Below are 115343 nucleotides of genomic sequence, written 5' to 3' on the forward strand. Positions count from 1 at the left end.
AGTTAAAAATTAGTTATGGAGATATCTATAAGAAAATATAAGAGAAATGAATATATTATACATGTATAATATATTCATTTCTCCTTAATTACCTATTTTTAAAAATTAGGTCTTGATAAATTAATGATTTCGTTTGGTATGCTTATTATATCACTAATCTCCTTAGTAGTTATTCTAATAAAGGATAATGTTAAAGGAAAAAAATAATCACCCTGCACCGCCATACAGAGTGATTAAGCTTTAAAATCACTATGAGTGGCAATCACATCTTGTGATGTCGATTGCCTTATTTTATTTATATTATACCAAAACATAGATTAAAATAAACAGTGAAAGATTATATATTATGGCAATTTTTAAATTAGGCAGGTGATAGTATTGAAAAGCATTTTAATAATAGAAGATGACATAGCTTTAAATAAGGGGATTGCTCTATCATTAAAACATGAAGATTATAATTTTTATCAAGGATATAATTTAAGTGAGGGCAGAAAGATATTTTTGGAAAATGACATAGATTTAATTATTCTAGATCTAAATTTACCTGATGGAGATGGAATGGAATTTTGCAAAGAGATTCGCAGAATAAGTGAAGTCCCTATAGTAATGCTAACTGCTAAAGATATGGAGGTCGATATAGTTACAGGATTTGAACTTGGAGCTGATGACTATATTACTAAACCTTTTAGTCTTATGGTTTTAAGAGCTAGAGTTTTAGCGCTTTTAAGGCGCTCATCGCAAAAAGTTGTAAATAAATTTGAAATAGATGACTATTCTTTTAATTTTGACGATATGGTTTTTCTGAAGGGTAATAGGGAAATTATTTTGAGTAAAACAGAATATAAGTTGCTAAATATACTAATACAGAATATTGGAAAGGTAGTGTCTAGAGATATATTGATTGATAAAATCTGGTCTGACGGTGCTGAATATGTAGATGAAAATGCTCTTTCTGTTAGTATAAATAGGCTGAGAAATAAATTAGATGCTCATGAATATATTAAAACCATATATGGAGTAGGTTATACTTGGGGGATTAATTCATGAAGATTTTTTTAACTGTGATCATTGTAGTTTTAATAATATATATTCTATATATAAGAAAAAATATAGAACTTATAACTATTAGAATTAATGAAATGTTAGACTTGGCTATAAAGGGGAATTTTACTGAAAAAAGCTTTGACGAATCAGAGTTATCCAAAATAGAATCAAAATTTTATAGATACCTATTGGATTCTCAAGCAACGGAAAAAAACTTATTTAACCAAAAGAAAAATATAGAAGTTTTGATTTCTGACATTTCACATCAATCTAAAACACCAATATCAAATATCATGCTTTATTCACAACTTTTAAGGGAAAATCAATCTATAGAATATGTTGATGAAATCGTCTTTCAAGCAAATAAATTAAGTTTTCTAATTCAAAATTTAATAAAGTCATCTAGATTAGAAACGGGAATAATAAAATTAAATTCTAGTTTAAATAGTGTTAATGATTTAATTAAAAATATCATTAATTCTAGTTTGAAAAATGCGGAGAAAAAGAATATTTATATAGATTTTATAGAAGAAGATGAGCACTTTGCCTTCTTTGACTTTAAGTGGACGGAGGAAGCTATATATAATATTGTGGATAATGGGATTAAATATGGATTAGAGGACAGAAATATCCATATAAGAATTATAGAATATACTATTTTTCTTAGAGTTGATATTTTAAATGAGGGAATAGAAATTAAGGAAGAAGAAATCAACAAGATATTCCAAAGATTTTATAGAGGTGAAAACGTAAGGGATAAAGAAGGGTTAGGTATAGGGTTATACTTATCGAGAGAAATAATAGAAGGACAAGGTGGATATATTCAAGTGGAATCTTCCTCTAAACAAACTAGATTTTCTATATTTTTACCAAAGGATAAAAAATAAATATAATTCTTTCATAACTGTTAGAATCTAGAAAGGATTTTGAAAGAGTAGTTTGCTATAGTCTATATTATAAGTTATAGACTATTTTTTATGACCTAACTTAGCGAACGATAGTGAGCTTTAGTAGGTCAAACGCAACGAACGCCAAATTCATGCGAATGACAATGATCAAATGAATTTGTGCGGTGAGACTGCGGAAAATGACCTAACTTAGCGAACGATAGGTCCTAACGGACACCACTGAATGATACCCTATGGGGTAAATAGAGGTTGTGAGCTTTAGTAGGTCAAACGCACCTACACTGTCCGTTTTGTCTGCAACTCCCGAGTACTCATTGGACAAAAAGGCAATGAGAACTAAATTTGTACGACCAACGGGGGGGGGAATAGATTTGGGCTTTGAAATTGAGGAAGATGAGGTGATTTGTATGGAAATTTTGAAGGCTCTGGATTTAAAAAAATACTATGGTGATGATAAGAATTTGGTGAAGGCATTAGATGGAGCTAGTATAGAAGTAAAACGAGGAGAGTTTGTAGCTATTGTGGGAACTTCTGGATCAGGAAAATCTACCTTATTGCATATGTTAGGTGGATTAGACAGACCTACATCTGGAGAGGTTATAATTGATGACAAGAATATATTTAAACTCAAGGATGATGAACTCACTATATTCCGTAGAAGAAAGATTGGATTTATTTTTCAAAGTTATAATTTAATCCCAGTTTTGAATGTGTATGAAAACATTACACTTCCTATTTCTTTAGATGGAAATGAAATTGACAGGGAATATATTGAAGAGATATTTAAGACTTTGGGAATTGAAGATAAAAGATATAATATGCCAAATCAACTTTCTGGTGGGCAGCAGCAAAGAGTTGCTATTGGTCGTGCATTGGCTACTAAGCCGTCTATTATATTAGCTGATGAGCCAACGGGTAATTTAGATAGTAAGACTAGTTTAGATGTTATGGGATTAATAAAGGTATCTAGTAAAAGATTTAATCAGACTCTTATTATGATTACTCACAATGAAGAAATTGCTCAAATGGCAGACCGTATTATTAGAATTGAAGACGGTAAAATTCATGGTGGTGAGATAAATGAATAAGGTAAACAATAGAAAGATTATCAATAAAATCGCTATTGCTAGTTTAAAGAACAATCGTAGAAGAAATATTATTGCCTTTATTGCTATTGCATTGACTACCTTATTATTTACAAGCCTTTTTACTATTGGATTTGGTATGAAAAACTCTATGGAGCTTGAGACAATGAGAATGGTTGGGACTACATTTCATGGGGCGTTTAAGAGGATAAATAAAGAAGATATAAATAAATTGAAGACTCATCCATTAATTAAAGAAATAGGAATAAGACAAATCATTGGCCCTGTAATAAATGATGAATTTATTAAAGAGCAAGTAGAGATTTCCTATGGAGATGAAAATTATATTAAAAGAGGTTTTAATTATCCTACTACCGGGAGGTTACCCATAGAAAAAAATGAGATAATTACTGATACTTTAGTGCTAGATTTACTTAAAATTCCTCATAGAGTAGGAGAAAAGATTAGATTAAGATATACCATTGAAGAAAATGGAATAGTACTAGAAACTATAGAAGATGAGTTTATACTATCGGGATTCTACGATGCAGATGAGGCTATGATGGCAAGGATGGTGTTTACATCAAAAGAATATGCAGATTCCCTTAATTTGCCAGAAAATATATATTACTTAGATGTAATGTTTTCTAATTCAAAGAATATTGAAGAAAAATTAATTCAGGTTCAATCAGAAAGTGGATACGTTCCTGATGAAGAAGGTCCAGCTATTGATATTGGAGTTAATTGGGGATATATGTCAGGAAAACTGGAAGATGCTGACCCCATTACTATAGGTGGCATGGTATTGATTCTATTGATTATCATCTTTACAGGATATTTGATTATATATAATATATTTCAGATTTCTGTAGTTTCAGATATTAAATTCTATGGACTGTTAAAAACAGTAGGTACAACTAAAAAGCAGATTATGAGGATTATAAGAAGACAGGCCTTTTTTATATCTTTAATAGGAATCCCAATAGGATTAATATTAGGATATTTTGCAGGGAATTTGATTCTTCCTAGAATTGCCTCTACTACATCAATTGGAGGTCGAGTGGTGAAGAGTCCAACACCTTGGATTTTCTTGTTTTCCATATTATTCTCCTTAATTACAGTTTTTATATCCTGTAGGAAACCAGGAAAGATTGCAGGAAAAGTCTCACCTGTGGAAGCTGTAAAAATTACAGATATTGATAAGGTGAATTATGATCATATAAGAAAATCAGAAGCAAGGGTTAATATTAGTAAAATGGCAATGTCCAATTTATTTAGAAACAAAATTAGAACTGTTATTGTTCTTCTATCTATGTCTTTAAGTTTAATTCTCCTTAATTCTGTATATACAATGACAAATAGTTTTGATATGAATAAATATCTAAGTGAATTTATTAATTCTGATTTTGTATTAGGGTCAGCAAAATATTTTAAATCTGATTTTAGATTCAAAGAAGATAGTTTAACTGAGGATGTAATAGGGTTGATAAACAGTAAAAAGGGATTTGAAAATGGAGGTAGAATTTATTATACTCCAGCTGATTCTGTGGAATTTTTAGATGAAAAAGATTTAGAACCTCAAAATCAAACTCCTATTCAACTTTATGGATTAGATGATTATTTAATAGATAGACAAAAAATAATAAAAGGTCAAATCGACGTGGAAAAATTAAAGAGCGGAGATTATATTATCTATGGTGGGTATACCAATAATAATGGGACTCCAGTATGGGATAGGATTAAGTATGATGTGGGAGATAGCGTTAAATTAAATACAGAGAATGGAGTCAAAGAATTTGAAGTAATGGCTATTATATCCTATGACTATACAAACCATGCTAGATATGTAAACTTTATAAGTGATAAGAATGGAAAGGCGATCCATAGCCAATTATTATATTTACCTTCAAATGTTTATAAGGAAATAATAAAAGACCCATTTACTATGGTCTATCAATTTGATGTGGAGGGTGAAAATATAACTGATTATGAAAGTTTCCTAGAGGATTATACGAATAGCATTGACTATACCTTAGACTATGATTCTAGAGACAAACAAAAATCTGATTTTGATAATTATAAGAATATGTTTTTATTAGTTGGAGGTTCTTTAAGTTTTATTGTAGCCTTGGTGGGAATTGTTAATTTTATTAACTCAATAACAACAAGTATCATCACAAGAAAAAGAGAATTTGCATTACTTCAAAGTATAGGAATGACAAGAAAACAGTTAAATTCTATGCTTATAAGAGAAGGGATATTTTATTCTTTGGGAACTATGATTATATCTGCAATATTCTCCATAGTCATATCTATTACTATAATAAAGAAACTAACTAGGGAATCTTTTTTTGCTACTTATAATTTTACCTTAAAGCCACTTGCAATAGCTCTACCTATTATAATTATTCTAGGGATTATTTTACCATATATTATAAATAAATCTATGGTAAGGGAAAGTATAGTGGAAAGAATTAAAAGAGACGATTAAAGAGTTTATAAAACAAATAGGATGTATTATATATTCAATAAGTATCTTTTTTGGTGCTAGTCATCAAAAAAGATACTTATTGTTATGTTTTTATCCAAATTTCTTACTCTAATAGTTTTGAAATCTGATATAATAGTATATAATAAGAAAAATGGAGGGAATTAAATGTTAGTTACCGGAAGAGAATTGTTAGTGGATGCTCAAAAAAATGGATATGCTGTTGGTGCTTTTAATGTAAACAATATGGAGATTGTGCAAGCTATTATTGAAGCTGCTGAAGAAACTAATTCACCAGTGATTCTTCAAGCTAGTCAAGGTGGAATTAAATATGCTGGTATAGAATATATTGCTGGTCTAGGAAAGATAGCTGCTAGAAATGCTAAGGTGCCAGTAGCTTTACACTTAGATCATGGTACTGATTTTGACCAAGTAATGTTATGTATTAGACATGGTTTTACTTCTGTAATGATTGACGGATCTAGATTTGCCCTAGATGAAAATATTGCATATACTAATAAGGTAATAGAGGTAGCTCATGCTGTAGGTGTTTCTGTTGAGGCAGAGTTAGGAAAGATTGGAGGTACTGAGGATCATATTACCGTAGATGAGAGAGATGCTACTTTTACAGATCCAGAGGAAGCATTAAGATTTGTAAAGGAGACTAATATAGACTTTTTAGCAATAGCAGTAGGTACTGCCCATGGTGTGTATAAGGGAGAACCAAAACTTGACTTCGATAGAATAAAGACTATAAGAGATAAGGTAGGAGTTCCCCTAGTGCTACATGGTTCTTCTGGAGTTCCTGAAGAGGCTCTGAGAAAAGCTATATCTTTAGGAATTTGTAAGATAAACATAGATACAGATCTTAGAATAGCATTTGCTGAAGGAGTAAAAGACTTCATTAAAGCTAATCCAGATAATATTGATCCAAGAAAGATATTAACTCCTGCAAAAACTCGAATGAAAGAAAAAATTAAAGAAAAAATGCATATATTCGGCTCAGTAGGTAGAGCGTAAAGCCAATTCACAATTCACGATGCACGATGCACAATTAAAGAAAGTGACCGAAGGTCGCTAAAAAGACCTTATAACTAGACTCCAATAACTGTGAGCTGTGAACTGTGCATTGTGCATTGGAAAAAAAGGGGGGTATAGTATGAAGCTTTTTATTGATACTGCAAATATAGAAGAAATAAAAGAAATTAATGAATGGGGAGTTATCTGTGGAGTCACCACCAATCCTAGCTTAATCGCTAAGGAGGGTAGAGATTTCAAGGAAGTTGTTAAAGAAATTGCTGACATAGTAGATGGACCTATTAGTGCCGAGGTTATTTCTTTAGATAAGGAAGGAATGCTGAGGGAAGCTAGGGAGTTAGTTAAAATTCATCCAAATATTGTTATCAAGATTCCTATGACTAAAGAAGGACTAAAAGCTGTAAAGGTTTTAGCTGAAGAAGGAATCAAGACTAATGTGACTTTGATTTTTTCGGCTAACCAAGCTTTACTTGCAGCTCGTGCTGGGGCTACTTATGTAAGTCCTTTTGTAGGAAGACTAGATGATATTAGTAATGAAGGAATTTACATTATTGAAGATATAGTTCAAGTATTTAATATTCACAATATAAATACTGAAATAATTGCAGCAAGTATTAGACATCCTATTCATGTATTAGATGCTGCAAAAGCTGGAGCCCATATTTCAACTATACCATATAAAGTATTTGGACAAATGCTTGATCATCCATTGACTGATATAGGTATAGATAAATTTTTAAAGGATTGGGAAGGCTTACAAATTAAATAGGGAGTGTTAAGATGGATAGAAATTTGGCATTAAATTTAGCAAGAGTAACGGAAGCAGCTGCGTTAGCTAGTGCAAAATTTTTAGGTAGAGGAGACAAGAATGCTGCAGACCAGGCTGCCGTTGATGCTATGAGGCGTATGTTTGATACTGTAAATATAGACGGAGTCGTAGTTATTGGTGAAGGTGAGATTGACGAGGCACCTATGCTATATATTGGAGAACAAATAGGCATAGCAGGTCCAGATAGTTTAAAAATAGATATAGCAGTAGACCCTCTAGACGGAACAAGCTCCATTGCATATGGCCGTCCTGATGCTGTTTCTGTAGTAGCTATAGCTCCGAGGGGTTGCATGCTTCATGCTCCAGATACTTACATGAAAAAAATAGCTGTAGGACCAAAAGCAGCTGGAGTTATAGATATCAATGCTCCTATAGAGGACAATATAGCTCAAGTTGCTAAGGCTTTAGATAAAGATGTATCAGAAGTTACTATAACCATGCTTGATAGGCCAAGGCACAATGACTTGGTAGCAAGTATAAGAAAAGCTGGAGCAAGGATTAGAATGATTACTGATGGAGATGTGATTGCTGCCATAAATACATGTTTTGAAAATACAGGTGTGGATATGATGGTAGGTATAGGAGGAGCTCCTGAGGGAGTTATAACTGCGGCAGCCCTAAAATGTATGGGTGGTGAATTCCAAGGCATTTTACATCCTGTGACAGAAGAACAAAAAAGAAGATGTATAGAGATGGGCGTTGACTTAAATAAAGTATATAAGACAGATGACCTTGTAAAGGGAGATGAAATAGTTTTTGCAGCAACAGGTGTATCACATGGAGAACTACTTCAAGGAGTGAAGTATCTAGAAAATAATGTTGCTTCAACTCATACTCTAGTTTTGAGAGCGGAGACAGGCACTATAAGATTTATTGAGGCTACTCATAAATTAGATAAAAAACCAGAATACGCAAAATAGAAACAATGCACAATGCACAATTCACGATGCACAATGCACAATTGAAAACATAAATAAAGAGATTGCTATTCTGGGCAAAGCGAGGAATCTAGTCTTTAAATCTTTTAATTGTGAACTTAAGTAGGGAACCAAAATCATGGTTTTTGATTTTGTGTTCATCACTTAGCTACTGATATTTGCCCCGCAGGGTATAATTCAGTAGTCCTTTAGGGTTTGTTTATCTAGTGAATTGTGAATTGTGAATTGTCAATTGATGAAAGGGGTGTTTATGTTTGACGGAACATGATCTGTCGGATAAAAAAATAGGCGAACTAAGAGAGATTGCAAAATCTCAAGGAATAGCCAGTCCTTATAAATATAAGAAGGACGAGTTAAAGGATATAATACTTCAAAACTTTGCTTCGGAAGAAAAAGAGAAATTGGAAGAAAAAGAGTTATCTGATGAAAATGAAGTAAAAATAAATATTAAAGATATTGAAACTGAGGATTTACCCGAAAAAGTCACGGAAGAATTGGAGAATATGGATAAGATAAACGGGGCTGAAGGAATCCTCGAGTTACATGCAGATGGTTATGGTTTTTTAAGATCTGATAATTATTTATCTGGTGATGAGGATATATACATTTCCCCGTCTCAAATCAGACGATTTAGATTAAGAACAGGAGATAAAATCTTTGGCGTTACTAGAGATCCAAATCCTGGAGAAAGATATAAAGCTCTTCTCTATATAAAATCTGTTAATGGAATGCATCCAGAAACCTGTACAAAAAGACCTAATTTCGATAGTTTGACTCCCATATACCCAACTAAAAGATTAAAACTTGAAACTAATTCCTCTGAGCTTGCTACTAGGATGATTGATTTAATCGCACCTATTGGCAAGGGACAAAGAGGTATGATTGTGTCTCCGCCAAAGGCTGGAAAAACATCTTTACTTAAAATGGTTGCGAATTCTATAGAAAAAAATCATCCTGAAGTAGAAGTGATTGTGCTTCTAATAGATGAAAGACCTGAAGAGGTAACTGATATGAAAAGATCAGTAAAGGGTGATGTAGTTTACTCAACATTTGATGAACTACCACAACATCATACAAAGGTTGCTGAAATTGTATTGGAAAGAGCAAAAAGGTTGGTAGAACATGGTAAAGATGTAGTGGTTTTACTAGATAGTATTACAAGGCTTGCTAGAGCATATAACTTAACGATACCAGCTACAGGCAGAACTCTTTCAGGAGGATTAGATCCAGGTGCATTACATAAACCTAAGAGATTTTTTGGTGCTGCAAGAAATTTAGAAGAAGGTGGCTCTTTAACTATTCTTGCTACGGCTTTAGTTGAGACTGGCAGCCGTATGGATGATGTTATATTTGAAGAATTTAAAGGAACGGGTAATATGGAAATTCATTTGGATAGAAAGTTATCTGAGAAGAGAATATTCCCAGCTGTTGATATTAATAAATCAGGAACTAGGAGAGAAGAATTACTTCTATCTCAAAAAGAACTTGAAACAATATGGGCTATAAGAAAAGCTATGGGAAATGCACCTACACAAGATGTGACTGAGAATTTAATAGAAAACTTAGTAAAAACTAGAAATAACGACCAATTCATAGATGAGATGAGAAATAAAATTTGGTTTTAGTTGAAAAGAAAAAAATTATATGCTATAATTTAATGGTTGAATTATGAAAGAATGTTTTTTTGCTATATATTAGCAGTTGAAGAGAGGTGAAAGGAATGAAGGCGGATATTCATCCAAATTATAAAGAAGCTACTGTAACTTGTGCCTGTGGAAATACATTTACAACAGGTTCTGTTAAAGATGAATTAAGAGTTGAAATCTGTTCAGAATGTCATCCATTCTTTACAGGTCGTCAAAAATTCGTTGAACGTGGTGGACGTGTTGAAAAATTCAAGAAGAAATATAATATGGATTAATTTCTTCAGAAAACTAGGTTAGATGCTTGAGCAACTAACCTTTATTTTTTATGACCTAACCCAGTGAACGAACGAAGTGAGTGAACTGTAGGTAGGTCAAACGCAACGAACGCCAAATTCATGCGAATGACAATGAGCAAGTGAATTTGTGCAGTGAGACTGCGTGGATGTCCTACTATCAAAAGTATAGTAAGGAAGGATGTAGGTCAAACGTAACATTCGCTACGCTCATTTCTACGCTCACTTCTACGCTCACTAACGTTCGCTTCGCTGTCCGTTTTGTCTGCAATTCGCGAGTGCTCATTGGACAAAAACGCAATGAGCACCAAATTTATGCGACGGATAGGGAGCAAATAAATTTGAGTTGCGAGACTACGGGAAATGACCTAACACAGCGAATAAAATTGGGGGTGAATATATGAAAATAAAGAATTTAGATAGAGTACCCAAACATATTACAAGCATTGGAGGACAGGCACTAATAGAAGGGGTTATGATGCGTGGACCAAAGGATATAGCTATTGCTGTTAGAAAACCTGATGGAGAAATTGAAATAAAAATGGAAAAGTTAAACACTTTGGGTATGAGGTATAAAATATTCAAACTTCCATTTATCAGGGGAATAGTAGGACTTGTAGAGGCTTTAATGTTTGGTACTAGAGCATTGATGTATTCAGCGGAATTCTATGAAGAAGAAGAAACCTCATCTAAAGAAAGTTTTACTCAAAAGATATTTAAAGATAAAGCAGGAGATATTGAGATGGTCTTTGCTGTAATCAGCTCTATTATACTTGCTGTAGGAATATTTATGATATTACCTACTCTTTTAACCAATTTCTTTAAGGGTAGAATTAATAGCTCAATAGGTTTAAATCTTATAGAAGGATTAGTTAGAATAATAATATTCTTAATATATATAATAGGAGTGTCTAAACTAGATGATATTAGAAGAGTATTTGAATATCATGGGGCTGAACATAAGACTATACATTGCTATGAAAATGAAGAAGAGCTTACAGTTGAAAATGTAAAGAAACATCCAATTCTTCATCCAAGATGTGGAACTAGCTTTTTATTTATGGTAATGATAATTAGTATATTGGTCTTATCATTCTTTGGCTGGCCGAATCCATTACAAAGATTTGTTGTGAGGATTTTGATGTTTCCTGTAATTGCAGGTATATCTTATGAAATAAATAGGCTTATTGGGAAAAGCAGTTCAAAATTAGCTTATCTTCTTTCTTATCCTGGCCTAATGATTCAAAAACTAGCTACAGTAAAAGAGCCTGATGGTGAGCAAATTCAAGTGGCCATAGAATCATTAAAAGCAGTTTTAACAGATAATAAGGATGAGGATAAATGGTAACAATAAATAATCTACTAAGGAAGTCGGAAAATTCCATCTTAGATTCAATTCTAATATTATGCAAATTATTAGATGTAGATAAATCCTATATATATACCTATGGAGATAGGGAAGTCTCAAAAGAAGTCGAGGAAAAGTTTTTGTATCTCATGGAAGAAAGAGCTAGGGGATATCCTATACAGTATATATTAGGAGAAAGAGAGTTTATGGGGCTAGATTTTTATTTAGAGGAAGGAGTTCTAGTCCCTAGACCAGATACTGAAATTTTAGTAGAGTATACTATAGACTATATAAATAAAAATTATGGGGATAGAAATATTAAAGTGTTAGATTTGGGCATTGGTAGTGGTGCTATTTCATTGAGTATAGCTCACTATTGTAAAAATGCCTTTGTCTACGGAGTCGATATTTCAGATACTGCCATTAAGGTAGCAAATATTAATAAAGAGAAATTAAATTTGTTCAATGTTAATTTTTATAAAGGTGATTTATTTAAAGCACTAGAAGGGCTTGATTTAGATGGTGGATTCCAAATAATAGCATCTAATCCACCATATATTGCTTCTAAAGAAATTGAAAATTTAGATACGACAGTAAAGGATTTTGAACCAAGGCTTGCTTTAGATGGTGGATTAGATGGTTTAGACTTTTACAGGAAGATTACACCTGAAAGTAAACAATTTTTAGACGATAATGGACTTTTGATATATGAAATTGGTTACGATCAGGGAGAGGCTGTTGTAGAGATTTTACATTCGGAAGGATTTAATAAAGTATCAGTTTTAAAAGATCTACAAGGACTTGATAGAGTAGTTTTAGGTATTAAATAGTAAAGGAGTTGTGCTTTCAATGAAGTTGCTATTTAAATTATTTTCAACGTTTTTTAAAATAGGTGCATTTACTATTGGTGGGGGATATGCTATGCTTCCTTTAATTCAAAGGGAAGTTGTTGATGAAAACCAATGGCTTACCACAGAAGAATTTATGGATATATTGGCTATAGCTGAGGTAACTCCAGGACCTGTAGCTGTGAATACAAGTACTTATGTGGGATATAAAAAGGCAGGTTTAAAAGGAGCTCTATTTTGTACATTAGGGACTGTTCTTCCTTCTTTTGTGATTATACTCCTTATTGTTAAGTTTTTTTGGGGGTATAGAGGAAATCCTATTGTGGAGAAAATATTTCTAGGAATAAGACCTGCAGTAGCGGCATTAATATTTTCAGCAGTATATAAACTGGGATCAAAAATGAAACTTAGTGTTTCTATGATAGCAGGAGCTTTACTTACAGTTTTGGCTATAATAATATTGGATATTAGTCCTATAATAATAATTCTTATAGCTGCTTTTGGCTCAATTATCTATTTTAAAAATAAGGAGAAGAAAATATGAATGTATTGAAGCTTTTTATATCATTTTTAAAAATAGGGGCCTTTAGTTTTGGTGGCGGATATGCTATGCTACCATTGATAAGAAAAGAGATAATAGATGTCCATGGTTGGTTGACGACTAAGGAATTTATAGATATATTGGCTGTAGTAGAAATGACACCAGGGCCAGTTGCAATAAATTCTGCTACTTTCTTGGGATATAAGGTAGCGGGAATATTAGGATCTGTAGCGGCTACGATTGCTGTAGTTCTGCCATCTATAGTTATAATACTTATTATAGCTCATTTTCTGTCAAAGGTTAAGGATTCTCCTTATATTACTTGGGCATTTACAGGAATAAGACCAGTTGTATTAGGCCTTATTGCTTCTGCTAGTATAACTGTGGCCAAGGATGCTGTTATAGATATAAAGAGTTTGGTATTGATGGTTATCCTATTTTACTTAACCTCATTTAAAAAATTGCATCCTATACTTACAATTGTAATTGCTGGTACAGTGGGAGCGTTTATTTTTTAATTGGAAATTAATAAAAAATAATTGACAATTGATAAAATAAAATTCATACTTAATAAGGTATGATTAAAGTTAAAAAATAAAATTAAATAGGAATTTTTCAATTAATAATTAAAAGATAAGAGAATAATATTTTTAACAAATTGATTTATTTCAATGTTTTTAATTGTTAACTGAATATTGTTAATCGTTAATTGAATATAGGGGAGTGAGAATATGCTAGATAAATTAGCTGCAATTGAAGAGAAATACATTGAATTAGGCGAAAAAGTAATGGATATGGAAGTAATAAATGACAGAGTATTGTTTCAAAAATTGATGAAGGAACATTCTGATATAGAGCCTATCGTATTTAAATATAGAGAATTTGTAGAAACTAGAGACAATCTTGAAGAAGCAAAAGAAATGCTTAGAGATAAATTAGATGATGAAATGAAAGAATTAGTTAAAGAGGAGATAAAAGACCTTGAAGCTTCTTTAGAAGCTATTGAGGAAGAATTGAGAGTATTATTAGTACCAAAGGATCCAAATGATCATAAGAATGTTATTGTAGAAATAAGAGGTGGAGCCGGAGGAGATGAAGCTGCTTTATTCTCAGGGGTTTTATTTAGAATGTACTCAAGATATGCAGAGAGAAATAGATGGAAAGTAGAAATAATGAGTACGAATGAAATAGGTATTGGTGGATTTAAAGAAGTAATATTTATGATAAAAGGTAAGGGTGCTTATAGTAGACTAAAATACGAATCTGGTGTACACAGAGTTCAAAGAGTACCTGAAACTGAAGCAAGTGGTAGAATACACACATCAACATCTACAGTTGCAGTGTTGCCTGAAGCGGAAGATGTTGATATAGATATACAAGAGAAGGATTTAAAAATAGATATTTATAGATCATCTGGGGCAGGTGGACAGCACGTAAATACTACTGATTCTGCTGTTAGAATCACTCATTTACCTACAGGAGTGGTAGTTGCCTGCCAAGACGAAAGAAGCCAAATCAAAAATAGAGAAAAGGCAATGAAAATATTAAAAACTAAATTATACGATAAGTTATTAACAGATCAAGCAGCAGAAATAGCTGAAGAGAGAAAGGGTCAAGTAGGTACAGGCGATAGATCAGAAAGAATTAGAACATATAATTTCCCGCAAGGTAGAGTTACAGACCATAGAATCAATCTAACGCTATATAAGTTAGATGCCTTTGTAGATGGTGATTTAGATGAGATGATAGATGCTTTAATTACCTCAGACCAAGCAGAAAAATTAAGTTCAGAAGAATAGATAACAAAAACGGTGACCTTTTACGGTTACCGTTTTTTTATTTATTTAAAATATAATACAATACCTAATATAAATCCAACAACAGTACCAATACTAGAAAACCTTCCTCTGTGGAGGGTTTTTCCCGTTGGGATTAATTCATCACAGACTATATATAACATGATACCTCCTGCACTAGCTAAGCAGAGGGAAATAACAGTATTAGAAATATTACCTAAATAAGCACCGATATATGCTCCTATTCCAGTAGTCATTCCCACTAGAACGCTAAATAGCATTATTTTCCAAGTCTTAATCTTATTCATACTTAGAGGTAGTGAGATAGACATCCCTTCAGGAATATTGTGTAAGAGCATTGCCATAGTAAGAACTAATCCAAAATCAGAGATGCCAACTAAGGTAGAGCCTAGAGCCATACCTTCTGGGATACTATGTATAGCCACACTTAATCCCAAAATTGCACCTGTCTTTATATTCACAAAGCAAGATAACTTATCTAATAAAGTTTCCAATATAATAATAACCAATATACCTATTGTAACACCTAATATCACATTAAGTACCCCACCTATGTAAAATGCTTCAGGAAATAAGTGAAAGCTTACTATAAACATCATAAATCCACCAGTCAATCCTAATAAAAAACTTAACACTTTATCTGTTTTCTTTATATATATTCCAATTATACTTCCTAAACTAATGCCTATGACACCTACTAAAAGTCCAATAATACCTATAATCCATTCACTCATTTTAACCCCTCCCATTAATAAATATGAAAGGTTTCTAATAATTATTATTCTAATTGATGAATGAGTATCAGATAAATACACAATAAAGAATTATTGAATTATACTTTGGATAGTAGGTATAAGTAGCTAAGCCAAATTGCTGTAATTATCAAAGTTTTTTGTATAATTACAGTACCTAAAAGTTATGTTTTTGGGATTTCTATAGTTTGCAATTTTGGATTCTTACTTATGTGAATTGTGAATTGTTAATTTGTAGGTAATAATATATAATAATATAAAGCAAAAAAGTCAGTGAATAGTTAAAAGTTATAAAATTAGTGAATAGTGAAAAGTTAAAAGTTATAAAATTAGTGAATAGTGAAAAGTTAAAAGTGAATAGTTTTAAGAAGAAGTCCGTGTATTTTGATTTTCAGCTATTAATCATTGACTGTTAATTATTCACTGTTTCCCCATTATTTACAAGTAAGGTGAGAGGTAAGTATGAAGACAAAAATAATAAAAATTGATAAAGACAATATAAACAGTGATTTAATAATTGATGCGGTAAATATAATTAAAAATAGTGGATTAGTTGCATTTCCAACTGAAACCGTATATGGACTTGGTGCAAATGGATTTGATGAAAATGCGGCAAAAAAAATATTTGCTGCAAAGGGAAGACCCGAAGATAATCCATTGATTCTTCACGTCTATTCAGTAGAGCAAGTTGAGGAGCTAGTGGAGGAAATTCCAGATATAGCTAAAAAATGCATGGAGGAATTTTGGCCTGGACCGTTAACAATCCTTCTGCCAAAATCCGATAAAGTACCAAATATAATTACTGCAGGATTAGATACTGTAGCAATTAGGATGCCGGAGAATAAAATAGCATTGGAGCTAATAAAAATGTCAAATGTTCCCATAGCTGCACCTTCTGCTAATATATCAGGAAGACCTAGTCCTACATCAGTTAAGCATGTAATAGATGACTTAATGGATAAAGTAGATATGATAGTAGATGGCGGAGAGACAGGAGTAGGATTAGAGTCAACGGTACTAGATTTATCAGGAGATTTACCTATGATTCTTCGTCCAGGAGGAGTAACTAAGGAAGATTTACAGAAAATAATCCCCAATGTAACTATAGACTTTGCTATAATAAAAGAGGATGCAAATATAATTCCTAAATCCCCTGGACAAAAATATAGACATTATGCTCCAAAATCAGAGATGCTTGTTTTTAGCGGTGATATTGATAAGATAACAGATGCTATTATGGCAAAGACTAAAGAATATATGGCTATTGGTAAAAGGGTAGGGGTTATTTGTACTGATGAAACAAAGGAAATTTATAAGGATGGGCTGATAATATCTATGGGCAGCAGGCGAAATAACGAAACCATTGCTCGTAATTTATTTAATACCCTTAGACTGTTTGATGAGGAGAATGTAGATATCATCTTAGCAGAGGGGGTTGAACCATCACATTTAGGAATAGCAATAATGAATAGAATGATGAAGGCTGCTGGCGGTAGAATTATTAAGGTTTAGAAGGAGAGAACTAAATGATAGTTTTGTTTGTATGTACTGGTAATACTTGTAGAAGTCCTATGGCAGAGGGGATTTTGAAATCTATAGCCAAAGAAAAAAAATTAAGCCTAGAAGTCAAATCTGCAGGAATCTCTGTATTCGATGGAGATAATGCATCTAGGAATTCTATAGAAGCTATGAAGAAAATCGGAATCGATATATCGAAGCATAAAGCAAGACAGCTTCATAGAGATTTAGTCGACGAGGCTGATTTGATTTTAACTATGTCTAAACCTCATAAGGAAATTATAATATCAAATTTTCCGTCGGCTAAGGATAAGATTTTTGCTTTATTAGAATATGTTTATAAAATAGATAAAGATATAGCAGATCCCTATGGTGGAAATCTTCTCTTATATGAACATATAAGAGAAGAAATTTATAAAGCAATAAAAAAGATAATTGACAATGGCCAATTGACAATTAATTAAAGAGAGGATGAATATAAATGAAAATAGGCATAGGCAGTGATCATGGTGGTTTTGAATTAAAGGAATATATTAAGGAGTATTTAGATAGAGAGGGAATTTCTTATATTGATTATGGCACAAATTCCATCGAATCAGTGGATTATCCAGATTATGGAAAAAAGGTATCTGAAGCTGTTGTATCCAAAGAAGTGGATAAGGCTATTGTCATCTGCGGCACAGGTATTGGTATTTCTATAGCTTGCAATAAGGTAAAGGGAATTAGATGTGCATTATGTGGAGATACCTACTCAGCCAGAATGAGCAGAGAACATAATGATGCTAATGTTTTAGCTCTTGGAGGCAGGGTAATTGGAAGAGATTTGGCTTTAGAAATAGTTTCTATATGGTTAAAAACACAATTTGAAGGCGGAAGGCATGAAAAAAGAGTAGAAAAAATAAGTGAAATTGAAGGCTAGTTTATGATATAATTTTCAAGGAAAATAATTAATGTTGAGAAAGGAGTTTTTCATATGGGAAACGTAGTAGTATTTGACCATCCTCTTATTAAACATAAACTTACATTTATAAGAGATAAAAATACAGGATCTAAGGAGTTTAGAGAATTAGTTACAGAGGTTTCAATGCTTATGGGTTATGAGGTAACTAGAGATTTACCTTTAGAGGAGATTGAAATAGAAACCCCTCTTATGAAAATGAAATCACAAGTTATATCAGGTAAGAAGGTGGGACTTATACCAATACTTAGAGCAGGACTTGGTATGGTTGATGGTATGTTAAATCTTTTGCCAGCGGCTCGTGTAGGACATATTGGGCTTTATAGAGATCCAGAGACGTTAAAACCTGTAGAGTATTATTGTAAATTACCTCAAGATATTGAAGAAAGAGAATTGATAGTCTTAGACCCTATGCTTGCAACAGGAGGTTCGGCTGTAGCTGCAATAGACTTTTTAAAAAAGAGAGGTGCCACAAGCATAAAATTAGTTTGCTTGATAGCTGCTCCTGAGGGAGTGAAGGCTGTAACAGATTCTCATCCAGATGTAGATATTTATGTAGCTGCTTTAGATGAAAAACTAAATGATCACGCCTATATAGTCCCAGGTCTTGGAGATGCTGGTGACAGATTGTTCGGAACTAAATAAAAGGAGAGGGATTTGCTATGAAAAGCTTTATTGCACCATTTTTGCTAGCAACGGTTATTTCATATTTGTCTACTCCTTTGGTAAGGAAACTAGCATTTAAGGTAGGGGCCGTTGATATTCCAAAAGATGATAGAAGAGTGCACAAAGAGGCTATGCCACTTATTGGTGGTTTGGCTATATTTGTAGCAGTAATTGTGGTTACTTTAATATTTTTACCTTTAGAAAAAGAAATTATTTCAATAATAATAGGTGGAACTGTTATTGTAATAGGGGGCATAATAGACGATCTTAAGGAGCTAAAACCTAAAACTAAATTTATGTTTCAAATCATAGCAGGCTTGATACTTATATTTGGTGATGTGAAAGTTGATTTCATTACAAATCCCTTTACAAAAAACAGCTCACTGCTGTACTTAAATTGGTTATCTATACCTATTACTTTGTTTTGGGTAGTTGGTATTACTAATACATTAAACTTCATAGATGGATTAGATGGATTATCTGCGGGAGTTGCTATGATATCAAGTATAACCCTTATGATTGTAGCTAGTAAAGGGTATACTAGCAATTATATCAGTGTGATCATAATGTCAGCTGCTATAGCTGGTGCATGTTTAGGCTTTTTACCATTTAATTTTAACCCAGCGAAGATTTTCATGGGTGATACTGGTGCATTATTCTTAGGATTTATGTTAGCCGCCATAACAATAGAAGGTGTTATGAAGAGCGTAGCAACCATTGCTATTGTTGCACCTATACTTATATTATCTGTACCCATTTTTGATACTACTTTTGCAATATTTAGGAGATTATTAAATGGGCAATCTATATCAGCGGCAGATAAAGGACATTTACACCATAGGCTTTTAAGTAGAGGGTATTCTCAGAGAAAATCCGTGCTAATACTTTATGGCATATCTGCGATTTTTGGCTTATTTGCAATATTAGTATCTCAAGCCAATAGTAGACAGGCTGTATATTTATCTTTAGTGTTACTTATCGTATCAGTGCTAGTAGCCATAAAGCTGGGGATATTTGAGAAGAGATAGCGAATAGTTAAGAGTATTAAAAGCAGTGAATAGTGAAGAGTGAAAAGTGAATAGTTCAGGATAAGGATTTTTGGGGTCTTTTAGTCTTTTCAACTATTCACTATTAGTTATTCACTAAAGAGATGAAAGGATGATTTATCTTATGAAAATAATGACTGTCTTTGGTACAAGACCAGAGGGAATCAAGATGGCTCCAATAATTAAGGAGTTGGAGAAGAGAGAAGGTATTGAATCTGTTATATGCATTACTGCTCAACATAGACAGATGTTAGATCCGGTACTAAATATATTTAATATAAAACCGGATTATGATTTGAATATATTTAAACCTGGACAAACTCTAACAGAAATCACAACAAGGGCCTTAGAAGGTCTAGAGGAAGTAATTATAAAGGAGAAGCCTGACGTACTACTGGTTCAAGGTGATACTACTACAGTATTTGCAGGAGCTTTAGCTGCATTTTATCAAAAGGTAAAGGTTGGGCATGTAGAAGCAGGACTTCGTAGTGGAAATCTATATTCACCATATCCTGAGGAAGCTAATAGGAGATTAGCTGGTTTACTTGCAAATTTTCATTTTGCTCCAACAGAAAGGAATAGGCAAAACTTATTAAAAGAAGATTATCCAGATGAAAAAATATTTATTACAGGCAATACTGTAATAGATGCTTTAAAGTATGTTATCAAAGAAGATTACATATTTGATATTGATTTATTAAACAATCTAGATTATGAGAATAAAAGAGTAATTTTAATTACAGCCCATAGGAGTGAAAATATTGGTAAGCCTATGGAAAATATATTTACTGCAATTAAAGATATTATGGAAAAATATGAAGATGTAGAATTAGTTTTTCCTATGCATCTAAATCCTAAGGTACGAGAAATTGCTAATAAAGTTTTAACAAACAATGATAGGATACATTTGATAGAGCCTTTAGATTATGCACCTATGGCAAATCTTATGGCAAAAGCACATCTAATCGTTACAGATTCAGGTGGACTTCAAGAAGAAGGACCTACCTTTGGCAAGCCTGTACTTGTAGTTCGTGAAGAAACAGAAAGACCAGAAGGAATAGAGGCTGGAACAGCTAAACTAGTAGGTACTAAATATGAGAGTGTATTTAATGAGCTTAATCTTCTGTTATCAAATAAGGATGAATATAATAAGATGGCTAATGCTGTAAATCCATATGGAGATGGAAAGGCAAGTGAGAGGATAGTAGATATATTAGTGAATAGCGGAAAGTAAAAAATAGTGAAAAGTGAATAGTGAAAAGTGAATAGTTTTAGGTAAGGGTTTAGGGTCTTTTTAACTATTAGTTATTCGCTATTATCTATTCACTATCTTTCAAGGGGTTGAGATTTTGGTAGATAAATTAACCGAACTTAGGGATAGTTTTGAAATGTTAGAGGATATTTTAAATTATGCATATGAAGGCTATGTATTAGTTGATCCTGAAGGCAAAATAGTTAAGATGAATTATGAAAAGCTTTTAGGAATAAAAGAAGAAGACGCAATCGGAAAACCAGTAGAAGAAATTATCGAAAATACTCGTATGCATATTGTAGTAAAGACAGGGGCTAAGGAGTTAAGAGATGTACAGAGAATACAAGGTCATGATATGATTACAAACCGTATTCCCATAATAAAGCAGAACAAAGTAATTGGAGCCGTAGGCACAGTGCTTTTTAAAGATATCAGCGAAGTAAAGGAGTTGGCTCACCAGCTCCTTGATTTGCAATCAAAGATAAATAAATATAGAGGTGAAATTGAAAGAATAGAAGGGAGTAAGTACTCCTTTGATAGTATTATCACTAGAAATCCAAAGATGGAATATTTAAAAAAGGTTGGTAGGATGGCAGCAGAAACAAATTCAACTGTGCTTATTACAGGAGAATCTGGTACTGGTAAGGAGTTATTTGCACATGCAATTCATAGAGCAAGCTATAGAAAGGGAGAGGCCTTTATAGCTATTAATTGTGCTGCAATCCCCAAAGACTTATTAGAATCCGAGTTATTTGGATATGATAGTGGCGCATTTACTGGAGCTAGAAAAGAAGGTAAGGTTGGAAAATTTGAACTTGCTTCGGGAGGAACCATTTTTTTAGATGAAATAGGAGATATGCCTTTAGAAATGCAGGCAAAAATTCTTAGGGTATTAGAATCTAAAGAATTTGAAAGAATTGGCAGTAACAAAAAAGTTTCATTCGATGCTAGAGTTATAGCAGCTACAAATGAAAATATAGAAGAAGCAATAAAAAAGGGTAAATTTAGAGAGGATTTATACTACAGATTAAATGTAATAACTATAGAAATTCCACCACTTCATGAAAGAATTGAGGATATAGAGCCTTTGAGTCAGGATATTCTTGCTTTTTTACTTAGGGAAATGAACCTAGGAGAAAAAGAGCTGGCTAGAGAAACTATAAAAATCCTTAAATCATATAGTTGGCCAGGAAATGTAAGAGAACTAAGAAATGTATTGGAAAGAGCAATTAATCTTTCTACAGGTAGGATTATTTTGCCAGAACATCTACCAGAAAGACTTATGAATAGGGCAAGCTATATAGTGGGAGACCCAGATGATATACCTTTATTAAAGGATGTTGTTTTAGTAGCTGAAAAAGAAGCCATAGAGAAAGCTCTTGTTTTGACCAAGGGAAATAAATCTCTAGCTGCCGAGAAATTGGGAATACACAGGACAGCTCTATATAAAAAGATTGATAAGTATAAAATAGAAAGTTGAAATGTAGCTAGAAATATACAAAATTATTGATGATGTATACTTTTTGCTACATGATTTTTATATAAATATAAGCAAACTGTATAATAAAACGTACACTCTATAAATATTACATCATATCAAAAAAATCATAATTTAATTTATATATCATATACATTAGTGAACTCAACAGTTTTAGTCAATAAAATACTTTTTATATAACTTGGCACAATAATTGCTATTATATTTATTATATGGATTTAATAAAAAATTACAAATAGATTGATTTAAAAAACAAATAAATTATAGGAGGTATAAAAATGAGAGAAGTTGTTATTGCTTCAGCAGTTAGAACACCTATTGGTGCATTTGGAGGTAAGTTTAAAGATGTTTCTGCAGTGCAACTTGGTACTATAGTAGCTAAGGAAGCCCTAAAAAGAGCAAAAGTAGATCCAAGTATGGTAGATGAAGTTATTTTTGGTAATGTATTACAAGCTGGATTAGGCCAAAACGTTGCTAGACAGGTATCAGTACATGCAGGTATTCCTGTAGAAGTACCTTCTTTTACAGTTAATAAAGTTTGTGGTTCTGGACTAAAGACAGTTGCGTTGGCAGCTCAGGCTATTTTAGCAGGAGAAGCAGATATAGTATTAGCAGGTGGTACAGAGAATATGAGTCAGGCTCCATATCTATTAAAATCTGCTAGATGGGGTCAAAGAATGGGTAATGGTCAAATAGAAGATTACATGGTACAAGATGGTCTAACTGATATTTTCAATAATTACCATATGGGAATTACAGCAGAAAATATTGTAGAAAAATATGGCCTTACTCGTGAGGAACAAGATCAATTATCATTAGGAAGCCAAAACAAAGCAGAAGAAGCTGTAAAGAGTGGAAGATTTAAAGAAGAAATTATTGCTGTTGAGATTCCTCAAAGAAAGGGAGATCCAATAGTTGTTGATACTGATGAATATCCAAAATTTGGTACTACCATAGAGACGTTAGGAAAACTTAGACCAGCATTTAAGAAAGATGGTAGTGTAACTGCAGGAAATGCTTCTGGTATCAATGATGGAGCAGCTGCTTTAGTTGTAATGAGTAAAGAAAAGGCTGACGAGCTAGGAATTACTCCATTAGCTACTATTGCATCCTATGCTTCAGCAGGGGTGGAGCCATCCTTAATGGGAACTGGACCTATTCCGGCTACAAGAAAAGCTTTAACTAAAGCTAATATGACAGTAGAAGATTTAGATTTAATAGAAGCAAACGAAGCTTTTGCAGCTCAAGCATTATCAGTTATAAAGGATCTTAACCTTGACACTGATAAAGTTAACGTAAATGGTGGAGCTATAGCTTTAGGTCATCCAATAGGCGCTTCAGGAGCTAGAATATTAGTTTCATTATTACATGAAATGGCAAAGAGAGATGCTAAAAATGGTTTAGCTACCCTATGTATAGGTGGAGGACAAGGAATAGCTATGATAGTTAAAAGATAGTGAATAATTAAAAGTGAATAGTGAATAACAGAAAGTAGTTATATATAATAGTGAATAAATAATAGTTTGAAAGGCTAAAAGAGATGGCTATCCTTATCTTTTAAACTATTGGATTTTCACTAATTCTAAAACTATTCACTATTCTCTCTTCACTATTGACTAAATAAAGGAGGTTATATTTATGAATAAAGTTATATCTATTGATGCAGCTATAGATCATATTAAAGATGGTATGACTATTATGATCGGTGGATTCTTAGGATGTGGATCACCACACAGATTAATCGACGCTCTTGTGAAAAAGGGTGTTAAAGATTTAACATTAATTTGCAATGATTCTGGTTTTCCAGAAATAGGTGCGGGTAAATTGGTAGTAAATAAACAAATTAAAAAACTTATAGCTTCTCATGTTGGGACAAACCGTGAAACTGGAAATCAAATGAATTCTGGCGAAATGGAGGTAGTATTAGTACCACAAGGAACTCTTGCAGAGCAAGTAAGGGCAGGAGGAGCTGGACTTGGTGGATTTTTAACACCAACAGGAGTAGGTACAATAGTTGAAGAAGGTAAAGAAAAAATGATAATTGATGGAAAGACATATCTTCTTGAGAAACCACTTAGAGCAGACGTTGCTTTAATTGCTGGAGCAACTGTAGATAAATTTGGTAATATCGTATATCATGGTGCTACAAGAAATTTCAACACACTTATGGCTACTGCTGCAGATACAGTAATCGTTGAAGCTGAAAAGGTTTTAGAAATAGGAGAACTTGATCCTAATGATGTTGTTACTTCAGGAATATTTGTAGATTATATTGTTAATGGAGGTGACAAATAATGGATAAGAAAGAATTCATTGCTAGACGTGTAGCTAAAGAACTAAAAGACGGAGACGTAGTTAACCTTGGCATCGGATTGCCAACTATGGTAGCTAACCATGTACCTGAAAATATGACAGTGTTTTTCCAATCAGAAAATGGATTTATAGGCCTTGGACCTGCTCCAGAAGAAGGCAAAGAGGACCCTTATATAGTAAATGCAGGAGCTCAATGTGTAACTATTCTGCCTGGTGGAATATTCTTTGACTCCGCTACATCCTTTGGTATTATTCGTGGAGGTCATGTTGATATGACAGTACTTGGAGCACTTCAGGTAGATGAAAAAGGTAATCTTGCTAACTGGATGATACCAGGAAAAATGGTTCCAGGTATGGGAGGAGCTATGGATTTAGTAACAGGAGCTAAAAAGGTAATAGTAGCTATGGAACATACCGTAAAAGGAAGTCATAAGATATTAAAGGAATGCAACCTTCCATTGACAGCTGCGGGAGAAGTAAATCTTATTATTACTGAAATGGGAGTTATAGAAGTAACTAAAGAAGGTTTAGTATTGAAGGAAATTAATCCAGAATTTACTGTAGAAGAAGTGCAAGCAGCTACAGAAGCTAAGTTAATAATTTCTGAAAACTTAATAAAGATGGAAATCTAAATTTTTCTGAAATAGCCCTTAGTACCTAAGGGCTATTTTTTATAACGAATAGGAAAGTTCTATTTTTTCTCTTTTCCATTTTAGAACTTGCTATGATCTAAATATGTTTTAAGCAGATTGCCGAAATCTTTGATTTTGTGTAAGTTGCTTATGTATTGTCCAAAAAAGACTTTCTTTTTCTTTAATATAAGCTTGAATTTAAATAGGTGTAGGAAATAGATTTCTTAATATATTAACGTCTCAATAGAAGTTTTTGTTATATTGTGATAGTCAAATTTTGCAATATTGCATTAAATTACTTGCATAATATTGTAAAATTTTATATAATTGCAATAGTATTTTAAAAATATTCTTTGCGTAATGTGACACGTTAATGTTATAATTATAACATACTAATGAAAAATGTTTACCATGGAGTGAGGAAATGAAGAATAAAAACTATAAGGATATCTTTCAAAACCTAACTTTGATTACTCAAGTTGGCCTCTCTGTTATTACACCTATTTTGCTCGGTGTTTTCTTGGGGCAATTTATAGATAATAAAGTTGGTACGAATGGTATCTTTTCTATTATCTTCATTATTTTTGGTGTTGGTGCAGGTTTTTTGAATATATTTAAATTAGCTGGCAATAAAGGAAACAAAAGGAAGTGAATATATGAATAATGACTTAGTGTTTAAAGTAACAAAACGAGTAAGTATAATTTCACTATTAATTATTGGAAGTGCTGCTTTTATATTTAAAAATTCTAAGCCAATTATACTTGGGTATATATTTGGAGCAATAATTAGTATATTAGGGTTTAAATTGCTTCATAATACTATAAATAAGGCTGTGGAAATGTCACCAGGTAAAGCTGCTGCTTATTCTACTGTACACTATATTTTAAGATATTTGATATATTTTATTGTACTTTCAGTAGCTGCCATAGCAGATTATCTTAATTTTCCTGCAGCTATTTTGGGGCTTTTAATGGTCAAAATTGTCATATTAGGTTCAGGGATATTTGACAAAGATTTTCAGAAATATCAGAAATAAATAATTAATAATTTATTAATTATTTATATATTACATTTAGGAAATAAGAATAAGTAATATATAGCAAAGTATGAAAGGAGGGATATATTTGGAATTATTATTAAAAATATTTGGGATGGAAATAATTGTACCTGACACTATTGTTAATATGTGGATAGTTACAATATTATTAATTATTTTTGCCTTTATAGTTAATAGTAAAATTAAAAAGGCTAATGTAGATGAAGTACCATCAAATTTCCTAAATGTTGTAGAACTAATAGTGGAATCTATAGAGAATCTAGTTAACACAACTATGGGCCCACAAAATATCAAATTTGCACCTTATATTTTAACTCTAGCATTATTTTTGGCAGTAGCTAATTTATTTGGGTTACTAGGATTTTCACCACCCACATCAGATTATTCTGTTACATTTTCTCTAGCTTTAATTACTTTTGCGTTAACGCAGTTTTGGAAATTTAGAAATTCTAGAGGCTTAGGTGGTTATTTAAAGAGTTTTACAGAACCTATGATTTTTTTAACTCCGCTAAATGTAATTGGTGAGTTAGCCAACCCAATTTCATTATCTTTCCGTCTTTTCGGAAATATTATGAGTGGTGGAATTATTATGGGCTTGCTATATCAGGCACTAGGATTAATTGCACCAGTTATTGCGGCACCATTGCATGCTTATTTTGATGTATTCTCTGGATTGTTGCAAACATTTATATTTATAATGCTATCTATGATATTCATAGGTGGGGCAGAAGAGTAAATTATTTTTCTAAAATTTGAGAGGAGGAAACAAAATGTTACAAGGAATTACAAGTGAGGCTTTTATATTAGGATGTTCAGCAATAGGTGCTGGTCTTGCAATGATCGCAGGTATAGGACCTGGAGTTGGTCAGGGTCATGCAGCGGGTCAAGCAGCAGCGGCAGTAGGTAGACAGCCAGAAGCTAAAGGTGATATTACTTCAACTATGCTTTTAGGTCAAGCGGTAGCAGAGACAACAGGTATTTACGGATTAGTTATAGCTATAATTTTACTATTCGTTAGACCACTATTAACAGCTTATATCAATCTAGGATTATAATATCTGATGTTTAATCCCTGGATGTGTTCTAATGGGACACTGGGGGTATCTCAGGCTAAGGAGGTTAGTTTATGTTTGTAGTTAGAGCCTTGCCAGAACTTTCATCTATGATTTTAGCTTGGGTGGCTTTGTTGTTACTCTATCTAATGCTTAGGCATTTCTTATATAAACCAGTTTCACAATATCTAAATGCTAGAAAAGAAAAAATTAAATCAGATATTGATGGAGCAAAGGTATTAAAGGAAGAGGCTATAGCCTTAAGAGATGATTATGAGTCAAGAATTAGCCTTGCCAAGAAGGAAAGTCAAGAAATTATTGAATCTGCTAGAAAGCGTGGAGAAGAATTGAAAGAAGGCATATTAGCAGAAGCTAAAAAAGAAGCTGAAGGCATAGTATCAAGAGCTAGAAAAGAAATAGCTCGTGAAAGAGAAGTAGCTTTTCAAGACATTAAATCCCAAGCTGGCGAAATTGCAATCTTAATTGCTTCTAGGATTATGGAAGAAGAAATTAAAATTGATAAACAAAAAAATTTAATCGATAAATTTATTGATGAGGTAGGTAGTTCAAAATGGCAGAGTTAATTAGTAATAGATATGCTTTAGCCCTTTTTGAAGCCGGATTGGATTTAGAAAAGACAGATGAATTTAATAAGGAATTAGATTTTTTAAAGGTAATATTTGAGGAAGAAAAGAAATTGCTTCAAATATTACATCACCCTAAAATTAGTAGGGTAGAAAAAAGAGATTTAATAGATAAACTTTTTAAAGATAGAATATCACAAGAGATGGTCAACTTTCTATATATTCTCATCGATAAAAGACGTGAAGGATATATTTTAGAGATAATAGACCAATATAAGGAATTATTCAATGAACATGAAAACATAGTTAAAGTTGTAGCTATAACAGCAGTACCTATGGAAGAAAAATCTAAAAATAAGCTTCAGACAGTTTTATCTAATAAGCTAGAGAAGAAAATTGAACTTACGAATGAAGTTGATGGTACAATTCTTGGTGGCGTATTGCTTAAGCTTCAAAACAAGCTTATAGATGGTACAGTAAAAGGTCAGCTAGAATCCATAGGAAAAGCTATTAGTGGTGCAACTAACTAGGGAAGAGTGAGGTGAGAAAATGGAGTTAAGACCAGAAGAAATAGGTTCCATTATTAAGGAACAAATTAAAAGATACGAAAAAACTTTAGATATGGTAGACGTAGGTACTGTTATTCAAGTAGGGGATGGTATTGCTAGAATCCATGGTCTAGAAGGATGTATGGCAGGAGAACTTATAGAGTTCCCAGGAGAAGTATTTGGTATGGCTATGAACTTGGAGGAAGATAATGTTGGATGTGTTCTTTTAGGTTCAGATGATAAGATAAAAGAGGGAGATACTGTAAAGAGAACTGGTAGAATCATAGAAGTTCCAGTAGGAGATGCTATGATAGGTAGAGTTGTTAATGCCCTTGGTCAACCAATTGATGGTAAGGGAGCTATAAACACTACTAAATTTAGTCCTATTGAGAAAATCGCTCCAGGAGTTATCACAAGAAAGAGTGTTAACCAACCTTTACAAACAGGTATCAAAGCAATAGACTCCATGATCCCAATTGGTAGAGGCCAAAGGGAGCTTATAATTGGAGATAGACAAACTGGAAAAACTGCTCTTGCTATCGATACTATTATTAACCAAAAGGATCAAAATATAATTTGTATCTATGTAGCCATAGGACAAAAAAGATCTACAGTAGCTCAAATAGTTGATACATTAGAGAAACGTGGTGCAATGGATTACACAATAATTGTCTCTTCTACGGCTAGTGAATTAGCACCGTTACAATATATTGCTCCTTATGCTGGTGTAACAATAGGTGAGGAGTTCATGGATAATGGCAAAGATGTTTTAATTGTATATGACGATTTATCAAAACATGCTATTGCCTATAGAGCTATGTCACTATTATTGAGACGTCCACCTGGAAGAGAAGCTTTCCCAGGAGACGTATTCTATCTTCACTCAAGACTTCTTGAGAGAGCTGCAAAATTAGATGAGAAATATGGTGGAGGTTCTATTACTGCATTACCTATTATAGAAACCTTAGCTGGAGATATATCAGCATATATTCCAACAAATGTTATTTCTATTACAGATGGACAGATTTTCTTAGAGACAGATTTATTCTTTGCAGGACAAAGACCAGCTATAAACTCAGGACTTTCTGTTTCAAGAGTTGGAGGTTCTGCACAAATTAAGGCTATGAAAAAAGTTGCAGGTAGGATTAAATTGGAACTAGCTCAATATAGGGAGTTAGCTGCTTTTGCTCAATTTGGTTCCGAGTTAGATAAGGAAACGAAATCAATACTTGATCAAGGTGCTAGAATGCTTGAAATATTAAAGCAGCCTCAATACAGCCCAGTATCGGTTGAGCATCAAGTAATTATACTTTATGCTGCACTTAATAAACATCTTTCAGATATACCTGTAGATAAGGTATCTACTTTTGAAAAAGAATTTTTACAATTTGTGGATAATAATTATCCTGATATTATAGAAAGCATAAGAACAACAAAAGACTTAACTGATGAAAACACTGAAAGAATCGTAACAGCTATAAATGAATTTAAGAAAAGTTTTCAATAATTGTCAATTATCAATTACAATTGTGAATTGTAAATTGTGAATTGATTCAAGGTGGTGTAAATTTTGGCTGAAACAACAAGAGATATTAAAAGGCGAATAAGAGGAATTAGTAATACAAGACAAATTACCAAGGCCATGGAATTAGTTTCATCAGCAAAGTTAAAACGGGCTAGAGAAAGATTAGAAAAATCTAGACCATACTATAATACTGTTCTTAGTAATATTCAAGATATCCTAGCTACTACAGGAAATATGAAACATCCTTTATTAGATAATAGAGAAGTTAAGTCTTCTTTATATATTGTAGTATCTGCTGATAGAGGACTTGCAGGAGGATATAATGCAGGTGTAATCAGGTTAGCAGAGAACAAAATAAGAGAAGATAACATAGATGCTAAAATAATTGCTGTAGGAAGCAAGGCGAGAGATTACTTTAAGAAAAGAGGTTATGACCTAGTTGGTGATTTTGTGGGAATTAGTGAAGAACCAGAATTTGCTGATGCTAGGAAAATTGGTAATATAGCACTTGAACTATATAAAAACAAGGATATAGATGAGATAAACATAGTCTACACTAAGTTTTTAGGTACTATTTCTCAGGAACCTACGATTTTAAAATTACTTCCATCTACGGAAGTTCACGAGGGATCGAGTGAAAGAAGAACAGTTACAGAGTTCGAGCCTTCTACTGAAGAGGTGCTTAGTTACTTGATTCCCAAATATATACAAAGTACTATCTATGGTGCTCTTATTGAAGCTTCTTCTAGCGAGCAGGCGGCTAGAAGGGTAGCCATGGAGGCTGCTACAGATAATGCTGATGAAATGATTGATGAGCTTAACATCAGCTATAACAGAGCAAGACAAGCGGCAATTACTATGGAAATAACTGAAATTGTCTCAGGTGCTGACGCTCTAAAGTAAGGATGAAAGGAGAGGGCAAATGGAAAAGAACATTGGTAAAATTGTTCAAGTTATAGGCCCCGTAGTTGATATTCGATTTAGTGAAGATAGTCTACCAGAGCTATTGAATGCTATTGAGATAGAGAGAGAAGGAAAAAAATTAGTTGTAGAGGTAGCTCAACATGTTGGCGATGACACTGTTAGGTGTGTTGCCATGGATTCAACTGATGGACTTGTAAGAGGAATGGAAGCTGTTAATACTGGAAAGTCTATAGCAGTTCCTGTAGGTAAGGAAACATTGGGAAGACTTTTCAACGTATTAGGTGAAGCTATTGATGGTAAAGGAGATGTTAATGCAGCACAAACTGCTCCTATTCATAGACCAGCTCCATCCTTTGAAGAACAAGAGACTTCTAAGGAAATATTTGAAACGGGGATTAAAGTAGTAGACCTTATAGCACCTTATTCAAAAGGTGGTAAGGTAGGCTTGTTTGGTGGTGCTGGAGTAGGTAAAACAGTACTTATACAAGAGTTAATAAATAATATTGCGACACAACATGGCGGTTTATCTGTTTTTACTGGTGTCGGAGAGAGAACTAGAGAAGGTAACGACTTATACTATGAAATGATTGAATCTGGAGTAATCGATAAGACTGCCTTAGTATTTGGACAGATGAATGAGCCACCTGGAGCCAGAATGAGGGTAGCTTTAACTGGTCTTACTATGGCGGAATATTTTAGAGATCAAGAAGGGCAAGATGTTTTACTATTCATAGATAATATATTTAGATTTACGCAAGCCGGATCAGAGGTATCTGCTCTATTAGGTAGAATGCCATCAGCAGTAGGTTATCAGCCGACTTTAGCTACTGAAATGGGTGCATTACAGGAAAGGATTACTTCAACTAAGAAGGGTTCCATTACATCAGTTCAAGCTGTATATGTGCCTGCAGATGACTTGACTGACCCAGCCCCTGCGACTACATTTGCTCACTTGGATGCTACTACAGTATTATCACGTCAAATTTCAGAGTTAGGAATTTATCCAGCAGTTGATCCATTAGATTCAACTTCTAGAATTTTGGACCCTGAAATCGTAGGTAAGGAACATTATGAAGTAGCAAGACAAGTACAAGAGATTCTTCAAAGATACAAGGATCTTCAAGATATTATAGCTATTCTAGGTATAGATGAGCTTTCAGATGAAGATAGATTAATAGTTGCACGAGCTAGAAAGATTCAAAGATTTTTATCTCAACCATTTACTGTAGCAGAACAATTTACAGGAATGAAAGGTAAGTATGTGCCAATTAAAGAAACCGTTAGAGGATTTAAGGAAATCCTTGAAGGAAAACATGATAGTTTACCAGAGTCAGCCTTCCTATTTGTAGGTACTATTGATGAAGCAGTAGAAAAAGCTAAGGAGATGGAGGGTTAATTATGTCTAACTTTCATTTGGATATTGTAACCCCCGATAAACCATTCTTCTCAGATGAAGTAGAAATGGTTATAGTTAGAGGTATAGAAGGTGATATGGCCATCCTAAAGGGAAGAGCACCAGTTACAACACCTCTTAAGATTGGAAAGGTAAGGATATTCCAAAATGGGGAAGAAAAGGTAGCTGCTGTAGTGGATGGATATATTTCTGTAGTAGATGATAAGACAACTATAGTGACTGAGGCTGCTGAGTGGCCTCAAGAAATAGATGTAAAGAGAGCTGAGGAAGCTAAGGAGAGAGCTGAAGAGCTTTTAAAAAATAGAAGAGATAGCATTGATGTGAAAAGAGCTGAATTAGCCCTTCAACGTGCGATAAATAGATTGGAAGTTTCCAAATTAAAAAAATTTGATGAAAAATTTGATGAATAAATAGGTATAAAAAGTACCCACCCTTGGTAATACTTTTATCATAGGGAAAGGGTACTTTCTTTATGAAAATGTTTTGTCCCCCTTTACATTTTTTTAGAAAGTACCTACCCTTAAATTTTAAGGAGGGGTATAAGTGAAAAAGTTTATTCTATTTGCAATTATATTATCTTTACTAATTCCAACAATTACAATGGCAGGTAAGAAACATAGCGAGAAAGATGTTCTAGAAGGTATATTAAAAGACCTCAATGGTGAATTCTTTGAAGGTGACCTTAACATGGGAGGAGTACTCATAGATGAATTCATATCTCGTGAAACTATGGAGGAATTGGGAGAACTGGTAAAAGAATCACTAGGTATTGTTGGAGAGGAAATAGACATTAATAGAGATATCACAGATGTGGAAGGACAATTTTATTGTAAGGAAATCATCTATGAAAAAGGGTTTAACCAAATGTCAATTTATGGATATGATGCAAATATAAATCCAATAACTATAGTTTTAGCATCCTATCTGAACCCTGAGCTAAATAATGGAGAAACTACTCTATTTATTAACTTAATAAAAAGAGAGCAAAATTTTAGTATTAATGGTATAATAGAGAAAATAGAAAGTATCTTTAAAGATTATGGTAAACCTTTAGAAATTACTACTTGCATTATTGGAACAATTGAGGGAAAATCTAGAGAAGAGGATTTAACTAAAAATGCAGTTAAGGCTATGAGAAGGTTCAAGGCAAAAGTTGTGGAGGAGTATACAGACATATCTTTAGTAAGCTATACTGCCTATACACCTCTTATAGAAAGTTCTATATTCTCTGGTGAAAAAAAGGTTAACTTAAATCTAGCAATAAGGTATAATGAAAATGAAGATAAGACTTATATTTGGATAGGAACACCTATTATTACCACTGGATACTAAAATTAGGAGGAGATTTGCTTGGAAAAAATAATGGTGGAAAAAAGCCCCCCACTGAGAGGAAGAGTAAGGATATCTGGTGCTAAGAATTCAGCCCTTCCTATATTGGCAGCATCATTACTTGGAACAGAAGATATAATATTAGAAGATGTGCCGAGGCTTAAAGACGTGGAGGTAATGTGTGAGGTACTTACATCTCTTGGGGCTAAAGTAGAACAGCTAGATATAGGCAAAATAAAAATTAATTCTGCCAATATTAACAATTATGAAACTAAATATGAATTAATGAGTAAAATGAGAGCATCATTTTTAGTCATGGGACCATTACTTACAAGACTAGGTAAGACTAAGAATTCTTTACCTGGTGGTTGTGCTATAGGCACTAGACCTATAGATTTGCACTTAAAAGGTTTTAAAGCTTTGGGAGCTACTATAGATGTGGATCATGGGAATATAAGCGCTTATGCTGATAAATTAATAGGAGATAAAATTTACCTAGACTTTCCTTCTGTTGGTGCAACAGAGAATATAATGATGGCAGCAGTAATGGCTAAAGGTGAAACTATAATAGATAATGCTGCTATGGAACCAGAAATAGTAGACTTAGCTAGCTTTTTAAATAAGTTAGGAGCAGATATTAAGGGTGCTGGAACTTCAACTATTAGAATTAGAGGAGTAGAAAAATTAGGTGGAGGAATTCACTCAATTATCCCTGATAGAATAGAAGCAGGTACTTTTATGGTAGCAGCTGCTATAACTAAAGGAGATATAACTGTAGAAAATGTTATAACATCTCATATAAAGCCAGTGATAGCAAAACTTAAAGAGGTAGGCTGTGAGGTAATCGAAAATGGTGACTCTGTTAGAGTTATTGGTACTGAGAATTTAAAGGCAATAGATGTAAAGACTATGCCTTATCCAGGATTCCCTACAGATATGCAAGCACAGTTTATGGCACTTATGAGCCTTTGTAAAGGAACTTCTGTATGTATAGAAACAGTATTTGAAAACAGATTTATGCATGTTGATGAGCTAAAGAGAATGGGTGCAGATATAAAGATAGATGGTAGATCAGCAATTATACAAGGTGTAAGTAATTTAACCTCAGCCCCAGTAAAAGCATCTGATTTAAGAGCAGGAGCAGCTTTAGTATTAGCAGGATTAGTATCTGAAGGAATTACCGAGATAGAAAATATCTATCATATAGATAGAGGTTACGACAATATAGAAGAGAAGTTTACAAACTTAGGAGCAATTATATATAGGAAGACAGTGAATAAGTAATAGTTAATAGTGAATAACTAAAAGTGAATAGTATAGGCAAGCTTTGCTTGCTTGATAATGAATAACTAATAGTAGGAAAAGGATTTTTTCTTTTCGGCTATTAGTTATTTTTTTGTTTTAACTATTAGTTATTTACTATTCACTGTTTTTAAAGCTATTCACTCTTCACTATTAACTATTCATTATATAATATACGAATAGTTGAAGCATAATGCTTTAACTATTCGCATATTATATTACATACTAAAGGTAAAGAGGGGGAGAAGATGAAAAAACTAGGGATTTACATTTCCATGGTCTTGATAATAACTATATTGATACCTACAGTTATTGTTAAGACTTTTAATTTTGTACCTAAAGGTAATACCGCACAAGGGAAGTCTTTAGAACAAGAAGAACAAATAATTGAAAAAGTGGAAACACCAGTAACTACTGATTATACAGATAGTACTGTAAAAGTTTATAATACAAAGACTGGAATTGTAGATGAGATTAATATAGAAGATTATGTGAAGGGTGTAGTTTCAGCAGAAATGCCTGCTGAATTTCACATAGAAGCTTTAAAGGCTCAAGCAGTAGCTGCCAGAACCTATGCAATAAGTAGAGCAATAAAATATAAAGATGGACATCCAGATCATCCATCAGCTCCTCTTTGTAGTGGAGACCATTGTCAAGTATATCTATCTTTTTCTCAATTAGGAGAAATCCGCGGAGATACTTGGATAGAAAAGTATTGGGCTAAGATTGAAGAAGCTGTAGATTCTACTCAGAACTTGGGAATTTTCTATAATGGAGAAATTATAGAACCTCTATACCATTCAACATCTGGAGGTAGGACTGAGGATGTAAAAGATGTATTTGCTGGAGAGATGCCTTATCTAAAATCCGTCTCAAGTCCCTATGAAGAAGAAGCACCAAAGTATAGAAATACTATTACTTTAACTACAGATGAATTTATAGAAAAGATTAAATCAAAATATCCAGATGTCAATTTAACTAAAGATAATCTTCATGAAAAGATTAAGTTAATAGAGAGGACATTAACGGGTAGGGTAAAAAAGATTGCCATAGATAAAGTCATAATAGAAGGGAGAGATTTAAGAAATCTATTTTCCTTAAATTCAACTAACTTTACTATTTCTTTAGATAAAAAATTAAATATTATAGAGATTGAGACCTATGGATATGGACACGGTGTAGGTATGAGTCAATGGGGAGCCAATGGTATGGGTAAGCATGGAAACACCTTTGAAGAAATACTTAAGCATTATTATACTGGAGTGGAGATTAGATTGATTGATAATTAAAAATAATAGTAATATACGCTTACGGCTATGAATAATTCTAAAGTCCATTTTGGTGAAAAATCCTAAAGTGTGCAAGCTCGTTACGTTCCAATAGTGCAGGCTACTTAACGGATTTTTCACTTTCATTCACTAAGAATTATTATCATCATATCTTGCAAAAATTAGCTTAATATTTCTATTATTTTTTCTATTATTTTTTTATTTTTTGTATCTTTAATTGTATGTATTTCTTTAATCTGGAAATACTAGGTAATGGAGGTGGAGATATGAAAAATAAATTAATCAAGTTAATAGAAAAGGAAGGATTTATTCTATTTTTATTTGTATGTGTATGCGTGGTGGCTGGTGGGACTTTGTTTATATCCATGAGAAATATGAATATAAGCAAAAATGCAAGCCATAAGATAGGTAATGATGATCTTATAATCTTAGATGAGGAGTTAACTAAAGAACCCAACATTTATGATGAAAATCTTCATATGACCAATGTAACTGATGCAGATGCAATTGATGCAGAAATAATTGCTGCAAGTGCAGCGGATAATGAAGAAGATACTGTAGAAGCAAATTCAGATGAAGAAGGCATTGCAGAAATAAATTTAGATGAAGAGGATATTGCAGAAACGAATACGGAAAACTTAGAATTTGAAGAAGAGGATGAGCAGGAAGAATATAAAGAGGATTCTGATTTAGTACAAGAAGTTAAAACCATTGTCCTTCCAATAGATGGATCAATAATTACAGAATATACTTCCAATTCATTAATTTATTCAGAGACTCTAGATTCATGGGTAGGTCATGGCGCTGTAGATATTGAAGCTTCTGAAAATACTATAGTTAAAGCAGCTGCAGATGGAGTTGTTAAGGAAGTATATGAAGATGAGCTATGGGGAATAGTAATAGTAATAGACCATGGAAATGATTTGCAAACTAAGTACTCAGGTCTTGGTACTAAAGAGATGGTAAAGGTGGGGCTCAATGTAAAAAAAGGAGACCATATATCTAAAGTTGGTAATACGGCAAAAATTGAAATGCTAATGAAGCCACATCTTCATTTTGAAGTCATAAAAAATGGAAAATTAGTAGATCCACGTTCTATTAACAATTAGAAGAGCATAAGTATTTATTGAATACCCAAAATGTCAGGGGGGTTGATTAAGTGAAAGATTATATAGAAGAACGAACATTAGAAGTTGCAAAATACATAATTTCTAATAAAAGTACTGTTCGAGATACAGCTAAAGTTTTTGGGTGTAGCAAATCAACAATTCATAAAGATTTGACAGAAAGATTACCAAAGATAAATCCAAATTTGGCTCATATGGTAAAAGAGCTTTTAGACTTCAATAAAGCAGAAAGGCATATAAGAGGTGGAAGAGCAACTAAACTAAAGTATAGTGCGTCTAATGAGTAAAAAGGTCCCGTAACAGGGACTTTTTAGTTTTTTGTAAAAAATTATAGCAGGATTATTAATAAGTAATTCTAGACACGAATAATTAGTAAAAAAGTCCCATAGTTGGGGCTTTTAGTTTTTGTAAAATTTTGAAGAAATTGCCAAAAAAAGAAGGAGTTTTGGAATTTATGTAGAATATAATATGGGATAAGGATAATTAAGGAGGAATTTTCTATGTGTGGTTTGAGAGCGGATATAGGGATAGATTTAGGAACAGCCAGCGTATTAGTATACGTGAAAGGAAAAGGAATAGTTTTAAAGGAACCCTCTGTTGTTGCTATAGATCAAAATACAAATAAGTTTTTAGCTGTTGGTGAAGAAGCAAGAAAAATGCTAGGCAGAACTCCCGGAAATATTATAGCTATTAGACCTATGAGAGATGGAGTTATATCTGATTATGATATAACTGAAAGAATGTTGAAGTACTTTATACAGAAGGCTGTAGGTAGGTATTTACTTAAACCTAGAGTTATAGTATGTGTACCTAGCGGAATAACCGAAGTAGAAAAAAGAGCAGTTATGGAAGCTAGCAATCAAGCAGGGGCTATAAAGACATATTTGATTGAGGAACCTATAGCTGCAGCAATTGGAGCAGGGATAGATATCACTGAACCAAGCGGTAATATGATAGTTGATATCGGCGGGGGAACTACAGATGTAGCTATCATTTCTTTAGGAGGCATAGTAGTCAGCCGATCTATAAAGATAGCAGGAGATGAATGTGACGAAGCCATATCTAAGTATATTAGAAAAAAATATAATATGATGATCGGAGAGAGATCTGCTGAAGAATTGAAGCTTAGTATTGGATCTGCATATAGAAGAGAAGAAGAGGAATTTAAGGAAGTAAGAGGAAGAAATTTGCTCACAGGACTGCCTATAACTGTAAATGTATCTTCTACTGATATGCTTGAAGCTCTCAAGGACCCTATACAAGAGATTGTAGATACAGTTCATATAGTTTTAGAAAGAACTCCGCCAGAGTTAGCTGCTGATATTAGTAATAAGGGAATATTAATGACTGGAGGAGGAGCTTTACTTTATGGAATGGATAAGCTAATCACGGAAAAAACAGGTATTTCAGTACATGTAGCAAATGAACCAATATCTTGTGTTGCTAGAGGAACTGGAAAGGCTTTAGAGTGGGTACAGTATTTAGATAGTAATATAGTAGAAGATAATACAACAAAAAAATATAGAGGCTAAAGTTTTGATTAGAGTAGCCGATAATATATTAGATATCGATTATTAGGATGTGATAAAAGATGAACAGAAGTCTATATATTGGAGCTACTTCTTTAGTAGCTAATCAAAAGAAGTTAGATGTTCTCTCAAATAATTTAGCCAATATAAATACTGCAGGATTTAAAAGGGATATTTCTCTAACAGAATCCTTTCCAGAGAAATTACTGGCAAAAATGAGTAGAACTCCAGAGTTAAGAAATATAGCAGGAGAGAATAATATTACCTATGAAACTAATGGACAAGTACACACTGCACGAACTCAAGAAGGATATTTTGTGGTAAACACTTCTAGGGGAAAATCTTATGTTAAGGAAATAGAATTTGTAGTAGATGAAGAAGGTTACTTAAAAACTTCTTACAAGAATCTAGAGGATGAGCATAAAACTGATTATGAAAACTATATAATTAATAACAATGGGAACAGGGTACAACAAGCTGGAGATATGGAAAATCTTCTACAGGGTTTAGTTTATAATCCGCCATCATATATTATAGGAACTATGAGTGGAGGAGTTAGATTTCAAAAGCTGTTTACAGATTTTACTAATGGTGGACTTATTGATACTGGTGGGACATTAGATGTTGCCATAAAGGGCAATGGATTCTTTAAAATTCAAGGGGAAAATGGAGAGACTCTCTATACCAGAAATGGATCCTTTGCAATAACAGAAGGATATCTAACAGACCTAGACGGAAGAAGAGTATTAGGAAGAAATGGAACAATCTTTTTAGGAAATGGTACTATAGATATTTTATCTGATGGAGAGATTCAGATTGATGGCAATCCAGTTGATACTTTAGATATAGTGGATATTAATAATAAGGAATTCCTGAGAAAACGTGGAGATAATATTTTCTATATGGCAGATAATACCGTAGCAGAAGAGAATATATTTGACGGTGAAATATTACAAGGTTATCTTGAGGGTTCTAATATGAATCCTATATCTGGTATGGTTGAAATGATAAATTTGTTAAGAGAGTTTGAAGCAAATCAAAAAGTAATTAAGATGCAAGATGAAATGTTAGAAAAAGCAGCTAATGAAATAGGAAGAGTGTAGGAGGTATAATATGAGATCATTATGGACTGCAGCTACAGGAATGAAGGCACAGCAATTTAATATAGATACTATATCTAATAACTTAGCAAATGTAAATACGACTAGTTATAAAGTGCAAAGAGCTGAATTTAAAGACTTATTTTATGCAAATATAAAAAGAGCTAATATAAATGATGATCAAGGAAGGCCGGTAAATCTTGAAGTAGGCCATGGTGTTATGCCAGTAGCTACTAAGAGAGATTTTAGGACAAGTAGTTTTATGGAGACTCAAGGAACTTATGATTTTGCTATAAATGGAGAAGGGTTCTTTGCAGTGGAATTGCCAAATGGAGATATAAGATATACTAGAGATGGAAGCTTCAAGTTAAGTATCGACGGAGATGAGGCCACTTTAGTTACTTCGGAAGGATATTTTGTACTTAGTGAAGACGACGATTTAATTACTATAGAGACAGGAATTAAAGATATTACAGTTGATGAACTGGGATATATTTATGGTAAAGATGAAGATGATGAAACAGTTGAGATTGGAAGACTTATGTTGGTTAACTTTATGAATCCAGAAGGTCTTCAATCTGAGGGTCAAAATCTATATAGGGCAACTGCAGCTTCTGGCGAAGAAATACTTTTAGAGGCTGAAGAAATGAGTACTAGGGTAATACAAGGATATTTAGAAGCATCAAATGTTCAAGTAGTAGATGAAATGGTAAAGATGATTACTGCACAAAGAGCGTATGAAATCAATTCAAAGACAATTACTACCTCTGATGAAATGTTGCAATTAGCCAATAATTTAAAAAGATAATTAATAATTATAGTATAATAATTTAAAAGAATAATGAGGTGAACTAATGGAAATATCACCAACTAATAATATTATAAATACGGATAGAGATCCTTCTTTAGTTCAGAAAAAAATTGAGAATTTGAAACATACTGAAGATGATAAAAAATTGATGGATGTATGTCGTGAATTCGAAAGCATATTTATTTATATGATGCTAAAGGAAATGAAAAAAACCGTTCCTGATGATAATGGTTTAATAGAGAAATCTCAGGGGACACGTATATTTGAAGAAATGCATCTAGAAGAATTATCTAAGGAAATGACTAAAGGAGATAATAGCGTAGGTATAGCTAAGATGCTGTATAATCAATTTAAAAATGGTTATGTAAGATTATAAAATGACTTAGGAATGCATTCCTAAGTCATTTTCATTTACTTACCTACTTTAACTCCTGGCTTCTCAAATAATGGAGAAACGGTGTAAGTTACATCAGAGCCATTTACTGTAAACTCTATAATAGATAAATCATAAATATCTTCTGGTTTTCCTAAAGTTTTAGTATTTAATCCAATATATCTTATGCCATCTTTTAAATCTGAAGTATTGGAATTACCTCCGTGGACAACGAATATATTCTTACCTTTTTCTCTAGTTTCAACTAAATGCTTATGAAGAAGGTCTGCTTCTAAAGTATCTGTAAATCCATTGGAACCGAATATCGGTGTAGGGAATAAAAGAACGATATTGTTTTCAGTTGTTCCATTTAAATCAGCCTTTAATTTATTCCATTGTTCAGCATTAGTTTCCCTAATACCATTCTTCCCAGTATTTACATTTATGAAAGCGACATCTTGATGTTTGTTTCTTTTATAAGCTCCAGATGCATCAATCCTTGCATAATTAGTTAAGCCCTTTACAAACTCATTTGACATACCGTTTAAAGAAATAGCTATTTTGTGAGTATTAATCTTAGATTTAATTTTAGAGCTAGCATCATATTTTACTAATTGATTTAATCCCTTTGGCTCCATGAATACAGCAAAGGAAAAGCCATCTTTATTAACATTAGTTTTAATATTTTTACTATCCTTTAATGTACTTGGAGTAGGCAATACTATATTACCTAGTGTAGGAGGATAGAATGCTGTAAGACCATCAAATAATAGTTCTCCTGATTGTTTCTTTAGATTATCAGTTTCAACAGGATAAATTTTTTCTAAAACTATAGGGTATGAAACATTTGATGGAATATTAGTTGTTACAAACTGCCATCCAGTCCAATCAATAGTTTTTACAAAGTCAATTGTATGTGAATTACCTTTATTGTCTTTTATAGTTCCTCTTAACCAGCTACCACTATTATCTCCATTGACCCATAGGCCCAATTTTCTTGGTACACCTTGTATAGGTAGCCCAATATTTTCACCATTCATTAGAGTTAGATATGCTGCTCTAGTGTTTTCTCCTTGAGAGAAATCGTATTTTAATGATATGGATGAATTCCCTTCCTTTGCATCACTACTAAGACCTATTCCACCTATTACTGTTTCTGGATATGCAGAAAATCTTAAATTATCAAGGGACTCAAATCTCTCTACTAATTTACCTTCACTACCAATAGATACTAAGATATTTTCAATTCCTTCGCCTAGTTTAGCAGTAAGAACACCTGCTACAGATGTATCAGCGCTATAAAATATTCCGTTAGCTACGCTTCCAATATTATTTATAGTTGTAAATGTAATGTCTTCAGGATATATCTTAGCTTGATATCCATTTTCATCTTTACCATAGAATATAGGTAAAGTTTTTTCACTATTTATATCTATATTGAAGTTAGACATATCAGTAGTTAAATCTTTTACATTACCTAATACATTGATGTCTATTGAACTAGTTATATTATCATAATTGGCAGTGATTTTTGCTTTTCCCTGGGAAAGAGCTTTGAAACTATTGCCAGCTATATTACCGTTTACTCCTTCTTGAGTAAATACAAGTTTAGATTCATCAATTGTTACAGGATTATGATACTGGTCATATCCCTTCACTGTAAATTTTCTTGTAGTGTTTATAAACATATTGCTATCATCAGTAGACACCTTAATATATGATAATTCACCTACAGGAGCATTAGAGAATACTCCCACACCATTTACAACAGGTCTTTCAGCACCTTCAGATGGTTTATTTACTATTACGGCTTTTTGAGAGTCAACAGGTTTTATAGCCATGGCAGTAGAACCACCACCATCTAAATTTAAGGCATTGTATGCTCCAAGCTCTTTAAAGATTGCTCCAAACATTTCTTGAGTAACCCCCTTAAAGGAAGTATCTCTACCATCTATAGTCACTAAAATTACCTCTGTCCCGTCTTTGTTAATTCCGATTCCAGTTCTAGGAGCATTTCCAGGAGAATCAAGATCGGGACGGTTTAATTCGCCATTTTTAAGTATATAACTTCCCCCACCTATGGAAAACTTGATATTGTTAATATCCGGAGTACTGGATATATTAAGCTCTATAGAATCACCTACAGAAAAGGTTTGAAGTTCCTGTGATTTTTGATAACCCCTTACTATTAATACATAACCATCTTCAGGAATATCTATAGCCTCTTGACCGACCCTTACATCTGTTACTATATCATTTTTTACAACTACCTCTACTAAATCATTATGGAATTTAGTTCCTATGGATTTAGGACCCCAGTGTTTATTTAGAAGAGTTACAGCATCGAAATATGTTGATACATTATTTACGGCATTTATGTTGATTTTATTTCCTTTTGTAAGATTAACGGCTTCCATTGTTCTTTGGAAATAGTCAATATTAGCAGTATTTAAAAAATCTACAAAGAATCCGGGAAGCAAAGGTTTAGCATCATCTCGACGGGCAGTTAAAAGCTCACCATTTTCTATTAATGCACCTAAAGTTGATGGCATGGGGCTGTAATTGAAAAAGTCTCCATTTATTCCAGCTACAGCATTATGTTTTTCTACCATGGAACTAACCTTGTCCCTACTTGGCATACCATTAGGATTTATTAGACTTTTTATCTCAGTATGTGGATCTAGTAGATTGATTCTAAGAACATTTATATTCCACCATCCAGCAGTAGTGAAACGCATTATTTTCTCATGGACTACTCCAGAGGAAATATTATTCTTTTCAATATTTTGATATATGGAATATGGCATGTTTACAGTAATTTTATTTGCTAAGACTGGTCCAGTAGATGTAAAAATCGTAGTAGCAGTTAGCAAAGATACAAAAACTTTCTTTAAATTTTTTTTCATAATCTCACCTCGTAATATTTTATGTAATTTTTTGGTAGAAACTTTTAATTCTCCCTTTTTTCCCTGTGATTACTTGTCCATTCTATTATATAATTTAAATATATCAATTAGGTTACAAACATATTACAAGTTGAGGACAATAACAATTGAAAGCTGATAAAGAATGAAATAACAAAGTGTAGGAAACTAATAGAAAAGTTATAGATATTAAAACAAAAAAATAAAAAAATGACTAAAGATTTCTTTAGTCATTTTGTCGATGGTCGGGGTGAGAGGATTTGAACCCCCGGCCCCATGGTCCCAAACCACGTGCGCTACCAAACTGCGCTACACCCCGTCGCTCACTCAACTATTATAGTATACGACGGATTTGGAGAAAATGCAATAGTATAAAATTGGTAGTATTCGACTAAAATAAGATGAATATAAGATATAATGTAAAAAAACGCACTATATTAAAAATAATCTATAAATATCTCTATATATCTCTGTTTTTCATATGAATCAAAAATAAATAATTTGAATAATACTATTTTAATATTTAAGTTTTGAAATGCTATCATACATTTCTTCTGCTAATTCTAATAAAATTCTAGATGCATTTTCTATTTCTAGCATAGATGCCATTTGTTCTTCTATAGATGCTGAGGTTTCTTCTGTTCCAGCAGCATTTTCTTCTGAGATCGCAGATAGATTTTCAATGATTACTATTATTTCTTCTTTTTTATTTCTCATTTCTTCACCAGAATGATTGACATCTATTATTGCATTTTTCATTTTTTCTATGGCTAAAGCAATACCATCAAATTTTTCGTGAGTTGTTTCTACGCTTTTTACCTGAATTTCTGTGGATTCTTCAACCTTTTTAATATTATCTACTGCATACTCTGTTTTAGTAGTTAATTCCTTTATTATTGTAACTATTTCTTCTGTAAATTCATTAGATCTTTCAGCCAGCTTTCTAACTTCATCAGCTACAACAGCAAACCCCTTTCCAGCGTCTCCAGCTCTTGCTGCTTCTATAGCAGCATTTAATGCCAATAGATTAGTTTGTTCTGCAATACTTTGAATCATATGACTGGCAAGTTCAATTTTTTCTGCACTTTCATTTGTATTTGTAATTATTTCATTTATTTCCTTTACAGAGGACTGATTCATTTTTGTCTTTAATACCAATTCTCTTATAGTATTAATACCTTCATCTTTTAAAATATTCACTTCTTGTGTAGACATATTTAATTCTTCAATGAAATTCTGATTTCTTTCTACTAAATCACCGAGGATATTAACATTTATTGCACCTTGCTCCGTATCATGAGCTTGATCATTGGCTCCTTTTGCTATTTCTTGAACTGTATTTGCTATTTCTTCTGATACTATAGCTGACTGTTGACTAGCATATGTTAGCTTTTGTGACGCTAATTTTAATCTCTCTGAAGAGTCCGCTATATTTTTTGTTGTATCCCTGATAAAATTTTGAACATTTTCCATAGCATTTGCAATTTCACCAAATTCATCATTTTGGGCAATAAATTTATCGGGAATCTTTGCAGTAAAATCTCCTGATGTCATAATGTTTAAATGCTCTTTTGTAATATTAAGATTCTTTGCTATACCTCTAGATATAGAATACAGTATGATTCCTAGTATAGTAAATACTAAAACCCCTATAGTTATAATAATAAAAACATTTCTATTAATTGCTTTATAAGTCTCTTCCATAGAGAAGGCAATTTCTAATGTTCCTAAATATTTATTATTCATATTAATAGGCATGAGAACCTCATATACCTCAGTGCCTTCATTATCATATACATAAGAATGAGGCTCTTGGCTGGTAATGGCATTGATAATGTATTCCTTGCTTTCTTCCGATCCTACCTTACTTATATCACTGTTGGCTAAAATTGTAGCATTAGGGTCAATAAATCCTGCATAGACTATATTATCTGCTTCGGATAAATCTTCAACAAGATTTTGGTATCCATATTGTTCTGTTAATTGCTGAACCTTATTAGCAAGAATAGCAATTTGCACAAATTCACCATCTTTAGCCTTTATTGCCCCAAATTTAAAATAATTCCCATTTTCTGATGCACCATCTTGTCTAATATCTTCCATTATCTCATTATCATTACTTTCCATAAACCTAGTCAGCGGATGATCTGCAGGTACTTTCCATCCGATATCTCCTCGCACTGTAGAGTAGATGATTTCCATATCTTTATTGTACCAATAGATGGCGTCTACAGTGGAGTTTTCTACAATACTATCGAGTAGCTCGTTACTTAAATTTCCTTGGTTATTAATAGTAGTTTTTGCTGCGGCTCTCATATTTTCTTCTAGGATTTCATTGATATTTTTAATTGCATTTGAATTATCTTCTATTCTGTCAACTACTTGACTTGCCAGCTCAAAACCACTCACTTTTTTTGCATCTAATAAATTTTTCTCAAATAAACCTGAAGTAATTATAGCTATACTTAGAATTCCAATAAGTACTAATATTAAGGGAATTACAATCAGTTTAAATTTAATTGTTTTTTTCTTGTTTAATTTTATCATTTTTTCATCTCCTAAGTTATTGATTTAAAAATTAATTGTATAGTTACCTTTATAGGCTTGCAAATAATATGCCATATGGGTTTTATTTCCTTATAAGGCTTTATCATCCATCCTGTATTATCCGGTTTGTATTACTTATAAATATTTATAATACAAAAGACCTATGAAATAAATTCATACTATGAATTTATTTCATAGGTCATATTGTATGTAGTTTAAATATGTGGGGAATAGTTTTAAATTAAACATAAGTTAATTGAATAAGGATAAAAAATACCTTATAATTATAGTAAGACTGGAGGAATCTTTATGCTGGAATTATTAGAAGAGTTACAAACAGAGTTAATAGTAATATTTTTTGCAATGCTACCTATAATAGAACTTAGAGGGGCAGTGCCTTTGGGTATATCTTTAGGACTTAGTCCAATACATAGTACAATCCTTAGTATAATAGGCAATATGATAATAGTACCTTTTTTATTAAAATTACTTCATCCAATCATGGCATACTTTGAAAAGACTGTAATATTTTCAAAAACTGTAGGATGGGTAAAAAGGAGGTCTATGAGTAAAGCAGCTATTATAAAGAAATATAGTTTACTAGGACTTTTTATATTTGTAGCCATACCAATGCCAGGTACTGGTGCATGGACAGGGTCAGTTATAGCATCCTTGTTAAAAATGAATTTTAGAAAAGCACTGCTATCTATATCCTTGGGTATAATAACATCGGGAATTATCGTGGCTACTATATCCTATAAGGTATTTTCAATATTTTGATTATTTTTATCATTATTGACTAGAAATTTTCATTGTGATAAAATCTTTGTTAGATAAAAAATCAATATAGTTCCTTATCAAGAGCGATGGAGGGTATGGGCCCGATGAAATCCGGCAACCAGTATTTATACAAGGTGCTAAATCCCACAGAACTATGTTCTGAGAGATGAGGTAAAGCGAATGCTAAAACCTTTTCTCGAGAAGGTTTTTTTTATGACCTAACTTAGCGAACGATAGTGAGCTTTAGTAGGTCAAACGCAACGAGAACCAAATCTATGCGAGCGTAGCGAGCAAATAGATTTGTGTTTCGAGACTGTGGAAAATGACCTAACTTAGCGAACGATAGTGAGCTTTAGTAGGTCAAACGCAACGAGAACCAAATCTATGCGAGCGCAGCGAGCAAATAGATTTGTGTTTCGAGACTGTGGAAAATGACCTAACTTAGCGAACGATAGTGAGCTTTAGTAGGTCAAACGCACCTACGCTGTCCGTTTTGTCTACAACTCGCGAATGCTCGTTGGACAAAAAGGCAACGAACGCAAAATTCATGCGAATGATAATGAGCAAATGAATTTGTGCAGTGAGACTGCGTAATATGACTTAACACAGAGAAGAATATTTTCTCTTTTACATTAAAATTGGAAAATATAAAAGTGCACCTAATAGAAAAATTTAAGGAGGAAGGAAAGCGAATGAAAAAATGGTTATTTACTTCTGAATCAGTAACAGAAGGGCATCCAGATAAAGTATGCGACCAAATATCAGATTCAATACTGGATGCAATACTTGAAAAAGACCCCAATGCGAGGGTGGCATGTGAGACAACTGTAACTACTGGAATGGTACTAGTAGTAGGGGAAATCACTACTAATTGTTATGTTGACATACCAAAGATTGCGAGACAAACGATAGAAGAAATAGGGTATACAAGGGCAAAATATGGATTTGACTCAGATACATGTGCTGTGCTTACTTCTATAAACGAACAATCAGGGGATATAGCTATGGGAGTAGACAAAGCACTAGAGCAAAAAACCAACTCTAATGATGAACTAGATTTAATTGGTGCAGGAGATCAAGGGATGATGTTTGGTTATGCATGTAATGAAACACCAGAACTAATGCCATTGCCTATATCATTAGCTCATAAATTAGCTAAGAGATTATCAGATGTAAGGAAAGATGGTACATTAGAATATTTAAGACCAGACGGAAAGACTCAAGTAACTGTAGAGTATCTTGACGATAAACCTGTAAGAATAGAAAATGTTGTAGTATCTACCCAACATAGTCCGGATGTGACCTTAGAGACTATTAAAGAAGATATAATAAAACATGTAGTAATGCCAATAATACCTAAAGAGTTATTAGATGAAAATACAAAATACTACGTAAATCCTACAGGAAGATTTGTTGTGGGTGGTCCTATGGGAGATGCTGGATTAACTGGAAGAAAGATAATAGTAGATACTTACGGTGGATATGGAAGACATGGTGGAGGAGCATTCTCAGGAAAAGATCCAACAAAGGTAGATAGATCAGCTGCATACGCTGCAAGATATGTAGCAAAAAACATAGTAGCTGCAGGATTAGCAGACAAGTGTGAAGTAGGGCTGGCATATGCTATAGGTGTAGCAAGACCTTTATCAATATATGTAGATACTTTTGGAACTGGAAAGATATCCAATACGGAAATTCAAGAACTAGTTAATAAACATTTTGATCTTAGACCAGCAGCTATTATTAGAGGTTTAGACTTAAGAAGACCGATTTATAGACAATTAGCTGCATATGGACATTTTGGCAGACCAGATTTAGATTTGCCATGGGAAAAGATAGATAAGGTTGAATTATTAAGGAGTTAGCAAATTCACAATTCACAATGCACTAGATGAACAAACCCTAAAGGACTACCGAATTATACCCTGCGGGCAAATATCAGTAGCTAAGCGATGAACACAAAATCAAAAACCATGATTTTGGTTCTCTACTTAAGTTCACAATTAAGGAAGCGACCGCTGGTCGCAAAAAATACTGCAAAGCTAGACCTTAACAATTGTGCATTGTGAACTGTAAATTGCGTAAGTGGCCTATGGCTATGAATTGAATAAACAGGAGTGAAATGAATGTTGATTCTAGAGGGTGTAATAGAAGAAATAAGATTTAGAAATGAAGCCAATGGTTATACAGTTGCAAAACTTAATACATCCGATGGACCAGTTACTATAGTAGGTAATACCCCTTTTATAAATCTAGAAGAGACTGTAAAGGTAGAGGGAGAATGGATATATCATCCTACCTATGGTGAACAATTATCATTTACAAGTATATCAACAGTAGTGCCATCTACATTAAAAGGAATAGAAAACTACCTTTCATCGGGTCTAATTCCCCATATTGGTCCTAAGACCGCTAAGAGAATAGTGGAGAAATTTGGTCTGGATTCATTGGAAATCATACAATATAATCCAGAAAGATTAAAGGAAATAAGTGGCATAGGTGAGAAAAAACTTGAAATAATAGTAGAGGCTTATGCTGAGCAAAGAGAACTTAGAGATATAATGGTATTTTTGCAGCAGTACGGTATCACAGTTAACTACGGTATAAAAATATATAAAAATTATGGCAAAGATACAATAAATATAATTAGTGAAAATCCTTATAGACTATCAGAGGATATTTACGGTATAGGATTTAAAACTGCTGATAAGATAGCAGCAAAAATGGGTATAAATAAAGAGTCACCATATAGAATAGAAGCTGGAATTAAATATATAATAATGGAATTCGCAGGAAATGGCCATTGCTATGTGCCTAAGAACGAGCTAATATCTAATGTTTCTAGGCTATTAGATGCAGAAAACAGTTTAATAGAAGAAGGTATAAGGAATCTGGGACTTAGGGGAAATATTCATTTAATTGCAGATAATGAAGATACTCTTGTATACTATACTCCATTTCATATGGCAGAAAATAATGTAAGCAGAAAACTCGTAGAATTATCTCAGGTCAAATTGGAAGAATTAGAGATAGATGTGGAAAAGGAAATTAAAAGAATAGAAGAACAAGAAAACATTCTATTCGCTAAAAAACAAATTGTGGCAATAAGAGAAGCTTTAGAAAATGGATTAGTAGTTATTACAGGAGGGCCAGGTACAGGTAAAACTACTACAATTAATGCTATAATAAAGATTTGTGAAGATATGGATCTATCAGTGATTCTTGCAGCGCCAACAGGAAGAGCAGCTAAAAGGATGACGGAAACTACAGGAATAGAGGCAAAGACAATACATCGACTATTGGAATACTCCTTTATGGAAGAGGAATCTATGGCATTTGGAAAAGATGAGGACAGTCCTATAGATGTAGATTTAATTATTATAGATGAATCTTCTATGATAGATATACTTCTCATGAACTCACTTTTAAAGGCTTTGAAACCGGGAACCCGTGTGGTTCTAGTAGGAGATACAGATCAGCTGCCATCAGTGGGGGCTGGAAACGTGCTCGGAGATATTATTGAGTCGGGAGTAATTAAGGTTGTAAGGTTAGATGAAATATTTAGACAATCAGAAGAGAGTATGATAATAGTTAATGCCCATAAGATAAATAAAGGAGAAGAACCTATTCTAAATGAAAAGGATAAAGACTTCTTTTTTTTAACTAGAAACAGTACTGATGGAATATTAGAGACTATATTAGAACTTTGTCATGAAAGACTTCCTAATTTTTATGGAGTAGATAAAGTAAGAGATATTCAAGTTCTAACTCCGATGAAAAAAGGGGATGTAGGCATCAATTCACTAAATAAACATTTACAGTCCGTCCTAAATCCTAAAGATAAGTCCAAAGCAGAAAAACAAATTGGAGATGAACTGTTTCGAGTTGGTGATAAGGTGATGCAAATAAAAAACAACTATACAACTGAATGGAAAACAGTAAGAGATGGATTAGAAGTAGATACTGGTGAAGGCGTATTCAATGGAGATTTTGGCTTTATAATTGATATAGATGAAGAAGATAGGACAATGAAAGTTTTATTCGACGATGAAAAGGAAGTAGAATATGAATTTAATCAATTAGATGAGTTAAGATTAGCCTATGCAACAACAGTACATAAATCTCAGGGCTCAGAGTTTCCAGTGGTGGTAATGCCAATTAGTTGGGGACCACCGATGCTTTTAACTCGTAACTTATTATATACAGCCATTACTAGGGCTAAAAATTTAGTAGTATTAGTAGGAGAAGAAAAATATTTATCTATGATGATAAAAAATAATAGAATAACAAAGAGATACTCAGCATTAGATAAAAAGATTAGAAATTATGTATCTATTTTCATGGAGGGATAAACTTGCTTCAAACCTTAAATAGTTTACTTTTTCCAACAAAACATATTTGTCTTTTTTGCAAAGAGAAAAATGGAAGCATTAAAGGATATATCTGTAAAGAGTGTTATGAGAACTTGGAAGTATTAAATAGAGAAGTGCAAATAGATTCCATATATATCAATAAGGTGTATTACTCGCTTTCATATAATAGATTTATTAGAGAGATGATGAAGAACTATAAGTATAATGGAAAGAACTATTTATATAAACCATTTGGAGAAATTATGATTAGGACTATTGAAAATAAAAAAATAGCCGAAGATATAGATATAATTATTTATGTCCCCACCCATAAAAGAAAAGAAGCATTAAGAGGTTATAATCAAGCAGAGTTATTGGCAGTTTACATATCAAAAAATCTTGAAAAACCTTTATTAAGGGAGAATCTAATAAAGACTAAATGGACAAAAGAGCAAAGTCATTCAAATAAAATTGATAGAATCATAAATCTAAAGGGCTCATTTCAAATAAAAGATTCTAGTGAAATAGAAAGAAAAAAGATACTTTTAGTAGATGATATTATAACAACTGGAGTAACTATGGATGAGTGCAGTAGAGTGCTTATAAATAATGGTGCTAAGGAAGTAATAGGTATAGCCTTGACATCAAGCAAAAATAACTAAAGGATGTGAAAGTATGGATATAAGAAATTGTGCTAAGTGTGGAAAAATTTATCAATATGATGGATTTAGAATCTGCCATAGTTGCAGAAAGACTGGTGAGGATGAATTTCAAAAGGTAAAGGAGTATCTATATGATAATCCAGGAGCAACTATTTCGGAGGTTGAAGAAGCTACGGGAGTGGATTCAAGGAAGATAATAGTATTTTTAAGGGAAGGAAGACTAGAAATAGGAGAAGGCAGTAATTTAATATTAGAATGTGAAAAATGTGGTGTAAGTATTAGAACAGGAAGGTTTTGTGATAAATGCAAGAATAACCTTCAAAGAGAGTTGGGACAAGTAGTAGATTCTGCAAGATCAACTAAAAGAACAATAGATAAAAAAGTAGAAGAAAAATTTAGAGTAATAGATAGATATGAAAAAAGAAAATAATATGCTAAAGAAACACCCCATCTTACCGATAATAATAATAGAAAGTTAAGTGGGGTGTTTTTTATGAGAATAAATAAAATAGATAATATTTTTCAAGTGTATAACAAAAATTTGGGGGTCAAGAAAGTTAATTCGGATAAAGGATCAAAGGATATTGATCAAATTAAAATATCTGAAAAAGCTATAGAATTTCAATATGCATTGCAAAAAATTAAAGACGTAGAAGAAATACGTATGGATAAGGTTGAAGATATAAAAAATCAAATTCAATCAGGAACATATCATATAGAAGGGAAAAAGATAGCTGAAAAAATGCTTGAAAGTATTAATTTTGACAAAAAAATTTAATGGCCGGTGATGAAAATGACTTTTAGGGAAGAGCTAGAAGCGGTGATGGAAAAGGAATTGACTGTTTTAACAGAATTAAAAGAACTTTCATTTAAAAAGGCAGATATGATTATAAACAATCATATGCGAGAATTAGAAGAAACTACAAAAAAAGAAGAAACTCTAATAAATGAAATGGCTCTTTTAGAGGAAGAAAGAGAAAAATTATTAGATACTTGGGGGCTAGCTGTAAACACTCCTATTTCTAATGTAATAGAAAGAATACCAGAAGACAACAGTAGATTAATATATATTAGAGATAAGATGAAGGAAGTCATGGCAGAACTTTCATTGAGAAATAAATTAAACAATGATCTTATACAAGATAATCTAGATTGGATTGATTTTAATATGAACTTAATTACAAATACTCATATAGATCCAGGATATGGAAAAGAAAACAAGAAATCCAGTGGAAATAGTATTTTTGATAGGAAGGTGTAGGAATGGGATTCGGAGGATTATATATATCAATATCAGGATTGCAAGCTTCAAGAAAATCTTTAGACACAGTATCACATAATATATCAAATGCAAATAATCCAAATTATGTAAGACAATCTGCAATACATGCAAGTAATTCATATACGAAATCTGCTGATGGTAGATTTCAAACAGGTACAGGTGTTAATGTTATTCAAATAAGGCAGATAAGAGATGAGTTCTTAGATTTGAAACTTCGACGTGAAAATGCCAGTTTTGGATACCACTATGCAAAAGCACAAATACTTGAAGATATAGAGGGAGTATTTAATGAAATAACAGATAGTGGATTACAAAAAGTAATGGATGGTTTATGGAAAAATTGGGATGAGCTTTCTAAAGAAGCAGATAGCTTAACTATTAGGGGATTAGTACATGAATCTTCCGTTGCATTTGCAGAAACCGTTAATCATATATCAAGGCAACTTAATGATATAAGATATAACTTAAACAAACAAATGCTTACTAAAGTTGATGAAGTCAATAATATATTGGATAAAATAGGAGAATTAAATAAAAGTGTTAAGCTAGTCGAAGGTGAGAACAGTAGAATGAAGGCCAATGACTTTAGAGATGAAAGAAATGCACTTATAGACAGATTATCAGAATTGCTGCCTATTACATCCTATGAAAATACCTTTGGAGAAACAATAATATCTTTACAAGGAAGAGATATAGTTAATGGAAGTTTTATCAGCAGAATAGATGTAAAAAATGATAATAATGGGTTAGGACATATATACTGGGAAAAGTCCAATGAAAAAATAGATTTAAATGGATTAGGGGAATTGGCAGGATTCATAGATGTAAGGGATAAATCTATGGTTGAATATATGGATAGATTAGATACATTTGTAGGCACCCTAGCTAATAAGATAAATGCTTTACATTCTACTGGAATAGATTTAGAAGGCAATCAGGGAGGAGATTTCTTCGTAGGTTCAGGTGGAGTAATTAATGCTTCCAATATTAAGGTTAATTCTGAACTTTCGAATTACAATAAAATAGCAATATCTAAAACTGGTGGAATTAGTGATGGGGATATAGCTAAGGAGATATACGAAGTTAGAAATGAGACTCTTTTTGGAGAGATGAGTACAGATGATTATTATAGAGACATCATCTTTTCCTTGGGAGAAGAGAGAAAGTCTTCACGACTTATAGCAGAAAATCAGGGTTTTCTGATAAATACTATAGATGAAAGAAGACAAAGCATATCAGCTGTGTCTTTAGATGAAGAGATGGCGGATATGATAAAATTCCAGCATTCATATACGGCAAACTCTAGAGTAATAAACGCTATTGATGAGATGATAGAGACAGTTGTGAATAGAGTTGGATTAGTTGGAAGATAGACTTGCTAATCAAAATTTTCATGAAGGGACTGAGTAAATGTTTTTTGGATTTAATTCAGCAGTAAGGGGACTTCTTGCGTCACAAAGAGCTTTATACACCACAAATCATAATATAGATAATGCAAATACGAAGGGATATTCAAGACAGCAAGTAGAACAACGAGCTACCAACCCATTTAAAATGCCAGGTATAGGATTTTTAGGTACCGGTACAGAGATCTACAATGTTAAGAGAATAAGGGATTCCTTTGTAGATTTTAAATATTGGAGTGAAATGGCTCCATTGGGTGAATGGGAAATAAAGAAGAATTCTTTGACAGAGATAGAAAAGCTAATGGGTGAACCTTCTAAGAGTAGCTTTACACAATATATGAATGACTTTTACAAAAGTTTAGATGAAATGAGTAAAAACTCATCGGATATATCCTTTAGAGAACCAGTAAGAGAAAATGCCTTAGCATTTACGAGACATATCAATGAAACAACACAAAGATTAATGAATATGAAAACAGAAACAGAACATGAAATAGATGCAAAAATAAAGACTGTAAATAGCTTAAGTGAACGAATAGCAGGATTAAATAGACAAATTTATTCCTTAGAAATAGATGGGAAACAAGTTAATGATTTAAGAGATAGAAGAGAATTGTTAGTAGATGAACTATCTAAAATTGTAAATATAAAAGTAAATGAATCACCAGATGGGAAATATAATATTTCTCTTAGTGGAATATCCATAGTAGACCATTTATCTACAAATAAACTTTCCCTCAAAACCACGGATACTGGAACTGAAAAAGAATATAAATTAACCTGGGAAAATGGCGGAGAAGTAAATCTAAAGTCAGGTGAATTAAAAGGCCTATTAGATATGCTTACAGGAAATGGAGAAGGCAATACCTATAGAGGTATACCATATTTTCAAAAACAGTTGGATGAGTTTGCCAAGGGATTTGCAGATAAGTTTAATGAGCTGCATAGTAAGGGATATTCACTAAAGGATGAAAATGGTAATAGTATAAATGGAATTGATTTCTTTAAATACGATTCAAGTAGTCCAGCATCAACTATAACCTTAGATAAGAAGATATTGGAAGATATAAAAAACATAGCAGCAGCAGGAAATCCTGGTGGTTCAACAGAGGATAATATAAATCTTTTAGCCCTTATAAAACAAAGAGAGGACAAAGAGTTCTTCTCAGGAGGAATATCACAAGGAACTCCAGATGATTTCATTAAAGCCATGATTTCTTCCATGGCAGTAGATAGCCTACAGGCCGAAAGATTTTATAAAACCCAAGAATTAATGCAAAAGAACATAAATACAAAACGTCAATCTATATCCGGAGTAGATTTAGATGAAGAAATGGCAGACATGATAAGATTCCAACATGTATATGTAGCTTCATCAAAGATGATATCAACCATGGATATGATAATAGACATTACTGTAAATAGATTGGGAATGGTTGGGAGGTAGTGTAATTGAGAATAACAAATAATATGCTTGTAAGCAATATGACATATAATCTAAATAGTACATTGCAGAGGCTAGAAAGATTGCAATATGAAATGACTGAAGGGAAGAAATTTAGAGTACCATCAGATGACCCAATAGGTGCAAGTAAATCTTTGAAATTTAATACAGATATATCAAAGGTGGAACAGTACCTTAGAAACACAAAAGATGCAGCCTCTTGGATGAAAGAAACTGAATCAGCACTAAAGGAAATAAATTCTGTACTTCATAGAGTGAACGAATTAACGGTACAAGCTGCCAATGGAACTAATTCTGAAGACTTAGATAAGATAAAAGAAGAGATAAAAGAATTAAAGGGACATTTAATTCAAATAGGTAATACTACCTATGCAGGAAGATCTATATTTACAGGATTTAAAACCGATAAACCTCTATTGGATGAGAATGGAAATTACTTAGTAGATTTAAAGAAATATGATGTTTTAGATGAAAATGGAAACCCTACAGGAGAAAAAAAGGACGAGATATTTGTATATAATGTAGGAGTTGCAGAAAGGGTATCCGTAAATACTTTAGGAAATAAGATATTTGGTAGTGGAAATAAGGATTATACATCAGATGTTAGTGTTGGTGACAAAGCATATTTATTCGATATGTTTGAGAAATTAGAAGCAGCACTAAATACAAATAACAACGATGACCTTCAATCGGCATTAACAGACATAAAAGATGCCATGAGCAATGTCTTATCTGTTACAGCGGAGATAGGAGCAAAATCCAATAGATTAGACTTAACAAAGAATAAAATAGAAAATCAAATAGTGAATCTAAAAGAGTTATTATCTTTCAATGAAGATGTTAGTTTGCCAGAAGCCTATATGAATCTAGCTATAGCAGAAAATGCATATAGAGCAAGTCTAGCAGTAGGATCTAGAATAATACAGCCGAGTTTAATGGATTTTCTAAGATAAAAAGTAAGGGCGCACATTTAGGCGCCCATTTTCTAATTTTTGGGTACAAATGCTCATATAAGAAGATTCAAAAATAATGTATAATAATTTCACAATTTGTATTATAATGGAATTAGTGTCGAAAGTTTTTTCAATTGTGCATTGCGTAAGTGCCCTTTGGGTATAAATTGTGCATTGAATTAAAGGAGGTAATACAAATGAAAATAAAAACTAGAAATTTTGGAGAAATAGAGATCGAAAAAGAAAAAATAATTAATTTTGAAGAAGGAATTCCCGCATTTGAAGAAGAAAAGGAATTTATAATTATATTAAATGAAGATAAGGAAAATCCTTTTCACTGGCTACAATCAATTAATAACCAAGACTTGTCATTTATTGTCATAAATCCCTTTGAAATATTTAGTGACTATGATATATTACTTCCGCAGACAGCAATTAATAAATTAAAGATAGAAAGAGAAGAAGATATAAGCATATATACAATAGTAGTGATACCAACAGATATGAATAAAATGACAACTAATCTTTTAGGCCCAATAGTAATTAATACAAAGGAAAGGTTAGGTAAACAAGTAATTCTAGATGATGAAAGATACACTACAAAACATTTTATCTTCAATCAAGACTCCAAAGTAGGAGGCGAATAATATGCTGATACTTACTAGAAAAAAGGATGAATCCATAATTATAGATGGAAAAATTGAAATAAAAATAATAGAAATAGAAGAAGGTAAGGTCAAGATTGGTATCGAAGCACCAAAAGACATTGATATAATACGTAATGAATTATATAAAAAAATGGAAGAAGAAAATTTGGCTGCCCTTAATAATATTTCTAAACTAGAAGATGTAAAAAAACTTTTCAATAAATAAGGCAATTAAATTTGCGACTACTCAAGGAGGAGTAATAGCTACCATGGAAGGTACAGAAAGATTTTGTATTAATAAAAGTGGATTCTGGAAAGTATTGATAGTAGATGATGATAATTTTATACATAGGATGCTGAAAGAAATCAATAAAGATCTTACCTTCGAGGATAAAGGTATAGAGTTTTATAGTGCTTATACATCTCAAAAAGCTGTCAATATATTAAAAGCGAATAAAGATATAGCCTTAGTATTATTAGATGTATTTCTAGAAGAAAAAGACTCAGGTCTAGGCTTAGCAAAATATATTAGAGAAGATCTGAAAAATACGGATATTAGAATTGTTTTAATGACAGGGAAAGGTTCTAGTAGTTTACAAGATGAAATCATATTGAACTATGATATAAATGGCTATGAAAACAAAACAGATTTATTTTCTAAAAAAATGAATACAGTTATTCTATCATCCCTAAGATCCTTTAGGGATATTAATCGCATAAAAAACAATAGAGAGTCAATGGAAAAAGTAGTATCATCCATATCTAAACTATATGAAAAGGATGCGTTAAATGATTTTTTAATATCTAGTCTATGTCATCTTAGTTCATTAATCAATCAATGTAAAGGTAGAGATGAATGCAATATTAACTCTTTTGCAGCAGTTAGACAAGGTGAAACCCACATATTTAATATAGTTGGCGGAACTGGTAAGTATAAGGATTCTATCAATAAAAAAATAAGAGAAACTGTCTCAGAAACTGATTTAATAAAAGCAAATAAAATATATAATGGTGGAGACCATGAACTCTTTGATAATTGTTACATAGCTAGATATAAAAGTACAGCAGGAAATGAAGCTATTATATTTATAGAGAATGATGACAATGTTGACTATGTGGATATGGAATTATTAGATGTATTTCACAAAAGTATATCTGCAACTTTTGATAACCTATGTCTAAATTTAGAAATAGAAGCAACCCAAAAAGAAATATTATACACATTAGGAGAAGTTACAGAAGCAAGATCAGAAGAAACAGGCTCACATGTAAAGAGAGTCTCTAAATATTGTAAGCTACTAGCAGAAGAATATGGATTATCACAGAGAGATACTATGCTCCTTACCCATGCTTCACCAATACATGACATAGGTAAGGTTGCAGTTCCAGATAATATACTGCTTAAACCTGGTAAACTAACGTCAGAGGAATTTAATGTAGTAAAAACACACACAACAATAGGATATAATCTACTAAAGAATTCAAAAAGAGAAATCCTAAAGGCAGCATCCATAGTGGCTCATGAACATCACGAAAGATACGATGGGAAAGGTTATCCAAGAGGATTAAAAGGAGAAGAAATACATATCTATGGAAGGATAGCAGCAATAGCCGATGTATTTGATGCATTAGGATCTCCTAGAGTATATAAAAAAGCTTGGGTGATAAATGATATACTAAAATATTTTAAAGAAGAAAGTGGAAAACACTTTGATCCAAAGCTAGTGGATATACTATTTGACAATTTAGATAAATTTTTGGAGATAAAAGAAAAATATTCTGATGAAAATGCTAAAGTTATTGGACAAGCATCCGATAATAATAATGAAAGTTAAAAAACCTTTTGGCCAAAGGTACTAAATATTTTGGCAAGGATGCCAACAAACAAAAATCAAGGAGGAATAAAAATGAGAATTAATAACAACATGTTAGCAATGAATACTCATAGACAATTAGGTTTAGCTAATACAGCTGGCGCAAAATCAATGGAGAAACTATCTTCAGGCTTTAGAATCAATAGAGCAGGAGATGACGCAGCAGGATTAGCAATCTCTGAAAAAATGAGAGGTCAAATCAGAGGACTTAATCAAGCATCAAGAAATGCTCAAGATGGTATTTCTTTAATTCAAACTACTGAAGGTGCATTAAATGAAACTCATGCAATCCTTCAAAGAATGAGAGAGTTAGCAGTTCAATCATCAACTGATACAAATACAGGTGTTGATAGAGGAAATCTTCAAGATGAGATTGATCAATTATCAGAAGAAATTACAAGAATAGCTACAACAACTCAATTCAATACAATGAACTTATTAGATGGAACATTTGAAGGTAAAAAATTCCACATTGGTGCAAATGAAGGACAAGATGTAACAATAAAAGTTAATGATATGGCTGCAAAGGCTTTATCAGTAGATGGTAATGAATATAAGACATCGGGTGCTGGAGCTATTACTGTTCATTCTAGAAATAAGGATATAACAGTTAAAATTGAAGCAGCTGCTGTTTCTGGAGGAGGAGAAGGTGCCACAGCTAAGATGTCAGGAAATGTTGCAGTTGTTACTGTAAATATTTTATCAGGTACTGGTATAACTTCAACAAATGCAAATGTTAAAGCAGCATTAGAAAAATTAGGATTAAATGCTACTGTTTCAGGAACTCTTGCTTCAGGAACTACAGCAGCTGGTGTTATAACACAAAGCGGTCTTGGAATTGATATATCCACTCAAGCATCAGCATCTAAATCTATTACTACAATTAACAATGCATTAGAAACAGTTTCCAAAGAAAGATCAAAACTTGGTGCTATTCAAAACAGATTAGAGCATACTATTAAGAACTTAGATACTTCAGCTGAAAACCTACAAGCATCTGAGTCAAGAATTAGAGACGTAGACATGGCAAAAGAAATGATGGAGCAAACTAAACAAAATATACTACAACAAGCTTCAACTGCTATGTTGGCTCAAGCAAATCAAGCGCCTCAAACTGTATTACAATTATTAAGATAATTAACAATATAATAAGAAAGATAGTCAGAAAAATTTCTGACTATCTTTCTTTATGTAAATATCTATTAAAATATTGTATCATGTAAATATATATCAAATTTTGCCGATAATATATACATAGTGAAGAATGGGGGTTTTATGTTGAAAATTTATATAGAAAATCAAGTATTAGAGTTGGAAAATAATACAAAAGAAATAGATAATATCTTTAATGAAATAGATAATATAGTTAATAAATCATCTAAAATTTTAAGTCATATGGTGATAGATGATTTTGAAATATATCAAGATTTTTATGATTACTTCTTAGATAATATTAGAGTAATAGAAGAAGTAGAAGTAATTACATTAACACATAAAGAATTGATTCATGATATATTAATATCTACCATTGAATATATTAGAAGAATTCCAGAAAAAACAGAAGAACTTGCAAATAAATTCTATAAGAATCCGGATAAAGAATCTTGGCATGGATTAAATGATTTATTAGGTGGAATTACTTGGATAATTAATACATTTTCCTCAATAGATCAAGATAAAAGACTTAATGATGTAGTATCTTCCTATGAGTTTTGGAATTTATACGCAAAGGAAATATTCTCATTACAGGATATTTTACCAAATTTTGAAGAAGCATTAGAAAATAGTGATAACGTCACAATAGCAGATATGCTATTATACGAGATATTACCAATTTTCAAAGAAATGGAAGAAAAGCTATTAGAATTAGTCAAGATGGAGGGAAAACTTGATGATCTTAATTGATAATATTAATTATTTAAGAGAAAAATTCCCATTAGTAAGAGAAAAATTAAAATTAGTAGAAGAAAATGAAGATAAACAATTTTTAATTAAGGAAACAAGAAGGGGTGATAAAACTCTTTTATATAATAAAGATGGAAAAACAATATATTTTCATAGCAAATACGATCCTATAAGAGAAGCACAAACTATTATAGAAGGATATAAAGATATAAAAGACACAAATATAATATTCTATGGGACCGGATTAGGTTACCATATAGATTTACTTGTGAAAGAAAATCCAAATAATAACTTCTATATATTTGAACCTATAGAAGAATTAATGGAGAAGTTTTTATCTGTTAGAAATTTATCTAAACCAGAATATAAAGAACTAAGGGGATTAAGTATAGGATTAGATAATATACAAATTGAAATAGGAAACTTTTTGGAAATTAATCGAAAAGAAACCATAATAATTGAACTACCAATTCATAAGCAAGCCTTTGAAGAGGAATTTAAAAGATTTAATAAGACATTTTTAGATATAATAAAGTCTAATAGAAGTAGTATAGCGACTAATTATTCTTTTCAAAGAAGATGGATAATTAATAGTATGATAAATTTTAAAGAAGTTTTATCTACTCCTAATATTTTAATAGAAAAAAAAGGAGAGTTTAAAAATAAACCTGCAATAATTGTTGCAGCTGGTCCTTCATTAAATGAAGAAATAGAAAGTATTAGGTATATTAAGGAAAAAGGTCTTGCCTATATATTTAGTGTAGGTTCTGCTATAAATACTCTTATACATCACAATATTTATCCCCATGCAGCAACTACCTATGATCCAACCGAGTTAAATCAAAAAGTATTTGACAAAGTTAAGGAAAAGGGTATAAGTGATATTCCTATGATATTTGGTTCATCAGTAGGATATGAAACATTAGAGAATTATCTAGGGAAAAAATACCATATGATCACTTCTCAAGATAAAATAGCAAATTATTATTTGGAATCTAATTCGGATATGGAAGTTAACATAGTATTAGATGCGCCTAGTATTGCAGTTGTTACGTTGCAATTATTAGCAAACCTGGGGTTTAGTCCTATTATCTTAGTAGGTCAAAATCTGGGATATGTAGGTAAGGCACAACATTCAGAGGGAATACATTATAGTAATGAATTGACGGATGAAGAAGTAGAAAAAGCACTATGGGTAGAAGATGTATATGGCAATCAAATAAGAACTGATGATGGCTTTAATAGTATGAGAGTTCAAATGGAATTATATATTACTAGTATGGAAAAAGGTAGGGTAATTAATACTACAAAAGGTGGGGCAAAAATACAAGGTACTGAATTTATAGAATTAAAAGATATAATAGATAAACACTTACAGGAAGCAGTTGTAATAGATAATTGGCTTGATGGTGATAAAACTAATTATAACAAGGAACAATTAAAGAACAAGGTTGAATCTATGGATTTGGCTTTTGAGGACTCATATAGGTGGATAAAAGATTATAATACAAACTTACACAAAATGTTAGAGTTAGTTAGAAATAGAAATTTCAAACAATTAGATATTATGTATAATAAATTAGATATAAGTATTACAGCTTTAGAATCTAATGATTTCTTTACGACATTTATTTTACAAATGAATAGAGTTCAACATAAATTACTTGCTGATGCTGTAAAGATTTCTAAGATGGAAAAGGATATTTATAAGAAACATATGGATTTATTAAATAATTACAAAGGATTTATTGACAAATGTAGCTTAGATATAGAATTAATAAAACCTATTTACGAAAAAATGAAATATAATATATTGGAATATATTAATCAAGATATTAAAGAAGGTGAAATTGATGTCTAGAATGTTAGTAACTGGGGCAGATGGTTTTATTGGTAGCCATTTAGTAGAAGATTTACTTAAACAAGGGCATAAAGTAAGAGCTTTTGTATATTATAACTCTTTCAACTCATGGGGGTGGCTTGATACATTACCTAAAAAAATTTTAAATGAAATAGAAATATTCACAGGTGATATTAGAGATCCAAATGGAGTAAGAGAATCTATGAAGGGAATAGAAGGGGTATATCATCTAGCGGCTTTAATAGCTATACCCTTTAGTTATCATTCGCCAGATTCCTATGTAGATACAAATATAAAGGGGACATTAAATGTATTACAAGCTGCAAGAGATTTAGGGACAAGCAGAATACTTGTAACTTCAACATCAGAAGTATATGGTACAGCCCAGTACATACCTATAGATGAGAAACATCCATATCAAGGACAATCTCCTTATTCTGCAACAAAAATTGGTGCAGATAGAATAGCAGAGTCTTTTTATAGAAGCTTTGATATGCCTATTACAATAGTTAGACCATTCAACACCTATGGTCCGAGGCAATCAGCAAGAGCAGTTATACCTACTATAATTACACAGCTGTTAGCAGGAAAGGAAGAGATTAAACTAGGTTCATTAACTCCTACTAGAGATTTTAATTATGTAAAAGATACAGTACAAGGATTTATTGAGATTGGAAAAGCTATTAATACAATAGGTGAAGAAATAAATATTGCAACACAGCAAGAGATATCAATAGGTGAAATTGCACAAGAAATGATTAATCAAATTAACTCTAGTGCAAGAATAATATGTGAAGAAGAAAGATTAAGACCAGAAAAGTCTGAAGTAAATAGGTTGTTAGGGTCCAATGAAAAGATAAAAAGAATGACAAATTGGAGACCAAACTATACTTTAGAACAAGGATTGGCTGAAACTATAGAATGGATAAAAAACAACTTAGATAAATATAAAATTGATATATATAATATTTAGGGGCGATAGAAATGAGTAGATTTATTCCATTATCAGTACCGAACTTAAAAGGAAAAGAATTAGAATATGTAACAAAAGTAGTAGAAACAGAATGGGTGTCTACAGGTGGAGGATATATTAATGAATTTGAGAAAAATATTGCAGGATATCTCAAGATTGAAAAGGGTGTTGCATGTCAATCAGGCACAGCGGGGCTTCATTTAGCTTTAAAGCTTTCGGGAGTAAAATATGGCGATGAAGTAATAGTGCCTACTCTTACCTTTATTGCAGCAGTAAATCCGGTTAGATATCTTGGTGCAGAGCCTGTATTTATGGATTGTGACGATACTTTAAACATGGATTTAGACAAGCTTGAAGAGTTTTGTAGAAAAGAATGTACTTTGACAAATGATGGACTAATTAATAACAAAACAGGAAAAGCAATTAGAACTTTAGTAATAGTCCATATATTCGGTAATATGGCAAATATGGAAAGACTTATAGATATAGCTGAAGAATACAAGCTGAAGGTAGTAGAAGATTCGACAGAAGCTTTAGGAACATATTCAACAGAAGGTAGATATAAAGGTAAGTTTGCAGGAACTATAGGTGATTTTGGTGTATATTCTTTTAATGGAAATAAAATAATAACCACTGGTGGAGGTGGAATGTTAGTAGCTAAAGATAAAAATCTAATTGATAAAGCGAAATATCTCTCCACCCAAGCAAAAGATGATGAATTATACTATATTCACGATGAAGTGGGATTTAACTATAGAATGACAAATTTACAAGCAGCGCTGGGAGTTGCACAATTAGAACAGTTAGAAGGTTTTATTAAAATTAAGATGGAAAATTATAATTTATATAAAGAAGAAATCGATAAAATAGAAGGAATATCAATTCTTGATTTTAATAAAAATACCAGAGCTAACCATTGGTTTTATTCATTATTAATAGATGAAGAGAAGTATGGACTTAGTAGGGATGAACTACTAAACAAATTAAATGAAAATAAAATCCAAACAAGACCAATATGGGGATTAATTCATGAACAAAAACCATATAGGAATAATCAAGCTCATAAAATAGAAAAAGCAAATTACTATATAGATAGAATATTAAATATTCCTTGTAGTACAAGCCTTGCAAAAGAAGAGGCAAAATATGTTTGTGATATTTTGCGAGAATTAGAAAGATAGGGGGATCCCTTTGAACATACAAGATTTATTTATTAATGAAGATTTATCAATTAAAGAAGCTATAAAAAAACTGGATGAAACAGCAAAAAAAATATTGTTAGTAGTTGAAAATAATAAGCTAATAGGTGTACTTACAGATGGGGATATTAGGAGATGGATACTGAAGAATGGTAATCTAAATGAACCTATTAGTTTGATTATGATAAGGTCGCCAAAGTATATATGTGAAGAAGATATAAAAGATGCAAAGAAGGTTCTTAAAGAATACAGTATAGAAGCTATACCTGTTTTAAACAAGAAAGAAGAAATAATAGATATTATTTTCTGGAATGATAATTTTAATATAAAGTTCAAATTTAAGAAAATGGATAATCCAGTAGTAATAATGGCTGGTGGAAAAGGCACTCGACTAGATCCATATACAAAGATACTACCAAAGCCACTTATACCTATAGGAGATATTCCAATAGTAGAGAGAATTATAAATAGGTTTAATGAATATGGATGTAATAACTTTTATATGACAGTGAACTATAAGAAAAATATGATAAAGGCATATTTTAATGAAATTGAAAAAACATATGTAATAGACTATATAGATGAGGATAAACCTTTAGGTACAGCAGGGGGTCTATATTTATTAAAAGATAAAATAATGGATACTTTCTTTCTTAGCAATTGTGATATTTTGATTGAAGGGAACTATTCAGATATGCTGAAATATCACAAAGAACATAAAGCAAAGATTACTTTAATTACTTCACTTAAGCATTATACAATTCCTTATGGAGTTATTCAAATAAATGAAGATAGTGATGTAAAAAAAATGATAGAAAAACCAGAATATGATTTCTTAGTAAATACTGGCATGTATATATTAGAACCAGAGGTAATTAATGACATCCCAGAAAATGAGTTCTTTCATATAACAGATTTAATAAATACCTATATAAATAAAGGTGAAAAGATAGGAGTTTATCCTATAAGTGAAGGGGCATGGCTGGATATGGGACAGTTTAAGGAAATGGAAATCATGCTTGAAAGGTTAGGTATAAAGTGATGGAAGATGTTATCCTAATTGGTGGTGGTGGGCATTGTAAATCTGTTATTGACTCTATTAGTAAATCTAAAGAGTATAAAATAATAGGAATATTAGATTTACATAATAAAGTTGGGGATGAAATATTTGGTGTAAAAGTAATCGGAACAGACGATAAATTAGAATACTATTATAAAAATGGAATTATGAAAGCCTTTTTAACTATGGGGAGCATTGGAGATACAAGAATAAGAAGAAAGTTATATTCTATTGCTTTGAATATAGGATATTTTTTTCCAAATATAATTGATAATACTGCAATAGTATCAGATAAAGTTGAAGTAGGACATGGGAATTTTATTGGAAAAGGAGCAATAATCAATGCAGGTACAAAAATAGGGAGTAATTGTATAATTAACACAGGAGCAATAATCGAACATGATTGTAATATAGAAAGCTTTTGTCATATAGCACCAGGAACTACTATAAGTGGTAATGTAGTCGTAGGAGAAAATACACATATTGGAACTAATTCAGCTATAATTCAAAATATAAAAATTGGTAGAGATTCAGTAATAGGTGCTGGATCTGTGGTTATAACAAATATTGGAAGCAATGTTAAAGCTTATGGAAGTCCTTGTAAAGAGGTGAAAAAGTGAAAAGAGTATTTATAATAGCAGAAGCAGGTGTTAACCATAATGGAAGTATCGATTTAGCTAAGAAATTAATTGATAAAGCTAGTGAAGCAGGAGCAGATGCAGTTAAATTTCAAAGTTTTAAAGCTGAAAAGCTAGTGACTAAAAATGCTCAGAAAGCTCAATATCAAGAAGTGACAACAGGTAATGAAGAAAATCAATTTGAAATGATAAAAAGACTGGAATTAGATTATGAGAAACATGAAGAATTAATTAATTATTGTAAATCTAGAGGTATAATGTTTTTATCATCACCTTTTGATTTAGAAAGCATAGATTTACTCAATAATTTAGGTCTTGAAATATTTAAAATACCTTCAGGAGAAATAACAAATTTACCCTATCTACGAAAAATAGGATCATTAAACAAAAAGGTAATACTTTCTACTGGAATGTCTATTCTTGGAGATATAGAAAAAGCTTTAAAAATATTAAAGACAAGTGGAACTACAGATATTACTGTATTACACTGCAATACAGAATATCCTACACCAGTAGGTGATGTAAATTTAAATGCAATGAATACAATAAAAGAAGCATTTAAAGTAGAAGTAGGATATTCAGACCATACATTGGGCATAGAAGTACCAATAGCAGCAGTAGCATTAGGTGCTACAGCAATTGAAAAACATTTTACTTTGGATAAGACTATGGAGGGACCAGATCATAGAGCAAGCTTAGAACCAAATGAACTTAGAGAAATGGTTAGATGCATAAGAAATATTGAAATGGCTCTAGGAGATGGATTAAAGAAATTAACTGAATCTGAAGCAAAAAATATAAATATAGTTAGAAAAAGCATAGTAGCGGGAAGAAATATTAAAAAAGGTGAAGTCTTTACAATAGAAAATTTAGAAATTAAAAGACCAGGGAATGGGATATCTCCTATGAGATGGGATGAAGTTATAGGTAAATTAGCAATTAGAGATTATGAAGAAGATGAGTTGATAGAGATATGAAAAAGATATGTGTAGTTACAGGGACAAGAGCTGAATATGGACTCTTTAGGCCACTTATAAAGAGGATAAAAGAAGATGATGAATTGCAACTTCAATTAATTGTAACTGGAATGCATCTATCACCAGAATTTGGGCTTACCTATAAAGAAATAGAAGAAGATGGTTTTATGATTGATGAAAAGATAGAAATGTTAATTAGTTCTGCTACAGCGGTAGGGATATCTAAATCAATGGGATTAGCTATGATTGGATTTGCCGATGCATTTGGAAGATTAAAACCAGATATGGTAATTGTGTTAGGTGATAGATACGAAATATTTTCAGCAGTATCTTCAGCTTTCATATCAAGAATTCCTATAGCCCATATTCATGGTGGGGAAACAACGGAAGGAGCTTTTGATGAAGGGTTTAGACATTCTATTACTAAGATGAGTTATTTACATTTTACAAGTACAGAAAAATATAGAAAAAGGATAATACAACTAGGAGAAGAACCAAGTAGAGTATTTAATGTTGGTGCAATTGGTATTGAAAGCATTAAAACTTTAGACTTGTTGGATAAAAAAAAGTTAGAACAGAATATTAATTTTAGATTTGGAATAAGGACAGCATTAGTTACATTTCATCCAGTAACGCTAGAGGATAATACAGCTAAAGTGCAATTTCAAGAACTACTTAATACACTAGATAAATTTAATGATTTGAAGGTAATATTTACAAAAGCAAATTCAGATACTGACGGAAGAATAATTAATAGTATGATAGATGATTATGTGAATAAGAATAAGGATAAAGCAGTGGATTTTATATCAATGGGGCAACTAAGATATCTATCAGCAATGAAATATGTAGATTTAGTTATAGGAAATTCTTCAAGTGGAATAGTTGAGGCACCATCTTTTAAGGTGGCAACAATTAATATTGGAGATAGACAAAAAGGTAGAATTCAACCAGGAACAGTAATAAATTGTCAGCCAATAGAAAGTGAAATATACAAAGCAATTAAATTGGGATTATCAGATAATTTTAAAGAGAAGATTAAAGATGCTGTAAATCCTTATGGGAATGGAAATGTTTCTGAAAAAATACTATATGTAATAAAAGATAATTTAAATAAGGGGATTGAATTAAAGAAATCATTTTATGATTTATAAAGGTGGATTATATTATGTATAAAAATAAAAGGTTTCTAGCTATTATACCAGCTAGAAGTGGTTCTAAAGGATTAAAAGATAAAAATATAAAACAATTAAATGGTAAACCAATGATTGCTTATACTATTGAGGCTGCTATAAAAAGTGATATATTCGATGATACAATTGTATCTACAGATTTTCAGATTTATGCAGATATAGCTATAAACTATGGAGCAGTAGTTCCTTTTTTAAGACCTGATTATCTTTCTACAGATGAAGCAACTACAAATGATGTAGTAGAATATACAATAAAGGAATTAGAAAAAACAGGTAAACAATATGATTATTTCATGATTTTACAGCCAACATCCCCATTAAGGCAAGCAGAAGATATATTAGGTGCTGTAGAGTTATTATTTGAAAAAAATGCAAATTCAGTAGTAAGTGTCTGTGAATCAGAGCATTCACCATTATACATGAATACTTTAGATAAAACATTATCATTGAAAGGATTTTTGCCGAAGGATATAAAGACTAGAAGGCAAGAGCTACCTAAGTATTATAGATTGAATGGTGCTATTTATTTATGTAAAGTCGATTATTTTCTTAAATATAAAGACTTATACAAAGAAAATAGTTATGCATATATAATGGAGAAAACAAGATCCATTGATATTGATGATGAATACGATTTTAAAGTCGCAGAGTGTATATTAAATAATGAATTATAGTGTATGACATAAGAAGGAGAGTGTTAAATCAATGAATTATTGTAAAAAATGTGTAATGCCAGACACAAGACCAGGAATTTTATTTGACGAGGAAGGAATATGTCAAGCCTGTAGAGTAGAGGAACAAAAAGATAGAATTGATTGGGAAGCGAGATATGAGGAGCTAAAGATTTTATGTGATAAATATCGTGGGATGAATGGTGATAGCTATGATTGCATGATAGCAGTTAGTGGTGGAAAGGATAGTCATTACCAAGTCTATGTAATGAAAGAGCTCATGGGAATGAATCCGTTATTAGTATCTGTTGAAGATAATTTCCCAATGACAGAAGCAGGAAAAAACAATATTAGAAATATTTCAGAAAGATTTGGATGTAATATAATATCATTAAAACCTAATATTAAATTGCAAAAATATATAATGAGGAAAACATTTGAGAAATATGGTAAACCAACATGGTATATTGATAGATTAATATACACATACCCAATGTATATGGCGATAAAGTTTAATACACCATTATTAGTATATGGAGAGAATATTAGTTATGAATATGGCGGAGTAGATAGAGAAGAAACTTATAGTGCTAGAAACCAATTAAATAATGGTGTAGCATCTGATATAGATTTTAATGAACTTATTGACGAAAATATTTCTGTTAAAGATTTAATTTTATGTAATCCGCCAAGTATAGAGGATATAAATAATAAGTTGGATCCTATTTATATAAGTTATTTTTTAAGATTTAATAGCTATCAAAATTATATATTTGCTAAGAAAAATGGATTTAAAGATTTAAATAATGAATGGAAAAGACAACATCATATTGAAGATTTTGATCAGGTTGAAAGTAGGGCTTATTTAGTACATCCATGGATGAAATATCCAAAGTTTGGACATGCTACTGCAACTGATTATGCATCAAGGTTTATTAGATATGGGCTCATTAGTAGAGAAGAAGGAATAGAGTTAGTAAAAAAACATGATCATAATCTTGATTCAAAAGTAATAGAAGATTTTTGTAACTTTTTGGGCTATACAGTTAATGAATTTTGGACAATCGTAGATAAGTTTTACAATGGAGAATTATTTCAAAAGGATAAATATGGTGAATGGAAATTAAAAAATCCAATTTGGAATAATGGTTAGTTTATTAAACTTAGAAAAAGATTTCTAAATATATAATACAAGAGGTGTAAATAATGAACTTAAATAATATATCAAGTATCAAAGATATATTTAATAACAAGATAGAAAAAGCACAATACCTAAAAAAGATAATAAGAAATCTTGTTGAAAAAGGGGACTTTGTTAATGCAAAAGCAAAAATAGCTGAATATAAACGACTTTTTCCTGAAGATATAGAAATCATATCTATTGAAACTGTAATGTTAATGATAAAAGGTGAAATAGATAGAGCAGAACAACATGTATTAGATGGATTAACTGAGGTACCTTTTAACTTTGACCTAAATTATAACTTAGGATTTATATGTCAAGCAAAGGGAAAATATCATGAAGCAGCTAATGCTTTTATTATTGCAAAATCAGTAGCAACTACTAAAGAGGAAGAAACAATTATACAGGATGCAATAAATGAGATTAAAAAGATAGATGAAAAGGTTGATTTATCCAAAATTAATCAATCTAACTATAAGCTATTTCCATTGAAAAACAATGATGATACTTGGATTGGAAAGCCATTATTTGAAGATAAAAATGGAGAGGGGTATATTTCCTTATATTATGACGAGGCACTGGAGAGTTATCCCACTCAATTATGGAATTTCTATAAGACAGAGACATTGAGAGGGAAAATATACGAAAGTGGAGAATTTATTCTAGGCAACCTAAACAAATCAGTTTTACCATTAGCTACTTTAGATAAAAATACTTCAATAACTATAATATTAGACAACAAGGAATATAAGTTCAATGACTTTGTTTCTAATAGATTTTATTATATACCTATTAGAAGTGAAGGAAAAGTTAGAATTAAAAGTAATAATAAGTTTATAATAGGTGAACCTTTAGATTTAAATCAATACAAGAAGCATAATGTAAAATTGATTTTGAATTTATTTATAGATGGATTATCTCAGAAATTAATAGATAAATATTCACTAGAAAAGCTTATGCCAAACACTTATAATTTCTTTAATAGAGGAACCATATTTAATAATTGCTACAGTAATGCGGAATGGACATTAGCTAGTGTACCTACTATATTTACAGGAAAGTACCAATCTAATCATAAAATTTTTCATCCAGAACTATTACATACTATAAGTGATAGCTGTAAATCAATGGGAACTTATTTTAAAGAAGATAACTATTTGACATTCCAATCTTGTGGAAATTGGAGGAAAACACCATCTTATGGATATGTAAAAGGTTTTGATAGAATGATTTATCAATCAGCTACAATAGGGTCTAGAGCAGAAGAAATCATTTTTTCTTTTTTAGAGCAGATGCGAGCATTTGAAGAGAGAGATCATTTTATCTGGTTATCATTTTTTGAATTGCATAATATTGACGATAGCATAACTTCCAAAGTAAGTAATCAAATTATAAATAGTATTGACTCAAGAATAATTGAGAAAGATGAAAAAAAATCAGTAGTAAAAGATTATGATGAAAGAAAGATAGAAAGATATATAAATGAATTAAATAGGATAGATTTTTATTTGAAAATAGTCTATGATTTTATTGAAAATAAGTATACAAATGATGAAATCTTAGTATCATTATTTTCAGATCATGGACAATCCTATATAGACGAAGGAGATTATATTCTAAGAGATGCTAGAACGAGAGTACCTTTTATGATCAGAGGAAAAGACATTTCTTCCACCATATCTGATGAATTAATGGAAAATATAGATATTCTACCTACTATTTTAGAAAAGGCTTCAATTAAATTCAATTCTCAGGAGTTAGATGGAAAAATTCCTAAGATTTTAGGTGGTAAGGAAGAAAAGGAGTACGTATATTCTGAATCTATATATCCAGGAAAAACATATAAGGCTGTTATCAGGGACTGGGAGCATACACTAATATTTAAGTCTGAAAATAATGTAGAACAGGACGGGAGATTTATATTAGGAGATTTTAGCATTGTGCTAGAAAATAATTTGACAAAAGAAGATGAAACAAATAAGAATACTGAGAAGGTAACTAAGTATTTTGATATAATAATTTCTCATATTTCAGCATTATTGAAAATTTAATAAATTAAGGAGATAAAGTCTCATGAGAATTGGAAATACAATTTGGCTAGTTGGATTAAGTGCATCTGGAAAGAGCACATTGGCAGAAAAAATAGTAAAGTATCTTGATGACATTGGGGAAAAGGTACAATTGATAGATGGAGATATTATGAGAGAAGAAATAGGTGGAATGTTTGGATACACTAGAGAAGAAAGAATAAAGGCAGCAAATGTATATAGGGCAATGGCAAAATTATTAAATAATAATGGTATAAATGTTGTAATTGCAGCTATATCGCCATATGAAGAAATTAGAAGGAGGAATAGAGAAAGAATTGAAAACTATATTGAGATAAATGTTAATTGTCCAATAGAAGAATGCATAAAAAGAGATCCTAAAGGACTTTATATGAGAGCTTTAGCTGGGAAAGAAAAGCATGTTATCGGAATTGATGAAGAATATGAATTCCCAGAAAATAGTAATATGGAAGTAAATACAAAAGAAGAAAGCATTGATGAGTCCTATTTTAAAATAATAAATTATTTAAAACAATCAAATATCTAATTATAATAAAGTGGAGGCAATGCTAATGAAAATTAAAGGTATTGTAGAACAAATAACTAATGAATCCATTGAAGGGTGGGTAATTGCTAATGATGATAAGAAGGGGATAATACAAGCTCCAAAAGTTGAATTGAAGGTAAATGGTGTAACTGTGGCAATAACTTTTGCTGTAAGAAAAATTGAACACGATAGTATAATTAGTAATCAGTGTGGATTTAAATTCTTAATAAAGGATTTATTTGATTATTTAAGCAAGAATGATGAGATTACAATTTCAGTTTATGATGATATCTTACCGATTTATAAACATGGATTGAGTTATAAATGTGATACTACTGGTAATTATAGTGTTGACAAATTATTAGAGAGATTAAATGAAGGTTATGTTTTTGATATAAATGGTGAGTTAAAACTATCTTTAAAAGAAAACGAAGAGTTAAGGAAAGAGATTATCAAGCTATATGATGAGCTAAGGGATATATTTAATAATGATTTATCATATGATCTGTATGCATGTTATGGAACTTTATTGGGGATTGTTAGAGAGAAAAATTTTATTTCTAATGATGGAAACTTTGATTGTGCATATTTATCTAAGGAAAATAATAAAGATAAAGTGGTTGAGGAATTTAAAATAATATCAAAGTTATTAATAAAGAAAGGATATCAGTTAAAAATTTTTAAGTCACATATTCAAATAAGTAATACAAAATCAGATGCTAGCATTAATATTTATTGCTCTTGGTTTAACGATAACTTAGAATTTTTGCTTTCTTTCAATTATATTGGTAAAGAAATTATTAGTAAGAAAAATAAATTTGAAATAGAAACGAGAGCTATACAAGGAAGTAATGTTTTAATACCTAAAAGTTATAAAGATGTTTTGAAACAAATATATGGAGAAAGATGGGAGATACCAGACTTTGGATTTGAGTGGAAAACACTAAATAAAAGCATTGAGTTTTTGGAAGATAGTGATATGAATGAAATATATTGGGAGCAATATTATTTAGATTCAAAGATACAAAAACCTTCTTCATTCTGCTCTTTCATAAATGATTTTATTAAAGAAAAATATTTGATTTTAGATATTGGATGTGGATCGGCTAGAGACTCTTTTGAATTTGTGCAACAGGGACATGAAGTTATAGGGTTGGATAGGTCGGAACAAGCAATTTTATTTGCAAATTCATTGATAAAAGAAGAGAGGTATAAAAACATAACTTTTCAAAAAGCTGATATATCAGATAAAATATTAATGTCGGAAATATTTAAAGAAGCAAAGGAGCAAGCTAAACAAAAACAAAAAAATATAATGTATTACTCAAGATTTTTCCTGCATTCAATAGATGAGAGTAATCAGACAACATTTTTAGAGGCGATATCAAGCCATGTTGATAAGGGAGATATCTTTGTTGCTGAGTTTAGAACTAAGGAAGATGAAGAAAGGCAAAAAATATATTCTAACCACTATAGAAGGTTTATAGATGAGGAGGACTTACTTCGACAATTAAAAGAAATATGTAATATTAGTAAAATACTATTATTTCAGAAAGGCACAGGGTTCTCTATTTATAAAGATGAAGATCCATTTTTAGCTAGAATTATTGTTATAAAAGATTAGATTGAACTATATATCGTTCTGTACTCAAAAGCAAATAAGTAAGTTATTTAATCTGCTGTGTGAAATAAAGGTTGTTTATCTATTGATGAGTATATAAAGAACCACAGAGGAGGTAATACCATGGATATAGCAGCGTTATCAATGAATCTTAGTCAAATGAAAATAGCCCAACAAGCCAGTATTTCAGTAATGAAGATGGCAATGGATACAGTAGAAGTACAACCCGTAGATTTGACTCAAATGCTAGAGGTAAATACGAAGATGATGGAGCAATCAATTACTCCTCATCTAGGTAAGACTATAGATATTAGATTATAAGGACAGATTTTCTGTTCTTTTTTTATAAGCAAATAGGATATAATTGGATTCAAAAAAACATGTATCTACATTCAGCTATATGATACAATTAGAAAGAAGTAAATGAATTGAAGATGAATTTCAGAAGTTGAATGGAGGAACATACTTGACTAATCTTAATACAACAGTAAAAGAAAATATAATAGAAGAAGCATATCTAACAGACCATGAAGATTTTGTCAAAGTTAATAATTTATATTATGGTGGACTTCAAAAGTGGCTATATATGGAGAAGCTGAGAACTAAATTCTGGGCAGATAGGTCTTGTGGTGTAACTGCTGCTGGAAATGCTTTGATCCATATGGCTATGTATAGGAAGGGGTTAGAGGATATATATAGATATCCGGGTCTTTCAAGAGTTGAATTCACTAGATTTATTGATGAAATTTATAGATATGTTAAACCTAATATATTTGGTATACCTAGTTTAGGAAAATTAAATAAAAGATTGAAATCATTTGCTAAATCTAAGGGGGTTATCCTAGATGCCAAAAGTCTATCTATGCCTAAGGATGTAGATACTGCCATAAATTTTATTAAAGAAGGATTGATGATAGATTCACCAGTACTAATGCTTACTTGGAATAGCAAAATCAAAAACCTCAGATATCATTGGGTGACTATTACGGGCTATGTTAAAGATTTAGAAGGTATTAATTATATAATTACGTCCAATTGGGGACAAAAAGAGATGTTTTCCTTAGATAATTGGATAAAAGAAAAGAATTTATATAGGGGATTAATTTATTTCTACCAACCTATATAGGTATTAAGTTTCAAATCTTATAAAATGAGAGAATTTATTGAATTCTATGATATAATTTACTTGAGGTGATTTTCATGGCATATGAAATGTGTAAGAGATGTGGGAAATTCTTTGATAGAAATGGAAGATCATATTGTGAGGATTGTTTTAAAAAAACAGAGAGAGAGCATGATCTAATCATAGAGCATATAAGGAAGCATCCTGATGCCACTATTTTAGATATTATCACCGCAACAGGAGTAACACTGAAAAGTATTAATTGTTTAGTGGAAGATGGATATGTTTCTTATATAGATAATAAAATTAAGAAACTAGATAAAGAAGAAATTTCTAGGGCGATAGATAAAATAATAGATACAAAAAGTAAGTTTCATATAAGAAGAAGCTTATAGTAATGCATTTAGGAAAGTTGGGTAAACCAGAAGAAATAGAGAAACTGGCAGTATGTTCAAGGTTTGTATATGGAGCTGTATTTGTTATATATAGCGGATGGTTAATTAAATAGGTTAAAATATAAGGATAGTTTTGAAAATTAATTCATTACTGTCCTTTTTTATTAATTCATAAAGTTATAAATATAAAATAATCTTGCAAGTCAATAATATTAGTTATACAATATATATAACAAATATTATTAATGGAGGGAATTCCATGAACAAAATAAATAGAATTACTTTATTTCTTATGATAATTCTTATTTTAACTTCTGTTACAGGTTGTACGAAGAATAATGATAATGATGAAATAGAAACGGAATTTATAGAGGAAGAATATAACTTAGAGGTTGCAGAAGGAAATATATATGGAACCTTAACTTTACCTAAGGAAGGAAATAATTTTCCAGTAGCTATAATAATAGCTGGGTCTGGACCAACAGATAGAGACGGTAACAATCCATTAGCTGGAAAAAATAATAGTTTAAAGATGATTTCAGAGTCTTTAGCGAAAGAAGGAATAGCTTCTATTAGATATGATAAGCGAGGAATTGGAGAAAGTAAGCCTTTAGTTAAAAAGGAAGAAGATTTAATCTTTGAAGATTATATAGATGATGTTGTAAGATGGGTGAATAAATTAAGAGAAGATAAAAGGTTTAGTAAAGTCATAATTATAGGTCATAGCGAAGGTGCATTAATTGGTGCTACAGCATCTTATAAGTCTAATGTTGAAGGATTCATTTCAGTGTCTGGTATGGGGTATTCTACTTATGATACATTGAAAAGACAATTAAAAAATCAGTCAGGAGATATATATGAGAAGAGTCTTCCGTTGTTAGATACATTAAAAGAAGGAAATTTAATATTTAATCCTCCGCAAGAATTATATTCCTTATTTAGACCTAGTGTTCAACCATATATGATTTCTTGGTTTAAATACGACCCTGTGGCAGAAATTGCAAATGTGAAGGTACCTATATTAATTCTTCAAGGAGATAATGATATTCAAGTTGAAGTAACAGATGCAGAGATTCTACATGAAGGAAATCCTGATAGTAAGTTAGTTATAATTAAAGGAATGAATCATGTATTAAAGGATGCACCTACAGATAAAGAAGGGAATATGGCTACTTATAGTAAGCCTGATTTACCATTAAACCAAGAATTTATAACTGAGATAATAACTTTTGTTAAGGGCATATAAAGGATAAAGAGCAGGAAATATATCTTAATTATAATAGGACTAGTAAAGCTAGTTCTATTATTTTGAAAAATTCTCATATTATGAAAGTTATATTTGAATTTGTTCCCTTACTAACATATAATCAAAGATATAGCTGTTTAATATTACAGATTGCAAATATCAAAGCTAATAAAATTATAAATAATGGGGGGATGGATATGGACAAAGGATTTTTCACCAAGAATAGAAAACAACTAGAAGAAAGGTTAAATAATGATAGTATTTTATTATTATTTGCAGGGACAGCACCATATAAATCTGCTGATGAACTCTATCAGTTTATACCAAATAGAAATTTTTATTATTTAACGGGTATTAATCAAAGTAAAATAATTCTTTTAGTGAGCAAAATTGATGGAAAGATTTCAGAGAAATTATTTATAGAAAGACCCGATCCAATTATGGAGAAGTGGGTAGGGGCTACGATTACTTCTGAAGAGGCAATAGAATTATCGGGAATAGATAACATTGAATACTTAGATAATTTTGAGGGAGCCATAGGATCTATCTTAAGTAGAAATAGAATAGAAAAAATATACTTGGATTTGGAAAGACAAGAAATTAATACATCAATGACAGAGGCCCAAAACTTTGCTAAGATAATTAATGAAAAATATCCATATATACAAATTAAAAATATTTATTATGATATTGCAGAGCTAAGAATGATAAAATCAGATGAAGAGATTGAGTTAATTAAAAAGGCAATAGAAGTAACTAATGAAGGAATTATGAATATGCTTGACAATATTAAACCAGGAATGATGGAATATGAAATTGAAGCGTATTTTGACTTTACTTTGAAGAAAAATGGAATAACCAATAGAGCCTTTGAAACAATCGCTGCAAGAGGTAAAAATGCCACCATACTTCACTACTCCCAGAACAACTGTAAAGCAGAAGATGGGGATTTGATATTATTTGATCTGGGAGCACAATATAGATATTATAATGCAGATATAAGCCGTACATTCCCTATCAATGGTAAATTTACTGAAAGACAAAAACAAATTTATAATATTGTTTTAAAGGCACAAAAAGCTGTTGAAGAAGCCGCAAGACCAGGGCTTCCCTATAAAGAATTAAATGAAATTGCTAAAAAGGTATTAGCAGAAGGATGTAAAGAATTAGGACTAATAAATGAGGATAAAGAAATTTCAAAATACTATTTTCATGGAGTGTCACACTATTTAGGAGCAGATACACATGATGTAGGGATATATAATATTGATTTAAAACCAGGCATGGTTATAACTAATGAACCAGGTCTTTATATTGAAGAAGAGGAAATAGGAATAAGAATAGAGGATGATTTGTTAATCACGGAAAATGGATGTGAGAATTTATCTAAAAACATCATAAAAACTGTGGAAGAAATAGAAGCAACTATGAATAAATAATCTAGATATTATGGAGGGGTAAAAATGACTAATAAATCAGAAGGAAAAAAGCTACAAGAAAAATTAACTCACAAATGGAAAAATGTATGGGAAACATTAGATAGTAGTGAAAAAGAGAAAATCTTCGATATAAATGAAGAATATAAGGATTTCTTGGACAAAGGAAAAACAGAGAGAGAAGCAGCAATGGAAATAATAAAAGTAGCTAGAGAAAATGGCTATATATCAATAGATGAAATAAGAGAAAAGGGCATAAGGCCTACTCATGGAATGAAAATTTATGCAAATAACAAAGATAAATCAGTTGTATTATTTGTATTAGGAAAAGAAAAACTTGAAAAAGGAATGAATATAATTGGATCACATTTAGATGCTCCAAGAATAGATTTGAAACAATTTCCCCTTTATGAGGATTCAGATTTTGCACTATTAAAAACTCATTATTATGGTGGAATAAAAAAATATCAATGGGTAACATTGCCACTAGCTTTACATGGAGTTGTAGTAAAATCAAATGGAGAAAAAGTTAATATTGTTATAGGTGAAGATGAAAATGACCCAGTATTTTTCATAACTGATTTACTTCCACATCTAGCTAAAGATCAAATGGCAAAGAAAATGGATGAAGGAATCACGGGAGAAGGATTAAATATTTTAATAGGTAGTATTCCTTATAAAGATGGAGAGATAAGTGAAAAAGTTAAATTAAATGTATTAAACATACTCAACGAAAAATATGGAATCATAGAAGAAGACTTTACTACTGCAGAATTTGAAATAGTCCCTGCAGGAAAATCCAGAGATGTAGGCATAGACAGAAGTATGGTTGGGGGCTATGGACAAGATGATAGGGCTTGTGCATTTACTTCTCTAAGAGCAATATTAGATATAGGCACTCCAAATAAAACAGCTGTTGCTCTATTTGTAGATAAAGAAGAAATAGGCAGTGTAGGAAATACAAGCATGGAATCAAAATTCTTTGAAAATACAGTCTCAGAATTAATAGATATTACAGAAGAAAAATATTCAGAGCTTATAGTAAAAAGAGCATTAGCAAATTCTTGTGTACTTTCAGCTGATACATTGGCTGGATTTGATCCTAACTATCCTGAGGTTTTAGATAGAAAGAATTCGCCTTTTATAGGGAATGGAATAACTTTAGTAAAATATACTGGTGTTAGAGGAAAAGGCGGAAGTAATGATGCTAATTCCGAATATCTAGGTAAAATCAGAAAGATATTCAATGATAATAATGTAGTATGGCAAATGGGAGAATTAGGAAAGGTTGATCAAGGTGGTGGAGGAACCATCGCTTATATACTTGCAAATTATGGAATGGAGGTAGTAGACTGTGGAGTACCGTTACTAAGTGTCCATGCTCCATATGAAATTGCAAGTAAAGCAGATATATATATGACCTATAAAGGATATAATGTTTTTTATAAAAATTAAATAAGATAAAATAGAAAAATACATATCCACTGGTTGTCCAGTGGATATGTGTTTTTTTATTCTTCATTTACCCAAGCATCAAATTTTTCCATAGTTAATTTATAGGTTTCCTTTGATATCTCTGGAAGTTCACCTAGTATTTTTTCTGCTTCTTTAAAGCCTTGTTCAATAGCAGATTTAAGAGTTTCCGCTTTGGATTTGTCTCCACCTGAGATAGCGATTGCAAAATCTACTAATCTTTGGCTTACAGCTTCTGCTCCAAGTGGACCATCAGGTCCTATTAGTGCTTGTGCTTCCATTCTTGCAGTTTCATCTACTTCTACAATTTCATTTTCACCTAGCAGTTCCAAAGTCTTTCCTTGGCGTTTAAGCATTTCCTGTACTAATCTTATTAGATGAGCATGAGCTTGCTGGCTGTCTCTTTTTAATTTAGCTACTGTATTTTTGTCATAAACATGAGATGTCTCTTTGTTTTCTGTCTTTTCATAAACTGCTGCAGGAGTTTCTTTTACTTCTGATTTTATTGTAGTCTTTTTTTCAGACTCCACTTTTTCAAGTTGAACTATAGGTTGAGTTGGTTGTATATTTTCAACTTTCATCATTATCACCTCTATTATATTTATCGACATATGGTGGAAAAAATTAACTATTTATTTGTATGTCATTTACTTGTATTTTTATAAAAATAAAACCTCTCTTTTCTTATATTTCTTAATCTGATAAGAAAGTCCTATTTTATAATAAAGCCTATTATATATCTATATAGCTAAAAGATAAATATGGAAAAAAATGGAATACTTTGTGAAAAAATGTTACAATGTTTTGGGATATAAGATAATTTTATGTATCCCATATTAGTATAATAAAAGTTAGACAAGGAGATGGGAGAATGCAGAAAGAGGAGAAGCAAAAAAAAGGTATTATCAACTTTAACACTTTGAAAACAAGAATGCTTTTATCAAACGTACTAATTTTATTAGTCGTATCTTTATCTATGGCATTTATATCTTATATACTTTTTAGCAAAAGTATAAGCAATCATATGGATCAGATTTTAACCAATAGAGCTCATGATTCCGCAAGATTAATAGATGAAAAGATAGATAAGTTTTTAGTTGCTATAGAAGGTGTAGCTAGTCATGCAAGAATATCTAATCCAGAAATAAGTTGGGAAGAAAAGTTTCAAGCATTAAAGGAAGAAAAGGAACGAATGAAATACGAAGAATTATATATAGCAGATTTAAATGGTAATATAAAATTAGAGAATGGTGAAACTCTAAATATATCAGATAGAGAACATTTTAAAATTGCTAAGACTGGAAAAAGTACTATGTTAGAAGCTACTGAAAGTAGGATAACAGGATCAGATGTATTACCTATTTCTACACCAATTAAATATAATGGCAGAATAGTTGGAGTATTAATAGGTGCTAAACCTGCAGAAGAAATCTATAGTATTATTGATGGAATAAGTTTTGGAGAAACAGGTGATGCTTTTTTAATTAACCAGAAAGGAGAACTAATATCCTATCATATTAAAGAAGTTGTTGAATCAGGAGATATTACAATAGAAAAAATGAAAGATGTCCCAGAACTTAAAGGACTAACAGAAGTTTTTCAAATGATGGTAAATGGAGAATCATCCGTAGATGAATATTATTATGATGGTAGAATGAGATACGCTAGCTATACACCATTAGGATATAATGGATGGTCCGTAGCTGTGGCTATAGATGTAAAAGAAATGGCAAAGGATATAGAGCAATTAAGGTTTTATATGACTGGTATTACAGCTTTGGCCCTAATCTGTGGAGCATTATATTCAATATTTTCAAGTAATGCTATTGTTAATCCTATAAGGAAAATTACTGAACATATGAAAGAAGTAGCAGAATTAAATATCAAAAAAGATGTAAATATTAAAATCTTAAATAGAAAAGATGAAATAGGAGAAATGGGACGTGCAAATAATACCGTAATTGAAAATCTAAGAAATTTTGCGACCCAAATTAATGAATCTGCCGAGCAAGTTGCTTCTTCTTCAGAAGAATTAACTGCAATATCTGAGGAATCAACATCTGCCGCTGCGAATATGGCTGAAAGTTCCGGTGAAATTGTTCAGAGCTCTGAAAACCAATTAAATGAGATTTTAAGTGTTACATCATATATGGAAGAAATAGCTGCTCAAATCCAAGAGATAAGCAACAATGCTAATTCAATATATAATTTGGGTAACGAGGTATCAGAAAAGACTAATATTGGGAAAACAAAAATGGTAGAAACTGATGTACAGATGAATAATATTGTAAGAAGCTCAGAAGAAGTAAAAGAATCCTTAGAAGAAGTAGATAACAGTTCTCATGAAATGGATGAAATAATCAATGTTATTAGATCTATTGCAGAACAAACAAATTTACTGGCTTTAAATGCTGCAATAGAAGCGGCAAGGGCGGGAGAGGCAGGAAGAGGATTCTCTGTAGTAGCTGATGAGATTAGAAAACTAGCAGAAGAGACAGGAATATCTACAGGGAAAATAGACAATATAATAGAAAAAAATCATGCACTAATAAGTAAAGCCAATTATAATATGGAATTAAGTAATTCTGAAGTTAAAAAAGGTATGAATACTGTAAGTGAAGCTATTCAATATTTTAACCAGATATCAGAAGCCATAGATAAGGTAGTGGTACAAGTAGGAAATATAACTAAGGCTATAAATCAGGTAGCAGAAGGAACTGAGAATGCAGTAAATTCAGCTGTATCTATTGAAGGAATGACTAAAGGTATATATGATAGTATTCAAAATATATCTGCTGCAACACAAGAGCAAACAGCTTCTATGGAAGAAATTGCTTCATCCTCTGAAAGTTTATCTCAATTAGCTATGGAGTTAAGAGATTTAGTATCTAAATTTGAAATGTAATTAATAAAAGGACAGAATTTTGATCTGTCCTTATTTCTCTAATTATCCATTGATTTTAAAGTTGCATTTATTTCTCCACCCATAATAATTATTATACTGCTTATGTAAAGCCATATTAATAGAACTATTATGCCACCTAGACTGCCATAAGTTTTTCCATAGTTGCCAAAATTATTTACATAATAGGAAAATATAGTAGATGTAATTATCCATCCAAGAGATGCAAAAATAGCTCCAGGCATTGCATGTTTGAAATTTATTTTTTTACCATTTCTGATAGATGGAATATATCTATATAATAAAGCAAATATAAGAACCATAAAGGATAGAGATATAATTACTCTAAAATATTGCCAAAATATAATGAATTTTTGTGTAATGCCTAAAAAGTCAAATAATTTATTTCCTAAAACTTCACCAAAGACCAAAGTAAGAAGTACTATAACCAAGAGTACCAATAATGCAATAGTAAATAATACAGCCAATCCCCGAAGTTCAAGATAAGATCTAGTTTCTTCAACATCATATGCCTTGTTTAGAACCCTAATAAGTGCCATTATGCCTTTAGAGGCAGCCCATATACCAGTTATGGCACTTAAGGAAAGTAAGGTTTGATTACTGGTATTTATAGTTTCAATTACCAAAGTAGCAATTAATCTTTGGGTGTCTAGAGGTAATAATACTATTATGCTATGTAATACATCTTCTCTAGCAATAGGTGTATAGCTTAATATGTTCAGAAAAAATATAAGAAATGGGAAAATAGATAGTACTAAGAAATAGGATAGTTGTGCACCTATGGCTGTTACACTATCATCTTTCATTCTAAATAAAAACTCTTTTAAGAATTTTGCATATTTATTATTATATCTGTCTAGCCAATTTAGCAAAAGACACACCTCCCACTTTCAATATATTACTATTTTACCATATAATTACATATTTGAACAATGAGTCATGGAAGAATTCCATGACTCATTCTAATAAATCCTTTAAAGCTGCATCAAATAACTTCTGAAGATTTTCTTTATTTGTTGTATAGTAATATCTATTATTTATAATACTAGGTTCAAAATTTAGTATTTCTAAATCTAGCAATAAATTTAGGTGATAGGAGAGTGTAGCAGTAGTTAGATTAAAATAGTCTGCCAGTTCCTTATTATACCATGGTTTTTTGGATGTCATTTTTAAAATTTCAATTCTTTTTTCATCAGACAATGCTTTAAATAATGCTTTATAGGTATCCAATGCTTTTCTGTTTTCAAATCGATGTTCAATAGTCTGACCACAATACATAACTAATGTATCTTCAAATGTAAAATAAAGAAGTCCCACATCAATAAAAAAACTCATATAGATAATGATATTATTGTGAAGAGCCATAGCTTTAGAATAGTCACCCATACCTATAGTATTTATAAAATAGACAGGGTCTTTTTGAAATAATTCATTATGAAAAACAAGTCTTTCTTTCATATAGCTATAAATGTTTTCTTCAAAAGGTTTATAGAATTGATCATAAAAAATAGTGAGTACATCTATTGACCTATCTCGGTATTGTTTTGGATGATTTTTAAAATGTAGAAAAGAAGAGGCTATTTCGTCAGAAAAATTCTCGGTTAAGGCAAGTTTTAAATTCTCATCATCATCTAATGAAGTATCCAATTCATAAAATTTGTAGGCAATCTTGACCATAGTAAATAAATCTAATGATTTCAATGACTCTATTAGGGCGAGAGGTTCTTTTATATTTTCCATTAGAATCAGATGAAAACAAACGTCTAATAATCTATAGGTATCATTTGTCACAAATATTATATCGCTGCGTAAAAAAGGTGATATATTATTATCTACATATTTTAGCCATTCTTTTACCTTTTCATTGGGTGAAAAATCCATAATATCTTTTGCAACGTCTTTTTCTAACTCTGGAGTATTCCAGTGGACTTGGCGTGTTTTATTATTGCTATATTTTAAAATTGATGTAATGAATTCTACTGCTTTATTATATTGAATTTTACATGCAATACTATTCTCCATTTCTCATCCTCCTAAGTAGTGTTAAGTAAATGATACATTATACAGAAAATTTATTCAATACCTATAATAAACTATGTTAGAAAATATTCTAATGTAATGTTAGATAATAATTGACTTATGTTAGAAAATATTCTATACTAAAGTTGATAAAATTAATATACTTAATAATAAAAAGGAGGATTCACAGATGAGAAACAAGAAGTTTTTAGCATTATCAATGGCGATTTTGTTAATTTTACTTGCTGTAGCAGGCTGTGGAAAAAAAGACGATGCAGTTGTTGACAAACCAACAGATACTGCTGGTGGAGAAAATGATGAAGTAGCAGCAATTGACAGTGAACAATATCTAAACCTAATATTAAGTGCAGAACCAAGCACTTTAGATGCATCTAAAGGTTCAGATAGTTATTCAAATGGAATACTTAATAATGTTCTAGAACCACTTACTAGATTAGAAGAAGATGAAAACCAAGCTAATTTTTTAGCACCAGCAGGTGCTGAAAATTGGGAACATAATGAAGATGGGACTGTTTGGACATTTAAGATAAGAGATTCAGTATGGTCAGACGGGGTTAAGGTAAGAGCACAAGACTATGAATATGGTATAAAAAGATCAGTAGCAAAAGAAACAGCTGCTCCATATGCATATTTATTAACACCTATCAAAAATGCAGAAAAAGTTAATAGTGGAGAACTTTCAGTAGAGGAACTTGGAGTTAAATCATTAGATGACAACACTCTTGAAATTACCCTAGAGTCTCCAACGCCATATTTTCTATCTTTAACTTATCAGAGAGTTATGTTACCTCAGAGAGAGGATATAGTTGAACAATATGGCGATAAATATGGTTCAGAACTTGATACTTTAGTATATAATGGACCTTTTACTTTAACTAGTTGGGTTCACAATAGTGAATTAATTTTAACTAAAAATGAAAATTATTGGGGAAAAGATGAGGTTAAATTACAAAATATAAATCTTAAGATTATTCAAGATGAAAATGCAGTTTATAATTCCTTATCTAACGGTTCTGTTGACCTAGCAACAGCTAATAAACCAGAATGGAAAGAAAAGTTTATGAAGGATGAGAACTTAACTCATCTTGAAGTAGTTAATCCAAATACTTTCTTTATGTTTTTCAATACTCAAGATAAGGTATTTAAAAATGCTAACATAAGAAAAGCATTTTCAGCAGCTATAAATAGAGAAGAATTAGCTAATGTTATTTTCCATGGAGTACATGCTCCAGCATATGGTTGGGTTCCACCAAATATAAATATAGGTGATGATGAATATAGAACTGTAGCAGAATCACCAGTTAAAAAATTAGCTGATGAAAATCCAGATCCAAAGGCACTATTAATTAAGGGTCTGGAAGAATTAGGAATGGACCCAGATCCATCTAAACTAACAGTAAAGATATCTTTAGGAGCAACAGATCAATGGTTTAGGACTTTTGGGGAATATTTACAACAAATGTATATTAAAAATCTAGGTGTTAACTTTGAAGTTGAGCAAATGGAATGGCCAGTATTCAATAGTAATGTAGAAGAAGGAGATTTCCAAATAGGTTATATGGCATGGGGTGCAGAGTTTAATGATCCAATTGCTATGTTATCTTTATTAAAGTCTGATTCAGCAGCCATAGGGACTGGTTGGGTAAATCCTAGATATGATGAACTTATAGAATTATCAGCTAAGGAAATGGATCCAGTTAAACGTCTAGAATATTTTAAGGAAGCAGAAAAAATACTATTATATGACGAAGCAGCATTAGCTCCAGTAGTATATCAAAGATTAAATGTATTCCAATATAAATATGTTAATAATCTAGGCGTTACTCCATTCGGTACTCAAGGATATAAATACGGTTTTACACAAGGCAGATAGTTAAAAACATTCATAGCAGTTTGTGGGTTGTGCCTACAAACTGCTAGTTTGTAAATAGGACAAGGAGGAAGATTATGAGTAGATATATTTTAAAGAGAATTGGCTATATGCTACTTACTTTATGGATTGTTATAACTCTTACTTTTTTCCTAATGCATAGTATACCAGGAGATCCACTAGCACATATGGCAAAAAAATTACCTGAACAAATTAGGATAAACTTTTATAAAAAATATGGACTAGATGAGCCTGTTATAGTACAGTATGGAAAATTTATGAAAAATTTAATCACTAAGGGTGATTTAGGAGAGTCTTTAAGATATCCAGGAAGATCAGTTACTGAAACCATATTAAAAAATGCAAAGGTATCTGGTAGATTAGGTGCTCAAGCAATAGCACTAGGTATTACCATAGGCATCACTTTGGGGATAATTGCAGCATTAAATAGAAACAAGTGGCCAGATTATCTAGTTATGTTTATAGCGATCTTAGGTATTACAGTTCCAGTATTTATTATCGCTGCACTTTTACAATATACATTATCAGTAAAGTTTGAATTGTTACCAACTACTGGTTGGGGGAAATTCAAACATACAATCATTCCTACAATAGCTATGTGTTTTGGTTCTATAGCTACCTATGGAAGATATATGCGTTCTAATGTATTAGAGGTTATAAATCAAGATTATATTCTTACTGCTCAGGCTAAAGGTGTTAGCCCATTTAATGTCGTAAGAAAACATGTACTTAGAAATGCAATACTTCCTGCTATTACTATACTTGGGCCTCAAATAGCTGGAATATTTACAGGTTCTTTTGTTATTGAAAGAATATTTGGTATTCCAGGTCTAGGATCATATTATATTACTTCCATTAATGATAGAGATTATACTATGATCATCGGAACCACAGTTTTCTATGCAGCATTATTTGTAATATCTCAATTGGTGGTAGATTTACTTTATGGTGTTGTAGATCCTAGAATTAGGGTTTCAAAAAATAGCAAGTAGGAGGGGTGGCAATGGAAAATATTTCAAAAGATAAATTTAGAAAGATTGGTATTGATTCATCTTCTGGGGAAGCCATGGCACGTCCTAGAGTTGGCTATTGGCAAGATGCTTGGAGACGATTAAGAAGCAACAAAGTTGCAATGTTAGCCATTATAATACTTTTCACTATAGGTATAATGACTGTAATAGGACCATATATAAATGGATATAAATATGAAGAGATAGATTCTACTAAGATGAATATGAAGCCAAATGGAGAGCATTGGTTTGGTACAGATGAACTTGGGCGTGATGTTTTTTCAAGGGTATGGCAAGCAGGTAGGACGTCTATGATTATAGGTATTTTTGGTGCAATTATTTCTACTGTAGTAGGAAGTATCTATGGTGCTGTTGCAGCATATTTTGGTGGTAGAGTAGATAACATTATGATGAGGATTGTTGAAATTCTAACATCTATTCCATATTTGATAGTTGTTATCCTAATATCTATAATTGCGGAATCAAGAGATATATGGACTTTGCTTTTGACTTTGACTTTAACTGGCTGGTGTGGAATGGCCAGACTTGTTAGGGGACAGATGTTACAAATAAAACAACAGGAATATATTATGGCGGCTGAAGCATTGGGAGTTAAACCTTGGAAGATTATCACAAAGCATTTGATACCCAATTCTCTTGGTATAGTTATTGTTGCTATTACTTTTGATATTCCAGGATATATATTTGCTGAATCCTTTTTATCATATATTGGACTTGGACCTCAACCGCCAGCTACTTCTTGGGGGGCTTTAGCATCAGCTGCTCAACAAAACTTTATTTTTTATCCTCATCAATTGTTTTTCCCAGCACTTATGATTGCTTTAACCATGTTGTCATTTACATTGCTAGGTGATGGACTTAGAGATGCTTTAGATCCTAAACTAAGACAATAAGGAGGGAAAAAGATGGACAAGATATTAGAAGTTAAAGATTTAAATATATCATTTCATACCTATGCAGGTGAAGTAAAGGCTGTTAGAGGAATTAGTTTTGATTTAAATAAAGGAGAAACCTTAGCCCTTGTTGGAGAATCAGGTTGTGGTAAGACAGTTACAGCGAAGGCTATTCTAAGACTATTAAAGACACCACCAGCAGAAATAAAGAAAGGTTCACAGATTTTATTTGATGGTGAAGATGTTGTACAAATGAATAAAAAAAGACTGCTTTCTTATAGGGGAGAAGATGTAGCCATGATTTTTCAAGATCCTATGACATCTTTAAATCCTACTATGACTGTAGGTAAACAAATAATGGAAAGTTTACAAATTCACAAGAAAATGAGTAAAAAAGAGGCAGAGCAGGAAGCTATTAAACTTCTTAAACTGGTTAATATTCCAAATGCAGAAGAAAGAGTAAAGCAATATCCCCATGAGTTATCAGGTGGAATGAGACAAAGAATTATGATTGCAATTGCATTATCCTGTAATCCAAAGGTTCTTATTGCAGATGAGCCAACGACTGCTCTTGATGTTACTATTCAGGCACAGATTATAGATTTATTAAGAGAATTAAAAGAAAAATTTGATACATCAATTATCCTTGTAACTCATGACCTTGGAGTTGTTGCAAACTTTGCAGATAGAATTCAAGTTATGTATGCGGGAAGTATTGTAGAGACCGGAACCAAAGAAGAAATCTTCTATAACAGTCAGCATCCATATACTTGGGCATTACTCAATTCTGTACCAAGTATAGATAAAAAGAGTAAAGAGGAACTTTATTCATTAGGAGGAACACCTCCGGATTTAATACTTCCATTAGAAGGCTGTCCATTCACTTCCAGATGTGAGCATGCTATGGAAATATGTAAGGAAAGAAAACCAGTAGATACATGTCTATCAGATACCCATAGGGTAAGCTGTTGGTTGCAACATCCAGATGCTCCTAAGGTAGAAAGACCTGTGAGTTTTGGAGGTGGGAGAAATGAGTAAGGAAAATTTATTAGAAATAGTAAATTTGAAAAAGTATTTTCAGGTGGGGAAAAATGCAACTCTAAAAGCTGTAGACGATGTAACATTTAATATTAAAGAAGGTGAAACATTAGGGTTAGTAGGGGAGTCTGGATGTGGAAAGACTACCTGTGGTAGAACTATACTAGGTATTTATCCAGCTACTGGTGGGCATGTGTACTTCAATGGGCAGGATGTTCATCAAATGAATAGAGAAGAAAAGCTCAAATTCAAGAAAAATGCTCAAATTATATTTCAAGATCCCTATGCTTCATTGGATCCTAGAATGACCATAAGTGAAATCATAGGTGAAGGAATGGATGTTCATCTAAATTTGAGCAATAAGGAAAGACAAGAGAGAATTAGTGATTTACTAAGTAAGGTAGGACTAAACGCTGAGCATGGTTCTAGATTTCCCCATGAATTATCTGGAGGACAAAGGCAAAGAATTGGAATTGCCCGTGCCTTAGCCGTAGAACCACAATTTATTATGTGTGATGAACCGATATCAGCCTTAGACGTGTCTATTCAAGCTCAGATAGTAAATCTTCTTATAAAACTTCAAAGGGAAATGGGACTTACTTATTTATTTATATCCCATGACCTTTCTATGGTAAAACATATATCTGATAGAGTAGGCGTGATGTATCTAGGTTCAATGGCAGAATTAGCCAGCAACGAATTATTATATAGAAATCCTTTACATCCTTATACTAAGGCTTTAATATCTGCGATACCTATTGCTGATCCTAGTACAGAAGAAACAAGGAAAAGAATAAAATTAGAAGGTGAGGTACCATCTCCTATTAATCCACCAGATGGATGTAAGTTTGTTAAGAGATGTGCTCATGCAGAGGATATATGTCATAAGATGACCCCACAACTTAAAGAAGTAGAAAAGGATCATTTTGTAGCTTGTCATTTATATTAGAAAATTAAGGTGGGATTTTATGTTAAGTAAATCAATAATAGAAGATATATTTTTTGAAGCATTGGCTAGCGGCGGTGACTTTGCTGAGATATTTATGGAAGATAATTTATCTACAGAGATAGCCACAGTTGGTGGCAATATTGAAAGAGGTATGAGTGGTAGAGATTTTGGTATAGGAATTAGAATATTTTCAGGATTAAGATCTGTATATGCATATACCAATGATTTATCTAAAGATAATCTTATAAATATTACTAGAAGGGCAACCCAAGCCATTAAAGAAAATAAAAAGGATATCGTAGTAAACTTTGATAAAAAGGTAATACCAGTAGATCATCCCTATAGATTGTTACCATCAAAAGTAGACTTCACAAAGAAAATGGAATTTACAAAGAGAGCATATAATGCGGCAAAGACTTATGACGAGATAATATCTCAGGTTACAGTAAATTACTTAGATCAAGAGCAAAATGTACTAGTAGCAAATACTGAAGGAGTTTATGTAGAAGATAAAAGAGTAAGGACTAGAATGTTGATTCTAGTAGCTGCTGAGTATAATGGACAGATAGAGACAGGCTACATTGGACCTGGAGCATTAATGGGTACTGAGTTTTATGAAAAAATCAGCATAGAAGATTATGCAAGGGAAGCCGCTAGAAATGCCAAAACTATGGCAATGGCTGACTATTGTCCTGCTGGAAATATGCCAGTTGTCGTAGATAATGGCTTTGGCGGATTAATGTTCCATGAAGCCTGTGGTCATAGCTTAGAAGCTTCTTCTGTAGCTAAAGGTCTTTCAGTTTTTTCTAATAGAATAGGAGAAAAAATAGCTTCAGATTTAGTTACTTTAGTAGATGATGGTTCTATCATTAATTCTTGGGGTTCCCTTGGAGTAGATGATGAGGGGATGAAGACTCAAAAGAATATTTTAATTGAAAAGGGTATTCTAAAAGGATATATGATAGATAAATTAAACTCTAGAAGGATGAATATGGCTGCTACAGCATCAGGAAGGAGACAAAACTATAGATTTGCTCCAACCTCTAGAATGACTAATACTTATATAGATAATGGTACTAGTACTAAGGAGGACATAATTGGAAATACGGAAAAAGGATTATTTGCCAAATATATTTCCGCAGGTTCAGTAAATCCAGCTACAGGTGATTTTAATTTTTCGCTTTCAGAAGCCTATTTGATTGAAAATGGAAAAATAACTAAACCTGTCAAGGGAGCAACTCTAATAGGAAATGGCAATAAAATACTTCAGGATGTAGATATGGTAGGAAACAATCTTGAAATAGGACAAGGATATTGTTATGCAGGGAGTGGAGCGTTATTCATTGGTGCTGGACAACCTACCATCAGAGTTAAGACTATGACTGTTGGTGGGAGGGAGGAATAGATATGGAGAGAGATAAATTAGTAGATACATTGTTTAGAAAAGCTAAAGAATGTAATATTGAAGAGATAGAGGTCTATATCAGCAAAGGGTCGTCTATAGACTTTAGTATATATGAAGGGCAATTAGAAAAATATGTAGTAGCGGAGGAAGAGAATTTATCTCTAAGAGGGATTTATAAAGGAAGAATGGGATATTCTTATACAGAAAAGTTAAGGGAAGATAGTTTAGGTGAATTGATAAATAATTTAATTCAATATGCGGAAAATAACGATAATGAAGAGTTAGAAGAAATGTCTTCATCTATATTGGAATGTAAAAAAACTGTTCATAGAGAAAATTTATTAAATAGATACACAGAGGAAGAAAAAATTGAATATTTGTTGGATCTAGAGAAAAGAGCTTATGATTATGATAAACGAGTAAAGACTATAGATGATTGTAGTTATCAAGAAAAGATTCAAGAGGTGTATATTAGAAATACTAAGGGACTGGAAGTAGAAGACAGACATACTATTGGTATAATAAGTCTTTCAGCTGTTGCAGAAGAAGGAAATAATATGCAAACAGGATATTCGAATTATGTATTCAATGAACTTTCTAAGAAGTATAAGGATAAGCTTATTGAAGATAGTGTCGGAGATGCTATAGGGATGTTAGGTGCCAAGGCTATAAAATCTGGTAATTATAAAATTATCCTTAGAAATAATGTAGCTGCAGATATGTTTAGTTATTTTTCACCTATATTCTTAGGAAGCACAGTTCAGAAAAATCTATCTCTAATGAAAGGAAAACTAGGCTCAAAAGTAGCTGTAGATTTTTTTAACATAGTTGAAGATCCCTTAATGGAAAATGGAAAATATTTTAGAACCTTTGATGATGAGGGGACAGTTACTTATTCAAAACATATAATAGAAAATGGAATATTGAAGACTTTTCTTCATAACAATAAAACTGCTGAAAAAGATGGTGCAAAATCCACTGGAAATGGTTTTAGGACTTCGCATAGATCATCTATTGGAGTAATGTCTACAAATATGTATATTGAAGAAGGAGATAAATCTTTAGAGGATATGGTAAAGAGCATGGAGAATGGTGTTATTATTACTGATATCCATGGATTACATGCAGGAATCAATCCGACATCAGGAGATTTTTCTCTATCGTCAAATGGATTACTTGTAGAAAATGGGAAGGTAATTAGACCATTGGCGCAAATAACTATGGCAGGTAATTTATATACTATGCTAAAAGATATAAAATATATAGGAAATGATACTAAATTTTCTCATCCTAGTTCAAGCTACTTTGGATCCCCCTCCATTTATATTGGTAGCTTAACTATATCAGGAAAATAAAAACTGGTCAGATGACCAGTTTTTATTTTAAATATTTATTAAACCAATTAGTTATCTCTTCTAATCTTCTAATCCTATGTTTTGGTTTTCCAGATCTGCTTAATTCATGGTTTTCTCCTCTAAACATACAGAGTCTGGAATCTACGCCATGATATTTTAAGGATGTAAACATTTGAATACCCTCTGGTAGCCAACATCTATAATCTTCCTCCGAATGAATAAATAAAGTAGGTGTGACTACCTTATCTGCATATTTCATAGGAGAGTGGAACCATAGCTTTTCCACATCGGACCAGGGAGTAGCAGCATTTTGGTCTTCTACAAAATAATATCCAATATCAGTAGTACCAAACTTAGAAATCCAGTTGGATATAGATCTTTGGGATGCAGCAGCTCTAAATCTGTTTGTATGACCTATTATCCAATTGGTCATGAAACCACCATAGGAGCCACCAGTTACTCCGACTCTCTCGTTATCTATAAAAGGATATTTTTCAAGGACTAAATCTGTAAACTTCATTATATCATCATAATCTATAGTACCATATTTACCTCTTATATCTGCAAATTCATTGCCCTTACCATCACTTCCTCTTGGATTACAGAAGAATACAGCATAACCTTCATTTGCCCAGTATTGCATTTCATGATAGAATACTTCACCGTATACGGTCTTAGGTCCACCATGAATGTCTAGTATTGAAGGATATTTTTTTCCTTCTTCAAAGTCGACAGGCTTCATTATCCATCCATCTATAGTTATTCCATCTACTTCAAAACTTAAATGTTCAGGGATAGATAATTTTTTCTCCTTCATTATCCATTCATTAAATTTAGTTAATTGAGTTTCTTGCTTTCCTTCTAAGTTATATAATTCTTGAAGTTTAAGTCCTCTAAGTCCTATAAATTTTATATTTCCATCTAATATATCAAAGCCATCTACGGAACCTTTTCCTTGGATTAGCTTTTCTATATTTCCATTTTTATCTATTTTATTTATATATGAGCTATCTCCCTCAGTAGTTATGAAATATAGATAGTCACCATCTACTACCATAGATTTGGAGCCACCAAATCTACAGTCTGAGCCTACAGAGTTCCATATACTATAATCAAATTCATCAGAAGATATTCTAATGGCATTGGAGCCATCTAAATTCATTAAATAAAAATGTGGGTTTTCATTTAAACCATAGGATTTCATATCCTTCCCAGCAAATATTATTTTATCCCCGAGGAAATCAGCGTAAGAGTAACTAAAGATTTCCTCATGTGTTAACTTATCTAATTGTTTTTCTTTAATATTATATAGATGTAAATCAGATTTTAACTGCATTTTATCTGTATAAGAACTAGCAGCTATGATTATTTTAGATTTGTTCTTGTCAAGTTTAACACTTTCTACATCTGTAAATTCATCTGTAATAGGAGTAAGTTCCTTATCCTCTAGATTATAAAGATAAAGTCTATTTCTTTTTTTATTTGTAAACCCTCCACCATTAAACCAAAATGGTATTTCATCTAGTACTTCATAATCCTTATCTTCCTCCATCTTTTTTACGGCATTATCTTTTTCCTCTCCAGATAATTCTTTAAGATTTGGCCGATTAGGATCAAAGGTTGCAGTTAGAAGAAGATTATCTTCATCTAGGATTTCAAGTGAATTAACATTTAGTGGGATTTCAAATGCTTTATTAGCCTCTCCGCCATTTAAATTGATTTCATAATAAAAAGTCACTTCTTCTTTTTCTTTTCTTTCCTTATCTTTTTTACCTCTTATAGCAGGGAATAGTATAGTATTATTATCTTTCCATATGAAGGATCTTTCCTCATCTAAGGATGTTAATTTATATTCTGATTTTTTTTCTTCATTATAGATATAAATATTAGATAGATATTTATTTTCTTCAACATCTATTCTATGTAGTACAAAGGCAGTATTTTTACCATTTGGTGATAATCTAATGCTTGATAAAAACTTATATTTTGTAAAGTCATCTAGTTTTAAATTCTCCACGTACATCCCTCCATTAATTCTTTAGTGCATCTAATATTTATTATATACTATTTATATAAAGAAAGAAATGGAACACCACTGTTAAAATTGAATTGGGATAAGAAATCTTTTGAATTAATGCAACCTTTTTGAATATAAGTCGTCTAAATAGTAAAGGAGGGTTAGGGGTGGCTAGAAATGAAGAGAAAGAGCTAGTGAGAAAACTTAGAAAAGGAAATGAAGAAGCATATATAGAGCTTTTGGATATCTATGGAAATAGGCTATTAAAAACTTGCTACCTAATCCTTAAGAATGAAAAGGATGCGGAGGATATAGTTCAAGATACATTCCTTAGAGTATTTAATCAGATAGATAATTATAATGGGAATAGCTCCTTATATACTTGGATTTATAGAATAGCATTGAATTTATGTAAGGATAAGATAAAGAGTAGGAGAGAATTTGAAATTTACGAGGATATATTTGAAACCAAGGAAAAGGTGGAAGATATAGTATTTAACTCTATTGACAGGGAAATTTTGAGAAGGGAATTATTTAACTTGAATGCTCTGTATAGAGAAATTTTAATATTATTTTATTTTGAGGAATTAGCAATTAAGGAAATATCAGAAATTCTAGAGGAAAAGGAAGGAACGATAAAGAGTAGATTGAGTCGTGGAAGAGTAATATTGAAGAATGCCATTGAGAGAGGAGGAGAGTTATATGAATAAAGATAGGTTAGGTAATGAATTGAATATTATTATGGAATGTGAAGCGAAGGACATAGAACTTTCTCAGGGCTTAAGAGACAGGATACTAAGGAATAGAAAGAAAACTATTGGTGAGAAAATAAGGGATTTCTTAAATAAGGAGATAGAAATACCTTTAGTGCCTATGGTAGCATCTTTTATTATATTTTTCATAATAGTGGGAGTACCTAAGGATATAATGGTTAAGAGCGAAAACATTATAGATTTAGGTTCAACTCAGATTATAGTTAGAGAAGAAAGGAGAGTGAGTAGTCGTGAAAATTAGAATAAAGGTAAAGTTAATAATATTGATAGTAGTATTAATTTTAGCAGTAGTACCCTTTGTCAATCTGACATTAGCTGAGATTTTTAATAAATCTAAGCCAGAAGTAGCAGAGAAACTCTATGACTACTATTTAAAATACCCTGTTTCTTTTCAAAAAGATGAGGTACTATATAAAAGGGCTGAGACTATAATTAGTGGATTAAGTAGATATAGAATAATGATGGGAATGAAGATGGGAGAACGAAACTTAGATTATAGTACTATAGATAAAGCTATAGACAGCTATAAAAAAATAATACAGGATTATCCTAAGAGTAAGAGATACACTTTGGCTTACAAGGGTATATTAGATTTATATATATATAATGGTGATGCAAATAATTTAGAGAATTGGATAAAATGGGGAAAATACTCAGAGAAAGATGAAATAAGAGGTATATCTATGCTTTATGAAGGGTATGTACATTTTTCCAATAGGGAATATACTGAGGCAGAGGATGTGTTGGAATCTTTTGTACTAGGAAATAAGGATATAGATTATATGTATTATTTTTTAAAAGGGCATATAGAATTTGCTAGGGAGGATTTTCAGAAGGCAGATGCGTACTATGGAAAAGCCAGTGAAATTGGGTGGAGATTCGATAGTACTTTATTTGGCAATTTAGTTCCAAGTTATAGAAAGTTATGGTTAGAAGAGTTAGATTATAAAAATGGAGAAAATAAAATCAAGGGGAGGGTAACTGTTGATGGAGTAGGCATTCCATTTGTGGAAGTATATCTGCAAAAAGCTAGGCAAGGCTATTCTTCCAGAGGTATAGATTTCGTTGCCATTACAGATAAGGATGGATATTATGAAACCATTGGGGTGAAGGATGGGAAATATGATTTAGGTATTGGAGTAGGTACGGGAATATTATTTGAAAAGGCATATTTAGAGAAAAATAGATTTAACTTTGAGGTATTAGATGATGTAGAGTATGATTTTCAATTTAGCTCTGCTATGAAGATTATAAAGCCCAAGGCTGAAGAGTTAGTAGATGGAAATAAATTTGAAGTAGAATGGGAAGAAGTCCAAGGGGCAGAATTTTATAGGGTTAAAGTTGTAGGGGTAGGAAATTCATCTATGTTTACTACTGTTATAATGGATGAGAAAAGGCAAGTGGATATAAGAGGAAATAAGGCAGTATTTGATATAGAGGTTCTCAAACATTCTCCCTCGGGGTACTCTATCGATGAAAATGGTGTTGTAAGTCCTGAAGCCATAATGGGATATGTATATAGTGAGATTACAGTTTATATTATGGTTGATGCTTATGATGAGAATGAAAATATGTTGAGCAGCAGTGCTCCGATGACTAATTATTATGATATGATGCCTAGCTTAAAGGTAGGAGGCAAGCAAACAGAGGGAGAAAGACTAATATCAAAAGTACAGTATAAAGAAGCCATAAGTCATTATGAAAATTTGCTGCTAGATGATGAAGAAAATATAGAAGCATTATCATATTTGGCTAAACTATATATATATGGTTGGGGTAAGGGAACTTCAGATGCTGAAAAGGCTATAAATTATGGAATACAGGTATATGAGTTAACAGGTAAAGCAGATGTACTCCTTAGGGTATTAGGAGCCACAACTCCAAGTCAATATAGAGAAAATATTGAATTAGGGAAAAAAGTTTTTAATATAATACCTGAAGAATATAGAGATAGCTACTATTATTGGTATAGAGGAGATTATTATAGATCTATAGGTGGATTTGAAAAAGCTAGGGAATATTTACTTCTTGCAGATAATGTAAGAGATTCAGATATTATATATATAGATTTATACTATGGTGAATATGAAAGGGCAATAGAATTTTTAAAAGATGAAAATACTAAATTATATTTCATGAGTAAGGGAAAACTGATGGATGGTATAGAGCTGTTAATGGATTTAGATGAAAATGATAAAGAGCTTATATTGTTTAAAGAATTCCTAGATAGGTATTTAAAAAGGGAATTGGACTATGAGGAAAGAAAAGATGATTTCTACAGGGTTTATAATAATATAAAAAATCCTGACATTAGAATTATTTTAAATGAAATAAAAGCAGATAATTATTGGGACTAAATTGTCCCAATGTTTTTTGAGTCTTTATGTCTATGTCATATATGATTAATTTTGGGTATAATTAAAGAAAATGCTTATATTGATTGGGGAGATTAATGTGACAAAACTTACTTTAGAGTATATAGTCAATAAAGTCGAAGATATGAAGGTTTTACCTGAGATTATAAATAAGATAATAGTATTAACTGATGACCCAGATTCTACAGTCCATGATATGGAGGAAGTAATATTACAAGATCAGGTTCTAACTACTAAGATTCTTCGCCTTGCTAACTCTGCTTACTATGGTTATGCAAGAAAAATTTCTACTATATCTCAAGCAACTGTTTTATTAGGGTTTCAAGCAATAAAGGGAATAGCACTTGCTTCTACTGTAAGAACATATTTAATGGATGAGTTAAGAGGATATTCTTTAGAGAAAAATGAACTATGGTCACAATCTCAAACCTGTGCCATAGTATCAAGGTTTATTGCTAAAAGCATAAAGTATTATAATCCAGAAGAAGCTTATATAGCAGGACTTTTGAGAGATATTGGAAAAACCATATTGAACCAGCATATGGAAAAAGAATATATGGAAGTATTGTTAAAGATGGAAGAAGGTAATATATCCTTCTTAGATGCCGAAAGAGAGGTTTTAGGTTTTGGGCACGCAGAAATAGGAGAAAAGATAGCTGAAAAGTGGAATCTTCCTAAGGATTTAGTAGAAGCAATTGGATATCACCATACTCCAGAATTAGCAAATATAAATCCAATTTTAGTTTCGATAGTTCATATTGCTGATGCTATTACTATGATGATGGGAGTAGGACTTGGACTTGACGGATTAGCCTATAATTTATCTCCAATTGCGATAGATAATTTAAGCTTAGATGAATTACAATTTCAGACAATTATATCTCAAGTATCTGATTTAATAAAAGATGAAGATAGTTTTTAACAATAAAAAAGCAGATAATTTATCTGCTTTTTTTAAAGGATTCTAGATTTATTACACTACACTCATGTTTTCTATTATTTCTTGATTCTAAAAAGTTTAAAACAGTCTTTCCCAAAGAAGTCAATTTGATTTCATAATTTGGATATAAATTGCATTTAATAATTCCTAGATATTGTAAGTATATATAAGATGCAAAGAAAAACTTAAGATTATTTGAGAATTTTGGTAAAATGCTCCCAATTTCATAATTTGTATTTTCACTTAGGGAAGATAGAGATAACATTAAATCCTTCTTGGATTTTTCCAATATATTTATATTTTCTATATCGCAAAGTTCAGATATAAATTCACTCTTCCAAATATGTTGAAAAAATAATGCATATTTATCTTCATCTCTTAATCTCAAATAATTAGTTCCCTTATTAGAAACAGATAATTTATTGCCGTTTATTGAAAGTAATCCTAGATTAAGAGAAAGCTTATAAAACATATGGATTATAGGGAAATCCTTTTGATTAGGTGAATCTTTATCTACATGATTAGAAAGTTCTAATATTTTATTCATTTCTAAAAGATTCTTTCTTTTTATGTATTTATTTTTTTCTGTTAAATCTAAGGGTTTATCTAATACATATAGCATAAATTTATCATAATCCATAATAAGAGATATTGCATCTTCATTTAGAAAGTCTGATACAATATTTGATAGTTCCTTGTCTATTACAAAGGGTGATTTAACTAGCTTTAACTGATTCATAAAGTCAAATCTAGTTTTACTGATATTTAATAGTTCTTTATATACCTCTTTATAATCTGAGTCTTTATTACTTAAAAATCCCAAATAATTTTTAAAAGTTGCTATATAAGAATTAAGGTCTTCTTGAGATACTATAAATCCTTCTTCTATGGCATCCTTAAAGAAATAATGAAAATCTACTTGATCAAGATCATATAAAGTTAAATCTTCATCTGCTAGATAGTATTCAAAAAAATCTATTAAATTTGCGATATATTTCTTTACTATGGATTTAGGCACTTTAAGTCCCAGATATGCTTCGAACTCGTCTAATTCGTCATATAAAACTGAAACAATATCTTCATCCATTTCCATTGCCTCAAAGATGCAATTTGTATAGATTTTATATAAGTTTATGCTATATTTCTTTAGGTACTCTTTCATAGTAAGTGTTTGGAAATTTAATCTCAAACGATTAAAATCAATAAATACTTCTTCAAGGAACATGGATTTAATAGAAGAAGGTAAATAACTAATATCCCCTACAAAAGTAAAATATCCTAGTAGATTTCCAACTCTAGCAAGAGCAAAATCTCCAATGGATATAGTATGTGCTAATTCTGGTTCCCATAATTTATAACTTTTATTTTGAAGTAAATCAACGACTTTGATAAATTCTCCATCAGTGTCAAGGACTTCAAAGAGAGATATATTTGATTTGTTACGTTCAATTAGAATATCTTTTTCTTGCTCTGTTAATACTCCTGATTTTTCTTCAAGAAATTTCTCAATAAAGGTTTTCCCATCTTTCCCCATGAAGTCGATGCTTATCCAGACATTGAATGCTAAAGTATGTTTTTGTTCACCAAAATCAGGATAAAAAAATTCAAGTTTATCTAAAATACTCTCATCCTGTATTTCCTTAGATATATATTTTAACAACTTTTTAGTTGCAGACTTATCAATTTTTTGTATTTGCTTATAAGTTAAATCTTGCATAATTCCCCCCAAAATATATTACGAATAATTCTTCATTAAAGTATATTATATACTATTATATAAGAGATTGCACAGGAAAAAATCCTCTTTTACAAAAAGAGGATTTTTTCAATTAATTCGGAATTTTAAATCAACACAATTTATTATATATCAGATAATTGTGTTCTTGCTTTATTTTGTTCCCAAGCATGAAGTAGAAGTGCAAGACCTATAACACCGTATGCAATAAATACCCTAAAGTATTCACCTATTTGGGCATTTCCCATTAGATTTTGACCAGCTAGTGGAGAAATTATAAACAGTAGATGGAATAGGAAGGTGCCTATTAGAGCTTCCCTCCAAGATGCTTTATTTACTGATGCACCACCTATTAGAAGGGATGCAACCGCAAAAAGACCTACCTGCTCATGATTGCTAAAGGTATTTAATGTACCCATATTTTGAAGATATACTATTTGTCCCCAAGCAGCTAGTACTGTTGAGATTATTATTGCAATAATTCTAGTTTTATCTACATTGATACCGGAAACACTGGATATATGCATATTTTGCCCTACAGCTCTCATTTCCTGACCTAATTTAGTTTTTAGGAAAAAGTAAAGAGCAAAAAATAATAAGGCAGTTACTATCAATGTAACAATAGGGTAAGAGGTGATGTCTTTAAAGAATAAATTATCTAGAGATTTTCTAATAATATTTAAGTCTATGGTGTTTCTAAGTCCCACACCTGTGGGCATAAGTATATTTTTATTACTAATAGGTATGACTTTACCAGCAAGTACTATAAATATTAATTGATATATCCCATTGGCGAAGAATCCTAAAATCATGGAAGTTATCATTTCTTTTCCTTTAGCTTTGTTTAGTACTTTTCCAACTAGGTAACCAAGGATTATAGCTACAGGAGTAGATACTAATATTGCAATTAAAAATCCACCTATTCCTCCTATACCATAATTCATTATAAAGATAAGACCAATTTGTCCAGCCATGGCCCCTAGAACTATACCGAAGTTCAGTCCCATTCCAGTTATAACTGGAATTATAAGTGACATTACTAATATCAGATTTCTTGATAGTCTAAAAATCATTTCATTAAAAAGAAAGTTAAGTGGCAAACCAGATAAGAAAAAGCCAACTACGCATATAGCCATGAATACTATTGGAACTATCATGCTGCATCACCTGCCTTTCTAGTTAGTGCATAGATAATAATACCATTACTGATTATTATTCTTATTATTTCAGCCATACTTCCTTCAGATAAAATATTGATTACAGGAAGTGCTACAACTAATAAACCTTGAAACAAGAAAGTACCGATTATCACATGAATTATTTTTGCTTTTTGCAGAGTTGCACCACCTATCAATATAGAAGCAGCTGCTGGAAGTGCTACATAAAGAGGTGCATTATATAATTGTAAGAAACCAAAGGACTGACTGTATACTATGATACCAATAGCAGCCAATACAGTAGATAGCATAATACCTAAAATTCTTTGCTTATCTACATTTACTCCATTTGAGGTTGCAAAGGCTTCTGAGCTTCCAGCAACTCTCATGGCAGTACCCTTTTTACTTTTTGAAAATATCCATACGACTGCTGCGAGAATTATAAATATAAGGATTAAACCTGTAGGAAACTTTATTTTACCAAGAGAAAAGGATAAAAATCTATCTAATACTCCTCCCATTGAGGATTCTAAGGAAAGTGTAACACGAAGTCCTGATCCACCCATTGCCCAAATTAAACTCTCGTTTTTAAATGGGGCAACAAGCCAAAATATACACATAAAGGACACTATTGAGTAACCAAAATAATTACCTACAGTCATTTCCTGTCCCTTTACTTTATTGAGCATTAGGCCATATAGATATCCTGCTATAGTTGCCAATGGAATTGCAATAGCCAAAGATGCGGCGAAACTGGCAAATCCAGTAAGTCCCAGCTCAATACTGACTAAGGCACCAATAAGCCCAAATATAACTCCAAGGGGAAGGTTAAAGTTAATACCGATACCTGATTGTATAGAAGGAACCATGGCTAGTACTAAAATTACATTCATACCAAATCTTGTGAATATGTCTTGCCATATCCCTGATAGTGGAATATCTAATATAGCTGCTGCAATTAATAAGACGATTAAAAATGCTGAAATTATCAATCTAGGAAATCCAATTTTTCTGTATATTTTCTTAAAGTCCATTTAACTCACCACCTTATCTATATCTTCTCCAGCCATGGCTAGACCAAAGGCCTCATCTGATGCATCTGGTGGAAGGATTGTATGAACTTTACCTTCTGCAATAATGGCTATTCTATCAGATACCTGCCTTAGCTCAGCTAATTCACTGGAAGTGATTATTATGGTCATATTGAGCTCTTGATTTAGCTTAACTAAAGTATCTAGAACCAGTTTTTTAGCTCCTATATCTATACCGCGGGTAGGCTCTGATACCAGTAAAATATCTGGATTTAGAGTAAGAGCTCTAGCTATACATACCTTTTGCTGATTTCCACCAGATAGGAATCTAGTATATTGATTAGGTCCTGTACATCTAATATCTAAATCCTTTATTATTTTTTCCGCATGAAATTTAATTGATTTGCTATCAACTATTTTAAAAGGGCCAATTTTATTGATAAACTTTTCTTGAATTTCAAGGGATGTAAATGCAATATTAAAATCAATTGGTTCATCTAATAAAAGCCCAACACCTTTTCTATCCTCAGAGAGAAAAGCCACAGCGTTATTTAGCATTTCCCTTGGATTATTTAATGGCATTTCTTTACCATCTTTCAATATACTCCCCTTAGTTGGATAGAGTCCCATGATTCCATTGGCTATACCAATTTTACCTTGTCCAGCCAATCCTCCAAGGCCTAGAATTTCACCTTTTCTTATTTGAAGGTTAACGCCTTTAACTCTTTCACCAGGCATATCTACATATAAATCTTTTAACTCTAAATATGGTGAGGTATCAGAGTCAATATCCTTTTTATCCGATATGGTAGAAGTTATTTCCCTTCCTACCATAAGTTTTGCCATTTCAATAATATTAATCTCAGAAGTCGGTATAGATTTAACTAAGGAGCCATCTCTTAAAATAGTGATAGAATCTGTGACCTGTTTGATTTCATCTAATCTGTGAGTGATGAACAAAATAGCTATGCCCATATTTGATAGATTCTGTATGACATCTAGAAATTGATCAGCTTCAGATTCTGTAAGTACAGCAGTTGGCTCATCTAGTATTAGGAGTTTTAGATTTGATTTATCTATTTCCCTAGCAATTTCAATAAACTGCATATAGCCAACGGGTAGTCCTGCTACTGGAAGGTATTCATCTACAGTCATATTTAATTTATTTAAAGCATTTTTAGCATCTTCTTTCATCTTGGTGAAATTGAGTTTTTCTAGTTTTGGTCCTAAGACTTTAGATAGTGTTGTAGGTTTAGTGTTTTCACGATTTAACTTTATATTTTCCGTAATAGTAAATCCAGGAATAAGCATGAATTCTTGATGTACCATTCCAATACCCATTTCCATAGCTTCTGTTGGAGATTTTGGGTTGCATGTTTTTCCATCAAAGAGAATTTCACCTTCAAATCCTCCGGTAGAGTGTATAACGGGCATACCAAATAATATATTCATTAGAGTTGACTTGCCTGCACCGTTTTCTCCTACCAAACCATGAATTTCACCTTCTTTAATAGTCAGAGAAACATTTTTAAGTACTTGATTTCCAGAGTAAGTCTTTGATATATTTTTCATTTGGAGTAAATCCACTTTATAACCTCCTTTACTTAAAGAGAAGGGAGTCGTCGAAACGACCCCTTATATTTAGTTTATTAGAATATTTGAGATCCTAGTACAAATAACAAGAAGTTTGGAGTATCTTCATTAAGCTCTGAGAATTTAACTTCATTATTCTTATCTCCAGTTACTTCTTTCATATACTGAACCATAGCATCTTTATCGAATTTTTCTATTTTACCTTCAGCGTATGCTTTAGCATATTCTACACCGGCTTCAATTATAGCTACGTTTGCTGGTCTATTCCAAGTACCAAATCTTCCAGTACCACCTTTTTCAGCTATCTTAGCAGAGATTTGTTCTGATAGATAATCTAAATCTCCAGCTTTGTCAGAAGGAATTTCAATACCTAAAGCACCAGGATAAGCATGATATGGGGATGGACAGCATTGTTCAGGATAGATTGCACCTGTTTCAAGAGCTTGTTTGATTAAAGGTTCCTGCATAGAGCAGTTTGTACTGAAGAATGCAGTATCTTTACCGTATTTATCTACTTGTCTTGGAACATCTTCTAATATAAATAGTTGTGCACCTGGCACACCTGCATCTGAAAGTGGATCTGGAGCGTCTACTTCAACAAACTGAATGCCTAGATCAGCAGAAGTTTCTTTGAATATATCCCTTCTAGCTGCTAACAATTCCATAGACATATGTCTTGGGAATGAGTAATGTATAAATGTCTTAGCTCCCATTTCTTTAGCTTTATGAATCACAGATTTCCCACGTTGAAGCTGGTCAAGTTCAAGTAAGATATCTCCACGAGAAGCTATTGTATCAGGATTTTCATGAGGTACACCTAAGATAAATAATATATCTGGTCTAGTTTCTCTAACTTTATCTATAGCTGGTGCAGCTCCTTCAACTGCTTGAACGAAAACTATAGCTTTTACAGCTGGATCAGCTGCCAATGAAGCAACTTGAGCAATGGTAGTTTCCTGTTCTTGAGCAAACTTGTCAGGATAAGTAATGTGTTTAATCATATCACCATATTTCGCGACCATTCTTTCACCTGCACGAAACTCTTCTTCCCCTTGAGATACAGTGCCAGTCACTATACCAATTTTATAATCGGTTTTACCTGATGTAGTTTTAGTTCCGCAGCCAGCTAAGCTAATCACTAGTATAGCCACTAGAAACAATACAAATATTTTTTTCATAGCTATTCCCCCTTAATTTTTATTATAAAAAAAGCCCAATTACTAGTTGGGCTTATATTTAGAGATACAAGAATAGAGAATCAAAATGATATAAAAATTAAAGGCTTGTTCTTGTATCTTATTATTTAATTTGTATTAAATGGGAGGTAAAAATATTCCTATTATTTCTATTAAATTACTAATAAAAATATGACTCTTAAGTAAGTATCCTCATCTTTTCAATTCTATTTTTTTCTATTTTTTCGATTATAAATTTAAGGTTTTCATATTCAATTATTTCATTTTCTTCAGGGAAACGATCTAATATACCTATTACGAATCCACCTATGGAATCAAAATCTTCAGATTCTATATTAGTTCCTATCATTTCATTTAGGAGGTCAAGCTTTGTGCTGCCATCTACTAGGTATTCGTCCTCTTTAATCACTTCGATATCTTCGTGTTCTTCATCATATTCATCCTTGATTTCACCAACTATTTCTTCAACAAGGTCTTCTGTAGTAACCATTCCAACAGTACCACCATATTCGTCTAAGATAATAGCTACGGGAATTCTATTTAATCTCATTTCATCGAAAAGTTCAGCAGTTGATTTAAATTCATAGGTATAATAAGCAGGTCTTATTATATCCTTTAACTTGAAATTGTCCTTGTTGTCAACATAAAGTATAAGGTCTTTTACATGCATTATACCAACGATATCATCTATATCTTCGTCATATACTGGAATCCTAGAGAAGTTTTCTTCTTTTAAAAACTCTAGCAATTCACTGTATGTAGAATTTATATTTACAACAGCCATATTGGTTCTAGGTGTCATTACGTCTTTAGCATGAGAGTCGCCAAATTCAAAAACATTATAAATCATCTGTCTTTCTTCACCCTCTAGAACTCCTTCTTCATGGCTTACATTTACTATGGTCTTTAGTTCATCCTCTGTAATTAGAGGCTGTGTTCCTGTTTTAGTACCACCTAATAGTCTAACTATACCATTAGTTACAAAAGTTAAAATAGAAATAAGAGGCTTAAAGACTATAGTTACAAAGCTAATAGGTCTAGCTACTTTAACAGATGTTTTTTCTGAATTTTGTGCAGCTAGCGATTTAGGTGTTACTTCACCAAAGACCAATATCAAAATAGTCATAACAATTGTAGAAATTAAAGTACCTTTACTGCCGTATAAGTCTATAGCTATTGATGTAGCTATTGCAGATGCTCCAATATTAACAACATTATTCCCTATTAAAATAGCCCCTAATAATTTATTTGGATTTTCAACAAGATTGCTAATTAATTTTGCATTTTTTTCATTATCTTCAACCATACGTCTTAATCTAATTTTACTTAAGGAAACGAGGGCTGTTTCAGATGCAGAGAAAAAAGCAGAAAGTCCAATAAGAATAAATAAAATAATAAATTCCCAAAATAAATGGTCTGACAACATCATCACACTCCAATTAAATATTGATTAGTTTATAAAATATCATACCATATTATACCACATTATTTTTATACTACTATAATATACATTAATATTATTAGGCATTTTAGAGATAATAAACAAAAATAAATATTTAATCTATTAATTAATGGAAAAATCTGATATTATTGAAAATAAGAACCAATTAGAATGGAGGGTTAATGTGCTAAAATTTAAAGATTATAAGTATGAGAGACCAGATTTATCTAAGATTACTGGGGAGTTTGATGAGATTTTAAAAAGATTCAGTGAGGCAAAATCTTTTGAAGAGCAAAATGAAGTAATGAAAGAAATAAATAAAGTAAGAAATCATGTAGATAGCATGGCTACTTTAGTGAGTATTAGACATTCAATCGATACTGAGGATGAATTCTATGCTGAGGAAAATGATTTCATTGATGAAAACAGACCGAAGTTTGAAAATTTAGTGTCTAAATTTTATAAGGAACTTGTTAACTCTAAGTTTAGAAAAGAATTAGAAAAAGCATGGGGAAAGCAAGTATTTACTCTTGCAGAGCTGCAATTACAAACTTTCTCAGAGGAGATAATTGAAGATTTAATTAAGGAAAATAAACTTGTAACAGAATATGATAAATTAATTGCTTCAGCTAAATTAAATTTTGAAGGCGAAATAAGAAATCTAAGTCAGATGAGACCATTTATGGAATCAAAGGACAGAGACATGAGAAAAAAAGCATCTGAAGTTACGACTGGATTCTTTAAGGAAAACGAAGAAGAATTTGATAGAATTTATGACGAACTAGTTAAAGTTAGAGATAAGATGGCTAAGACTTTAGGATTTGCTAGCTATGTAGAAATGGGATATAAAAAGCTTGGCAGATCAGACTATGATGCTAATATGGTTGCTAATTATAGGAAGCAAGTATATGAGGATTTGGTTCCAGTAGTTGCTGAATTAAAAGATAAACAGAGAAGAAGACTTGGACTTAAAGAAATGAAACATTATGATGAACCTTTGGAATATTTAACTGGAAATGCAACTCCAAAGGGAGATCCTGATTGGATTCTTGAAAATGGAAAGAAAATGTATAAAGAGCTATCTCCAGAAACTGATGAATTTTTTACATTTATGGTAGAAAGAGAGCTATTAGACTTAGTTAGTAAAAAAGGAAAGATGGCTGGCGGATATTGTACTATTATACCAGAATATAAATCACCTTTTATATTCTCTAACTTTAATGGAACATCTGGAGACATAGATGTATTAACTCACGAAGCAGGTCATGCTTTCCAATCCTATTTAAGCATGGGATTTGAGTTACCCGAATATGGTTTCCCAACATTAGAGGCTTGTGAGATTCATTCAATGAGTATGGAGTTTATTACTTGGCCATGGATGGAACTTTTCTTCCAAGATGAGGTAGAGAAATATAAGTTTAGTCACTTAGCTGGTGCAATTAATTTTATACCTTATGGAGTAACTGTAGATGAGTTCCAACATTATGTATATGAGAATCCAACTGCTACACCAGAAGAGAGGAAGCTTAAGTGGAGAGATATTGAAAAGAAATACCTTCCATTTAGAGATTATGGAGATAATACTTTCTTAGACAATGGTGGATATTGGTTTAGACAGGGACATATATTCAGTAGTCCATTCTATTATATAGACTATACTTTAGCACAAGTATGTGCATTCCAATTCTGGATCAAGACTAGGGAAGACAAAGAGAAAGCGTGGGAAGATTATATAAGACTTTGTAGAGCAGGAGGAAGTTTACCTTTCCTAGAGTTAGTTAAACTAGCTAACCTAGAAAATCCTTTTGTAGATGGAACAATAAAAAGAGTAGTAGAACCTATTAATGGGTGGCTAGATAGTATAGATGATAGTGACTTCTAATAGTTAAGACTAATAAATAACTTGTGCTTACAAAGCACAAGTTATTTATTTTCTAAGGGATGTTCTTCTAAAAAGCTTTTTATCTCTAGAAGTAGATTTAAGCTTTGATTTAGATAATAATTATATACAATATCTATATCTTCTTTAATTAAACCTTCTTTGGGATCTAAAGTTTTATCGAATAATTCCTTTAACAGTTTTTGATTCTTCCCATCGATATATGGGATTTTATCCATCTTTGATAATAAAGAAATATTAGTTTCTATAGAATCTGCAATAGATAATATTTTATTATATGAATTTGAATCTTTATTTCTAAATAAGTTAAGATCAATGTCGTTACTAAGTGCCTCATAGTTTTCCGTCAATGATGTTATATCTGATCTAAGTTCTTTTAAGTCTACTTCTTCCTGTTTCCATATTATAGTATAGATTATTTTCTTACATTCTTTATAAAGAGTATTTATAGAACCTCTTATTTTTTTCTCCATATTTGGGGCAGAAATAAAATAGTTTATTATCATTCCCGCAATAATCCCTATGAAAGTATCTATTATTCTAAACAATGCATATGAAAATCTAGCTTCTATTATTGGATTCAATGCGATACCCATGAAAACTATAGCTGATAATTGTAATGCTTTATTCCACCTCATAATATAACATAGATGGATAACAATTATAACACCAATTCCAATAAAAAAAGGATTTTGTGGAAATGCTAGAGAAAATAGCAATCCAACAATAGCACCTACAAATGTACCTAGCATTCGATTTTTTCCCATTGTAAAGGATTCAGAAACCGAGGCTTGCATTGCCATAATTGCCCCTATGCCTGCAAATATAGGACTTTTAGATTCAAATAGAGAACAAATCATAATACTTATTGAAACTGCCAACCCTGTTTTAATAGTTCTCATGCCTATTCCTAAATTCATGTTCTTTTTCAAAAATTTCCCCCTCTCATATAAGGTAACAATATTATACCCCAAAAAACAATGATAACAATAATTTATAGACTAAGAAGGATATATATGTAAAAAATTAACTCATATTATTAAAGAATATGAGATATTAGTCGATATAATGTGTAGGAGATTATTAAGGGGAGGTAATATAGATGCAGGTTAGTACTATGGCAAATATCTCAACAAACTCAAGGATTAGCCAAGCTCAAACCAATACTGTCACATCAGGGAATGGAGAAATTAAAATACCAAGACAGGCAAGACAAAGTGAGGAGCAAAGATATAAAGAGGATAAAAAATTTTCGCAAGAAGAAGTTATAGATATAATACAAAAAGCAAATAAGGACTTTGTTGCTTACGATAGAAGATTTGAATTTTCAATACATGAAGCAACTAAAGAAATAATGGTAAAAGTCATAGATGTAACAACAGATGAAGTGATTAGGGAACTTCCACCAGAAAAGATACTAGATATGGTTGCAGCAATTTGGGAAGTTGCAGGAATTATAGTAGATAAAAAAATATAGGCGGTGATTATATGAGTAATTTAAGAATATCAGGTCTAGCATCAGGTATGGATACAGATGCTATGGTTCAAAGTTTAATGAAAGTAGAAAGGTTAAAGGTCAGTAGATACGAACAAAGTAGACAAGTAGCTCTCTGGAGACAGGAAGCATATAATAATATGAATAAGATGTTTGCAAGTTTTATATTAAATACTAAGAAGGATATGGGATTGACTAAGATCACTAGTACAGGTTTATCTTTTGGGAATTCATATTCAAATCTTGACTATATAAGGAAGGCAACGTCGTCAAATGAAACAGCAGCAACTGTATCTAGTACAAGTAAGGCTGTTAATGGAAGTTTTAGCTTGGAGGTTGAAGAATTAGCTAAAGGAGCTACTATTGTAGACGATGGAATTAATGAAGAGACTTTAAAAGATATTAAAGATATAGAGATCAAACTATCAATTGGCGAAACTGAAAAAACAATGGTAATTGATAAGTCAAAGGTTAGTAATATGAATGATTTAGTTAAACAAATTAATTCATATAAAGATGAAAATGGTAAATCAATAGAAGTTACATCTTTTTATGATAAGGAAAATAAGAAATTATTTTTACAAACCAGTGAAACAGGGGATAAAGTAGAATTAATGCTTTCTTATGATAAAGAAGGAAGTGACTATAAATGTGTTAACAATCAAAAAGGTAATGATGCAAAAGTATTGTATAATGGTGTTGAGCTAAAATATTCCTCCAATCGTTTTGAATTAAACGGATTAAACATTGAGCTTAAAGCCCAAGGCATTACAAATATTAAAGTAGACACCAATGTTGATGGTATAATGGAAAAAATTGAAAAGTTAATAAATGACTACAATGAATTAGTAGATAAGTCATCTAAAGCATTAAATGAAAAGAGATATTCGAAATATCAACCCCTTTCTCAAGAAGAGAAAAAGGCTATGCATGAAGATGATGTTAAGTTATGGGAAGAAAAGGCTAAATCGGGGATGCTAAATAGTGATGCGATCATTCAAAGAGCACTTCAAGATGCAAGAGTTGATATATATAGAACAGTAGAAAATGCTAAAGGTTCTTTTAATCATATTACACAAATAGGAATAAGTACTGAAAAGTATGCTAGAGGTACTACTGGTGGAAAACTTCAAATAGATAAAGAAAAGCTTAGAGAAGCAATTGAAAAAGACCCAGAGGCAGTAATGGAGTTATTATTTACAGAGCCTGAAAAAGTAAAGAGATCTGATTACCCTGAAGGAGATGAGGGGAGTAGATTATATGAAGCAGCAGAAAGAAAAAATAGAAGAGATAACGGTGGTATATTTACAAGGGTATATGATAATCTAATGGATGGAATGAAATCTATTATAGATAAATCTGGACCAGGTGAAGATGCAGAATTATTTAGGTCTGTGAAGTCTAATATTCTTATAGATTTTGTAACTAAAAAATCGAGCATCTCAGATTTAGATAAAGAAGTATTAGATGCGGATAGAAAAATAGACGATTTAAACGTCATGTTATATAGAAAAGAAAATGCATATTATGCTAAGTTTGCAAATATGGAAAAAATGTTACATCAGATGAATAGTCAAAGCAATTGGTTGACACAACAGTTAATGCGATAAGTAAGGGGAGAATAGAATGACATATCAAGCATTAAACCAATATAAGCAGAACGCTGTCCTGACGGCTACTCCAGAAGAGCTTACACTGATGCTATATGATGGTGCTATTAAATTTATGAATATTGGGAAATATAGCATAGAGAATAAGGAGCTAGAAAGAGCACATTCTTCACTAATAAGGGCACAGGACATTATTCTAGAATTAAATTATTCTCTAGATATGAACTATGAGGTATCTAAAGAGCTTAGGGAATTATACGAATTTGTTTTAGCTAAATTAGTAGATGCGAATATAAATAAAAATACTAAATCCATAGACGAAGCACTTACCATAGTAAATGATATGAGAGATACTTGGAAAGAGGTTATCAAACAAATAAAGCAAAAAGTTTATCAAGCTAAGTAGGTGTGCAAATGACTTATGATAATGTAAAAAAAATGATAGAGCTTTCTCTGAAGAAAAAGGATATATTAATTGAAATTTTGAGATTAACTACAACTCAAGCAGAGACAATAGAAAATGATAATATGGATGATTTAAGTAAAATATTAATCCAAAAAGAAAAACTAATTGAAGATATAGATACCTTGGATAGGGATTTTATATCATTATATAATGATATAAAATCAGAGGAAGGCATAGACAATTTAGAAAAGATTAATATAGAGAAATATGCTAATATAAAATCTT

The 115343-nt window shown here is 31.7% G+C and carries 108 protein-coding genes, 1 tRNA gene and 1 riboswitch (1 of these 110 running past the window's edge); of the genes, 94 read left to right on the top strand and 15 right to left on the bottom strand.

Going from position 1 to position 115343, the window contains the following annotated elements:
- Nucleotides 1–123: 123 nt before the first annotated feature.
- The 15 genes from KQI38_RS22755 to prfA all read left to right on the top strand — a co-directional run bounded on the left by KQI38_RS22755 (nt 124) and on the right by prfA (nt 14805).
- Nucleotides 124–207 (top strand): putative holin-like toxin, encoded by an 84-nt coding sequence (locus tag KQI38_RS22755; RefSeq protein WP_374041683.1) that lies wholly within the window; start codon nt 124–126, stop codon nt 205–207.
- Between the two features lie 171 nt (nt 208–378).
- Nucleotides 379–1047: a response regulator transcription factor gene (locus KQI38_RS01495; RefSeq protein WP_094899595.1), complete on the top strand. Its 669-nt coding sequence runs from the start codon at nt 379–381 to the stop codon at nt 1045–1047.
- Nucleotides 1044–1931: a sensor histidine kinase gene (locus KQI38_RS01500; protein ID WP_216554648.1), complete on the top strand. Its 888-nt coding sequence runs from the start codon at nt 1044–1046 to the stop codon at nt 1929–1931. The genes KQI38_RS01495 and KQI38_RS01500 overlap by 4 nt, the downstream gene beginning before the upstream one ends.
- A gap of 428 nt (nt 1932–2359) precedes the next feature.
- Complete coding sequence (locus tag KQI38_RS01505) at nt 2360–3040, top strand: ABC transporter ATP-binding protein (protein WP_216555148.1); 681 nt, start codon at nt 2360–2362, stop codon at nt 3038–3040.
- Nucleotides 3033–5528 (top strand): ABC transporter permease, encoded by a 2496-nt coding sequence (locus tag KQI38_RS01510; RefSeq protein ID WP_216554650.1) that lies wholly within the window; start codon nt 3033–3035, stop codon nt 5526–5528. The genes KQI38_RS01505 and KQI38_RS01510 overlap by 8 nt, the downstream gene beginning before the upstream one ends.
- Nucleotides 5529–5693: 165 nt before the next feature.
- Complete coding sequence (locus tag KQI38_RS01515) at nt 5694–6545, top strand: class II fructose-1,6-bisphosphate aldolase (protein WP_216554657.1); 852 nt, start codon at nt 5694–5696, stop codon at nt 6543–6545.
- Between the two features lie 139 nt (nt 6546–6684).
- Nucleotides 6685–7332, top strand: a complete 648-nt coding sequence (gene fsa, locus KQI38_RS01520; protein ID WP_094899600.1) for a fructose-6-phosphate aldolase — start codon at nt 6685–6687, stop codon at nt 7330–7332.
- 11 nt (nt 7333–7343) lie between these two features.
- The gene (gene glpX, locus KQI38_RS01525) at nt 7344–8312 is read left to right on the top strand and encodes a class II fructose-bisphosphatase (RefSeq protein WP_094899601.1); all 969 of its coding nucleotides are present in this window, start codon (nt 7344–7346) and stop codon (nt 8310–8312) included.
- A 272-nt stretch (nt 8313–8584) separates the two neighbouring features.
- On the top strand, nt 8585–9955 hold the full coding sequence (gene rho / locus KQI38_RS01530; RefSeq protein WP_094899602.1) for a transcription termination factor Rho: 1371 nt from the start codon (nt 8585–8587) through the stop codon (nt 9953–9955).
- A gap of 95 nt (nt 9956–10050) precedes the next feature.
- Nucleotides 10051–10251: a 50S ribosomal protein L31 gene (gene rpmE / locus KQI38_RS01535; protein ID WP_094899603.1), complete on the top strand. Its 201-nt coding sequence runs from the start codon at nt 10051–10053 to the stop codon at nt 10249–10251.
- A gap of 418 nt (nt 10252–10669) precedes the next feature.
- Nucleotides 10670–11617: a DUF1385 domain-containing protein gene (locus KQI38_RS01540; RefSeq protein WP_216554659.1), complete on the top strand. Its 948-nt coding sequence runs from the start codon at nt 10670–10672 to the stop codon at nt 11615–11617.
- A complete protein-coding gene (gene prmC / locus KQI38_RS01545; RefSeq protein ID WP_094899604.1) occupies nt 11611–12447 on the top strand; it encodes a peptide chain release factor N(5)-glutamine methyltransferase in 837 nt (278 codons plus the stop codon). The genes KQI38_RS01540 and prmC overlap by 7 nt, the downstream gene beginning before the upstream one ends.
- A gap of 19 nt (nt 12448–12466) precedes the next feature.
- On the top strand, nt 12467–13009 hold the full coding sequence (locus KQI38_RS01550) for a chromate transporter (protein ID WP_094899605.1): 543 nt from the start codon (nt 12467–12469) through the stop codon (nt 13007–13009).
- Entirely contained in the window at nt 13006–13524 is a 519-nt protein-coding gene (locus tag KQI38_RS01555) for a chromate transporter (protein WP_216554661.1), read from the top strand. Before KQI38_RS01550 ends, KQI38_RS01555 begins: the two co-directional genes overlap by 4 nt.
- Nucleotides 13525–13737: 213 nt before the next feature.
- Nucleotides 13738–14805: a peptide chain release factor 1 gene (gene prfA, locus KQI38_RS01560; RefSeq protein WP_094899607.1), complete on the top strand. Its 1068-nt coding sequence runs from the start codon at nt 13738–13740 to the stop codon at nt 14803–14805.
- A gap of 41 nt (nt 14806–14846) precedes the next feature.
- On the opposite strand, the gene KQI38_RS01565 is transcribed toward prfA, so the two are convergent.
- On the bottom strand, nt 14847–15557 hold the full coding sequence (locus KQI38_RS01565; protein ID WP_216554674.1) for a ZIP family metal transporter: 711 nt from the start codon (nt 15555–15557) through the stop codon (nt 14847–14849).
- Nucleotides 15558–16037: 480 nt separating this feature from the next.
- Here KQI38_RS01565 and KQI38_RS01570 point away from each other — a divergent pair, with 480 nt between their 5' ends.
- The 29 genes from KQI38_RS01570 (at nt 16038) to KQI38_RS01710 (ending at nt 41426) form a co-directional block, all read left to right on the top strand.
- Nucleotides 16038–17087, top strand: a complete 1050-nt coding sequence (locus KQI38_RS01570) for an L-threonylcarbamoyladenylate synthase (RefSeq protein WP_216554682.1) — start codon at nt 16038–16040, stop codon at nt 17085–17087.
- A 14-nt stretch (nt 17088–17101) separates the two neighbouring features.
- Nucleotides 17102–17557 carry a low molecular weight protein arginine phosphatase gene (locus KQI38_RS01575; RefSeq protein WP_216554684.1) on the top strand — a complete coding sequence of 152 codons (456 nt, stop codon included), beginning with the start codon at nt 17102–17104 and terminating at the stop codon, nt 17555–17557.
- A gap of 17 nt (nt 17558–17574) precedes the next feature.
- The gene (rpiB, locus tag KQI38_RS01580) at nt 17575–18012 is read left to right on the top strand and encodes a ribose 5-phosphate isomerase B (RefSeq protein ID WP_216554686.1); all 438 of its coding nucleotides are present in this window, start codon (nt 17575–17577) and stop codon (nt 18010–18012) included.
- Between the two features lie 54 nt (nt 18013–18066).
- Nucleotides 18067–18696, top strand: coding sequence for a uracil phosphoribosyltransferase (gene upp, locus KQI38_RS01585; RefSeq protein ID WP_094899612.1), 630 nt, complete (start codon nt 18067–18069; stop codon nt 18694–18696).
- 17 nt (nt 18697–18713) lie between these two features.
- Nucleotides 18714–19745: a glycosyltransferase family 4 protein gene (locus KQI38_RS01590; protein ID WP_094899613.1), complete on the top strand. Its 1032-nt coding sequence runs from the start codon at nt 18714–18716 to the stop codon at nt 19743–19745.
- Between the two features lie 142 nt (nt 19746–19887).
- Nucleotides 19888–20997, top strand: a complete 1110-nt coding sequence (wecB, locus tag KQI38_RS01595; RefSeq protein ID WP_216554688.1) for a non-hydrolyzing UDP-N-acetylglucosamine 2-epimerase — start codon at nt 19888–19890, stop codon at nt 20995–20997.
- Between the two features lie 115 nt (nt 20998–21112).
- A complete protein-coding gene (locus KQI38_RS01600) occupies nt 21113–22495 on the top strand; it encodes a sigma-54 interaction domain-containing protein (protein ID WP_216554696.1) in 1383 nt (460 codons plus the stop codon).
- A 296-nt stretch (nt 22496–22791) separates the two neighbouring features.
- Complete coding sequence (locus KQI38_RS01605; protein ID WP_216554698.1) at nt 22792–23970, top strand: acetyl-CoA C-acetyltransferase; 1179 nt, start codon at nt 22792–22794, stop codon at nt 23968–23970.
- Nucleotides 23971–24151: 181 nt separating this feature from the next.
- Nucleotides 24152–24808, top strand: a complete 657-nt coding sequence (locus tag KQI38_RS01610; protein ID WP_094899616.1) for a CoA transferase subunit A — start codon at nt 24152–24154, stop codon at nt 24806–24808.
- Nucleotides 24808–25458: a CoA transferase subunit B gene (locus tag KQI38_RS01615; protein ID WP_216554700.1), complete on the top strand. Its 651-nt coding sequence runs from the start codon at nt 24808–24810 to the stop codon at nt 25456–25458. The genes KQI38_RS01610 and KQI38_RS01615 overlap by 1 nt, the downstream gene beginning before the upstream one ends.
- A 424-nt stretch (nt 25459–25882) precedes the next feature.
- Complete coding sequence (locus tag KQI38_RS01620) at nt 25883–26110, top strand: AtpZ/AtpI family protein (protein ID WP_094899618.1); 228 nt, start codon at nt 25883–25885, stop codon at nt 26108–26110.
- 4 nt (nt 26111–26114) lie between these two features.
- A complete protein-coding gene (locus KQI38_RS01625) occupies nt 26115–26495 on the top strand; it encodes an ATP synthase subunit I (RefSeq protein WP_094899619.1) in 381 nt (126 codons plus the stop codon).
- A gap of 88 nt (nt 26496–26583) precedes the next feature.
- Nucleotides 26584–27252, top strand: a complete 669-nt coding sequence (gene atpB, locus KQI38_RS01630) for a F0F1 ATP synthase subunit A (protein WP_235601219.1) — start codon at nt 26584–26586, stop codon at nt 27250–27252.
- Between the two features lie 34 nt (nt 27253–27286).
- Entirely contained in the window at nt 27287–27571 is a 285-nt protein-coding gene (gene atpE / locus KQI38_RS01635) for an ATP synthase F0 subunit C (RefSeq protein ID WP_094899621.1), read from the top strand.
- A 71-nt stretch (nt 27572–27642) separates the two neighbouring features.
- Nucleotides 27643–28152, top strand: a complete 510-nt coding sequence (gene atpF / locus KQI38_RS01640; RefSeq protein ID WP_094899622.1) for a F0F1 ATP synthase subunit B — start codon at nt 27643–27645, stop codon at nt 28150–28152.
- Nucleotides 28140–28682: a F0F1 ATP synthase subunit delta gene (locus KQI38_RS01645; protein WP_094899623.1), complete on the top strand. Its 543-nt coding sequence runs from the start codon at nt 28140–28142 to the stop codon at nt 28680–28682. The genes atpF and KQI38_RS01645 overlap by 13 nt, the downstream gene beginning before the upstream one ends.
- Nucleotides 28683–28701: 19 nt before the next feature.
- Complete coding sequence (gene atpA, locus KQI38_RS01650; RefSeq protein ID WP_094899624.1) at nt 28702–30207, top strand: F0F1 ATP synthase subunit alpha; 1506 nt, start codon at nt 28702–28704, stop codon at nt 30205–30207.
- A gap of 63 nt (nt 30208–30270) precedes the next feature.
- The gene (gene atpG / locus KQI38_RS01655; protein ID WP_216554703.1) at nt 30271–31128 is read left to right on the top strand and encodes an ATP synthase F1 subunit gamma; all 858 of its coding nucleotides are present in this window, start codon (nt 30271–30273) and stop codon (nt 31126–31128) included.
- A gap of 19 nt (nt 31129–31147) precedes the next feature.
- On the top strand, nt 31148–32545 hold the full coding sequence (gene atpD, locus KQI38_RS01660; protein ID WP_216554705.1) for a F0F1 ATP synthase subunit beta: 1398 nt from the start codon (nt 31148–31150) through the stop codon (nt 32543–32545).
- 2 nt (nt 32546–32547) lie between these two features.
- A complete protein-coding gene (locus tag KQI38_RS01665) occupies nt 32548–32973 on the top strand; it encodes a F0F1 ATP synthase subunit epsilon (RefSeq protein WP_216554707.1) in 426 nt (141 codons plus the stop codon).
- 133 nt (nt 32974–33106) lie between these two features.
- A complete protein-coding gene (locus tag KQI38_RS01670) occupies nt 33107–33895 on the top strand; it encodes a YwmB family TATA-box binding protein (RefSeq protein WP_216554709.1) in 789 nt (262 codons plus the stop codon).
- A gap of 18 nt (nt 33896–33913) precedes the next feature.
- Nucleotides 33914–35176, top strand: coding sequence for a UDP-N-acetylglucosamine 1-carboxyvinyltransferase (gene murA / locus KQI38_RS01675; protein ID WP_216554711.1), 1263 nt, complete (start codon nt 33914–33916; stop codon nt 35174–35176).
- A gap of 266 nt (nt 35177–35442) precedes the next feature.
- Nucleotides 35443–36483 carry a stage II sporulation protein D gene (gene spoIID / locus KQI38_RS01680; protein ID WP_216554713.1) on the top strand — a complete coding sequence of 347 codons (1041 nt, stop codon included), beginning with the start codon at nt 35443–35445 and terminating at the stop codon, nt 36481–36483.
- Nucleotides 36484–36749: 266 nt separating this feature from the next.
- A complete protein-coding gene (locus KQI38_RS01685) occupies nt 36750–37592 on the top strand; it encodes a M23 family metallopeptidase (protein ID WP_216554715.1) in 843 nt (280 codons plus the stop codon).
- A 50-nt stretch (nt 37593–37642) separates the two neighbouring features.
- Complete coding sequence (gene spoIIID / locus KQI38_RS01690; protein ID WP_094899632.1) at nt 37643–37897, top strand: sporulation transcriptional regulator SpoIIID; 255 nt, start codon at nt 37643–37645, stop codon at nt 37895–37897.
- Between the two features lie 213 nt (nt 37898–38110).
- Nucleotides 38111–39142 carry a rod shape-determining protein gene (gene mreB / locus KQI38_RS01695; protein ID WP_094899634.1) on the top strand — a complete coding sequence of 344 codons (1032 nt, stop codon included), beginning with the start codon at nt 38111–38113 and terminating at the stop codon, nt 39140–39142.
- A 59-nt stretch (nt 39143–39201) separates the two neighbouring features.
- A complete protein-coding gene (locus tag KQI38_RS01700) occupies nt 39202–40242 on the top strand; it encodes a flagellar hook-basal body protein (protein ID WP_094899672.1) in 1041 nt (346 codons plus the stop codon).
- A 10-nt stretch (nt 40243–40252) separates the two neighbouring features.
- Nucleotides 40253–41047 (top strand): flagellar basal-body rod protein FlgG, encoded by a 795-nt coding sequence (gene flgG, locus KQI38_RS01705; RefSeq protein ID WP_094899635.1) that lies wholly within the window; start codon nt 40253–40255, stop codon nt 41045–41047.
- Nucleotides 41048–41093: 46 nt separating this feature from the next.
- On the top strand, nt 41094–41426 hold the full coding sequence (locus KQI38_RS01710) for a rod-binding protein (RefSeq protein WP_094899636.1): 333 nt from the start codon (nt 41094–41096) through the stop codon (nt 41424–41426).
- A gap of 35 nt (nt 41427–41461) precedes the next feature.
- Here KQI38_RS01710 and KQI38_RS01715 read toward each other — a convergent pair whose 3' ends face one another.
- The 3 genes from KQI38_RS01715 to KQI38_RS01725 all read right to left on the bottom strand — a co-directional run bounded on the left by KQI38_RS01715 (nt 41462) and on the right by KQI38_RS01725 (nt 46894).
- The gene (locus KQI38_RS01715) at nt 41462–44329 is read right to left on the bottom strand and encodes a phosphodiester glycosidase family protein (protein ID WP_216554723.1); all 2868 of its coding nucleotides are present in this window, start codon (nt 44327–44329) and stop codon (nt 41462–41464) included.
- A gap of 260 nt (nt 44330–44589) precedes the next feature.
- A tRNA-Pro gene (locus KQI38_RS01720) sits at nt 44590–44666 on the bottom strand.
- Nucleotides 44667–44863: 197 nt separating this feature from the next.
- Nucleotides 44864–46894 (bottom strand): methyl-accepting chemotaxis protein, encoded by a 2031-nt coding sequence (locus KQI38_RS01725; RefSeq protein ID WP_216554725.1) that lies wholly within the window; start codon nt 46892–46894, stop codon nt 44864–44866.
- 309 nt (nt 46895–47203) lie between these two features.
- On the opposite strand from KQI38_RS01725, the gene KQI38_RS01730 reads away from it, so the two are divergent.
- The 33 genes from KQI38_RS01730 (at nt 47204) to KQI38_RS01890 (ending at nt 81846) form a co-directional block, all read left to right on the top strand.
- The gene (locus KQI38_RS01730; protein WP_094899639.1) at nt 47204–47674 is read left to right on the top strand and encodes a COG2426 family protein; all 471 of its coding nucleotides are present in this window, start codon (nt 47204–47206) and stop codon (nt 47672–47674) included.
- A gap of 71 nt (nt 47675–47745) precedes the next feature.
- Nucleotides 47746–47847: riboswitch (SAM riboswitch) on the top strand.
- A 519-nt stretch (nt 47848–48366) separates the two neighbouring features.
- Entirely contained in the window at nt 48367–49539 is a 1173-nt protein-coding gene (gene metK, locus KQI38_RS01735) for a methionine adenosyltransferase (protein WP_216554737.1), read from the top strand.
- Nucleotides 49540–49800: 261 nt separating this feature from the next.
- Nucleotides 49801–52026 (top strand): SF1B family DNA helicase RecD2, encoded by a 2226-nt coding sequence (recD2, locus tag KQI38_RS01740; protein ID WP_094899641.1) that lies wholly within the window; start codon nt 49801–49803, stop codon nt 52024–52026.
- Nucleotides 52027–52028: 2 nt separating this feature from the next.
- Nucleotides 52029–52688 carry a ComF family protein gene (locus KQI38_RS01745; RefSeq protein WP_094899642.1) on the top strand — a complete coding sequence of 220 codons (660 nt, stop codon included), beginning with the start codon at nt 52029–52031 and terminating at the stop codon, nt 52686–52688.
- Between the two features lie 13 nt (nt 52689–52701).
- Nucleotides 52702–53118 carry a TIGR03826 family flagellar region protein gene (locus tag KQI38_RS01750; RefSeq protein ID WP_094899643.1) on the top strand — a complete coding sequence of 139 codons (417 nt, stop codon included), beginning with the start codon at nt 52702–52704 and terminating at the stop codon, nt 53116–53118.
- A gap of 63 nt (nt 53119–53181) precedes the next feature.
- Complete coding sequence (flgM, locus tag KQI38_RS01755) at nt 53182–53466, top strand: flagellar biosynthesis anti-sigma factor FlgM (RefSeq protein ID WP_216554739.1); 285 nt, start codon at nt 53182–53184, stop codon at nt 53464–53466.
- Nucleotides 53467–53475: 9 nt separating this feature from the next.
- Nucleotides 53476–53949: a flagellar export chaperone FlgN gene (flgN, locus tag KQI38_RS01760; protein WP_094899645.1), complete on the top strand. Its 474-nt coding sequence runs from the start codon at nt 53476–53478 to the stop codon at nt 53947–53949.
- A 2-nt stretch (nt 53950–53951) separates the two neighbouring features.
- Entirely contained in the window at nt 53952–55343 is a 1392-nt protein-coding gene (gene flgK / locus KQI38_RS01765) for a flagellar hook-associated protein FlgK (protein ID WP_216554744.1), read from the top strand.
- A 37-nt stretch (nt 55344–55380) separates the two neighbouring features.
- On the top strand, nt 55381–56823 hold the full coding sequence (gene flgK / locus KQI38_RS01770; RefSeq protein WP_216554746.1) for a flagellar hook-associated protein FlgK: 1443 nt from the start codon (nt 55381–55383) through the stop codon (nt 56821–56823).
- A gap of 5 nt (nt 56824–56828) precedes the next feature.
- Nucleotides 56829–57794, top strand: a complete 966-nt coding sequence (gene flgL / locus KQI38_RS01775; protein ID WP_094899647.1) for a flagellar hook-associated protein FlgL — start codon at nt 56829–56831, stop codon at nt 57792–57794.
- A gap of 197 nt (nt 57795–57991) precedes the next feature.
- Nucleotides 57992–58441, top strand: coding sequence for a flagellar assembly protein FliW (fliW, locus tag KQI38_RS01780; protein ID WP_216554748.1), 450 nt, complete (start codon nt 57992–57994; stop codon nt 58439–58441).
- Nucleotide 58442: 1 nt separating this feature from the next.
- Nucleotides 58443–58667, top strand: coding sequence for a carbon storage regulator CsrA (gene csrA / locus KQI38_RS01785; RefSeq protein WP_216554750.1), 225 nt, complete (start codon nt 58443–58445; stop codon nt 58665–58667).
- A gap of 43 nt (nt 58668–58710) precedes the next feature.
- Nucleotides 58711–60276 (top strand): response regulator, encoded by a 1566-nt coding sequence (locus tag KQI38_RS01790; RefSeq protein ID WP_216554752.1) that lies wholly within the window; start codon nt 58711–58713, stop codon nt 60274–60276.
- A gap of 72 nt (nt 60277–60348) precedes the next feature.
- The gene (locus KQI38_RS22210; protein ID WP_276515533.1) at nt 60349–61452 is read left to right on the top strand and encodes a flagellin N-terminal helical domain-containing protein; all 1104 of its coding nucleotides are present in this window, start codon (nt 60349–60351) and stop codon (nt 61450–61452) included.
- 141 nt (nt 61453–61593) lie between these two features.
- The gene (locus tag KQI38_RS01800) at nt 61594–62220 is read left to right on the top strand and encodes a hypothetical protein (RefSeq protein WP_216554759.1); all 627 of its coding nucleotides are present in this window, start codon (nt 61594–61596) and stop codon (nt 62218–62220) included.
- Nucleotides 62207–64081, top strand: a complete 1875-nt coding sequence (locus KQI38_RS01805) for a motility associated factor glycosyltransferase family protein (RefSeq protein ID WP_216554761.1) — start codon at nt 62207–62209, stop codon at nt 64079–64081. The genes KQI38_RS01800 and KQI38_RS01805 overlap by 14 nt, the downstream gene beginning before the upstream one ends.
- The gene (locus tag KQI38_RS01810; protein WP_216554768.1) at nt 64074–65054 is read left to right on the top strand and encodes an NAD-dependent 4,6-dehydratase LegB; all 981 of its coding nucleotides are present in this window, start codon (nt 64074–64076) and stop codon (nt 65052–65054) included. The genes KQI38_RS01805 and KQI38_RS01810 overlap by 8 nt, the downstream gene beginning before the upstream one ends.
- 11 nt (nt 65055–65065) lie before the next feature.
- On the top strand, nt 65066–66235 hold the full coding sequence (locus tag KQI38_RS01815) for a LegC family aminotransferase (protein WP_216554770.1): 1170 nt from the start codon (nt 65066–65068) through the stop codon (nt 66233–66235).
- Between the two features lie 10 nt (nt 66236–66245).
- Nucleotides 66246–67295, top strand: a complete 1050-nt coding sequence (locus KQI38_RS01820) for a nucleotidyltransferase family protein (protein WP_216554783.1) — start codon at nt 66246–66248, stop codon at nt 67293–67295.
- The gene (locus KQI38_RS01825; protein ID WP_216554790.1) at nt 67295–67933 is read left to right on the top strand and encodes an acetyltransferase; all 639 of its coding nucleotides are present in this window, start codon (nt 67295–67297) and stop codon (nt 67931–67933) included. Before KQI38_RS01820 ends, KQI38_RS01825 begins: the two co-directional genes overlap by 1 nt.
- Nucleotides 67930–68928, top strand: a complete 999-nt coding sequence (neuB, locus tag KQI38_RS01830; protein WP_216554792.1) for an N-acetylneuraminate synthase — start codon at nt 67930–67932, stop codon at nt 68926–68928. Before KQI38_RS01825 ends, neuB begins: the two co-directional genes overlap by 4 nt.
- Entirely contained in the window at nt 68925–70082 is a 1158-nt protein-coding gene (gene neuC, locus KQI38_RS01835; RefSeq protein WP_216554806.1) for a UDP-N-acetylglucosamine 2-epimerase, read from the top strand. The genes neuB and neuC overlap by 4 nt, the downstream gene beginning before the upstream one ends.
- A gap of 14 nt (nt 70083–70096) precedes the next feature.
- Nucleotides 70097–70795: an acylneuraminate cytidylyltransferase family protein gene (locus tag KQI38_RS01840; protein WP_216554808.1), complete on the top strand. Its 699-nt coding sequence runs from the start codon at nt 70097–70099 to the stop codon at nt 70793–70795.
- 31 nt (nt 70796–70826) lie between these two features.
- Nucleotides 70827–71945 carry an N-acetyl sugar amidotransferase gene (locus KQI38_RS01845; protein WP_216554813.1) on the top strand — a complete coding sequence of 373 codons (1119 nt, stop codon included), beginning with the start codon at nt 70827–70829 and terminating at the stop codon, nt 71943–71945.
- Between the two features lie 53 nt (nt 71946–71998).
- A complete protein-coding gene (locus tag KQI38_RS01850; protein ID WP_216554819.1) occupies nt 71999–74026 on the top strand; it encodes a sulfatase-like hydrolase/transferase in 2028 nt (675 codons plus the stop codon).
- A gap of 22 nt (nt 74027–74048) precedes the next feature.
- Nucleotides 74049–74570, top strand: coding sequence for an adenylyl-sulfate kinase (gene cysC, locus KQI38_RS01855; protein ID WP_216554821.1), 522 nt, complete (start codon nt 74049–74051; stop codon nt 74568–74570).
- Between the two features lie 25 nt (nt 74571–74595).
- On the top strand, nt 74596–76194 hold the full coding sequence (locus KQI38_RS01860) for a class I SAM-dependent methyltransferase (RefSeq protein ID WP_216554823.1): 1599 nt from the start codon (nt 74596–74598) through the stop codon (nt 76192–76194).
- Nucleotides 76195–76314: 120 nt separating this feature from the next.
- A complete protein-coding gene (locus KQI38_RS01865; RefSeq protein WP_216554825.1) occupies nt 76315–76512 on the top strand; it encodes a YjfB family protein in 198 nt (65 codons plus the stop codon).
- 145 nt (nt 76513–76657) lie between these two features.
- On the top strand, nt 76658–77317 hold the full coding sequence (locus tag KQI38_RS01870) for a hypothetical protein (protein WP_216554827.1): 660 nt from the start codon (nt 76658–76660) through the stop codon (nt 77315–77317).
- 74 nt (nt 77318–77391) lie between these two features.
- Nucleotides 77392–77709: a hypothetical protein gene (locus KQI38_RS01875; protein WP_094899663.1), complete on the top strand. Its 318-nt coding sequence runs from the start codon at nt 77392–77394 to the stop codon at nt 77707–77709.
- A gap of 259 nt (nt 77710–77968) precedes the next feature.
- A complete protein-coding gene (locus tag KQI38_RS01880; RefSeq protein ID WP_216554833.1) occupies nt 77969–78955 on the top strand; it encodes an alpha/beta hydrolase family protein in 987 nt (328 codons plus the stop codon).
- Between the two features lie 197 nt (nt 78956–79152).
- A complete protein-coding gene (locus tag KQI38_RS01885) occupies nt 79153–80394 on the top strand; it encodes an aminopeptidase P family protein (RefSeq protein ID WP_216554840.1) in 1242 nt (413 codons plus the stop codon).
- 24 nt (nt 80395–80418) lie between these two features.
- Nucleotides 80419–81846, top strand: a complete 1428-nt coding sequence (locus KQI38_RS01890; protein WP_216554842.1) for an aminopeptidase — start codon at nt 80419–80421, stop codon at nt 81844–81846.
- A 56-nt stretch (nt 81847–81902) separates the two neighbouring features.
- Here the strand turns inward: KQI38_RS01890 and KQI38_RS01895 are convergent, their stop codons facing one another.
- Nucleotides 81903–82445, bottom strand: coding sequence for a hypothetical protein (locus KQI38_RS01895; RefSeq protein WP_216554844.1), 543 nt, complete (start codon nt 82443–82445; stop codon nt 81903–81905).
- 290 nt (nt 82446–82735) lie between these two features.
- Between KQI38_RS01895 and KQI38_RS01900 the strand changes: the two genes are divergently transcribed.
- Nucleotides 82736–84769, top strand: coding sequence for a methyl-accepting chemotaxis protein (locus KQI38_RS01900; RefSeq protein WP_216554846.1), 2034 nt, complete (start codon nt 82736–82738; stop codon nt 84767–84769).
- A 38-nt stretch (nt 84770–84807) separates the two neighbouring features.
- Here KQI38_RS01900 and KQI38_RS01905 read toward each other — a convergent pair whose 3' ends face one another.
- Nucleotides 84808–85659, bottom strand: coding sequence for a YihY/virulence factor BrkB family protein (locus tag KQI38_RS01905; protein WP_216554848.1), 852 nt, complete (start codon nt 85657–85659; stop codon nt 84808–84810).
- An 85-nt stretch (nt 85660–85744) separates the two neighbouring features.
- A complete protein-coding gene (locus KQI38_RS01910) occupies nt 85745–86809 on the bottom strand; it encodes a winged helix-turn-helix domain-containing protein (protein WP_216554861.1) in 1065 nt (354 codons plus the stop codon).
- A gap of 187 nt (nt 86810–86996) precedes the next feature.
- Here KQI38_RS01910 and KQI38_RS01915 point away from each other — a divergent pair, with 187 nt between their 5' ends.
- The 7 genes from KQI38_RS01915 (at nt 86997) to KQI38_RS01945 (ending at nt 95389) form a co-directional block, all read left to right on the top strand.
- On the top strand, nt 86997–88700 hold the full coding sequence (locus KQI38_RS01915; RefSeq protein WP_216554869.1) for a peptide ABC transporter substrate-binding protein: 1704 nt from the start codon (nt 86997–86999) through the stop codon (nt 88698–88700).
- Between the two features lie 74 nt (nt 88701–88774).
- Nucleotides 88775–89710 carry an ABC transporter permease gene (locus KQI38_RS01920; protein ID WP_094904297.1) on the top strand — a complete coding sequence of 312 codons (936 nt, stop codon included), beginning with the start codon at nt 88775–88777 and terminating at the stop codon, nt 89708–89710.
- Between the two features lie 11 nt (nt 89711–89721).
- Nucleotides 89722–90642, top strand: coding sequence for an ABC transporter permease (locus tag KQI38_RS01925; protein WP_216554871.1), 921 nt, complete (start codon nt 89722–89724; stop codon nt 90640–90642).
- Between the two features lie 12 nt (nt 90643–90654).
- On the top strand, nt 90655–91680 hold the full coding sequence (locus KQI38_RS01930; protein WP_216554873.1) for an ABC transporter ATP-binding protein: 1026 nt from the start codon (nt 90655–90657) through the stop codon (nt 91678–91680).
- Nucleotides 91673–92629, top strand: coding sequence for an ABC transporter ATP-binding protein (locus KQI38_RS01935; RefSeq protein WP_216554881.1), 957 nt, complete (start codon nt 91673–91675; stop codon nt 92627–92629). Before KQI38_RS01930 ends, KQI38_RS01935 begins: the two co-directional genes overlap by 8 nt.
- Nucleotides 92630–92648: 19 nt before the next feature.
- The gene (locus KQI38_RS01940) at nt 92649–94034 is read left to right on the top strand and encodes a TldD/PmbA family protein (RefSeq protein WP_216554883.1); all 1386 of its coding nucleotides are present in this window, start codon (nt 92649–92651) and stop codon (nt 94032–94034) included.
- Nucleotides 94035–94036: 2 nt separating this feature from the next.
- Complete coding sequence (locus KQI38_RS01945; RefSeq protein WP_216554885.1) at nt 94037–95389, top strand: TldD/PmbA family protein; 1353 nt, start codon at nt 94037–94039, stop codon at nt 95387–95389.
- Between the two features lie 22 nt (nt 95390–95411).
- Here the strand turns inward: KQI38_RS01945 and KQI38_RS01950 are convergent, their stop codons facing one another.
- Nucleotides 95412–97412: a S9 family peptidase gene (locus KQI38_RS01950; protein WP_246565512.1), complete on the bottom strand. Its 2001-nt coding sequence runs from the start codon at nt 97410–97412 to the stop codon at nt 95412–95414.
- Between the two features lie 161 nt (nt 97413–97573).
- Here KQI38_RS01950 and KQI38_RS01955 point away from each other — a divergent pair, with 161 nt between their 5' ends.
- From KQI38_RS01955 to KQI38_RS01970, 4 genes are all read left to right on the top strand, one after another.
- Nucleotides 97574–98116 (top strand): RNA polymerase sigma factor, encoded by a 543-nt coding sequence (locus KQI38_RS01955; RefSeq protein ID WP_216554888.1) that lies wholly within the window; start codon nt 97574–97576, stop codon nt 98114–98116.
- Entirely contained in the window at nt 98109–98420 is a 312-nt protein-coding gene (locus KQI38_RS01960) for a hypothetical protein (RefSeq protein ID WP_216554890.1), read from the top strand. The genes KQI38_RS01955 and KQI38_RS01960 overlap by 8 nt, the downstream gene beginning before the upstream one ends.
- On the top strand, nt 98410–100536 hold the full coding sequence (locus KQI38_RS01965; RefSeq protein ID WP_216554892.1) for a carboxypeptidase-like regulatory domain-containing protein: 2127 nt from the start codon (nt 98410–98412) through the stop codon (nt 100534–100536). Before KQI38_RS01960 ends, KQI38_RS01965 begins: the two co-directional genes overlap by 11 nt.
- A 97-nt stretch (nt 100537–100633) precedes the next feature.
- Entirely contained in the window at nt 100634–101476 is an 843-nt protein-coding gene (locus tag KQI38_RS01970; RefSeq protein ID WP_308524098.1) for an HDOD domain-containing protein, read from the top strand.
- Nucleotides 101477–101495: 19 nt separating this feature from the next.
- On the opposite strand, the gene KQI38_RS01975 is transcribed toward KQI38_RS01970, so the two are convergent.
- The 6 genes from KQI38_RS01975 to KQI38_RS02000 all read right to left on the bottom strand — a co-directional run bounded on the left by KQI38_RS01975 (nt 101496) and on the right by KQI38_RS02000 (nt 109632).
- The gene (locus KQI38_RS01975; protein ID WP_216554902.1) at nt 101496–103211 is read right to left on the bottom strand and encodes a hypothetical protein; all 1716 of its coding nucleotides are present in this window, start codon (nt 103209–103211) and stop codon (nt 101496–101498) included.
- Nucleotides 103212–103354: 143 nt separating this feature from the next.
- Complete coding sequence (locus tag KQI38_RS01980) at nt 103355–104386, bottom strand: ABC transporter permease subunit (RefSeq protein WP_094903545.1); 1032 nt, start codon at nt 104384–104386, stop codon at nt 103355–103357.
- Nucleotides 104383–105420, bottom strand: coding sequence for an ABC transporter permease subunit (locus tag KQI38_RS01985; protein ID WP_216554904.1), 1038 nt, complete (start codon nt 105418–105420; stop codon nt 104383–104385). Before KQI38_RS01985 ends, KQI38_RS01980 begins: the two co-directional genes overlap by 4 nt.
- On the bottom strand, nt 105421–107004 hold the full coding sequence (locus KQI38_RS01990) for a sugar ABC transporter ATP-binding protein (RefSeq protein WP_338114434.1): 1584 nt from the start codon (nt 107002–107004) through the stop codon (nt 105421–105423).
- Nucleotides 107005–107066: 62 nt separating this feature from the next.
- Nucleotides 107067–108188 carry a DUF3798 domain-containing protein gene (locus KQI38_RS01995; protein WP_216554906.1) on the bottom strand — a complete coding sequence of 374 codons (1122 nt, stop codon included), beginning with the start codon at nt 108186–108188 and terminating at the stop codon, nt 107067–107069.
- A gap of 196 nt (nt 108189–108384) precedes the next feature.
- Nucleotides 108385–109632, bottom strand: a complete 1248-nt coding sequence (locus tag KQI38_RS02000) for an HlyC/CorC family transporter (protein WP_201259998.1) — start codon at nt 109630–109632, stop codon at nt 108385–108387.
- Nucleotides 109633–109777: 145 nt separating this feature from the next.
- Here KQI38_RS02000 and KQI38_RS02005 point away from each other — a divergent pair, with 145 nt between their 5' ends.
- Complete coding sequence (locus tag KQI38_RS02005; protein WP_216554908.1) at nt 109778–111529, top strand: M3 family oligoendopeptidase; 1752 nt, start codon at nt 109778–109780, stop codon at nt 111527–111529.
- Between the two features lie 41 nt (nt 111530–111570).
- On the opposite strand, the gene KQI38_RS02010 is transcribed toward KQI38_RS02005, so the two are convergent.
- Nucleotides 111571–112479: an FUSC family protein gene (locus KQI38_RS02010; protein ID WP_216554910.1), complete on the bottom strand. Its 909-nt coding sequence runs from the start codon at nt 112477–112479 to the stop codon at nt 111571–111573.
- A gap of 170 nt (nt 112480–112649) precedes the next feature.
- Here KQI38_RS02010 and KQI38_RS02015 point away from each other — a divergent pair, with 170 nt between their 5' ends.
- The 4 genes in view from KQI38_RS02015 to flgN (KQI38_RS02030) are tightly spaced (at most 16 nt apart) and all read left to right on the top strand, a layout consistent with a single transcriptional unit that may run on beyond the window.
- Nucleotides 112650–113024 (top strand): flagellar protein FlaG, encoded by a 375-nt coding sequence (locus tag KQI38_RS02015; protein ID WP_216554912.1) that lies wholly within the window; start codon nt 112650–112652, stop codon nt 113022–113024.
- Nucleotides 113025–113035: 11 nt separating this feature from the next.
- Nucleotides 113036–114652: a flagellar filament capping protein FliD gene (fliD, locus tag KQI38_RS02020; protein ID WP_216554919.1), complete on the top strand. Its 1617-nt coding sequence runs from the start codon at nt 113036–113038 to the stop codon at nt 114650–114652.
- Between the two features lie 16 nt (nt 114653–114668).
- Nucleotides 114669–115058 carry a flagellar export chaperone FliS gene (gene fliS, locus KQI38_RS02025; RefSeq protein WP_216554921.1) on the top strand — a complete coding sequence of 130 codons (390 nt, stop codon included), beginning with the start codon at nt 114669–114671 and terminating at the stop codon, nt 115056–115058.
- A gap of 8 nt (nt 115059–115066) precedes the next feature.
- A protein-coding gene (gene flgN / locus KQI38_RS02030; protein WP_216554923.1) for a flagellar export chaperone FlgN crosses the window boundary here: on the top strand, nt 115067–115343 show its 5' portion. Its footprint extends 194 nt past the window's final position; the window shows 277 of its 471 coding nt (coding positions 1–277); its start codon is at nt 115067–115069; its stop codon lies off the right edge, out of view.

It is taken from the genome of Tissierella carlieri (assembly GCF_018917285.1).
GTDB lineage: Bacteria > Bacillota > Clostridia > Tissierellales > Tissierellaceae > Tissierella > Tissierella carlieri.

Coding starts and splice junctions, on each gene's coding strand:
- KQI38_RS22755 (WP_374041683.1), top strand. CDS start 124: ATGATTTCGTTTGGTATGCTTATTATATCACTAATCTCCTTAGTAGTT.
- KQI38_RS01500 (WP_216554648.1), top strand. CDS start 1,044: ATGAAGATTTTTTTAACTGTGATCATTGTAGTTTTAATAATATATATT.
- KQI38_RS01505 (WP_216555148.1), top strand. CDS start 2,360: ATGGAAATTTTGAAGGCTCTGGATTTAAAAAAATACTATGGTGATGAT.
- KQI38_RS01510 (WP_216554650.1), top strand. CDS start 3,033: ATGAATAAGGTAAACAATAGAAAGATTATCAATAAAATCGCTATTGCT.
- KQI38_RS01515 (WP_216554657.1), top strand. CDS start 5,694: ATGTTAGTTACCGGAAGAGAATTGTTAGTGGATGCTCAAAAAAATGGA.
- fsa (WP_094899600.1), top strand. CDS start 6,685: ATGAAGCTTTTTATTGATACTGCAAATATAGAAGAAATAAAAGAAATT.
- glpX (WP_094899601.1), top strand. CDS start 7,344: ATGGATAGAAATTTGGCATTAAATTTAGCAAGAGTAACGGAAGCAGCT.
- rpmE (WP_094899603.1), top strand. CDS start 10,051: ATGAAGGCGGATATTCATCCAAATTATAAAGAAGCTACTGTAACTTGT.
- KQI38_RS01540 (WP_216554659.1), top strand. CDS start 10,670: ATGAAAATAAAGAATTTAGATAGAGTACCCAAACATATTACAAGCATT.
- prmC (WP_094899604.1), top strand. CDS start 11,611: ATGGTAACAATAAATAATCTACTAAGGAAGTCGGAAAATTCCATCTTA.
- KQI38_RS01550 (WP_094899605.1), top strand. CDS start 12,467: ATGAAGTTGCTATTTAAATTATTTTCAACGTTTTTTAAAATAGGTGCA.
- KQI38_RS01555 (WP_216554661.1), top strand. CDS start 13,006: ATGAATGTATTGAAGCTTTTTATATCATTTTTAAAAATAGGGGCCTTT.
- prfA (WP_094899607.1), top strand. CDS start 13,738: ATGCTAGATAAATTAGCTGCAATTGAAGAGAAATACATTGAATTAGGC.
- KQI38_RS01565 (WP_216554674.1), bottom strand. CDS start 15,557: ATGAGTGAATGGATTATAGGTATTATTGGACTTTTAGTAGGTGTCATA.
- KQI38_RS01570 (WP_216554682.1), top strand. CDS start 16,038: ATGAAGACAAAAATAATAAAAATTGATAAAGACAATATAAACAGTGAT.
- KQI38_RS01575 (WP_216554684.1), top strand. CDS start 17,102: ATGATAGTTTTGTTTGTATGTACTGGTAATACTTGTAGAAGTCCTATG.
- rpiB (WP_216554686.1), top strand. CDS start 17,575: ATGAAAATAGGCATAGGCAGTGATCATGGTGGTTTTGAATTAAAGGAA.
- upp (WP_094899612.1), top strand. CDS start 18,067: ATGGGAAACGTAGTAGTATTTGACCATCCTCTTATTAAACATAAACTT.
- KQI38_RS01590 (WP_094899613.1), top strand. CDS start 18,714: ATGAAAAGCTTTATTGCACCATTTTTGCTAGCAACGGTTATTTCATAT.
- wecB (WP_216554688.1), top strand. CDS start 19,888: ATGAAAATAATGACTGTCTTTGGTACAAGACCAGAGGGAATCAAGATG.
- KQI38_RS01605 (WP_216554698.1), top strand. CDS start 22,792: ATGAGAGAAGTTGTTATTGCTTCAGCAGTTAGAACACCTATTGGTGCA.
- KQI38_RS01610 (WP_094899616.1), top strand. CDS start 24,152: ATGAATAAAGTTATATCTATTGATGCAGCTATAGATCATATTAAAGAT.
- KQI38_RS01615 (WP_216554700.1), top strand. CDS start 24,808: ATGGATAAGAAAGAATTCATTGCTAGACGTGTAGCTAAAGAACTAAAA.
- KQI38_RS01620 (WP_094899618.1), top strand. CDS start 25,883: ATGAAGAATAAAAACTATAAGGATATCTTTCAAAACCTAACTTTGATT.
- KQI38_RS01625 (WP_094899619.1), top strand. CDS start 26,115: ATGAATAATGACTTAGTGTTTAAAGTAACAAAACGAGTAAGTATAATT.
- atpE (WP_094899621.1), top strand. CDS start 27,287: ATGTTACAAGGAATTACAAGTGAGGCTTTTATATTAGGATGTTCAGCA.
- atpF (WP_094899622.1), top strand. CDS start 27,643: ATGTTTGTAGTTAGAGCCTTGCCAGAACTTTCATCTATGATTTTAGCT.
- KQI38_RS01645 (WP_094899623.1), top strand. CDS start 28,140: ATGGCAGAGTTAATTAGTAATAGATATGCTTTAGCCCTTTTTGAAGCC.
- atpA (WP_094899624.1), top strand. CDS start 28,702: ATGGAGTTAAGACCAGAAGAAATAGGTTCCATTATTAAGGAACAAATT.
- atpD (WP_216554705.1), top strand. CDS start 31,148: ATGGAAAAGAACATTGGTAAAATTGTTCAAGTTATAGGCCCCGTAGTT.
- KQI38_RS01665 (WP_216554707.1), top strand. CDS start 32,548: ATGTCTAACTTTCATTTGGATATTGTAACCCCCGATAAACCATTCTTC.
- spoIID (WP_216554713.1), top strand. CDS start 35,443: ATGAAAAAACTAGGGATTTACATTTCCATGGTCTTGATAATAACTATA.
- KQI38_RS01685 (WP_216554715.1), top strand. CDS start 36,750: ATGAAAAATAAATTAATCAAGTTAATAGAAAAGGAAGGATTTATTCTA.
- mreB (WP_094899634.1), top strand. CDS start 38,111: ATGTGTGGTTTGAGAGCGGATATAGGGATAGATTTAGGAACAGCCAGC.
- KQI38_RS01700 (WP_094899672.1), top strand. CDS start 39,202: ATGAACAGAAGTCTATATATTGGAGCTACTTCTTTAGTAGCTAATCAA.
- flgG (WP_094899635.1), top strand. CDS start 40,253: ATGAGATCATTATGGACTGCAGCTACAGGAATGAAGGCACAGCAATTT.
- KQI38_RS01710 (WP_094899636.1), top strand. CDS start 41,094: ATGGAAATATCACCAACTAATAATATTATAAATACGGATAGAGATCCT.
- KQI38_RS01715 (WP_216554723.1), bottom strand. CDS start 44,329: ATGAAAAAAAATTTAAAGAAAGTTTTTGTATCTTTGCTAACTGCTACT.
- KQI38_RS01725 (WP_216554725.1), bottom strand. CDS start 46,894: ATGATAAAATTAAACAAGAAAAAAACAATTAAATTTAAACTGATTGTA.
- KQI38_RS01730 (WP_094899639.1), top strand. CDS start 47,204: ATGCTGGAATTATTAGAAGAGTTACAAACAGAGTTAATAGTAATATTT.
- metK (WP_216554737.1), top strand. CDS start 48,367: ATGAAAAAATGGTTATTTACTTCTGAATCAGTAACAGAAGGGCATCCA.
- recD2 (WP_094899641.1), top strand. CDS start 49,801: ATGTTGATTCTAGAGGGTGTAATAGAAGAAATAAGATTTAGAAATGAA.
- KQI38_RS01750 (WP_094899643.1), top strand. CDS start 52,702: ATGGATATAAGAAATTGTGCTAAGTGTGGAAAAATTTATCAATATGAT.
- flgM (WP_216554739.1), top strand. CDS start 53,182: ATGAGAATAAATAAAATAGATAATATTTTTCAAGTGTATAACAAAAAT.
- flgN (WP_094899645.1), top strand. CDS start 53,476: ATGAAAATGACTTTTAGGGAAGAGCTAGAAGCGGTGATGGAAAAGGAA.
- flgK (WP_216554744.1), top strand. CDS start 53,952: ATGGGATTCGGAGGATTATATATATCAATATCAGGATTGCAAGCTTCA.
- flgK (WP_216554746.1), top strand. CDS start 55,381: ATGTTTTTTGGATTTAATTCAGCAGTAAGGGGACTTCTTGCGTCACAA.
- fliW (WP_216554748.1), top strand. CDS start 57,992: ATGAAAATAAAAACTAGAAATTTTGGAGAAATAGAGATCGAAAAAGAA.
- csrA (WP_216554750.1), top strand. CDS start 58,443: ATGCTGATACTTACTAGAAAAAAGGATGAATCCATAATTATAGATGGA.
- KQI38_RS01790 (WP_216554752.1), top strand. CDS start 58,711: ATGGAAGGTACAGAAAGATTTTGTATTAATAAAAGTGGATTCTGGAAA.
- KQI38_RS22210 (WP_276515533.1), top strand. CDS start 60,349: ATGAGAATTAATAACAACATGTTAGCAATGAATACTCATAGACAATTA.
- KQI38_RS01805 (WP_216554761.1), top strand. CDS start 62,207: ATGATCTTAATTGATAATATTAATTATTTAAGAGAAAAATTCCCATTA.
- KQI38_RS01810 (WP_216554768.1), top strand. CDS start 64,074: ATGTCTAGAATGTTAGTAACTGGGGCAGATGGTTTTATTGGTAGCCAT.
- KQI38_RS01815 (WP_216554770.1), top strand. CDS start 65,066: ATGAGTAGATTTATTCCATTATCAGTACCGAACTTAAAAGGAAAAGAA.
- KQI38_RS01825 (WP_216554790.1), top strand. CDS start 67,295: ATGGAAGATGTTATCCTAATTGGTGGTGGTGGGCATTGTAAATCTGTT.
- neuC (WP_216554806.1), top strand. CDS start 68,925: ATGAAAAAGATATGTGTAGTTACAGGGACAAGAGCTGAATATGGACTC.
- KQI38_RS01840 (WP_216554808.1), top strand. CDS start 70,097: ATGTATAAAAATAAAAGGTTTCTAGCTATTATACCAGCTAGAAGTGGT.
- KQI38_RS01845 (WP_216554813.1), top strand. CDS start 70,827: ATGAATTATTGTAAAAAATGTGTAATGCCAGACACAAGACCAGGAATT.
- KQI38_RS01850 (WP_216554819.1), top strand. CDS start 71,999: ATGAACTTAAATAATATATCAAGTATCAAAGATATATTTAATAACAAG.
- cysC (WP_216554821.1), top strand. CDS start 74,049: ATGAGAATTGGAAATACAATTTGGCTAGTTGGATTAAGTGCATCTGGA.
- KQI38_RS01860 (WP_216554823.1), top strand. CDS start 74,596: ATGAAAATTAAAGGTATTGTAGAACAAATAACTAATGAATCCATTGAA.
- KQI38_RS01865 (WP_216554825.1), top strand. CDS start 76,315: ATGGATATAGCAGCGTTATCAATGAATCTTAGTCAAATGAAAATAGCC.
- KQI38_RS01875 (WP_094899663.1), top strand. CDS start 77,392: ATGGCATATGAAATGTGTAAGAGATGTGGGAAATTCTTTGATAGAAAT.
- KQI38_RS01880 (WP_216554833.1), top strand. CDS start 77,969: ATGAACAAAATAAATAGAATTACTTTATTTCTTATGATAATTCTTATT.
- KQI38_RS01885 (WP_216554840.1), top strand. CDS start 79,153: ATGGACAAAGGATTTTTCACCAAGAATAGAAAACAACTAGAAGAAAGG.
- KQI38_RS01890 (WP_216554842.1), top strand. CDS start 80,419: ATGACTAATAAATCAGAAGGAAAAAAGCTACAAGAAAAATTAACTCAC.
- KQI38_RS01895 (WP_216554844.1), bottom strand. CDS start 82,445: ATGAAAGTTGAAAATATACAACCAACTCAACCTATAGTTCAACTTGAA.
- KQI38_RS01900 (WP_216554846.1), top strand. CDS start 82,736: ATGCAGAAAGAGGAGAAGCAAAAAAAAGGTATTATCAACTTTAACACT.
- KQI38_RS01910 (WP_216554861.1), bottom strand. CDS start 86,809: ATGGAGAATAGTATTGCATGTAAAATTCAATATAATAAAGCAGTAGAA.
- KQI38_RS01915 (WP_216554869.1), top strand. CDS start 86,997: ATGAGAAACAAGAAGTTTTTAGCATTATCAATGGCGATTTTGTTAATT.
- KQI38_RS01920 (WP_094904297.1), top strand. CDS start 88,775: ATGAGTAGATATATTTTAAAGAGAATTGGCTATATGCTACTTACTTTA.
- KQI38_RS01925 (WP_216554871.1), top strand. CDS start 89,722: ATGGAAAATATTTCAAAAGATAAATTTAGAAAGATTGGTATTGATTCA.
- KQI38_RS01930 (WP_216554873.1), top strand. CDS start 90,655: ATGGACAAGATATTAGAAGTTAAAGATTTAAATATATCATTTCATACC.
- KQI38_RS01935 (WP_216554881.1), top strand. CDS start 91,673: ATGAGTAAGGAAAATTTATTAGAAATAGTAAATTTGAAAAAGTATTTT.
- KQI38_RS01940 (WP_216554883.1), top strand. CDS start 92,649: ATGTTAAGTAAATCAATAATAGAAGATATATTTTTTGAAGCATTGGCT.
- KQI38_RS01945 (WP_216554885.1), top strand. CDS start 94,037: ATGGAGAGAGATAAATTAGTAGATACATTGTTTAGAAAAGCTAAAGAA.
- KQI38_RS01950 (WP_246565512.1), bottom strand. CDS start 97,412: ATGTACGTGGAGAATTTAAAACTAGATGACTTTACAAAATATAAGTTT.
- KQI38_RS01960 (WP_216554890.1), top strand. CDS start 98,109: ATGAATAAAGATAGGTTAGGTAATGAATTGAATATTATTATGGAATGT.
- KQI38_RS01975 (WP_216554902.1), bottom strand. CDS start 103,211: ATGCAAGATTTAACTTATAAGCAAATACAAAAAATTGATAAGTCTGCA.
- KQI38_RS01980 (WP_094903545.1), bottom strand. CDS start 104,386: ATGATAGTTCCAATAGTATTCATGGCTATATGCGTAGTTGGCTTTTTC.
- KQI38_RS01985 (WP_216554904.1), bottom strand. CDS start 105,420: ATGGACTTTAAGAAAATATACAGAAAAATTGGATTTCCTAGATTGATA.
- KQI38_RS01995 (WP_216554906.1), bottom strand. CDS start 108,188: ATGAAAAAAATATTTGTATTGTTTCTAGTGGCTATACTAGTGATTAGC.
- KQI38_RS02000 (WP_201259998.1), bottom strand. CDS start 109,632: ATGTTGTCAGACCATTTATTTTGGGAATTTATTATTTTATTTATTCTT.
- KQI38_RS02005 (WP_216554908.1), top strand. CDS start 109,778: ATGGAAAAATCTGATATTATTGAAAATAAGAACCAATTAGAATGGAGG.
- KQI38_RS02015 (WP_216554912.1), top strand. CDS start 112,650: ATGCAGGTTAGTACTATGGCAAATATCTCAACAAACTCAAGGATTAGC.
- fliD (WP_216554919.1), top strand. CDS start 113,036: ATGAGTAATTTAAGAATATCAGGTCTAGCATCAGGTATGGATACAGAT.
- fliS (WP_216554921.1), top strand. CDS start 114,669: ATGACATATCAAGCATTAAACCAATATAAGCAGAACGCTGTCCTGACG.